The organism is Corallococcus interemptor, assembly GCF_003668875.1.
GTDB lineage: Bacteria > Myxococcota > Myxococcia > Myxococcales > Myxococcaceae > Corallococcus > Corallococcus interemptor.
Genome location: NZ_RAWM01000024.1, coordinates 1 through 88,667, shown reverse-complemented (window position 1 = coordinate 88,667; position 88,667 = coordinate 1). Strand labels below are relative to the sequence as shown.

Below are 88,667 nucleotides of genomic sequence, written 5' to 3'. Positions count from 1 at the left end.
GGGCCGGGGGCGCGGACGGAGCGGCGGCGGGGCGGTTGAGCTGACCCTGCACGTCCTCCTTCATGATGCGGCCACCGGCGCCGGAGCCCTTCAGCTGGCCCACGTCCACCCGGTTCTCCTCCGCCATCTTCCTGGCGGTGGGGGTGATGCGCGTGTCAGCACCGGCCTGGGCCGGAGCCGCGGAGACGGGCGCCGCGGCCTGGGCGGGCGCGGGCGTGGCGGCGGCCACGGCGGGAGAAGCGGCAGCGCCAGCACCACCGGCCTCGATGGTGCCCAGCACGTCACCCACGCGGACCTTGTCGCCCTCCTTGAAGGCGATGGACGCGATGCTGCCGGCGGCGGGGGCCGGCACGTCGATGGTGACCTTGTCGGTCTCCAGCACGACGAGCGGCTCGTCCGCGGAGACGGACTCCCCCTGCTTCTTGTTCCACTTGCCGACGACGGCTTCGGTGATGGATTCGCCGAGCGGCGGGACTTTCAGTTCAACGGCCATTCTGGGTTCCTCGGAGGATGGCTTCTTCGATGATGAGCTGCTGCTCGTAGTCGTGCGTCTTCGTGAAACCGGTGGCGGGGCTGGCGGCCTCGGCGCGCCCGATGTAGCCCAGCTTCACCGTCTGCTGCGCGCGCTGGGACAACAGGTCGTGCAGGCGGGGGAACATGAAGTGCCAGCCGCCCGCGTTGCGCGGCTCCTCCTGCACCCAGTACAGCTCCTGGAGCGCCGGCAGCTTCGCCACCAGGTTGGCCAGTTCGTCCTGCGGGAACGGGTAGAGCTGCTCCACGCGCACGATGGCGATGGAGTCGTCCTTGCGCTCGTCCCGGGCCTTGGCCAGGTCGTAGTACACCTTGCCGCTGCACAAGAGCAGCCGCTTCACCTTCGCGGCGTCCGCCTTCGCGTCCGGAATCACTTCCTGGAACGCGCCGGTGGCCAGGTCGTCCATGCGGCTGGTGGCCTCCGGACGGCGCAGGAGGCTCTTGGGCGACATGATGACCAGCGGCTTGCGCACGGGGCGCAGCACCTGGCGGCGCAGCAGGTGGAAGATCTGCGCGGGCGTGGTGGGGTAGCAGACCTGGAGGTTGTCCTCGGCGCACAGGTCCAGGAAGCGCTCCAGGCGCGCGCTGGAGTGCTCCGGGCCCTGGCCTTCGTAGCCGTGCGGCAGCAGCAGCGTGATGCCGGACAGCCGGCGCCACTTGCTCTCCGCCGCGGCGATGAACTGGTCGATGATGATCTGCGCGCCGTTGGCGAAGTCACCGAACTGGGCCTCCCACAGCGTGAGGCCGTCCGGCACGTCCAGGCTGTAGCCGTAGTCGAAGCCCAGCACGCCCATCTCCGACAGCGGGCTGTTGTAGACGTTGAACGTCGCCTTGCCGGTGGCGAACTGGCGCAGGGGCGTGAACTCCTGGCCCGTCTGCGTGTCGTGCAGCACCGCGTGGCGGTGGCTGAACGTGCCGCGCTCGCTGTCCTGGCCGGACAGGCGGATGCCGTAGCCCTCCGACAGGAGCGTCGCGTACGCCAGCGACTCGCCCTCGCTCCACTGGAGCTCCTCGCTCTCCAGCATGCCCTGGCGCTTCTTGAGCACCGTGCGCTCCACGTCGCGGTGGACGTTGAAGCCCTCCGGCGCCGTGGCCAGCTTCTGGAGCGCGTCACGCAGCGTGGCCTTGGCCACCGCCGTGGACGCCTGGGGCGCGTTCTTCAAGAGGCCGCCCTTGTAGGGCTTCCACAGGCCCTCCAGCGCGTTGGGCTCCTTGAACTGGCTCTCCTGGCGGGCGCGGGTGAGCGCCGCGTCGAAGTCCTGGAAGCAGCGCTGCTTGATGGCGTCCGACTCCTCCGCGCTGATGCGGCCGGCTTCCGCCAGTGCCTTCGCGTAGAGCGCGCGCACCGGCGGGTGCTTGCGGATGAGGTCGTACATCGCCGGCTGGGTGAAGGACGGGTCGTCGCCCTCGTTGTGGCCGTAGCGGCGGTAGCAGATGAGGTCGATGACCACGTCGCTCTTGAACGTCTGGCGGTACTCGGCCGCCAGCCGCGCCGCGTGGACGCACGCCTCCGGATCATCCCCGTTCACGTGGAACACCGGGATGTCCAGCATCTGCGCGATGGCGGTGGAGTAGATGCTGGTGCGCGAGTCCGACGGGTCGGTGGTGAAGCCCACCTGGTTGTTGATGACGATGTGGACCGTGCCGCCCGTCGTATAGCCCTTGAGGCCGGAGAAGTTCAGCGTCTCCGACGTGATGCCCTGGCCGATGAAGGCCGCGTCGCCGTGGATGAGCAGCGGCATCACCTGCGTGCGCTCGGTGTCCCCGCCGCGGTCCTGCTTGGCGCGCACGCGGCCCTCCACCACGGGGCCCACGCACTCCAGGTGGCTGGGGTTGAACGCCAGCGACAGGTGCACGTTCTTGCCGGCGCGCGTGGCGTGGTCCGACGAGAAGCCCATGTGGTACTTCACGTCGCCGCGGCCCAGGTACGCCTTGGGGTCCTTGGGGCCGTCGAACTCGCTGAAGATCTGATCCGGCTTCTTGCCCAGGATGTTGGTCAGCACGTTGAGGCGGCCGCGGTGGGCCATGCCGATGACCAGCTCCTTCAGGCCCATGCCGCTGCCCACTTCCAAGAGCGCGTCCAGCATGGGGATGAGCGCCTCGCCACCATCCAGGCTGAAGCGCTTGGCGCCCACGTACTTCGTGTGCAGGAAGTTCTCGAAGCCCTCCGCGTAGGAGAGCTTGGTGAGGATGTGCCGCTGGTCCTCCACGGAGAACGGCGTGCGGTTCTCGCTGTGCTCCATGCGCTTCATGAGCCAGCGGCGGCGCTCGCTGTCGAGCATCTGCATGAACTCGACGCCGATGTGGTCCGAGTACGTGCGGCGCAGGCGCGTGACGAGGTCCGCCAGGCGCACGCGCTGCTGCGGGAAGACGTTGTTGCACTCCACCGCCTGCTCCAGCTCCTTCGCGGCGAAGTGGTTCTCATCCATCAGCGCCACGTCCGCGACGTGGCCCAGCTGCGGGCGCGGACGCGCCAGCGGATCCAGCGTCGCGCGCAGGTGGCCGCGCAGGCGGAAGGCGGTGATGGCCTGATCCACCTTCGACTGAAGGCCGATGTCCTGCGCCGGAGCGACCGGGGCCTGCGGCACCGCGGCGGCCGGTGCGGCGGCGCCGTTCGCCTTGCCCTTGCCCTTGCCCTCCGGTGCGGCGGGTGTCGGAGCCTCCAGAAGCTTCGTGTTGAAGATGGGGCGGCCCGTGCCGTCGTTGCGCTCGAACACCTCGCGCCAGCTCGCGTCCACGCTGCCCGGATCCTCGAGGAAGCGCGCGTAGAGCCCCTCGATGAAGTCGATGTTTCCACCCGAGAGGAAACTGTCCTGGAAATTCGCCATGGCGGGGGTCTTTTACTGGATGGGGGACGTGTTGGGGGGTTTTCGCCTCAGGTTTGTTGAACCGCGTCATGCATGGCTGCCCGGCTTCACTTTGGGGAGCAGATGGAGTCATGCCCCGCGTGAGCGCAGCTTCACCGAGCACTGGATTCCCCCGGCTGGAAGGAGCTCAAAAGAGCCGCCCGGGTCCCTGGCATGCTGAACGGACGTACATCCGAGGCAAAAGCGACACGGGGTCCGGGGCCTCCCTCGGCGGTTCAGGAGTGGTAAGGACACGCCCCCTCTTTCCACTCTTCCGGAACGGACCGACATGCTCCTCCAGGGCAAGAAGCTGCTCATCACCGGTGTGCTCACTCCGCAGTCGCTGGCCTTCGGGGTCGCGGAGCACGCGATCGCGCAGGGCGCGGAGGTCATCCTCACCGGCTTTGGCCGGGCCAAGTCCCTCACCGAGCGCAGCGCGAAGCGGCTCAAGCCCGGCACGGAGGTGCTGGAGCTGGACGTGACGAACCCGGCGCACTTTCCCGCGCTGACGGAGGCCCTGCGGCAGAAATGGGGCCGCGTGGACGGCGTGCTGCACGCCATCGCGTTCGCGCCCGAGGACGCGCTGGGCGGCAACTTCCTCAACACGCCGTGGGAGAGCGCGCAGACGGCGTTCCGCATCTCCACCTTCTCCCTGAAGGAGCTGGCGGTGGCGTGCGCGCCGCTGATGACGCAGGGCGGCTCCATCGTCGCGCTGGACTTCGACAACCGGCAGGCGTGGCCCATCTACGACTGGATGGGCGTGTGCAAGGCGGCCATGGAAGCCACCGTGCGCTACCTGGCGCGCGACCTGGGGCCCAAGGGCATCCGCGTGAACGCGCTCGCCGCGGGCCCGCTCGCCACCGTGGCGGCCAAGGGCATCCCGGGCTTCAAGGCGCTGGCGCAGTACTGGGGCAAGCAGGCGCCGCTCGGCTGGAGCGACAAGGACAGCCACGACCACGTGGCGAAGACGGCCTGTGCACTTCTGTCCGATTGGCTGTCGTCCACCACCGGCGAGATGATTCACGTGGACGGCGGCTACCACGCCGTGGGCGCACCGCCGGTGGAGACGGTGGAGACACCGGCAGAAGGGGTCCCCGCCAACCCCACGCCCAAGGAAGGCTGAAGCCGCCCAACCTTCCTGGAAAGTCCAGACATCCGCCTGCCAGGCATCCCGGCGGACGGGAGCCCCCCGCTTCCGCCCGTTGGAGCGCTCACGGTAGGATCACCCATGCAGCGCAGGCGCATCCCGCACTCCGCGGAGCCTGCGCGAGGAGCCGTGGCACAGTGAGCACCAATGTCTTGCTGGTGGACGACAGTCCAACCGTCCGCAACATCCTCAAGATCTACCTGATGAACCTCAAGGTCAGCATCGTGGAGGCGGAGGACGCGCAGCGCGCGCTGCAGTTGTTGCGGCTGGTGCCGGTGAGCGTGGTGATCGCCGACATCAACATGCCGAACATGGATGGCATCACCTTCGTGAAGGAGGTCCGCGCGAGCGCCCAGGCGCAAGTGCAGAAGGTGCCGGTCATCCTGCTGACGGCGGAGAAGGGGGAGGACCTGCGCCAGCGCGGTTCGGCTGCGGGGGCCAACGCCTTCATCCAGAAACCGGTGTCGCACGACGAGCTGACCAAGACCGTGCGCCAGTTCCTGAACGGGGGCTGACGACCGTGAGTCTGCCGACGCTGCTGCTGGTGGATGACAGCGACGCCATCCTGGCGCTGGAGCGGGCCATCCTCTCCGGCCACTACACCATCCACACGGCCAGCAACGGCCGTGAGGCGCTGGACAAGGTGGGGCGGCTGCACCCGGCGGCGATGCTGCTGGACCTGTCCATGCCGGAGATGGACGGGGATGAGGTCCTCCAGCGGATGAAGGCGGACGCGGCCACGGCGGACATCCCGGTCATCATCATCTCGTCGGAGAAGCAGCGCGCGGAGGCGTGCCTGGGCCTGGGCGCGGAGGCGTTCCTGGCCAAGCCCTTCCGCGCGGACGAGCTGCTCTTGCGCGTGGGCGAGGCGCTGGAGAACGCGCGCCGGCGCTCGCGCTCCGGGGCCATGCTCGTCCTGCGGCTGCACGTGGGCGAGCGCGAGTTCGCCGTGCCGCTGGACTCCGTGAAGGAGGTCCTGCTCCAGCCGCTGACGCGGCCCTTGCCCACCGGCCCGTCGTACCTGCGCGAGTACGTGGAGCTGCGCGGCCAGGCGGTGTGCGTGCTGGACGTGGCGCTGCGGCTGGGCGTGCAGCACAAGGTGTCCATCGCGGAGCGGATGCTGGTGGTCATCGAGACGGAGGGCGTGTCGCTGGCGCTCACCGTGGACACGGTGAAGGACCCGGAGGAGTTCCAGGCGAGCGACATCGACCGGCGGGAGAAGGTGGGCGGCGCCGAGCACGGCCTGTTGCAGGAAGGCCTCATCGGCATGCTGCGCACGGGCGGCCGCGCGCTGCCCATCCTGGATCCGAAGGTGTTCATCGCGCGGGGGCTCCTGCGCGACCTGCCCGCGCTGCTCGCGCCGGTGGAGGAAGAGCGGAGCGCATGAGTGCGGGGCTCGACCCGAGGCTTCTGGCCCGTGCCCGGGAAGTGGTGGCGGACACCACCGGCTTCCGGGACGACGCCATCGCCCAGGAGGCGGTGGAGCGCGTGCTGCGCGCGGAGCTGGCCCGGGGGCGCGTGCCCACGGAGGTCCTGAGCGAACTGCAGCAGCTGGGCTCGCCCCTGGCCTACACGCTGGTGCGCGCGGTGCTGGTGGGGGAGACGTACTTCTTCCGCCAGCCGGAGCACTTCCGCTACATCGCGCAGGAGGGCATCCCCACGGCGCTGCGCCAGGGCGCCCTGCACCTGCGCGGCTGGAGCGCCGGGTGCGCCACCGGCGAGGAGGCCTATTCGCTGGCCGCGTGCCTGCTGGCGTGCGCGCCCCCCGGGATGCCGGTGGAGGTGGTGGGCACGGACCTGCACGAGGCCAGCCTGGAGGCCGCGCGGCGCGGCACCTACGGCGCGTGGTCCCGGCGCGAGTCCGCCCCCGCGCTGCACCCCGTCTACGAACTCCACAACGGGCGGCAGGTGTCCATCCTCCCGGAGGTCCGCAAGGTGACGCGCTTCGCGCCGGCGAACCTGCTGGCGCCGCTGCCGGAGCGCTTCGGGCAGTTCGACTTCATCCTCTGCCGCAACGTGCTCACGTACTTCTCCCCGTCCGCGCGCGACGCGGCCGTCGTCCACCTGGCGCGGGCGCTGGCGCCGGGGGGCTGGCTGTTCCTGGGCACGGTGGAGGTGGACCGCACGCCGCCGGGGCTCACGCGCGAGGGGCCTCCGGAGCTGCAGGCCTTCCGCAAGCCCCGCCCGGAGGAGCGCACCTTCGCGCAACTGCCCGTGGAAAAGCCCGTGCCCGCGCTCCGCCTGACGCCCGCGCCCCGGCGCCTGTCCGCGCCCACGCCCGTGTTGCCCACGCCTCCGCCGTCCCCGCCTCCGCCCCCCGCGCGGCTGCATCTGCAGGCGCTGGAGCGGATTGAAGAGGGCAACGTGGCCGGTGCGACGGCGGTGCTGGAGCTGCTGGTGAAGCAGGCGCCGGACTACCTGCCGGGCCTCTTGGAATTGGCGCTCCTGCGCGAGCGCGCGGGTGCCCGGGACGCGGCCTTCCCGCTGATGCGCGCCTTGCGCACGCGGGCGGGGCAGCTGCCTCCGGATGCGTTGGTGGATGGACCGGAGGCGCTGCCCGCGCGCTTCTATCTGGCGTCCGCTGACGCCTACCTGAATCTGGGGGCGTTGGAATGAAGCCGTTGGTGGTGGACGAGTCCCTGGAGTCGGAGACGCGAGACCTGCTCGCGCGCCGGGCCGCGCGCCTGCGCGAGCAGGGCGAGTCGACGGTGGAGGAGGCGGTCCATTGGATCGCCGAGTTCCCCCTGGGAGAGGAGCGCTACGCGCTGCCGCTGGAGTCGCTGCGCGCGGCGCTGCCCCTGCGCATGGTGACGCCGGTGCCGCTGTCCGCGCCCGCGGTGATTGGCGTGCTGCGCTTCCAGGGCCAGGTGCTGTCCGCGCTGAGCCTGGCGTCGCTGTTGGGCGGCCACGGGTGGCGGCAGGACCCCGCCGTGCTGCTGGTGGTGGACCGGGGCGACGGTGAGCTGTGCGCGCTCGACTGCGAGGCCATTCCGCGTCCCACGACGCTGCCGCTCGCGTCCGTGGAGGCCGCGCGCGCCCGGGCGGAGGGGCCGGTGGTGGAGGTCTTCACCCACGACCGGCAGCTCATCCACCTCATCGACCCGAAGCGCCTGTTCGGCCGGTCCGACGTGGGAGCGCGCCATGCCCGTTGATCCGATGCTGCAGCCGCTGGTGGCGGGCTTCGCCGTGGAGGCGCAGGAGGTCATCCAGAAGGTCACCATGGACCTGCTGGAGCTGGAGCGCGAGGGGCTGGAGAACGACGCGCTCGCCAAGATCTACACGCGGCTGGGCCGGCACCTGCACACGCTGAAGGGCAGCGCGTCGTCGCTGGGGCTCCAGGACCTGGGCGACATCGCGCACAAGCTGGAGGACGCGCTGGCGCCGCTCAAGGCGCACACGCAGAAGATGCCGCGCCCGGTGGTGGACGTGCTGCTGCACGGGCTGGACCTCTTCATGCTGCGCGCCCAGGCGCACGCGGACGGGCGCGGGGACGACCTGCCGAACCCCGCCGCCGCGCTGTCCCAGCTGGTCGCCGCCGCGCCGCCGCCGGAGCATGCCGCCGTGCTGCCGGGGGGCGCCTTCGCGCAGGTGCCTCCCGCCGCGCAGCCCGCCGCGGTCAGCGCCCCGCCGGAGATGCCGGCCGCGCCGGAGCCCGTGGGTGAGTCCGCCGACGCCGGGTGGCGGGTGAGCGCCGCCCAGGTGACGTCGCTGATGCGCGAGGTGGAGCGCCTGCGCGAGGTGCGCCTGCGGGTGGAGGAGCGCAGCCGGGAGCTGGAGCGGGTGTCCGCGCTGCTCGCGAAGCAGGGCCTGCTGGCGGAGACCGCGGAGGCGCGCACGCTGCTGTCCGGCACGGGCCGCTCGCTGCGCACCGACGGCGAGGAGACGAGCGACGTCGTGGACGCGCTGGAGGACGGCCTCAAGGCCATCACCACGCGCCCCACGCGCACCATCCTGGACCCCTTGCAGCGCATGGTGCGCGACCTGTCGCGCCAGCTGGGCAAGGAAGCGCGCCTGTCGGTGGTGGGCGCGGAGGTGTCGCTGGACCGGCGCCTGCTGGAGAAGCTCCAGGGCGCGCTGGTGCACATCCTGCGCAACGCCGTGGACCACGGCCTGGAGATGCCCGCCGAGCGCGAGAAGGCCGGCAAGCACCACGAGGGCGCGCTCACGCTGCGCGTGGAGCAGCAGGGCAACCTCCTCTACCTGGAGGCGAGCGACGACGGGCGCGGCATCGACCTTTCGCAGGTGCGCAAGGCCGCGGAGAAGCGCGGGCTCATCACCGCGGAGGAGGCGGCGCGGCTCAACGACAACCAGGTGCGCGACCTCATCTTCAGCGAGGGCTTCAGCACGCGCTCGGACGTGACGGACACCTCCGGGCGCGGGGTGGGCCTGGACGCGGTGCGCGCCACGGTGGAGTCGCTGCAGGGCCGCATCGAGGTGTCGAGCACGCGCGGGCAGGGCACGCGCTTCGTGCTGACGCTGCCGGTGGACCTGGGCAGCTCTCCGGTGCTGATGGTGCGCGCGCTGGAGCAGTTCGTGGGCCTGCCCATGCTGGCGGTGGAGTCCACGCAGCTGGCGCGCCCGGACATGCTGCGCGTGGGCAAGCGCCGCACGCACATGGAACACCAGGGGCAGCTGTTGCCCGTCATCGACCTGGGCGCGCGGCTGGGGCTGCGCGCGTCGTCTCCGCCCACGGAGGGCCAGCCGCTGCTCATCGTGCAGAGCGGCGGCAAGCGCGTGGCGCTGGGCGTGGACGCGGTGGTGGGGGACCGGGACCTGGTCATCCGCCCGCTGCCGTCGGAGGTGCGCGAGGTGGCGGCCTGGCAGGGCGCGGCGACGCTCAGCCGCGGTGAGCTGCTGCTCATCCTGCGGCCGGACTGGGTGGTGTCGGATACGGAGAAGGTGACGGTGTCCGCGGTGAGCCGGCGGGCGCTGGTGGTGGACGACTCGCTCACGGCGCGCGCGCTGCACCGGGCCATGCTGGAGGCGGGCGGCTTCCAGGTGCACCTGGCGGCCAGCGGGGCGCGGGCGCTGGAGCGGCTGCAGGCGGACACGTACGACGTCGTCATCTGCGACCTGGACATGGAGGAGATGGACGGCATCGAGCTCATTGCCCGGCTGCGCGAGAACAAGGACACGCGCACGCTGCCCGTCATCCTGGTCTCCGCGCACGACACCCAGGTCGCGCGCGACCGGGGCCTGGCGTCCGGTGCGGACGGCTTCCTCAGCAAGCGCGAGTGTGCCGCGGGCCGGCTGCTCGCGGAGGTGCTGGACGTGATGAGCCGCCGGGGGAGCCGCGAGTGAGTACGAAGAAGTCCATTCGCGTGCTCGTGGTGGATGACTCGCCCACCATGGCCAACACGCTCACCGCGCTCCTCACGGAGGAGCCGCGCATTGAAGTCGTGGGCCGTGCGGGAGATGGCAACCGCGCCGTGCAGCTGGCGCGCCTGTTGCGCCCGGACGTCATCACCATGGACCTGCTCTTGCCCGGCCTGGATGGCCCGGCGGCCATCGCGCACATCATGTCCCAGGCGCCCGCGCGCATCCTGGTGGTGAGCGCGGTGGCGGAGCAGCGCGGCGTGGACCTGGGCTTCCAGGCCATGAGCGCCGGAGCGCTGGAGCTCATTGGCAAGCCCAACGTCACCAACGCGGAGGAGCTGCGCCGCTGGGGCCGGGATCTGGCCCACTCCGTGTGCCTGATGGCGGAGGTGCCCGTCATCTCCCGCCGTCCGCGCGCGGTGGCGCCGCCGCCCGTGCCCAGCGGGGCGCGGGTGGACGTGTTCGGCCTGGTCGCCTCCACCGGTGGGCCGCCCGCGCTGGCGGAGGTGCTGTCCAAGCTGCCCCGCGACCTGCCGGTGCCCATGCTCGTCGCGCAGCACATCACCGTGGGCTTCACGCAGGGCATGGTGCGCTGGCTGTCCCAGGTGTGCGAGCTCCAGGTGGGCGTCGCGCGCGATGGAGAACGGCTGGAGCCGGGCCGCGTGTACTTCCCGCTGGATGGCCATGACCTGCTGGTGGACAGCGTGGGCCTGGCGCGTCTTCAGCGCAGCACCGGCGGGCCGTGCCCCAACGGGGACGTGCTGCTCAGCTCGCTGGCCATGGCGTACGGCCGGCGCAGCGGCGGCGGCGTGCTCACCGGCATGGGTGAGGACGGCGCGCGGGGCCTGCTGGCCATCCGTCAGGCCGGGGGCGTCACCCTGGCCCAGGACGAGGCGTCCAGCGTCGTCTACGGCATGCCTCGCGCCGCCGTGGAGTTGAAGGCCACCGATGGGGGCACGCCGCTCGCGCTGGTGGCGGACCTCATCCTGCAGAGCTGTCAGCGCCCGTCGTTCCGTCCCAGCCGTGGCCCGGAGGGAGGGGCACGGTGAGCCGTTTCCCAGCGTCAAACCGCAGTCGTCCGGGAGTGTTCCCTTGAAGCCCTCCGCCACGCTCCCTGTCTCCTTCTTGCGAGGGCTCGGGCTCGCGCCGAGGTTCGTGCTCGTCACGGCCCTCATCAGCGCCTCCGTGGCCCTGCTGCTCACGCTCATCGCCACCCGCCAGCTGCAGTCCAACCTGGAGGAGCGCCACGCCAGCGAGGGAGAGGCCGTGGCGCTGAGCCTGGCCATCGCCGCGGAGCAGGGCGTGTCCGCGGGCATGGGGTCGCTCCAGCCGCTCCTGGAGACGTTCCGCGAGCGCGAGGACCTGGCGTACATCTTCATCCAGGACCCCACCGGCTTCGTGCTGGTGCACTCGTTCCAGGGGGGCTTCCCGGAGAACCTGAAGGCCGCCCTCGACGCTCAGCCCGGCGTGAGCCAGGGCCGCACGCGCGTGGTGCCGGAGGTGCGCATCCTGCGCGGCGGCAAGGCGCTGCGCGCGCTGGATGTCGCGGCGGCCGTGGCGGAGAAGGGCCGGCTGGGCACCGTGCACGTGGGCATGGCGCGCGAGTTCATCGACGCGAAGGTGGAGGCGCTGCGCTGGCGGATGCTGGGGTTCGCGCTCCTCCTGGTGGCGGGCGGCGTGGTGGTGGCGGCGCTGTTCGGCCGGAGCATCGTGCGGCCGCTGGCGGAGCTCACGGCCGTGGCGGGCCACATCGTGGAGTCCGGCGACCTCACGCGCCCCATCAAGACGCGCGGCAACGACGAGGTGGGGCGGCTGTCCAACTCCTTCTCCCAGATGGTGGGCAAGCTGCGCGAGGTGACGCTCAACCTCCAGCACGCCGCCACCGCGCTCACGCAGTCCACGGACCACCTGAACGCGTCCTCCACGGAGCAGGCGCAGACCATCTCCCGCCAGGCCGCCGCGCTGCAGGAGACGCAGGTGACGGCGCAGGAGATCAAGCAGACCTCCACGCTGGCCGCGCAGAAGGCGGAGAGCGTGCTCAGCGTCGCCGAGCGCGCGGACACCCTGGCCAGGGCGGGCGAGGCCTCCATCGAGCAGACGATGGCGGGCCTCAACGACATCCGTGAGCAGGTGGGGGAGATTGCCCACAAGATCCTGGAGCTGGGCGAGCGCACGCGCCAGATTGGCGGCATCACCCAGACGGTGAAGGACCTGGCGGACCAGTCCAACATGCTCGCGCTCAACGCGGCCATCGAAGCGGTGCGCTCCGGTGAGCACGGCAAGGGCTTCAGCGTGGTGGCGCGCGAGATCCGCGCCCTGGCGGACCAGTCCATCCAGGCGACCACGCGGGTGCGGGAGCTGCTGGACGACATCGCCAACTCCGTCACCGCCGCGGTGCGCATCACGGAGCGCGGCGCGGAGCGGATGGAGGCGGGCCTGGCGCAGGTGCGCAACAGCGGGCAGAACCTGCGCGAGCTGTCCTCCATCGTCCAGGACAACGCCGCCGCCGTCCGGCAGATCGCCGCCGCGGTGAACCAGCAGAACGTGGGCATCAATCAGATCACCCTGGCGGTGAACGATTTGTCCAAGATGATGGACGACACCGTGGCCCGCATCGGGTCCACCGGTGAGGCGGCCACCACGCTTCAAATCATCTCCGAGCAGCTCTCCAGCGCCGTGGGCGCGTACAAGATCGAAGTGACGCTGAAGTAGGCAACACGAAGGCCCCGAGTCCCCATGTGAAGGGGGCCCGGGGCCTCGGGTGTTTCAGGCCTCAGCCGTGCTTCAAGCCGGCACGGCCTCGGTGGCTTCCGCCTGGAGCTTCACGGCGTCGTCCACGACGTCGAAGCGGGCCACGCCGCCGCTCTTGAGGGAGCCGAACAGCAGCGCCTCCGCGAGCGGCTTCTTCAGGGTGTTGTCCACGAGCCGCGCCATGGGGCGCGCACCGAAGGCCGGATCGTACCCGTGCTCGGCCAGCCACGCGCGGGCGGCGGGCGTGAGCTCCAGCTTGACCTTCTTCTCGTCGAGCACCTTCTGGAGCAGGCGCACTTCCTTGTCCACGACCTTGAGGATGACCTCGGGGGGCAGGCCGGAGAAGAGAATCCAGCCGTCCAGCCGGTTGCGGAACTCCGGCGTGAAGGTGCGCTCGATGGCCTTCTTCGCCCGCGAGCCGTCCACCACCACGCTGGTATCCCCGAAGCCCATGGCCTTGGTGCTCATCTCCTGCGCACCCGCGTTGGTGGTCAGGATGAGGATGATGTTGCGGAAGTCCGCCTTGCGGCCGTTGTTGTCCGTGAGCGTCGCGTGGTCCATCACCTGGAGCAGGATGTTGAAGAGGTCCGGGTGGGCCTTCTCAATCTCATCCAGCACCAGCACCGCGTACGGGTGCTTGCGCACGGCGTCCGTGAGCAGGCCGCCCTGGTCGAACCCCACGTAGCCCGGAGGCGCGCCGATGAGCCGGCTCACCGTGTGCTTCTCCGAGTACTCGCTCATGTCGAAGCGCAGGAACTCCACGCCCAGGCTCTGCGCCAGCTGCTTCGCCAGCTCCGTCTTGCCCACGCCCGTGGGGCCGGAGAAGAGGAAGCTGCCAATGGGCTTCTCCGGCGCGCGCAGGCCGGAGCGCGACAGCTTGATGGCGCCCACCATCTCTTCAATGGCCTTGTCCTGCCCGTAGATGACGCCCTTGAGCTCCTTGTCCAGGTTCTGAATCTGGACGCCCTCGCTCGCGGACACGCTCTTGGCCGGAATCTTGGCCATCTTGGAGACGACCTGCTCCATGTCGTGCGCGGACACGACGCCCGTGCGCACGCCCTCCGGCTTGAGCCGCTCCGCCGCGCCGGCCTCGTCGATGACGTCGATGGCCTTGTCCGGCAGGAACCGGTCGTTGATGTGCTTGGCCGCCAGCTCCGCCGCCGCCTGGAGCGCACCCTCGCCGTACTTCACGTGGTGGTGCTCCTCGTAGCGGCTGCGCAGGCCCTCCAGCACCTTGACGGTGTCCTCCACGCTGGGCTCGTCCACCTCAATCTTCTGGAAGCGGCGGGACAGCGCGCGGTCGCGTTCAAACGACGCCTTGAACTCCTGGAACGTCGTGGAGCCAATGCAGCGCAGCCGCCCGGAAGCCAGCGCGGGCTTGAGCAGGTTGGACGCGTCCATGGACCCGCCGCTCGTGGCGCCGGCACCGACGATGGTGTGGATTTCGTCGATGAAGAGGATGGCGTCCGGCAGCTCCTGGAGCGCCTTGAGCACGCCCTTGAGTCGCTCCTCGAACTGGCCGCGGAACTTGGTGCCCGCGAGCAGCGCGCCCATGTCCAGCGAGTAGACGACCGCGTTCTTCAGCGCCTCCGGCACGCGGCCTTCGTGGATGTAGAGCGCCAGGCCCTCCGCGATGGCCGTCTTGCCCACGCCGGCCTCACCCACGTAGAGCGGGTTGTTCTTGCGGCGGCGGCAGAGCACCTGGATGGTGCGCTCCAGCTCCTTGTCGCGGCCGATGAGCGGGTCGATGCGGCCCGCCTTGGCCTCGTTGTTGAGCTGCACGGCGTACGCTTCCAGCGGGCTCTTCTTCTGGGACTCGCCGTCCTCGTCGTCACCGGCGGGCGTGGCGCGCGGCTCGCCCTCGGACTCGCCGTCCTTGGTGGTGCCGTGGGAGATGTAGTTGAGCAGGTCCAGGCGGGTGACGCCCTCCTGCTGCAGGAGGTAGAGCGCGTGGCTCTCCTCTTCGCGGAACATGGCGACCAGCACGTCCCCGCCGTCGATGTACTTCTGCTCCGCGGACAGCGCGTGCATGGCGGCGCGGTGGAGCACGCGCTCCACGCCGATGGTCTGCTGCGGCTCGGCGTCCACGTCGTCGGGCAGGCGCTCGACCGTCTCCTCCAGGAAGGAGGTCAGGTTCTCCTGCAGGCGCTTGACGTTCGCGCCGCAGCCCTTGAGCACCTCGCGGGTGCGGGACTCACGGGTGAGGGCCAGCAGCAGGTGTTCCAGGGTGAGGTACTCGTGACGCATCTTCCGCGCCTCGTCGAGCGCGGTGCGGAAGCTGGCCTGCAATTCTTTGGCAATCGATGGTCCTGCCACGGTTCAGCCTTCCTCGGGTTCCATGGACAGCCGCAGGGGGAACCCGTTGTCCCTCGCCGCGGCCTCCACTGTCTTGAGCTTCGTCTCGGCGACGTCGTAGGTATAAACGCCCGCCACTCCGATGCCGTTGTAATGAACGTGCATCATGATCTGCACGGCATCCGTCTCCGACTTGTGGAAGATCTCCTTGAGCACGGCCACGACGAACTCGCGCGTGGTGTAGTTGTCGTTGTGCAGGAGGACCTTGTAGAGCGTCGGCCTCTTCAGCTTCTGCTTGGGGACGGCCTCCGTGACGACCTGGCCGTCATCGTGTTGGTGCTTCTGAGCCATGGGCTTGCGGACTCCCTTGCCTGTGCGCTTCGCGAACCATTGGCGGGCCTGCTTGAAACCGCTCAGACCCGCTCCTTGAAACCCGTCTCCGCCCACCACAGGGGCAGGCCGCTTTCGACGGCTGCCCGCTCGTGCGCCAGGAAGCCGCGCACCGCCCGGTCCAGGCCGGGGTGGAGGAACAAATGCGCACTGTACGTGAGGTGCGGCTCGAAACCCCGGGTGAGCTTGTGCTCGCCGCCCGCGCCGGGCTCGAAGCGCTCGCGGCCCCGGGCAATGCAGTCCTCCACCGGGTGGTAGAGGCACGCGTTGAAGTGCAGGAACGGATGCTCCTCGAACGCTCCCCAATAACGGCCGTACAGCGTGCGTGGCCCGGTGAAGTTGAACGCGCCCGCCACCCTGCGGCCTTCCCGGCGGGCCTCCACGAACTCGCAGCGGTGCTTGAAGCCAGCGAGCAGGCGGGCGAAGAAGTCCTCGGTCAGCGAGCGCACGCCCCACGGATAGCGGTCCACCGTGGACACGTAGAGCCGGTGCGCGCAGGCCGCGTCCACGTCCGCCAGTTCATCCCCCCGCAGCGTGCGCAGGGTGATGCCCGGGGCCTCCAGCTCGCGCCGCTCGCGTTGAATCTGATGCCGCCGCTTGGAGCGGAAGCGGGCGAGGAAGTCGTCGAACGTCCGGTACCCCGCGTTGCGCCACAGGTACTGCACGCCCAGGCGCAGCGCGTAGCCCTGCGCCTCCAGCACGGGCAGCTCGGCCTCCGTGGGGAAGAGGACGTGGACGCTGGAGAGCCCCTCGGCGCGCGCGTACTCCAGCGCGGCGGTGTACAGCTCCGCCTCGCGGGAGGGGGCGTCCTCGCCCGGGGCCACCAGCACGCGGCGGCCGGTGGCGGGGGTGAAGGGCACGCCCAGGACGAGCTTGGGGTAGTAGCGGATGCCCGCGCGCTCGGCGGTGGTGGCCCACATGGCGTCGAAGACGAACTCGCCGTGGCTGTCGTCCTTCAGGTACGCGGGCGCGGCGGCGATGAGGCGCGAGCCCCGCCACAGCGTGAGGTGGCGCGGGTGCCAGCCGCGCTCCGGCACCACGCTGCCGCTCTCCTCCAGGGCGGCGAGGAAGCCCCACTCCAGGAAGGGCACCGACTCCGGGTCCACGAGCGCGTCCCACACCGGCGCGGGAACGTCGGTGATGGACGTGAGCAGGCGCAGCGTGGTGGGGAGCGGGGCGGACATGGACGTGGCGAGCGTCAGCCTATAACGGCGCGTGGCGGCTGCCGCCATGACCGGCCGGCCGTCCTATTTGCCCCGCGTGAGCTCCTGGGCGAGGAAGCCGGCGACCTCCGTGAGCCCCGCGGCGGCGCGCTTGCGGCCCTCGTCGGACTCCATGACGCGGCGGGCGGCGTCGCTGGCGGTGCCCACCTCCAGGTCCACCAGGATGAGGAAGGCGCTCCACCCGGCCGTCACGGTGGCGACCTTGCCCGGCCGCTGGGGCCGGTCGCTCAGGGTGGCGGCTACCTTCTCCAGGAGGCCTTCTTCCTTGAGACGTTTCGTGCTCCCGAGCATCTGCGTCCAGGTGGCCTCCAGGAGGGAGGTCAGCAGGCGCCCGGAGAGGGCGGAGGACAGGCGCTGGGCGGCCTCCTCGGAGTCGATGCGGTGGGCGTCCGCGTAGGTGGGGCCCAGTTTGGCTACCACCACGGCCTTGGTGGCGAGGTGGGCGAGACGCGGCGGGAAGGGCATAGGAGCCCTGTCTTACATCGGTGACGGGCCGGAGTGAATGAACGGCGCGGGGCGTTTGCCTGACAGCCGGACAGGTTGCTATGGGGCCCGGCGCCCTTTAGACGTAGCGGACTTTCGTAGGGAGAACAGCATGTCAGTGAACATCCAGCTCGAGTGGACCCCCAACCCCAGCACGCTGAAGTACGTGGTGGACCGCAAGCTGCTGGCCGGTGGCGCGGTGAACTTCACCAACCGGGACGAGGCGCAGGCGAAGTCGCCGCTGGCGCTGCGGCTGATGGACATCACGGGCGTGACGGCGGTGATGCTGGGCACGAACTTCGTCACGGTGACGAAGGGCGAGTCGGGTGAGTGGGACGAACTCAACGACTCCGTCATGTCCACGTTGGACACGCACCTGACGGAAGGCCTGCCGGTGGTGGACGAGGCGGCCATCGCGGCGGCGCGCCAGACGGTGTCCGCGGACGGCACGGTGGAGCAGCGCATCCAGGTCATCCTGGACGAGGAGATCCGCCCGGCGGTGGCGCAGGACGGCGGCGACATCACGCTGGACCGCTTCGAGGACGGCATCGTGTACCTGCACATGAAGGGTTCGTGCGCGGGCTGCCCGTCGTCCACGGCGACGCTGAAGATGGGCATCGAGGGCCGGCTCCGGGAGATGATCCCGGAGGTCACCGAAGTGGTGTCCGTCTGAGGCGGAACGTCAAGGCGCCGCAGGTCCGCAAGGAGCTGCTGCCGGACCAGTCCCCCGCGCTCCTGCGTGAGCTGCACCTGCTCACGCGCGAGGGCAACCTCAACGCGGACGCGCTGCGCAAGCTCAAGCAGGTCAACCACCTGGTGGGCCTCTTGCGCCCCGCCATGGAGGACGTGCAGCAGCGCCACGCGAACCCCGTGGTGGTGGACGCGGGCAGCGGCAACGCGTACCTGGGCTTCGTCGTCTACGAGCTGTTCCTGAAGGACTCAGGCGGCGGTGAGCTGCTGTCCATCGAGGGGCGGCCGGACCTGACGGAGCGCGCGAAGGGCCGCGCCGAGCGGCTGCACTTCGACCGGATGCGCTTCCAGACGGCGCACATCGACGCGGCGGAGTACCCGGAGCGCATCCACGTGCTCATGGCGCTGCACGCGTGCGACACGGCCACGGACGACGCGCTGGTGGCGGCCATCAAGCACGGCGCGGACCACGTGGCGGTGGTGCCGTGCTGCCAGGCGGAGGTGGCCGCGCAGCTGAAGGAGAAGAAGGCGAAGCCGGCCGGCTCCATGTCGCTGCTCTTCCAGCACCCGTGGCACCGGCGCGAGTTCGGCTCGCACCTGACCAACGTCATCCGCGCGCTGACCCTGGAGTCCTTCGGCTACCAGGTGACGGTGACGGAGCTGACCGGGTGGGAGCACTCGTTGAAGAACGAGCTCATCCTCGGGCGGCGGGTGCACCGGGACAACCGCCGCGCGCGGCTGCAGCTCCAGGCGCTGCTGGCGGAGACGGGCGTGCAGCCCCGGCTGACGCGGCTGTTGGGCATCACGCCCGCGGGCGCTGGCTCGGAGCCCATGCCGGACGTGGAGCCGGAGCCCGTGCAGGACGCGGTGCCCGAGTCGGCTCCGGAATCCTGAACGCAAGCGGCCCCTACCTGGACCGTAGGGATGGGCAGGTGACCTGACGGGCGGGGGCGTGTGCCCCCGTACCGGCGGGGCCGCCGTCCCGCGCGTGCGAGGCGGCGGGGCAGCCGTTACATGCCCGTCGCCCGTGCGGATGCGCACGGGAAGACATTCCAGGGGCCCGGGTTCCTTGAGGAGGGGCTCCGGAGGATGTCGGAGGACGTGGGCACGTCAGGGGTACCGGTCAGGATGACGTCATGCGGGAGGTCGGGCCGGGCGGCAGGACCCAGGGCGGCGTTCGCGGTGTCTGAATGCCGGGGTACGGAGTCTCGTCCCGGGATTGGGGCCGGCCCGGTGGCCGTCAGGGCACCGGATGCGAGTGGGGCGAGCCGTGAAGTCCCTCCGCCGTGACGCGGTAGGGGGTGTTGATGGGAAGGGGCATGGCCTTGGAGCTGGATGACTGGGGCGGGAGCGGTCCGCTCCTGCACTTCGCCTGCGCGAACGGTTTTCCTCCGGAGACCTACCGGAAGCTCTTCGCGCGGCTCGCGACCCGCTACCACGTGGTGTCGCTGCGCACGCGGGCGCTGACGCCGGGCCAGGACCCGAAGGCGCTCACGACCTGGAAGGAGCTGGGGGAAGACCTCGCGCGTGAGCTGAAGGCGCGCGGGCGCTCCGGCGTGCTGGGCGTGGGGCACAGCGTGGGTGGCACCAGCACGCTGATGGCCGCCGCCGCGAACCCGGGGCTGTTCCGCGCGGTGGTGGCGCTGGATCCCGTGCTGATCACCGGCTCACGCCTGTGGGCGCTGCGCCTGCTGAAGCTGCTCGGCCGCATGGACCGCACCCCCATCGTGCGAGGCGCGCTGAAGCGGCGGGAGCGCTGGGCGACGCGCGAGGAGGCGGCCGCCGCGTACCGCCAGCGCACGCTGTTCAAGGACTGGGACGCGGACTGCTTCAGCGACTACATCACCCACGGGCTGGTGCCCTCGGACGCGGGCGACTTCACGTTGCGCTTCCCGCGCGAGTGGGAGGCCCGCATCTTCGAGACCTTCCCCTCGGACCCGTGGGCGCTCATCCGCGCCAACGCGACGCCCACGCTGGTGCTGCGCGGCGAGCGCTCCGACACGCTGCTCCCCGACGCGCTGGCGCGGGCGGGGCAGGAGATGAAGCGCACGCGGGTGGACACGCTGCCGCTCGCCTCGCACCTGTTCCCCATGGAGAAGCCGCGCGAGACGGCCGAGCACGTGCTGACGTTCCTGGACCAGCTGCCGCCGGTGGACGTCACCTCGCACTGACGCGTCAGCCGTAGGCCTCGCGCTTGATGCGCTTGTCCGGGATGCCCAGCTCGTGCAGGTGGCCCAGCACGGACTCCATGAAGCGCGGCGTGGCGGGCGTGCGCGTCTCCAGCGCCTTGCGCCGGTCCCACGCCGTGATGGCGGGCCCGCACACGTACACGAGGCAGCTGTCGGGGTCCGGCACCAGCTCGCGCAAGAGCGCCTCCGCCACGCGGCCCTTGCGCACCTGGGGGCCGTACTTCGTCTCATCCAGTTCGCGCGTGAGCGTGTGCACCACCCGCACCCGCTCCGGCGCCTGCCGCTCCAGCGCGGCCAGCTCTTCCCGGTAGAGGACGTCCGCCCACGTCTTGTTGGACGCGAGGAACGTGTGCCGCAGCTTCAGCCCGCGGTGCAGCGCGTCCTTCACGATGGCGAAGTTCGGCACCGCGCCGGAGCCCGCCACCACGTGCAGCACGTGGTCCGTCCGCTCCGCCGCGTCGTCCGGCAGCACGTACAGCCCCATGAAGCCCGTCACCTTCAGCTTCGCGCCCGTCAGCCGCCCGTGCACCAAGAGGGGCGACAGCAGCGGCGGGTAGCGCGTGACGCCCGGGATGAACTCCTCGTCCTTCACCGTGATGGCCACGTGCCGCTCATGCGGCGCGGAGGCGAGCGAGTACGAGCGCGGCGCCTCCTTGCGCCCCTTCTGTTCCTTCAGGTACGCGCACTGCTGCGCGAGCGCCTGGAACTGGTGCGGGTCGATGTTGATGAACTGGCCGGCCTTGTAGTCGAGCGGTCCCGCGCTCGTATCCAGCTCCAGCAGCAACGTCGCCGTGTCGTGCGTCTCCATCCGCACGTCGGTGACGGTGGCCTCGTACTCGACGGGCCGCTTCGCCCGGGAGGGCGTGGCTTCTGCGCTCATGCGGCTCCCCATAACACGCGGGGTGCGTGGGGGCGCGCGGGATGGGCTCCCACGGATGGGCCTGGCGCGCCGGGACCGGGGGGCAGGCCGTTCGTTGGCTGGATGACGAAAGGGCAGGCGGGCGGCCTGGCGCTCCCGGAGGACCGCTGACCCACCCCACCGGGCAGGACTACATCTTCAGGTGGAGGTGGGCCGGTACCGTGCTTCGACTTCTCTTCGCCCTGATGTCTCTGCTCCCTTATGGCCTGCGCCGCCACGTCGTGCGCGGCCTGATGCACGGCGTGTGGGGCCGGCTGTCCCACGCGAAGGTGTATGGCCTGAAGGACCTGCCGGCGGGCCCCTGCCTCTTCATCTGCAACCACCTGTCCAACGCGGACGGGTTCACGCTCTACCGGGCGCTGCGTCCCCGGCATGTCGTCTTCCTGGCGGGCGTGAAGCTGCACGGCACCGTGATGACCCGGCTGGCGGCGGAGACGATGGACACCATCGACATCACGCCCAACTCGCCGGACATCGAAGCGCTGCGCCGCTGCGTGGAGCTGCTCAAGGGCGGCCAGTCCGTCCTCATCTTCCCGGAGGGCGGCCGCAGCCGCTCCGCGGGGCTGCTCCAGGCGAAGAAGGGCGTGGGGCTCATCGCCAAGCGCGCGGGCGTGCCCATCGTCCCGGTGGCGCTCACGGGCACGGAGAAGCTGATGCCCATCAACGACGCGGACATGGGCGGCGAGCGCCTCTTCCACGCCGACGTCACCGTCACCTTCGGGCCCGCCTTCCGCATGGAGGACCTGGAGCCGGAGGTGGCCGGCGCCTCCGACACGCGCCAGGCGCTGGTGGACGCGATGATGCGCCGGGTGGCCGCGCTGCTGCCGCCGCAGTACCAGGGCGTCTATGCCGGAGGGCCGCAGCCGGTGGCCCCCACCGCGCCGCCCTCCGCCGTGCCTCCTTCGGCTTGAGGCCCCCAAAGACAAACGGCCGCGCGGGCGGGTGCCCACGCGGCCGTCTTTCTTCAAGCCGTCCCGGTTACTGGAGGAACGCCTTCTTCACTTCGGTGAGCAGCGGGTTCGCGCCCGTGGCGGGGTCCGTGCAGCCCTGGTTGATGGTCCAGATGATGGTGCCGCCGTAGCCGTTCGCCTTGGCGTACTGGCCCTTGGCCTGGATGGCCTCCGGACCGTCGTACGTAATCCAGCGCACCGTGCCGTCCTCCACCGGCGTGTTGAACGTGACGTAGTTGGCCTGCGCCGTCGCGTCCCACCGGAGCGTGCCCGTCTTGGAGAGCGCCAGAATCTTCTTGTACGTGAAGGAGTTGTCCCCGCCCACGTAGTCGGACCAGTGGGTGAAGGGCTGGCGCGGGCCGGTGATGTTGCGCCACGCGAGGCCGTAGAACGGGATGCCCATGCCCAGCTTCTCCTTGGGGATGCCCGCGGCCACCCAGGCCTTGAGGCTGGACTCGACGGACGTCGGGTGGGGGCCGGACTCGCCCTTGAGCGCGGACGTGAACCACGAATCCCAGCCGTCCCAGACGCCAATCATCTCGTAGGACATGACGTTCACCTGGTCCAGGTACTGGGCCAGCTGCGGGTACCACTTGAGCGACGCGTCCGAGGCGAAGTTGTTGTTGATCCACCCGATGGGGAACGTCAGCAGCATGTTGGGCCGCAGCTGCCGCAGCCGCTGCACCAGCGCGAGCAGGTTGGGCTTGTCCGCCTCCTCCACCGGCTCCCAGTCGATGTCGAGCCCGTCATAGCCGTGGTCGTCCATCACCTTGAGCAGGTTCTGGGCGAACTTCTCGCGGTTGGCGGAAGTGGCCGCGCCCACCCAGTTGGCGTGCTCGCCCGCGCCGCCCACCATGATGATGGCCTTGCGCCCCGCGGCGTGCGCGCGCGTGGAGAGCGTCTTCGCCATGGCGGAGCCGTTCGAGTTGTCGAAGATGGCGTCCACCGTGCCGTCCGTGTTCGGCGTCACGCGGCCCACGATGATGTGCGTCATCGCGCTGAAGTCCACCTTCTCCGGCGGGTACTCATCCGCGTTCCAGCCCGTGTAGTAGCCGGACACCCACTTGTTGGTGGTTCCCGCCGGGCCCGTCACCACCACGTCCGCCGTGGCCTTCTTCGTCGTGTCCGCCTTGCTCGTGGCGACGACGTGATAGGTGCCCGCCGTCTGGGGCGCGGTGTACGTGCCGCTGGTGGTGATGGTGCCGCCGGTGGAGCCTTCCTGCACGCTCCAGGTGACGGCCGTGTTGGTGCTGCCCGTCACCAGCGCGTTGAAGGTCTGCACTCCGCCCCGGGACAGCGTCACGCTCGCGGGGGTGACGCTGACGCTCACGCCCGTGGTGGAGGTCCGCTTGCCGGACACCGCCGTGGACTTCGCGCTCTCACCGGCCGCGTTGAGCGCGGTGACGGCGTACCAGTACGTCGTGTTCACGGCCGCGCTGGTGTCCTTGTAGGACGCGGCGCTGAGCGCGGAGGAGGTCAGCCGCGTGTACGTGCCCGTCTGCGACGTGGCGCGGTAGACGTGGTAGCCCGTGGCGCCCGTCACCGTGCCCCAGGTGAGGGCCACGTCCGTCGCGGAGCCCGTGGCCTTCAGGGCCGTGGGCGCGGACGGGGCGGTGGTGCTCGCCGCCAGGCGCACGTTGTCGAAGTACATGACAGGCAGCGTGCGGCCCGCGTTCTCCATCACCACCAGGCCATCCAGGGTGGCGTTGGCCGCGCCCAGCGTGGACAGCGGCATGCGGCACAGCGTCCACGCGTTGGCCTTGAGGGTGCCGCCCGCGCAGGTGGGGTTGAGCGCCACGGGAGGCTTCGCCACGCCGCCCACGCTCGCGTAGAGCGCGATGGCGGGGTTCGCCGTCGCGCCGGGGTTCACCTGCAGCTCCACGAAGCCATAACCCGTGGTGGGCACGCCCGCGTGGTGGAAGTACAGGCCCTTCCAGGGGCCGAACGTCGCGGAGATGGAACGGGTGCCCGCGTAGACGGGCTTCGTCGCGGTGAGGCTGTGCGTCGCCCAGGACCAGTCCTGCCAGCCCGAGCCGAGCGCGTCGTCATACATCGTGGTCGCGCTCGCGAGCGCGTCCCCGGACATTCCCAGCGAGTCGTCGTCGCCCGCGGTGGACGTGAAGTCCGGCGCGCCACCGCAGCCGGTGTGCATCGCGCCCAACGCCACGAGGAACCCAATGAGCTGCCTTCTCAAGTTCGCTCCTGCGGCCAGGTGGAAGGGGCGGGTCCGGGGCTACGGCATCCCCTGCCCGCGGCGCGTGGCAGGAGTCCCCGGTCGCCCTGTCGCGCGCCGGAATTGGCGAGCGGGGGAGGGGGGACCTGGCGAATCGCAGGCGGAGAAACACCGCGATTGAGCGTCTGCGTTCAAGGCATGGGGTGGGGTATTTCGGTACGTCACGAGGACGCCAGGCCGCTGTGTCAGCGGCACGGCGGGCGTCTGTTTCCAGAGGGAAACGCGCCTGGTGACGGCCTGGGCTGGCGGGCGCTTTAAACGCCTGGAGGCGCCACGGGGGCGCCTCCAGGGGAAAGACAGCCACGCTGCTACACGGCTGGCTTCAATCCTTCACGGGCAATGGATGCGGGATGTCCTGGTTGCTCGCGGACGTGAGGAAGCTCCACGCGCTCTTGTCACCGCCCAGGTACGTCTGGAAATGGTTCTCCCCGGGGCGGAAGAGGTCCGTCTGCTTGAGCCGCTGATGCAGCGCGGGCAGGTGGTAGTAGGGCACGGACGGGAAGAGGTGATGGGAGAGGTGATAGCTGGCGTTGAAGGGCGCGATGAAGAAGCGCTCGAGCCAGGTGGCCCCCTCCACGTCCCGCGTCTCGTGCGTCTCATCCGGGGTGGCGGGGGTGAAGGGGTGCTCCACCAGCGCGCGGATGCGGAACGCCATCATCATCAGCGTCAGCGACGGGATGGACCACAGCAGGAGGTAGTGCAGCCAGCCGCCCGTGAGCGTGAGGAAGGTGATGAAGCCGGCCAGCCACAGCGCGTAGCGGACATGCTCCGCGCGGGAGATGGGCGGGCCCCCCTTGCCCATGGAGCGGCCCGTATAGGACCAGGGAACGACGATGCGCAGGTGGGAGAGGGAGAAGAAGCCCACCATGTCCCCCAGCAGCACCAGCGCCGCGCTCCTGCGCGTGCGCGGGAAGATCCACGCACGGTCGCGCTGCGCCGTGCGCCAGTACGGGTCCTTCTCCGTGTTGACGTAGCGGTGGTGCTCCACGTGCTCCTTGCGGTAGCCCTCCGTGGTGATGTTCATGGGGAACGCGCACAGCAGGTCCGACACCAGGTCGTTGAGCTTGCGGTTCGTGAGCAGGTGGTGGTGCGAGGCTTCATGCACCAGGCTCAAGAGCGCGTGCTGCCGCGAGGAGATGACCACCGCGGCCAGCACCCACGCCCACCACCGGTCCACCTGAACCACGAACGCCACCGACAGCGCGATGATGAGCCATTGACGCGCCACCGCCCACAGGCCGCGCGCGTTGGTCACCACCGACAGCTGCCTCACCGACGCCGTCAACGCACGGCGCTCAAACGCTCGGGAGGTGACCGCTTCCGAGTCATCCACCGACAACGGTTCTGGAACGGCGAGCATCTGGGGACAGACCTCCTGCCGGGCGCGAGTGCTCTGGCGGAAGGCCGGGAGGTCGTTTCCTTCCCCCCTGCATCCCAAGGCGACCCCCTGCCGCACACCCCGGTTCATGTGGGATTACACCGCCTTGGCGGTAATACTCTCATATCATGGTAATTGAGAGGTCCGAAAGACCCGCTCAGTCTTACAGCCATGACGGACATGGCGGGTCCAAGGGGTGGGGTGCGGAGGCGGATGTTGAGTGGTGTCCAGAAGGCCGCCCCTGGGGAGGGCTGGCGCCCGGGAAGACAGGGGGCCAAGGCCTTTTGGCCGGTGCAATGGAGGGGATGTCCGTACACTGGACCCGAACCCCTTTCCGCGTATCGCGGCGGCCCACAGGAAAGGCGGGGGGGCTGCTGGACCACCCCCGTGAATGGATGCAGGCACCCTTCGACTTCCAGAAGCTCTTCGAGCTGTCGCCCAATCCCTACATGCTCCTGGATCGGGAGCTGCGGTACGTGACGGCGAACCCCGCCTACCTGCAGGTGACCGCCAGCCGGCTGGAGGACCTGGTCGGGCGCACTCCCTTCGAGGCGTTTCCGCACGACCCGGATGACCCGGCCCATCCCAGCACCCGGATGCTGCGGGAGTCGTTCCAGCGGGTGCTGGCGGAGCGGGCGCCGGACACCCTGGCGCTCATTCCCTACCGGGTGCCCCGCCAGACGAGCGCGGGCATCGTGCTGGGGGAGCGCTACTGGAGCGCCACGCACACGCCCCTCTTCGACGCGCGGGGCGAGGTGGCCTTCATCCTCCAGCACACGATGGACGTGACGGAGCTGCAGCTGCTCAAGCAGGCCGTGCGCGAGGTGGAGACGTCGCTGGAGGAGGGCGTGCCCCGGACGCAGCTGATGGGCGGGGTGCTGGCGCGCGCCCAGGCGGTGCAGGACGCCAACCGGGTGCTGGATGACGAGCGCCGGCACCTGCGCCGCCTGTTCGAACAGGCCCCGGGCTTCATGTGCGCACTGAAGGGGCCGGAGCACGTCTTCGAGCTGGCCAACCGTTCCTACCTCACGCTCGTGGGCAACCGGGACCTGCTGGGCAAGTCCGTCCGCGAAGCGCTGCCGGAGGTGGCCGAACAGGGCTTCATCGGCCTGCTGGACCGGGTGTTCAAGAGCGGCGAGCCCTTCGTCGCGCACAACATGGCCCTGCAGCTTCAGCGTGAGCCCGGGGCGCCGCTCGTGGACGTCTTCCTGGACTTCGTCTACCAGCCCATCGTGGAGCTGGATGGCAGCGTGTCCGGCATCTTCGTCCAGGGCCACGACATGACGGCGCAGAAGCGCGCCGAGGACGAACTGTCGCGCCACCGCGACCACCTGGAGGAGCTGGTACGCGAGCGCACGCGGGCGCTGGAGGAGAGCGAGGCGGAGCGCCGCCAGGCGGAGGCCGCGCTGCTCCAGGCGCAGAAGATGGAGGCGGTGGGCAAGCTCACCGGCGGCGTGGCGCACGACTTCAACAACCTGCTCCAGGTGGTGAGCGGGAATCTCCAGCTGCTCCAGCGCGACGCGGTGGGGGACTCGCGCACGCAGCGGCGTCTGGAGACGGCGCTGGGCGCGGTGGAGCGCGGGGCGCGGCTGGCCTCGCAGCTGCTTGCGTTCGCGCGCCGGCAGCCGCTGGCGCCCACGGCGCTCAACCTGGGCCGGCTGGTGCGCGACATGGACGACCTGTTGCGCCGCGCGCTGGGCGAGGACGTGGAGGTGGAGACGGTCATCGCGGGCGGGCTGTGGAACACGTCCGTGGACCGCAACCAGCTGGAGAACGTCATCCTCAACCTGGCCATCAACGCGCGCGACGCCATGGACGGCCGGGGCAAGCTGACCATCGAGGCCGGCAACGCGATGCTGGATGACCACTACGCGATGCTGCACCCGGAGGTGTCGGCGGGGCAGTACGTGCTCCTGGCCATCTCCGACACGGGCACCGGCATGACGCCGGAGGTGATGCAGCGCGCGTTCGAGCCGTTCTTCACCACGAAGCCGGAGGGCCGGGGCACGGGCCTGGGGCTGAGCATGGTGTACGGCTTCGTGAAGCAGTCCGGCGGCCACGTCAAAATCTACAGCGAGCTGGGCCACGGCACGTCCATCAAGATCTACCTGCCGCGCACCTTCCAGGCGGCGGTGCAGCCGGCGGAGAACAGCACCGGGCAGGTGGAGGGCGGCACGGAGACCATCCTCGTCGTGGAGGACGACGCGGCGGTGCGGGCCACGGTGGTGGAGGTGCTCACGGAGCTGGGCTACCGCGTGCTCAAGGCACACGACGGCCAGAGCGCGCTCGCGGTCATCCAGAGCGGCCTGCCGGTGGACCTGCTCTTCACGGACGTGGTGATGCCGGGGCCGGTGCGAAGCCCGGAGCTGGCGCGGCTGGCGAAGGCGCACCTGCCGGACCTGGAGGTGCTCTTCACGTCCGGCTACACGGAGAACGCCATCGTGCACGGCGGCCGGCTGGACCCCGGTGTGAACCTGTTGTCCAAGCCGTACCGGCGCGAGGACCTGGCGCGGAAGATCCGCGTGCTGCTGCGCGGACGCGAGCAGCGGCTGACGGCGAAGCAGTACCGCACCCCCCCGCCCGCGGAGGCCCGGCCGAAGGGCACGCTGCGCATCCTGCTGGTGGAGGACGACGCGGACATCCGCGAGTCCGCGTCCGAATTGATGTCGGACCTGGGGCACACCGTGCACGCGGTGGAGACCGCGGAGGCCGCGAGCGAGCTGCTGGCGAAGGAGCCGTTCGATCTGCTCTTCACGGACGTGACGCTGCCGGGAAAGTCCGGCGTGACGCTGGCGCGCGAGGCCGTGCGGCGGTATCCGGCGTTGCGCATCATCATCGCGTCCGGGGACTCGCGCGCGGTGTCGGGCGAGGACGGCAAGGCGCTGGAGCGCGTGGTGCTGCTGCCCAAGCCGTATGACTTGAACCAGATGGAGCGCGCGCTGGAGCAGGCCGCCGAGGACGCTGGCCCCACTGCCCGGGCGAGGCCGGCGTGACGGACGCGCGGGCCCGGACGGGCGAAGTCATCTACGTGTCCACGCTGCCGGGCCTGGAGCCCGCCCTGGAGGCGGAGGCTCGCGAGCGCGGGCTGTCCTTCCGGCGCGCGGAGGGCGGCATCGAGTGCGAGGGCCCGGCCGGCCTGCACCAGACGGCGAACCTGCACCTGCGCACCGCGAGCCGCGTGCTGCTGCGCCTGGGCACCTTCAGCGCGCCCACCGCGGACGCGCTGGTGCAGGGGCTGGAAGCGCTGCCCCTGGCGGACGTCTGGGACGGGAAGGTGCCGCTGCGGATGTCGGTGACGCTGCACCGCTCCGTGGCCCCGGGCCCGGCCGTGGTGCTGGAGTCCGCCTCCGTGGCGTGGGGCCAGGAGGTCGCGGCCGCGGGCCACCTGGACGACGAGGACGGCGGGCCGGGGCTCACGCTGCTGGTGCGCGGAGACGGAGAGCGCTGGACGGTGAGCGCGGACACGTCCGGAGCGCCCCTGTACCAGCGCGGCTACCGGCAGGAGGTGGGGCGCGCGCCCCTGCGCGAGACGCTGGCCGCGGGCATCCTGCGGCTCGCGGGCTACGCGGGCGACGTGCCGCTGGTGGATCCGATGTGCGGCTCGGGCACGTTCCTGGTGGAGGGCGCGTGGCTGTCCCAGCGCCGCGCGCCGGGCATGCTGCGCACGTTCGCGTTCCAGTCCTTCCCCTCCTTCGATTCGCAGGCCTGGGCACGCCTGCGCGCGGAAGCGGAGGCCGGGTCGCTGGCGGAGCCTCGCGCGCCCATGCGCGGGTTTGATCTCAACGCGGGAGCGCTGGGCACGGCGCGGCGCAACGCGAGGCGCGCGGGTGTGACGCTGACGTTGGAGCGCCACGACCTGCGCACGCTGAAGGCGCCACCGGATGCCCCCGGGCTCGTGGTGGCCAACCCGCCCTACGGCAAGCGCGTGGGCGAGGCGGACGACCTGCCGGAGCTCTACCGCGCGCTGGGCGCGACGATGAACGGCGCGTTCCGCGAGTGGCGCAAGGCGCTCATCGTCCCCGAGGAGCCGAAGCTGGTGGCGTCGCTGGGGCTCAAGGGCGCGCGCTCGCTCAACGTGAAGAACGGCGGCCTGCGCTGTCTGCTGTTGCTCTCGGGCGCTTGAGCTGGAGCGTCAGTACCCGCTCGAAGTGAGCGGGTGGCCGCACTGATGCTGCCGAAGCGCGGTCTGCTGTTGCTGCGTGTCGCTAGAGCGGCAGCTCCAGCTCGAAGCGCGCGCCGCCCTCGGGCCTGGCGCCCGCGCGCACCTTGCCCCCGTGCGCGAGCACCACGCGCCGCACGATGGCCAGGCCCAGCCCCCGGCCGTTGGCTCGGGTGAGGAAGAAGGGCTCGAAGACGCGCTTCGGATCCAGGCCCGCGATGCCCGGGCCCTCGTCCTCCACGACCAGCGACACGCCGTCCGTCACGCGGCGCACCGCCACGCGCACCGTGCCCCCGGACGGCGAGGCCTGGATGGCGTTGCGCATCAGGTGCGTGACGGCCAGCTGCAACAGCGTCTCGTCGCCGGACAGGTCCGGCACGTCCGGCGCCTCGTCGAAGGCCACGCGCGGCTTGGGCAGCTCCTCGCGGCCGTGGAGCAGCTGCGCGAGCGCCCGGTGCACCAGCTCCCCCAGCGACACGGGGCGCGGCCGGGGTTCCAGCGGGCGCACCGTGTCCAGCAGGTCGCGCACGATGTCCTCCAGCCGGATGGCCTCCTCCTCCAGCATCTCCACCGCGGACGCACCCGCGGGCCCAAGGCGGGGCTCGCGCTTGAGCACCGCCACCGTGTTGAGGATGGCGCCCAGGGGGTTTCGCACCTCGTGGGCCACCACGCCCGCCGCTTCGCCCAGCACCGTCAGCCGCTCGCTGGCGATGAGCTCGTTCTGCAGGCGGTGCACCTCCGCGAGCCGCGCCTCCGCCGCGCGGTGGTGGCGCACGTTCTCCAGCGCGCCTCCAATGAGCTGCGCGAACAGCTCCAGCGCTCCCGCGTTCGCGGGCGTCAGCGTGGTGGACTGCACCGCCAGCACGCCGAAGGGCTCGTCCCCCACGAAGATGGGCGCGTCCAGCGCGCGCGAGCCCGGCGGATAGACGCGCTGGATGTTGTCCGCCACCTCCGGCGAGTGCAGCCGCCGCGCCATGCTGAACGCGTCCGGATGGAACACCGACCGGCGGCTCGTGAGCACCTCCGCCAGGTGCGGCATCCCCGAGCGGGGGAAGCGCACCTGGTGCACGTCCTGTCCGTACAGCCGCGCCGCGGCGGCCAGGCTCTCCGGCTCCTGTCGCATGGGACCGTGGCGCAGGAAGTCCCCCTCCAGCAACATCACGGACACGTAGAAGCCCTGCCGGTGCACCGCGTCCACCGCCAGCTCCAGCACCTGCGCCTCATCGCGGCAGCGCAGCAGCTCCGCCGCGGTGGACACCAGCACGGTGGACAGCTTCCGCACCGCGTCCCCGCCCTCCGCGTCCAACAGCAGCACCAGCTGCTCCTCCGGCACGCGGCCCGGCGCGGTGATGGGGGAGAGCAGGTGCTGGCGTCCGTCCGCGCCGCGCACGCGCACCCACGCGGGCTGTACCGGCGGGGGCTGCTCGCCGCGCGCCAGCGCTTCGGCCATGGGCTCCACCCACGCGCGCTCCTCCGGGCCGAAGCGCGCGGCGAGCTCCATCAGCGACGGCAGCTCGTCCTCGCCAAGGCCCAGCAGCGTGCGCATCGCGGCGTTGGTGAACACCAGCCGGTCGCCTCGAATCACGAACAGGGGCACCGGCAGCGCGGGCAGGAGGCCATCCAGCGAGCCCGGCGGAACGGGCGCGCTCATCGCCGCACCTTCGCCGGGGGCCACCGGGTGATCCTGGCCGCGGGCTCCGGGGCTTCCGGAGCCTGGGGGGCCCCAGGCAATCGCCGCGCGGGTGCTCCGTAGGAAGGGGTGAAGGCGTTGAGCACTGGAGAAGAGACCATGAACTTCGCGAACGTGTTGGACCGCAGGGACCTGGAGTTGAAGTCCGTCATGGCCGTGTGGGTGGCCTTCGTGGCGATGGGCGGGGTCTTCCTGGGCCAGTTGTTCTAGGCCCGGGCGAGTCGAACCGCCCGGGAAGCAGTCACGGCTTCTTGGTGCGGCGGACGTACTGCTGGATGAAGTCCCGTTCCTCCGCGCGCAGCGCGCTCAGGCGCAACCCGTAGCCGCGGGGGTTCTTGCCGTCGTCCAGGGAGTTCTCCCAGATGACGGAGCTGCGCAGGGTCATCACCCGCTCCGGATCATCGAAGCGCAGCGTCAACTCCACCTGCGTGCCCAACCGCAGCGGCCGGTCCGTGCCGATGAACAGGCCGCCCGACGACAGGTTGATGATGCGGTGGTCGGTGAAGATGCCCGTGTTCTTCATCGTCACCTTCACGTCCGCGTGGAGCCTGTCGTCCGACCGGCGCTCCAGACCCACGAACTCGGCGCTCGAGTACGAGGGCGCGGGGGCGGCGATGGGGCGCCGCACGGGCGCGGGAGGCGGCGGCGCGGGCGCGGGAGCCGGAGGTGGTGGCGTCACCGGCCGCGTCGTGGGCGTCATCACCGGCGGAGGCCGGGCCGGCGCGGGCGGTGGCACCGGACGCGTCATCGTGCCCGGTGCAGGCGTGGGCGGAATGGACGCGGCCACCGGACGCGTCATCGAACCCGGGACGGGCGTCGGCGGAATGGCAGCGGCCTGCGGACGCGTCATCGAACCCGGCACGGGCGTCGGCGGAATGGACGCGGCCTGCGGACGCGTGAGGGAGCCCGGAACAGGCGTGTGCTGAATGGACGCGGCCACCGGGCGCGCGGGCTGCGGACGCGCGGGCACTGCGGTTCCACTCAAGGGCAGCGGCGCGGCGGGCCGCGCACCGGTCATGTCCAGCCGGGGCGGCGGGGGCGCGGGCGGCTGCATCGCGCCCTGGAGGAAGAGCGTCTCCGCCTCGCGGATCCGCCTCGAGAGGAAGTCGAAGATTTCGACGGAGACCTTGCGCAGCTCCGGATGCAGATCCGCCGCCAGGTGCTCCGGCGAGAAGCGCTTCGCCATGCGGAAGAAGGCGAGCCGGAACTCGTCGAGCGTCGCATTCGGCTTGAGCCCGAACACCTCGTGCGGCGGCAGGTGCAGCAGGCCCCGCAGCTGGTTGCGCAGGCGCTCGGCCTGCTGCGTCTCCAGGGAGGCCGTGGGCGCCGCGGTGGTGAACAGGTCGCGCACCTCCGGGAGGTCCTGGAGCGCGATCCAGTTCGTTCCGTCGCGCGACGCGCGCACGGCCGTCTTCAGGCGACCTGACGAAATGAGGTCGCGGAAGGCTTGCAGCTGGAGGGGGCCCAGCACGCGGCCGAGCGAGTCTCCCACCCAGTAACCGACAACGTTTGACGACACGGGGACCTCGGGGGAGTCAGGACGCCAGGGCCTGGCGTACGGCGGCGGCGATCTCCAGGGGATGGAACGGTTTGCCCACGAAGCCCATCGCCCCCGCGGCGATGGCCTGCTCCACCACCGGCTCCGCGTCCATGCTGCTGATGACCAGCACGCGCGTGTCCGGCGAAACGCTCTTGATGGCGCCCAGCACCTCCAGCCCGCTCTTCTTCGGCATGAAGAGGTCCAGGAACATCACCGCCGGCTGCTCCTTCTGCGCCAGCGCCAGCCCTTCCTCCCCGTCCGCCGCTTCCAAGAGCCGCAGGTCGATCCCCGTGTCCGCGATGACGTCCTTGAGGATGCGACGCACGAAGCTGTCGTCATCCACCAACAGCAGGGTAGGTAGTCCAGGCATGGGCGGCAGGATACATAAGACGCGCGACGTTTGGGCGCGCGCATCCCACGTGCCTGCTCGGCTTTTGGGTTAAGGGGTGGGCATGTCCACCGACCCCGCGCTGTCCCATTTCGAGTCCCACAAGGCCGCGTACCTGGAAGACCTCAAGGCCCTCGTACGCATACCCAGTGTGTCCTTTCCCGGGTTCGACGCGGGCCTCGTGCGCAAGAGCGCGGAGGCCACCGCGGCCCTCCTGAAGGACCGTGGATTTGAAAACGTCCAGTTGCTCGAAATCGAGGGCGCGCATCCGTATGTCTACGGCGAGGTGCTCAAGGCGCCAGGCCGCCCCACGCTCCTCCTCTACGCGCACCACGACGTGCAGCCCGCCGGAGACGAGGCCGCGTGGAAGAGCCCGCCCTTCGAGCCCCAGGAGCGCGATGGCCGCCTGTACGGCCGCGGCGCGGCGGACGACAAGGCCGGCATCGTCGTGCACACGTCCGCCGTGGACGCGTGGCTCAAGAGCACCGGCCAACTCCCACTCAACGTGAAGGTCATCATCGAGGGCGAGGAGGAGGCGGGCAGTGACCACCTGGGTGCATTTCTCCAGAAGCACGCGAAGTTGGTGGCGGCGGACGCCATCGTGTTGACGGACACGACGAACTTCGACACGGGCCTGCCGTCCATCACCACGGCGCTGCGCGGGCTGGTGACGGTGGACGTGGAGGTGCGGGGGCTTCAGCAGGCGGTGCACTCGGGCATGTGGGGCGGGCCCATTCCGGATCCGGCGATGGCGCTGTGCCGGATGCTGGCGTCGCTGACGAACGCGGATGGCACCATCGCCATCGAGGGCGTGATGGAGCAGGTGAAGCCGCTGACGGCTTCCGAGCGCGAGAGCATCCAGGCGCTGCCCGGTGACGAGGCCACCTTCCGCGAGCAGGCGGGCATCCGCGAGGGCGTGCAGCTGCTGGGCGGCGGACGTCATCCGTGGGAGACGAACTGGCGCCAGCCGAGCCTGGCCATCAACGCCATCCAGGCCAGCAGCCGCAAGGACGCGCGCAACATCATCGTGGAGTCCGCGTGGGCGCGCGTGGGCATCCGCGTGGTGCCGGACATGAACCCGGAGGACGTGCAGCGCCGGCTGGTGGAGCACCTGAAGAAGGTGTGCCCGTGGGGGCTGGAGCTGGAGATCCGCGAGGACCAGGCGTCCGGCTGGTGGTACACGGATTCGTCGCACCCGGCCTTCCAGGCGGCGTTCCGAGCGCTGGAGAAGGGCTACGCGAAGAAGCCCGTGACCATCGGGTGTGGTGGCTCCATCCCGTTCGTGGAGCCGTTCGCCAAGGAGCTGGGCGGCGTGCCCGCGCTGCTCATCGGCGTGGAGGATCCGTACACGTACGCCCACTCCGAAAACGAGAGCCTGCACCTGGGTGACTGGGAGAAGGCCATCCGCTCCGCCATCCACCTCTACGAGGAGCTGGCGAAGTCACTGACCCCTCGCCGCTGAGCGGGGAATGGGGTGGAGTGCGCTCCCATGCGCTCTGTCCGCCCTGTCTGGAGTGTCCTCGCCGTCCTGAGCTGTGTCCTGTCCTCCACGGGGGCCCTGGGAGCGGAAGCGCCCTGGGCTGTCGTGCTGGAGGAGCAGGCCCAGGCGAAGGAGCGCGTCCTGGCGCTCCAGGCGCAGGTGAAGCAGGGCAGCACGGACGACCTGTCGCTGGTGGAGGTCGCGGCGGATCAACCGGGCCCGGATGCATGGAGGCGCTTCAACGTCTCCATGGCGGGCCAGCACGCGGCGCACCTCGTATGGAGCGCGCGCAAGTGCGAGTGGGAGATGGACGCCCCGGAGCCCGAAGGCCAGGACATGTGACGTCCCGGCCCAAAGGCTCTCTTGAGGCTACAGGCCGCGGAAGCGGTCCGTGGCTTCAATCAGGGCGGAGGTGTTGCCGGGCTCGTTGGCGGAGTGGCCCGCGTCCGGCACCATCACGAACTGGGCCTCCGGCCACGCGCGGTGCAGGGCCCACGCGCTCTCCGGCGGGCAGACGACGTCGTAGCGCCCCTGCACGATGACGGCGGGGATGTGGCGGATGCGCTGCACGTCGTCCAGCAGCTGGGTGTCGGTGCGCAGCCAGCCCTTGTTGACGAAGTAGTGGCACTCGATGCGCGCGAAGGCGATGGCGAACGCGTCCCCCGCGTTGCGCGCGATGAGCTCCGGGTTGGGGTACAGGCAGCTCGTGCGGCCCTCCCATACGCTCCACGCCTTCGCGGCCTCCTGCTGCGAGTGCTTGTCGTCGCCCATCAGCCGCCGCTGGTACGCGTGGAGCAGGTCACCGCGCTCCTCCTCCGGGATGGGCGCGAGGAACTGCTCCCACGCGTCCGGGAACATCGCGTCCGCGCCGCGCTGGTAGAACCAGTCAATCTCCTGCTTGCGCAACAGGAAGATGCCGCGCAGCACCAGCTCCGTGACGCGCTCCGGATGCGCCTCCGCGTACGCGAGCGACAGCGTGCTGCCCCACGAGCCGCCAAAGAGCAGCCAGCGCTCCAGGCCCAGGTGCTCGCGCAGCCGCTCCATGTCCGCCACCAGGTCCCAGGTGGTGTTCTGCTCCAGGCTGGCGTGCGGCGTGCTGCGGCCACAGCCGCGCTGATCAAACAGGATGATGCGGTAGACGGCCGGGTCGAAGAAGCGGCGCTGCTTCGGGTCGGTGCCGCCGCCCGGGCCGCCGTGCACGAACACCGCGGGCTTGCCCTCCGGGTTGCCGCTCTCCTCGAAGTACAGGGTGTGGCCCCCGGTGACCTTCAAGTAGCCGGTGCGGTAGGGCTCGATGGGGGGATAGAGCGTTCGCAACGGCGTGGGTGCGGGCACGGGATTCCTTCCTTGGGAATGAGGTGCGGCGCAACCTAACAACAGCCGGCGCCTGTGGGGCGAGCCGTTCAGAAATACCACGTCAGCCCGAGAACGACTCGCCACGGTCCATCTTTCACGGTGGTGGTGCGCTGATGCGTTCCACCATCACGCTCCCGGGAAATTTCGCGCTTCAGCGGCCAGGACTTGTCCCCCTCCTACGGAGTGGCCCCCTCGCCCTGGTCGTGCCCGCTCAGGGTTTCGGCGCGGGGGGCACGCCGCGGCCGGCCTGGGCCACCATGCGCACCTCGGCGTTCTCCCCGAGCGCGTAGCCGTCGCCCTTCGTCTCCAGGTCCGTCGCCTCGATGACGTCGCCGCGCTGCAGGTGGAAGAACTTCTCGTTCTTCTCCGAGCGGTGGCGCTCCTGCATCGCCAGGCCCACGCGCCCCTCCGGCCCGCAGCCGATGTAGCGCTGGCGGCCCTTGCCCTCCAGCGACTCGCTGACGATGCGGAACAGCCGGCCCGGCGGCGGCTCCGGCCAGGCCTCGCCCTTGGGCGCCACCACCAGGTAGCTCATCTTGAGCGATTCCTTGTGGAAGCCCGCCGCGCGCGCCAGCTCCTCCACCACGCGAGGCATGGGCCATGCGCGCTCCGCGTGGCACCAGTCCGTCTCCTTCACCAGCGCGGGGCACGCGCCGCGGAACATGCACGGCGCGCGGATGGCGTAGCCGCGCTCCACCAGGAGGTCGCGCACCTTGAGCAGGTTGCGGCTCGTCTCGCGCAGCGCGGGCTCCATCACCAGCAGGCTGCCGCCCTTCTTCACCTTGGCGAGCACCGACTCCAGCAGCGCCGCGCGCGGCTTCAGCGCCTCATCCGTCGCGCCGTAGAGCTCGTTGATGACGTGCCCCATGGTGATGAGGTCGTACTGGCCCTCCGGCAGCTGGGCGTTCTTCTTCAGCGGATCCCACTCGCGCGTGGCCAGGGCCTCGCCGGCCTCGGTGGCCAGCTTGCGCGCCAGCTCCAGCGCCGGCTTGCTGCGGTCCGCGGCCGTGACCTCGCTGCCGCCCGCGTCCATGGCGGCGAAGGCCACCGGGCCCGGGCCGCTGCCCAGGTCGAGCACCTGGCGAGGGCGGTTGGGCAGCTCTCCCAGCACCTGGCGGGCCTGGGCGTAGGACACCGGCCAGTAGAAGAGGAGGTACGCGCCCAAGAGGCGCGGGTCGTCCATGTAGCGGGCGCCGGCCAGCTGACGCTCGCGGGTGAGGCCGTGCGACAGCTGCTTCACGCCCGCGCCCACCTCCTTGACCTCCTGCGGCGTGAGGCGGCCTTCCGGCCCGTCCCCCCGGCCCCGGGACGCGCGCCACACGGAGATGAGCCGGGGCAGCCATCGCTCCAGGTCCTTGCTGTATGCGTTGCTCATCGTTGCCTTCACATCAGGGGTCGCCACCCGGAGGCGACCGCGTTAAACCCACTCCGCCATGATTTCCGTCCGCGGACTGCGCAAGCACTATCAGGTCCACAAGCGCCCGCCTGGCCTGAAGGCGGCCCTGCGCTCGCTCGTCCACCGCAGCTACACGACCGTCAAGGCCGTGGACGGCATCTCCTTCGACATCCAGCCCGGGGAGCGCGTGGGCTTCCTGGGGCCCAACGGCGCCGGCAAGACGACGACGCTCAAGGTGCTCGCCGGCCTGCTCCACCCGTCCGAGGGGGAGGTCACCGTGGATGGCCACGTGCCCCGCTTACGCGAGGAGGCGTTCCTCAAGAAGATCATGCTGGTGATGGGGCAGAAGCAGCAGCTGTTGTGGGACCTGCCGCCGTCGGAGACGTTCGAACTCAACCGCGCCATCTACGACGTGCCCCGCCTCCAGTACAAGCAGACGCTGGATGAACTGGTGTCGCTGCTGGAGCTGGAGGACCTCATCGGCAAGCCCACCCGCCAGCTCAGCCTGGGCGAGCGGATGAAGTGCGAGCTGGCCGCGGCCCTCATCCACCGCCCCCGGGTGCTCTTCCTGGACGAGCCCACCATCGGCCTGGACGTGTCCATGCAGGTGACGATGCGCGCGTTCATCAAGGCGTACAACGAGAAGACGGGCGCCACGCTCATCCTGACCAGCCACTACATGGACGACGTGGCGGCGCTCTGCCCGCGCGTCATCGTCATCGACAAGGGGCAGCTGTCCTACGACGGCAGCCTGGACGCGCTGGTGCAGCGCGTGCGCCCGGAGAAGCGCGTGGTGCTGCGGCTGGGCCAGCCCGTGGACGCGGGCCTGCTCACGGCGCTGGGCAAGGTGGTGTCGCACGAGCCGGGCTCGGCGGTGCTCCAGGTCCAGCAGGACGCGGTGAACGCCACGGTGGGCCGCGCGCTGTCCACGCTGCCGGTGACGGACCTGACGGTGGAGAACGCGCCCCTGGAGGAGGTCATGAGCGAGCTGTTCCAGGAGGGCAAGGCGCGCCGGGCGGAAGCGGCCCGGGAGGCGGTGCCCGCGTGAGCCTGCGCACGTCGCTCAAGGCGCTGCCCACGATGCTGCGCATCGGCTTCTCCGAGGCGGTGGCCTACCGCGCGGAGATGGTCATCTGGGTGCTGGCCACCACCATGCCGCTCATCATGCTGGCCCTGTGGTCGGCGGTGGCGCGAGGCGGGGCGGTGGGCCGCTTCGGGCAGGCGGAGTTCACGGGCTACTTCCTCGCGGCCTTCTGCGTGCGGCAGATGACCAGCTCCTGGGTGGCGTGGCTGGTCAGCTACGAGGTGAAGCAGGGCACGCTGGCCATGCGGCTGCTCAGGCCCATCTCCCCACTGCTGGCGTACGCGACGGAGGTGCTGGCGGGCATCCCGCTGCGCGTCGCCATCGTGCTGCCCGTGCTGGGCATCAGCGTGTGGGCGGCGGGCGCCGAGCGGGCCGTTCCCACGTCGCTGGGAGGCTGGGGCCTGTTCGCGCTGGGCATCGTGGGCGCGTGGCTCATCACGTTCTATCTGAACGTGCTGCTGGGCACGCTGAGCCTGTTCCTGGAGAGCAGCCAGAAGCTGATGGAAGTCTACATGGTGCTGTTCTTCGTCTGCTCCGGGTACATGTTCCCGGTGGAGTTCTTCCCGCCCGGCGTGCGCACGGTCATCGAGTGGCTGCCGTTCCGCTACCAGATGGGCCTGCCGGTGGAGCTGCTGACGGGGGCGCACGGCGCGAGGGAGGCGTGGGCGCTGCTGGGAGCGCAGTGGGCGTGGGTGGCGGGCCTGGGCGTGGTGTCCATGGCCGTGTGGCGGCGGGGCCTGGCGCGCTTCGCGGCGTTCGGAGGGTAGGGCGGTGGTGAACGTGAAGCGCTACCTGCGGCTGTTGGGCGTGCAGCTGAAGGCCTCCGGGCTGCTGGCGCTGCAGTACCGCGCGGACTTCCTGGCGGAGGGGCTGACGTCGCTGGCGTGGACGTTCACCGCGCTGGCGCCGCTGTTCGTCGTCTTCGGCGCGCGGCCCAGCATCGAGGGCTGGACGTTCCAGGAGTCGCTGCTGGTGGTGGGCTGGTTCACGCTGTTGCAGGGCGTGCTGGAGGGCGCCATCAGCCCCAGCCTCACGGGCATGGTGGAGCACATCCGCAAGGGCACGCTGGACTTCGTGCTGCTCAAGCCCGCGGACGCGCAGTTCCTGGTGTCCACGCAGCGCTTCCTGCCGTGGCGCGCGGTCAACGTGCTGTCCGGCGTGGGGCTGTTCGTCTACGCGTTCGTGTCGCTGGGCAGATGGCCGTCGCTGCCGGGCATCTTCGCGTCGCTGGTGCTGCTGGCGACGAGCATGCTCATCCTCTACTCGATGTGGATCCTCGTGGTGAGCGCGGCCTTCTTCGTGGTGAAGGTGGACAACCTCACGTACCTGTTCACGTCCATCTTCGACGCCGCCCGCTGGCCGTCCTCGGTGTTCCGGGGCTCGCTGTCGTGGGTCTTCACGTTCATCATCCCGCTGGCGCTGATGACCACCTTCCCCGCGCTCGCGCTGCTGGGCCGGCTGCCTTGGACGTGGCTCGTGGGCGCGGTGGTGGGCTCGGTGGCCTTCGCGTCGGTGGCGCGGTGGGTGTGGCTGATGTCCATCCGCCACTACACGTCCGCCAGCAGCTGAGGCCTCACCGAAGCTTCAAGGCCTGCGCGCCTGCCGGGCCCACTCCGCGCGCACCACGTGGAGCAGGAGCTTGTCGTAGGCGTAGCCGGGGTAGCGCGCCTTCAGCCGGGCCTCCACGGTCGCCAGCGGGTCGCTGCTGGGATGCTCCGCGTGGCGCTCGCGGGTGACTTCCTCCCGCACGGCCTGGACGTAGGCGGCCTGGGCGTCCAGCAGCTCGGGCCCGCCGGGCAGGCCGCGTCCCGGGTGGATCCACTTCGGCTTCAGGGCGCGCAGCTCTTCCAGCCGCTGGAGCCATTCCGTGGTGTCGCCGCCCTCGAACCAGTTATGCGTGTCCCGGGCCACCAGGTCTCCGGTGAAGAGGTGGCCTTCCCACTCCACGACGACGTGGGCCGCGCTGGAGCCCGCGCCCAGGACGTGGGCCTTGAGCGTCACTCCGGCCGCGCTCAATTCGCGGGTGCTGTCGCCGAAGCTGTCCGCGAGCACGAGCTCCCGGGGGTAGCGGCCATTCCAGTACTGCTTGAAGAGGGACGGCGCCCACTTCTCGTGGACCGCGGGGATGCGCTCGCGCACCGGGCCGGAGGTGACGACCGGGACGCCCAGCTCCTGGAGCAGGGCCGTGCCGTTGAAGCTCTCCGGGTTCGCGTGCAGGACGATGGCGAGCTTGGGCTCCTTGCCGGTGACGTCCTTCGCGAACGCCAGCTCCTTGCGCAGCGCGGAGGGCAGCAATTGCGTGTCGATGAGGACCAGGCCCTCCGGTCCTTCAAGCCAGTACGAAGCGGTCTGGAGTGACCACTCGGAGGAGATGTATCCGCCGACCCGGAGGTCGCCCTGCTCCTGGAGGGAATGGGAGCGGTAGTGCGTCGCGACGACGGGCTGGGTGGCGCCACAGCCCCACAGGAACGAACTCAACACGGCGGCGAGGAACAGTCGCATGAAGCCAGATTATACCCGTGGAGTCTGGCTGATAGGGATTCCGCTGTTGTCTTTCCTGCGTCTGGGTTAAGGGCCGCCCCCCTGGCGGCCGTAGGCCGCATCCCCCTCGAAGTGAAGGACCTCCCCCCTCGATGATCCGTATCCGTTTCCACGGCCTGCTGGCCGCGCTCGCGCTTGCGTGCGCGACAGCCTGTGCCCCTGAAGCACCGTCTTCCATTGCCTCCACGTCCACGTCCACCTCGCGCCTGGACACGTCCGCGTGGAACAGCGCCGGCACCATGGCCTCCGTGCGCGTGGACGCCACCGCCACCCTGCTGCGCTCGGGCTACGTGCTCGTCGCGGGTGGAGGGACGTCCGCCGCGGAGCTGTATGATCCGCGCACCAACCGCTGGTTCTCGCTGGGCGCCATGGGCACCAGCCGTCAGCGCCACACCGCCACGCTGCTGTCCTCCGGCAAGGTGCTGATGGTGGGCGGCGGCACCTCCGTGCTGGGCTCGGCTGGCGCGGAGCTGTTCGACCCGGACACCAACGGCTGGTCCGCCGCGACGGGACTGGACCTGCCCCGCTCCCAGCACACCGCGACGCTGCTGCCGGATGGCCGGGTGCTGGTGACGGGCGGCGACAGCGGCTTTGGCAACGCGCTGTCCAGCGCGATGCTCTACTCCCCCGCGAACAACACCTGGACCGTCACCGGCCGGATGAGCGCGGCCCGGCTGGGCCACACGGCGACGCTGCTGCCGGATGGACGGGTGCTGGTGACGGGCGGCCGGGACAGCGCCAACGGGGACGTGCTCGCGACGGCGGAGCGCTATGACCCCGCGACGGGCGAGTGGACGGCGGTGGGCCGCATGGTCACCCAGCGCATGGGGCACACGGCGACGCTGCTCACCTCCGGGCAGGTGCTGGTGGCGGGCGGGTTCGCGGGCAGCCTCGCGACGGAGACCTCCGAGCTGTTCGACCCGGGCACCGGCACGTGGACGTCCCAGGGCTCGCTGCCGTTCCAGTCCGTCTTCCACACCGCGACGCTGCTCACCTCCGGGCAGGTGCTGGTGACGGGTGGCTCCACGGGCGGGCAGCCCTACCTGGACCGCGCCGCGCTCTACACGCCGGCTACCGGGACCTGGACGGAGACGGCGACGATGTCGTCGCGCCGCATCAGCCACGCCGCCGTGCTGCTCGCGTCGGGAGAGGTGCTGGTGCTGGGCGGCGTGCCCCAGGCGGGCTCGCGCAGTGCCTCCGCGGAGCGCTACCGCCCGTCCGTCCTGCCGTGGAGCACGGCCGCGAGCCTGGGCACCGCGCGCTCGCAGCTCACCGCCACGCGGCTGAACACGGGACACGTGTTGATCGCGGGCGGTGTGTCGACCTCGGGCGGCGCGCTGTCCGGGGCCGCGCTGTACGACGAGGCGGCGAACACCTGGCGGGACACCGCCGCGCTGAGCTCCGCGCGCTTCCTGCACTCGGCCACGCCGCTGGGGGATGGCCGCGTGCTGGTGAGCGGCGGGCAGCAGGATGCGTCCACGTGGCTGTCCGCCACGGAGGTGTACGCGCCCGCCACGGACACCTGGACCCAGGTGGGAAGCCTGGTGACGGGGAGGGCCCGTCACACCGCGACGTTGCTGAATTCCGGCAAGGTGCTGGTGACGGGAGGCGCGTCGGGCGCGAGCACCGCCTCCACGCTCGCGAGCGCGGAGCTGTTCAACCCGGCCACGGGCACCTGGAGCCCCACGGGGACCCTGGCGCGCGCGCGCACGTACCACGCGGCGGTGGCGCTGCCTTCGGGCGAGGTGCTGGTGATGGGCGGCGGCTCCACGGGGACGGACGCCATCACCGCGAGCGCGGAGCTGTATGACCCGGCCACGGGGACGTGGAGGCCCACGGCGTCCATGGCGGTGGCGCGCTACGGCCACATCGCGGTGCCGCTGGGCAATGGCAGCCAGGTGCTGGTGGCGGGCGGCTGGGGCGTGGATGGACCGCTGCGCTCGGCGGAGCTGTACGACGTGGCGCACGGCACCTGGAAGACCGTGGCGCCCATGAGCATGCCGCGCTACCTGCCGCACGCCACGCTGCTGCCCACGGGGCGCGTGCTGGTGGTGACGGGGGAGGGCGGCTCGGGGCTGGGCGTGCTCGATTCCGCGGAGGTGTATGACGCCGCGATGAACGCATGGACGCCCGCGGGCATCCTCTCCACGCGCAACACGCACCACGGGCTGGCCCTGCTGCCCTCGGGCCGGGTGCTCGTCGCGGGCGGCAGTGGAAGCGGCGGCGCGCGCGTGGCGGTGGACGTGTACTCACCGGCGCCGTGAGCCGTTGAGTCAGGCCCCCGCGTGCGGCGCTTCGTGGGCCGCGTCCTCGCGGGCGTAGTGCGCGAGGCATTCGTCCTCGCGCCCTCGCACCACACGTCTGCCTTTGAGCGGCCCGACGTGGGAGGTCACCACCGTGTACTGGCCTTCCACGTCGTCCTGGTCGTAATAGATGACCACCCAGTCGTCCGTGGCGTTCTGCTGGTGCGCCAGCGCCGTGTTGGAGAAGAGCGCGCGGAAGTTCCAGTCGTCCGCGTGCTCGCGCATCACCGGCAGCCAGGCCTCTCCGGAGGGGTTGAAGCGCTTGGGCGCGATGCGCTTCAGCTCCCCGGCCTCCGCCCTGCGCCGGTAGTCCGCGTCCACGCGCAGGAGCAGCGCCACCGTCGGGCGCGGCTCGTCCTCTCCCGCGTGGGTCCTCGCCCGCTCGCGCTCCCGCCGGTTGCGGCTTAGCCGCGCCGCCAGCACCTCGCGTACCTGCTCCGCGCGCCGGGGGCCGAAGCCCTCCACGCGCTCCAGCCGTCCGTCGTGCGCGGCCAGCTCCAGCGCCTCCAGCGTCGTGATGCCCAATTCTTCGTGGATGCGCTTCGCCAGCTCCGGCCCGATGCCGGGCACGCTGGCGAGCAGGCTCTCGGGGGACGACTCACCCTCCAGCCGCTCGAGCAGCCCCACGTGTCCCGTGCGCACCAGCTCCGCGACCGTCCCCGCGATGCTCTTGCCCACGCCGGGCAGCGCCCGCAGGCCTGCCTCGCCCTCGGCCGCCAGCAGCTGCGCCACCGAGTCCGGCCAGTTCGCGATGGTCGCCGCCGCCTTGCGGTAGGCCCCCACCCGGAAGGGCATCGCGTCCTGCGTTTCCAGCAGGTCCGCCACCCGCTCCAGCGCGTCAGCGATGTCGATGTTGCTCTTCCATTCGACGCCCATGGTACCTGGAAGGTAGGGACTCACCGGGAGGACGGCCACCCCACGGGCACGCGCCGGGCGGCGTCAGGGCAGGGCGGACGCCACCACCGCGTCCGCTTCGATTTCCACCAGCATCCGAGGGTCGATGAGCGCCTTCACCTCCACCATGGAGGTGGCGGGGCGGATGGCCGAGAACACCTCCCCATGGGCGCGGCCAATCTCCTCCCAGCGGGAGATGTCGGTGACGTACATGCGCGTGCGCACCACGTCCTCCACCCGGGCGCCCACCGCCTCCAGCGCGGCCCGGATGTTGGACAGCGCCTGGGCGGCCTGCCGGTACGCGTCCCCTTCACCCACGAGCTGGCCGGCCGCGTCCGTGGCGGTGGTGCCGGAGACGGACACGAAGGGGCCCGTGCGGACCGCCCGCGAGTAGCCCACCCGGGGCTCCCAGGGGGTGCCCGTGGCATGGAGGATGCGCTGCATGGCGTGCTCCGATGTGGGCCTGAGGGAGGGCTGCCCCGGAGGGCCGGAGCCCGGCCGGACCTCCTGGCGCTGCTTGCACAGCTGCAAGGAACGACCGCCCGTGATAGTTGGCCTCGGATCATGGCCAACGAGCTCGAGAGGGAGGTCGCCCGGCGACGGACCTTCGCCATCATCTCCCACCCCGACGCGGGAAAGACAACCCTGACGGAGAAGCTGCTGCTCTACGGCGGCGCCATCCACCTGGCCGGCAGCGTGAAGGCCAAGCGGGCGCGGCGGCACGCCACCAGCGACTGGATGGAGCTGGAGAAGGAGCGCGGCATCTCCGTCACGTCGTCCGTGCTCCAGTTCAGCTACCGCGACCACGCGGTGAACCTGCTGGACACCCCGGGCCACCAGGACTTCTCCGAGGACACCTACCGCACGCTCTCCGCAGCCGACGCGGCGGTGATGCTCATCGACGCGGCGAAGGGCGTGGAGCCCCAGACGAAGAAGCTCTTCAAGGTGTGCCGCATGCGCGGCATCCCCATCTTCACCTTCGTCAACAAGCTGGACCGCTTCGGCCGTGAGCCGCTCGATTTGATGAACGAGCTGGAGCAGGTGCTGGGCATCCGCTCGTACCCGATGAACTGGCCCATTGGCATGGGGCCGGAGTTCCGCGGCGTCTACGACCGGCAGGCGCGCGTGGTGCACGTGTTCTCCGCGGAGGGCTCGCACGGCGAGTCGGAAGTGGCGGAGCGCTCGGTGCCCATCGACTCGGAGGAGATCAAGACGGTCCTCACGGAGAACGAGCTGGCGAAGCTCCGCGAGGACATCGAGCTGCTCGACATCGGCGGGGACGAGTTCACGCGCGAGAAGTCGGACGCGGGCCAGCTGTCGCCCATGTTCTTCGGCAGCGCGATGACCAACTTCGGCGTGCGGCCCTTCCTGGACGCGTTCCTGGACCTGGCGCCCGCGCCCACGTCGCGCCCCACCACGCAGGGCCCGCGCGAGCCCACGAACCCGAAGTTCGCGGGCTTCGTCTTCAAGATTCAAGCGAACATGGACCCCGCGCACCGCGACCGCATCGCGTTCATGCGCGTGGTGTCCGGCCGCTACGTGAAGGGCATGAACGCCTTCCACTCGCGCCTGGGCAAGGAGGTGCGGCTCGCCAAGCCCAGCCAGTTCATGGCCGCCGAGCGCACGTCCATTGAAGACGCGTGGCCAGGGGACGTCATCGGCCTGTTCGACCCGGGGCAGTACCGCATCGGCGACTCGCTGGCGGAAGGCTCGCAGGACGTGCTCTTCGAAGGCGTGCCGCGCTTCAGCCCGGAGTTCTTCGCCATCGTGCGCTCCAAGGACCCCCTGCGCCGCAAGCAGATGGAGAAGGGCCTGGAGCAGCTGTCCGAAGAGGGCACGGTGCAGATCTTCCAGCAGCTCTCCATGGGCATGAAGGACCCCATCGTCGGCGTGGTGGGCGCGCTCCAGTTCGAGGTGCTGCAGTACCGCCTGGAGCACGAGTACGGCGCGAAGATCGCCCTGGACCGGCTGCCCTTCAGCCACGCCCGCTGGGTGGTGGGCCAGAACTTCGACCCGAAGCAGTTCGACTGGGAAGGCAACCGTCAGACGGTGCAGGACCGCGACGGGCTGCCCCTGGTGCTCTTCCGTGACGACTGGGCGCTCCAGCACGCCGAGGAGAAGCACCCGGAGCTGAAGTTCGTCTCCGAGGCCCCGCTCTTGCGGCCGGGGCTCACCGGCGCCACGGGCAGCTAGGCAGCGCGAAGGACCCGGCCGGGGGGGACCCGCCATGGTTTCAGGAGTGCAGGAATGACCGAGTCAGCAGGGGGCACGGCAGCTTCGCCGCGAGGGCGGAGGCTGCCGGCGGGGGGGCTCGCGGGCATCGCGTTCATCGCGGCGCTCGCGGTCTGGCCGTTGTTCAAGTACCAGGCGGGACCGCCCGCGGAGCTGCGGCTGCGCTACGAGAAGGTGTCGTGGCCGCAGACCGGCGGCGTGACCTTCCAGCGCGAGGGCCACGGCCCCCAGTCCATGCCGCTCACGGCGGAGGCCCTGTCTCAGGTGCTGGGCGACGGCGTGCCGGAGGGGATGCAGGAGGTGCGCATCCCGCTGCCCCGCCGCTCCGTGTCCGCGGAGGTGGTGCTGACGGACATGTCCGAGCGGCGCGTGTCCCAGGTGACGTGGGTGGGCATGCGGGCGCCGCTGCTCTTCGGCCAGCCCCCGCCCCTCACGTTCGAGCAGCGCGTGGACGAAGGCGGCGTCGCCACCGTCACCGTTCCCCGGCTGCTGCCGGGCTTCTGGGCGCTGGACGTCGCGGACCCGGGCATGGTGCTGGGGACGTGGTTCGTGCTGTGGCTGCTGCTGGAGGCGCGCTTCGGGACGGGGACGGCGGCCGCGTTCGCGCGCAGCCGCGCGGGCTGGGCGAAGTACGCGCTGCCGCTCGCGCTGGCGTGGGGCTTCCTGTGGGCGCTCTACTTCCCGGGGCTCATCGGGTTTGATCCGCTGCTGCAGTGGGACCAGGTCGTCAAGCGCGAGTTCCTCAACTGGCACCCGCCGTTCCACACGTGGTGGCTGTGGCTCATCGCCGGGCCGTTCGACTCCATGGCCGCGGTGAGCGGGCTCCAGGTGCTGCTGTTCGCGGCGCTGATGGGCAAGGTGCTGGAGGAGCTGGGCCACTGGAAGGCGCCGGGCTGGGCGCGGTGGGCCGTGGTGGCGTGGGCCGCGCTGTCTCCGGCGCTGGGCACCAACGTCATCGCGGTGTGGAAGGACGCGCCCTTCACGCTGATGTGCCTGTGGGTGGTGCTCATCGTCCTGCGCGCGGAGCGCACCGGCGTCTTCACGGTGAAGGACGCGGCGCGGCTGGGCCTGTGCATCGCGTGCATCAGCCTCCTGCGCCACAACGGTCCGCTGCTGGCGTTCCCGCTGCTGGTGAGCGCGCTGTGGCGCTACCGGGGCACCCGGCAGCGCGGCACGCTGGCCATCGTGGGCGTGGGCCTGACGCTGCTGGTGCGCGGGCCGGTGTACATCGCGGCGGGGGTGAAGCCGTCACCGCCGCTGCTCACGCAGGTGCTGAGCATCCACCGGCTGGGCACCGCGGCCCACTACGCGGACTCCCTGCCCCCGGAGGACGTGCGCACGCTCACGTCCCTCATGCCGCTGGAGGACTGGCGCCGGCTCTATGACTGCGAGGCCGTGGGGCGGCTCATCTGGCCCGGCTCGCCGCTGTTCGAGCACCCGGAGCGGCTGGAGGGCCGCGCGCTGGAGCTGGCGGGCGTGGTGGGGCGCTTCGCGAAGAGCCACCCGGACGCCGTCTTCGACCAGTGGGTGTGCGTCACCCGCTATCTGTGGGCGCTGGATTCGAGGCTCTACATCGGCCCGTTCGACCCGAGCGGCAACGCGGTGGACCGGAACTTCTTCGGCTGGAAGACGCACTCCTGGTTCCCCAAGCTGAACTGGGAATACACCCAGATGCTGCTCAAGGCCTCCATCGGTGAGCGCTGGCAGCGCGTCTCCATGTGGCAGCCCGCGCCGTCGCTGTACCTGTTGCTGGCGGCGCTGGGGGTCGTGCTGTGGCGTCAGCGGAGCATCGGCGTGCTCCTGGCCATGCAGTGCGCGCTCACCAACACGGCCGCGTGGCTGGTGCTGTCACCCAACCCGGACCTGCGCTTCCAGTTCCCGGCGATGCTCTTCGCGCCGCTGGCGCTGGCCCTGGTGCTGGCGCCCCGGCTGGTGAAGGCCCAGGCCCGGAGGGAGCCCGGGGCCCAGGCCCAGGTGGACGTGGCGGCGGCGCGGGGACAGGACACCGCCGCCTGAGCGGAGGCTACTTGTGCGGCACCACGGTGCCGCCGCGGAAGGCGGAGTCGCGCAGCACCAGCCCCTCCTTGAAGAGGCGCGCGGCGCGGTTGCCCACGAAGAAGTCCTTCGGGTCGCCCCGGCGGAAGGTCTTCTTCACGAACTCCTCCACCTCCAGGTAGAGGCGGCGGAACTTGTCCGGGGCCGCGTCGCGGCGGCCCGTCTGGGACGTCACCTCCAGCTCCACCCACATCTTCCCGCTGAGCAGCTCGCCCTCTTCGTTGCGGCGCGAGCGCTCGATGAAGATGACGGGCGAGCGCACCTCGTCGATGCGCCAGAAGCCCTTGTCCGGGCCGCGCTTCACCTTGTCCACCATGGCGGGGCCAATCTCGCTGGCCACCAGGTAGAGGTCCTCCTCGGGCAGGCGCGGGATGTTCTCCGCGGTGGCGCGGAAGGGCACCCAGTCCGGGGGCACCCGGCGGGGGTAGACCTCCAGGACGTGGCGCTCCAGGAAGCGGAAGAAGGCGACCTCGTCGTCGGGTGCCATGAAGAATTGGAGGATGTTGGCCATCGCGGGCGTCCTCATACCCTGGAAGCGCGCTAGAAACACAGGCCATGGACTCCTGGCTGCGCGCGCGGATGCATGAGCTGAACGACCTGAACAGCGTCATCAACCTGGCTTCCTGGGACCGGGAGGTCTACCTGCCCTCCAAGGCGGCCACCGCCCGCGCCCAGCAGCTGGCCACCGTCCAGTCCCTCCACCATGAGCGCCTGGTGGACCCGCGCCTGGGCGAGGCCCTGGCCCGCGCCGGGGAAGGGGGGCCGGACGCCCAAGCCCTCACGCCCGACGAGCGCGCCATGGTGCGCGTCCTCACCCGTGAGCGCGACCGCGCCGTGCGGCTGCCCGCCCGGCTGGTGACCGCGCTGGCGGAGGCGCAGGGCGAAGGCCTCACGGCGTGGCGCGAGGCCCGCTCCACCAGGCGCTTCGAGCGCTTCCAGCCCGCGCTGGAGAAGCTGCTCGCCCTGCGCCGCGAACAGGCGGACGCGCAGGGCCACGACGGCGAGCGCTACGACGCGCTGCTGGAGGGCTTCGAGCCCGGCATGCGCGTCAAGCGCCTGACGCCGGTGCTCACCGCGCTGCGCGACGCGCTCATCCCCATGGTGGCCACGCTGGGCGGCCTGAAGCGGCCCTTCCCCGCGTTCCTCTCCGGCCGCACCTACGACACGGCCCAGCAGTGGCAGTTCACCATGCGGCTCTTGAAGGCCGTGGGCTTCGACCTGGAGGCGGGCCGCCAGGACGTGAGCATCCACCCCTTCACCAACAGCGTGCACGCGCAGGACGTGCGCCTCACCACGCGCCTGGACGCGACGTGGCCGCCGGCCGCGCTCTTCGGCACGCTCCACGAGGCGGGCCACGGCCTGTACGAGCAGGGCTTCTCCGAGGAGCACCACCGCACGCCGCTGGCGTCCGTGCCCTCCATGGGCCTGCACGAGTCCCAGTCCCGCCTGTGGGAGAACCTGGTGGGCCGGGGCCGCGCCTTCTGGGTGTCCCACTTCCCCGCGCTGAAGGACGCCTTCCCCCAGGCGCTGGCGGACGTGGACCTGGACGGCTTCCACGCGGGCATCAACCACGTGGTGCCGTCGCTCATCCGCGTGGAGGCGGATGAGGTGACGTACAACCTGCACATCGCCCTGCGCTACGAGCTGGAGCTGGCGATGCTGCGCGACGAGCTGCCCGTGTCGGAGCTGCCGTCCGCGTGGAACGAGCGCATGCGGCGCTACCTGGGCATCACGCCCCCGGACGACACGCAGGGCGTGCTCCAGGACATCCACTGGGCCTGGGGAGAGCTGGGCTACTTCCCCACGTACTCGCTGGGGAACCTCTACGCGGCCTCGCTGTACGCCGCCGCGAACCGGGCGCTGCCGTCACTGGAGGCGGACCTGGCGCGGGGCGACACGTCGTCGCTGCTGGGATGGCTGCGCACGAACCTGCACTCGCACGGCTTCCGGCTGCCCGCGGAGGAGCGCGTGCGCGCCATCACCGGCGAGGGGCTCACGGACAAGGACTTCCTGGCGTACCTGCGCGGCAAGTACGGCGCGCTGTACGGCATCAAGCTCTAAAGCCCTTTAGGCCGCGAACACCAGCGGGCGGCACGCGCGCGCCAGGTGCAGCGCGTCCCGCGCGAGCGCGTGCGAGTCCGGGTCCTGCGCCTCCAGCCACGCGGCGCGGGCCACCTGGTTGCTCAGTTCGAAGCACAGGCTGGCGGTGCGGCGCGACAGCCGGCTCTCCTTCTGGAGCGCGCGCACGTTCAGCTCGCACAGCTCCGCGCACTGGCGCAGCAGCCGCACCGCGTCGTCGTCCGCGGCGATGCCCTGGGCCGTCAGCCGCGCCATGCCCGCCTCGCAGGCCGACTGGCACTTCAGGCTCGCGGCAATGCACCGGGAGACCTCTGTCCGCGCCCCGCCTGTCCTGGCTCCCAACATGGCCACGCCCTCCCTTTGTGCGGCGTCAAAGGTACGCACGCACGCGGATCTCGCAACCGGCACCCAGGCCGCAGATGGGGCTTCAACATCTGCGTTCCAGGGTCATGGACAGCGAGCCGGCAACGGATGCACAAGCCCCGCGCACGATTCAGCCGAATCGTACTCCAGCTGCCTTTTCGTCGGGGGCGAACGTCAGCTTCCCAGCACCGGAAAGGGCTTGAGCAGCTCGACCAGCTTGTCGCCATACAGCTTGATCCGCTTTTCCCCGAGGTAGGGCAGCTGCGACAGCTCCTCCACGCTCGCGGGCGGCCTGGACGCGAGCGCGTCCATGAGCGGGTTCGTCAGCACCACGCTGGGCGTCACCTTGCGCAGGGTGGCCTGTTCAACTCGGAAGGCCTTGAGCGCGTCCTCGCGCTTGCGCCGGTGGGGGTCTCGCGGACCCTTCTGTTCGCGGTCCAGGTCCAGCTCGCCCCGGGCGGCCTTCTGCTGGTGGTCGCGGATGAGGGCAAGGATGGCGTCGCCGTGGGCGCGCACCACCGCGCCGCGCACGCCGGCCGCGCGCGCCAGGTCCTTGTGCGTGTCCGGCTGCTTCAGCGCCAGGTCGGTGATGGCCATGTTGGACAGCATGCGGCCCATGGGCACGTTGTCCTTCTCCGCCCACTCCAGCCGCAGCTTGTGCAGCCCCTGCGCGATGGCGTACGCGAGCGCGTACTGCGCGGTGGACAGGCCGCTTCGGGACAGCTTGGGCTTGTACTCGGCGCCCACCTCCGGCCGGGCCTCCGCTTCCGCGCACATGCGGTCGCAGTCCAGCAGCACCTCCTCCAGGATGTCCGCCTCGCGGCACGCGTCGCGCACCTGGCGGCCCAGCTCACAGAGGTAGCGCACGTCGTTGGCGATGTAGTCCCGCATGCCCGGGGGCAGGGGACGCAGGGAGAAGTCGGACTGCTGGTGCTCCTTTGGCAGCTCCACGCCCAGCCGTTCGCGGGCCAGGTCCGCCAGGCCCACCTTGGGCCACCCCAGGAGCGTCACGGCTCGGTGCGTGTCGAAGAGGCCCCGCACGCGCACGCCGGCCTCCGCGAGGAACTGCAGGTCGCCCTGGGCGGCGTGGAAGTACTTCGTGCGAGCGGGGTCCTCCATCATGGGGGAGAGCAGGCGCGGATCCACGCCCGGCTGGAGCGTGTCGAAGAGGAAGATGTCCGTGTCGGTGCCCAGCTGGAGGAAGCACAGGCGGGCGCGGAAGGCGTGCATGGCGTCCGCCTCCAGGTCCACCGCCACTTCCGGCGCGGCCTCCAGCACCCGCGTGGCGGCTTCCTCGCCCGCGCGGTCCACCACATCCAAGGCACCCTGAGGGAAGGTCGGCATCGCGGGGAGCAGGCTAGCGGACCGGCCTGCCCCTTTGACGTGTTTTTTCCCGAACCGCCGCTAGGATGGCCCCGCCGATGAACGACGCCCAACGTCTTGAAAAGAGCCTGCTTGGCCACATGGGCCGGGCCATCGCGGACTTCCGCCTCATCGAGGCCGGGGACCGCATCATGGTGGGCGTGTCGGGAGGCAAGGACTCCTACACGATGCTCCACCTGCTGCGTGAGCTGCAGCGGCGAGCCCCCGTGAAGTTCGACTTGCTGGCGGTGAACCTGGACCAGGGCCACCCCGGCTTCCCCGGCCACATCCTGGAGGGCTACTTCCAGAAGGAAGGCTACGCCTACAAGATGCTGAAGGAGGACACCTACAGCATCGTCCTGGAGAAGACCCCGCCCGGGAAGACGCAGTGCTCGGTGTGCTCACGGCTGCGCCGGGGCATCCTCTACAACGCCGCCGTGCACCTGGGCTGCAACAAGATCGCCCTGGGCCACCACCGCGACGACCTCATCCACACGATGCTCCTGAACATGTTCTTCGCCGGGAGCCTCAAGGCGATGCCGCCGCTCTTGAAGAGCGACGACGGCCGCAACGTGGTCATCCGGCCGCTGTGCTACGCGCCGGAGAAGGAGATCATCCAGTTCGCGCAAGAGAAGCAGTTCCCCATCATCCCCTGCGACCTGTGCGGTTCGCAGGAGAACCTGCAGCGCAAGCGGATGCAGAAGCTGGTGGAGGACCTGGGCAAGGAGATCCCCAACGTCCGCCAGAGCCTGCTCAACGCGATGTCGAACGTGCGGCCCACGCACCTCTTGGACAAGACGCTGAACCCGGACCCGCTGAACGCGACGGAAGACGGGCCCGTGGCCACCCCCCCCACCAACGAGACGCAAGGGAGCGCCAGTCCATGGCTCGAGAGCAGGCAGTAAAGGCGCGCAAGGAGCGCAACGCGGCGCTGGTGGAGGCCATGCTGCTGGCCGCGATGGCGGACGGCAGCGTGTCCCAGCGCGAGATGCAGACGCTGCTGGCGCGCGTGCTGGAGCGCCCGGAGTTCGAGGGCACGCAATCCGGTGAGCTGAACCTGCTGGTGGAGACCAGCGCGGTGCGGCTGGCCGAGGCGCGCAACCTGGAGGAGGTGCTCTCCTCGCTGCGCCGCAGGCTGCCGGACCACAAGAACCGGATGCTGGCCTTCGGCCTGGCGGCGGCGGTGGCGCTGGCGGATCAGCGGGCCACCCGGTCGGAATTGGGGCTGCTCAAGACGTTCCAGGCGGCGCTGGGCATCTCCGAGGACGAGGTCGCGCAGATCATCGACGTCATCGAGCAGGGCGGCAGCCTGTCCGAGGCGCTGGGCGAGCCCCTGGAGCGGCTGTTCGCGGAGGTGATGGTGCTGGTGCTGGCGGCGGACGGCCAGCTGAAGGAGGCGGAGGCCCGCGCCATGGTGGAGAGCTTCGCGGCGGATCCGCTCTTCCAGAACGTGAGCCCGGAGCGGGCGCAGGGCTTCGTGAGCGAGTCCGTGGCGGCGCTGGCCACGGACGGCCTGCCCCAGCGGCTCCAGGTCCTGGCGCACGGGCTGGCCACGCACTCGCAGCGGGTGAAGGCCTACCAGCTGGCCACGAAGATTGCCCACGCCTCCGGGCGGACGAGTAACGCGGAGCAGCGCATCCTGGATCTGCTCCAGGCAACGTTCGGTCTGGCTGACGATGAAGTGGCGCGGTTGGACCAGCAGGGGTAAACCGGGAGTCGTATGACCCCGCACGTCCCCCCTGGTTCGCGGCACTCCTTCCGTTTCGGCCTGCCGCCGTCCCTGGGCAGTGAGACGGCGCGCGAGCGCGCGGAACGGCTCGCGTCGTTCCTGCAGCGCGCGCTGGGCAAGCTGGTGGAGGTCAGCGTGGCCACCAGCTACGAGACCCTGGCCAAGGACCTCCTGTCCGGGCGCGCGGACGCGGCCTGGGCGCCGCCCTTCGTGTGCGCGCGCATGGAGGCCATGGGCGTGCGGGTGCTGGCGCGCGGTGTGCGCCGGGGCATGTCCAGCTACCGCTCCGCGCTGGTGGGGCGGGCGGGCTCCGGGCTGACGCTGGAGAAGCTCAAGGGCGCCACGGCGGCGTGGGTGGACCGCGATTCGGTGGCGGGCTACCTGTTGCCCAGCGCGTTCCTGAAGACGCAGGGGCTGGAGCCGTCGCGCGCGTTCGTGTCGCAGCAGTTCACGGGCTCGTACCAGGGCGCGCTGGAGGCGGTGCTGGAGGGCAGGGCGCAGGTGACGAGCGTCTTCTGTCCGCCGGCCTCCACCGGCCTCACGTTCACCACGGGCGTGGAGGACGTGCTGGGTCCGGGCATGGGCGCGAAGTTCGAGCTGCTGGCCTACACGGATGAGGCCCCCAACGACGGCGTGCCGGTGGCCATGGGGCTGCCCGCGCCGCTGGTGACCGCGCTGGAAGCGGCGCTCCTGGGACTGCCGTCCACGCCGGACGGTCAGGCGCTGATGCGCGACATCTTCAACGCGGACCGCTTCGAAGTGGCGCCGCGCATGGGCTACCGCGCGCTGTACCGCGTGGCCCTGGCCAGCCTGTAGCCGCGGCTACTTGTCGGAGTCGGGACCGCCGCCGCGCACGGGACGGCGGGCGGAGGACACGGAGCCCTCGGTGCGGCCCGGCTTCGCGGGCGCCTTGCCTCCGGCGGAGTCCTCCGGCGCGCGCACGGCCTTCGCGGCGGAGCGGCTGCCCGTCGTCTCCCCGGAGACCTTCACGGCCTTCGCGGCGGAGCGGCTGGCCGTGGAGCCGTCTGGCGCGCGGGCGGGCTTCGAGGCGTCGTCGCGCACCGCGCCGAACTGGGCAGTGGAGGAGCGGCCGGTCTCCGCGCGCACGGCCTCGTGCTTCGCGGTGGAGGACCGGCCCGGCTCCGTGCGCACGGCCTCGTGCTTCGACGTGGGCCGGCTCGCGTCCTCGTCGTGCAGGGGGCGCGTGTCCGCCAGGCTCACGCCCGTGTTCTCCCGCGTCCTCACGGGCCGGGCCTCCGGGCGGCTCAGGCCGGAGTTCTCCTTCGTGCGCGAGGTCCGCTCCGCTGAAGGTCCCATGCCCGAGCCCTCCGGCGACGCGGCGGCCTTCGTCGACGACTGGCTCACCGACGGCTCCGGCGCTCGCGGCGGCGTCTTTGCTGGCCCCTGCGCCTTGCCCGGGGACGGCGTCGCGCCGGAGGCCGGCGCCTTCGCGGGGCTGCCCGGCCGGGCCATCAGGCGCGGGTCGAAGTAGATCATCGTCGGCTCTGCCGCGAAGCGCTCCTCCTCCAGCTCGTCCGCGTACACGTCCCGCATGAACGCGGCCAGGTGCGCGCTGGTGCCGTGCAGCTTCTCCTGCTGGAGGAACTCCTCCAGCGCCAGCTGCAGCTCGCCCGCGGTGGAGAACCGGTCGTCGCGCTTGCGCGCCAGCGCCTTGAAGACGATGGGATCCAACGACTTCGGAATCCCCGGCACCGCCTCCGACGGCGGGACGATTTTATGCCCCACGACGGCCTTGAGCGTGGCCATCTCCGTCTCGCGCTTGAACAGGCGGCCGTTCGTCAAGAGCTCGTAGAACACCGTCCCCAGGCCGAACACGTCCGAGCGCGCATCCAGCGGCTCACCCCGCGCCTGCTCCGGGGACATGTACGCGTGCTTGCCCTTGATGGTGCCCACCACCGTCTGGGACAGCTTGCCCTGCGCCTTCGCCACGCCGAAGTCGATGAGCTTCACGCCGCCGTTGAAGCCCACCAGCACGTTCTGCGGCGACACGTCCCGGTGGATGAGCGACAGCTTCCGGCCGGACGGACTGCGCGCGTTGTGGGCCGCGTCCAGCCCCGCCGCCGCCTCCGCGATGATCCGGCAGCGCAGGCCCAGCGGAAACCCGCCCGGGTGCGCGGACGCGCGCGGCACCAGCGAGCCCAGCGGCTCGCCGTGCACGTACTCCATCGCGATGTAGTACTGCCCGTCCACGTCCCCCATCTCGTAGATCTGCGCGATGTTGGGGTGGTTGAGCAGCGCCGCGATGCGCGCCTCGTCCAGGAACATCTGGAGGAACTCGTCGTCCTCCGACAGGTGGGGCAACAGCCGCTTCACCACCAGCAGCTTCTGGAAGCCCACCGGCCCCTTCTGCCGCGCCAGATAGACCGCCCCCATGCCGCCGGTGGCCAGTTTGCGCAGCAATTCATAGCGGCCGAACGTTTCCACTCCGGCAGTGACGATAGCCGCGTCAGCGCGGATCTCAAAAGCCCGGGCCTCCCCAAAAACGCGAACCGGGCCGGCCCCCTTTTGAGGGACCGGCCCGGCCGCGCTGCGTCACGAACCCGTTCCCGGCTGGGAGACTACGGGGTGGCGGCGCAGATGCTGCGGTAGCGGATCTCCACGGACTGGCCCGGGGTGGGGACGGAGCCCGCCGCGAAGATGACCGCGTTGCGGCCGGCGTCGTAGGTCCACTGGTCCGCACCCAGCGTGCGGCCGTTCACCCGGACGCTCATCTCCGCGGTCCCGTCCGGCGTGGCCGTCAGGTGGAAGTCCGCCTGGGGCTCGCCGGCCTGCTGGATGATGGGGTCCAGGAACCCGCGGTAGTCACCCTCGCAGATGGAGCCCACGGTGCCGCCCGTGCCCCTGGCCACCGAGGCGAAGCGGTCCGCGCTGCTGCTCGCGGTGGAGCAGGAGCCGTTGGGGATGAGCGCGTGCAGGTTGCTGCGCTGGGACATGCCCGTGCCCTTCAGCGTCTGGAGGAACTGGATGTAGCTGTCGGGCTCGAAGCCGGAGTGGTCGTCCTCGTCCGCCATCACCACCACCGCCATGCGGGCCGCGGCGCGGGTGAAGCCCAGGTTGCCGTCGTTGGGCTGCGGGGTGCGGACGTCGTCGGCCTGCTCGGACAGCGGGGCGGACAGGCCCTGGCGCATCGTCTCCAGGCCCTGCACCAGGTTGTGGCACAGGCCCACGTCCAGGTTGGCCTGGATGGTGGCCGCCGCGTTGGCGCTGTTGCCGGACACCACGCGGGCGCGGCTGCCGTCCACCGGGAAGAGCCGGCCGGCCTCACCGCCGTTGGCGCCGCCGCCGCACAGCCCCGGGCGCTGCACCAGGCCCGTGCTGGTGACGCCCACGCGCACGTCCACGTTCAGCTCCCTGGCGCGGGCCAGCCACCCCGGAATCGCGCTGCGCAGGCGCTGCTGGTACGTCTCCATCGTGGTGGTGTTGGAGACCACGAAGAGCACGTCCAGCTGGCTGTCGGTGCCCTGCGTGAAGCGGTCCACCTGGATGCCCTCGTGGTTGGTCTCCGCCAGCAGCGGCACCAGGAAGCGGTTCGCCTCCGTGTCCGTCTGGAAGTACAGCGGGCTGTAGTGCTGGCCCAGCACGTTGCGGGCGTAGTCCACCTCCATCTCGAAGCCCTCGCCGGGCTGGAGCGTGATGGGCGCCGTCACCGGCGTCATCAGGGAGAACTGCTTGGACGTGCCGTTGCCGATGGTGGCGTCCGCCACGGTGAGCGGCTCGCTGCAGCGGTTGGACAGGAACGTCTTGCGCGGCTTGGCCGGGCAGTCGTAGCGGATGGGCCCGAAGTCCACGAAGGACGGCGTGGCCACCAGGCACGACGGGTTGGACACCGCGTGGATGGGCAGCGTCACCGTGGGGTAGGCGGGGTTGTTGACGGTGAGCATCAGCTCGCCGTTGAACTCGCCACCCGTGGTGGGCGCGCGGAAGGCAATCATGGAGCTGAAGGCCGTGTCGTAGAGCACCACGCCGCCCGTGATGGGGCCGCCCGGCATGCTGAACACGCCGCCGCCGTCATTGGACAGGTGCACGTTCTTGATGGCGCACTCGGCCCGGCCGGGGTTGCGGAAGTAGAAGCCCAGCACCGCGCCGCGGCCGGGCACCACGTTGGCGAACTCCAGCTTCGGCTGCGGCAAGAGCTCATACACGCAGGGGCCGGAGGCGCGGGCGCGGGCCGTCAGGGTGATGGCGCGCTCGGGCGTGAACAGGTCGTTGGACTGCACGTAGAGCGTGGCGCTGAAGGTGCCCTCGTTCTTGGGCTCGAAGTAGACCTTCAGCTCCAGCGCGTCGTCGCCCGGCTGAATCTGCAGGCCGTTGGCCTCCAGCGCGGGCCAGGTGCCGCCCTTCCACGGGTAGTTCTGCGTGCCGCGCGTGGGCGTGGCCACGTCGAACTGCACCGCGTCCCCGTCCGCGCGCACGCCGGTGAAGGTGAGCGGGCCGTTGCTGCCGGCGTTGGTGATGCGGATGACCTGCTCCACCTTGCCGCCCACGGGCAGCTCGCCGAAGTCCAGGGCCACCGGGGCCACGGCCAGCGTGGGCCGGCCACCGCGCGCATCCAGCATCACGCGCGACTCACGCGCCTTGTCGGACGCGTACGCCACGGTGAGGTTGCCCACGTTGGGGCCGGAGAAGCGCGCGGCGAACTCCATGCGCATCTCCACCACCTCGCCCGGCTGCACCGTGGTGCCCTCCGGCTTGGTCAGCGGAGAGAAGGCGCGGTCGCTCGTCGCCAGCGCGGAGATGGTCACCGGGCGCCAGGTGACATTGCGCGCGCGGGTGAAGGACTCGGTGCGCTCGTGCACCGGAATCTCGTCGAAGGGCACGGGCGCCGGGTCGAACACGAAGGCGCTGGCCACGGAGTTGCCCTTCAAGTCCACCACGGACGGGGTGCACGTCTCGCAGGAGACGACCTCCAGCCGGGCGCCCATCTGCCCCAGCGCGCGGGGCAGGTACTTCGTCTTCACCACCTGCGTGCTGTTGGGCGGCACGGTGATGGTGTCCGCGGTGAACGGATCCGCGTTCTCACCCGCGACCTTCAGCGTCAGCGGCAGGTCCACCGGGTTGGTGACCGTCACCTCCAGCGTGCGGTCGCTGTCCACCTCCAGCGTCTCGTAGTCCAGCACCGGCGGGCTGACGCCGATGCGCGTGGGCGTGCCCAGGCCCTGCACGGGCAGCTGCTGCAGGGCGCCCACGTTGGCGTCCGTCGTCACGCGCAGCGTCTCCTCCACCGGCCCCTCGGCCAGCGGGTGGAAGCGCACCTTGACGACGTGGGACTCGCCCGGCGGCACGCGGCCGCCGCCGTCCGTCAGCTCCACCTGGTAGGACGGGTTGTTGCCCAGCCCCAGCGCCTCAATCGCGGAGAAGGGCACGTAACCGACGTTGCGGATGCGGACCTCTTTCTCACGCCACTCGCCCACCGGCACCTCGCCGAAGTCGAGCGCGTCCACGTCCAGCACCGCCGTGGCCTGCACCCCGCGCGTCTGGTCCTCCTCGTGACACGCCATCGTCCCCGCCACCAACGACGCCAGCAGGACGAACCGACCCCTCCACCCCATCACCATTGTCCGCTCCCCACCCTTCCCCACCACACGCACACGGATGCCCGGGACACGTGATCCAGCCCGGGCTCCCCCTAATCAAGACCCGTGCCGCCCGGGGCCGTCAGCCGGTACCCACCTGAATTCAGGGACTTGGCTCAGGCGTTAGCGGCCAAGTGAGCGCTGGAGGGAACCGGGGTGCCCTGGAGGGTGAAAGGTTTTTCCTGACCTTTTGCCAACCTGCACCCCCAACTTTTCAGGTCAGGAACTTGACGCTTCGGACACGAAGCCGGCGATCGCGGCGGCGATGGCGGCGGGCTGCTCCAGGTGCACGTGGTGGCCGCCTTCGAACGAGCGGGGCGGGGACACCCGCGTGCGCAGCGCCGCCAGCCGTCCCTCCAGGAGCTCCGGGGCGGGGGACAGGCCTTCGGTGCCTCGGAGCAGCTGCACGGGGCAGGTGACGGCGGCCTCCAGCGCCAGCCACTGGGCCTCGTCGAAGCCCTGGCCGAAGCGGCGGCGGTGGCGCGGATCAAAGGTGAAGGCGAAGTCGCCCTCGGGCGTGCGCCGGGTGCCATGGCGCGCGAAGAGCAGCGCCGCGTCCGGGGAGAGGGTGGGGTTCGCCTGACGCAGGCGCTCCGCCGCGGCCTCCACGGTGGGGTAGCGCTTGCGGTTGGGGGGCCGGCGCGCGTCGTCCAAAAAGCCGCGCAGCCGCTGCACGGCGCCGGTGGGCGGGCCTCCGGAAGGGCCCAGGCTCTCGATGAGGGTCAGGCTCTTCACCCGCTCCGGGCGCGCGGCGGCGTACGCCAGCGCGACGATGCCGCCCAGCGAGTGCCCCACCAGGTGCACCGGCGGCAGGGCCAGCCCGTCCAGCGTGGCCTCCACGTCCAGCAGGTGGTCGCTGAAGTGGTACGCGGCGCCGGGGCCGGCGTGGGCGCTCTGTCCCATGCCGCGAAAGTCGAGCAGCACCGTGCGCCAGGCTTCGGGCAGGTGCTCGCAGAGCGGATCAAAGCTGTGGGAGTGGTCCAGCCACCCGTGGAGCATCAAGACGACGGGGGCGCCCCGGACTCCACGGGCGCCACGCTGCCGCACGTGCAGCGGCAGTCCTTCTGCGTCGACGGTGAGGGATTCGAATGCGGCGGCGGGCACGGGTGTCTCCTCGTGCCCACCGGCTTACTCCGTCCCCCCGGGTGCTGGCGACCCTACGCGACGGTGCTGGACGACGCCGCCGGGCGCGGCGGGCCGCCGGTGTCCGGCTTTCCGAGCACCATGGCCAGCTGCCGGGCCTGGCTCTCCGTGGCGCAGCGGTACTCCTGGGTCTTGCCGTTGGGCCGGTCGATCCGAATCACCCAGACGTCATTCTCCTTGGTCACCACAGGCGCTTGAGACATGCATTCCCTCCGTGTTTGGGAAGGAAAGCAGTCTTCGTGCCGACCCCTGGGATGGGGCCAAATGCCTGATTTCCGGCCGTCTCCCCCGCCCAGCGGCCGGGCAGGTGACAAAATTCGTTCAGCGATGCGACAAATTTCGCGCGGCCGGCCCGCACTCCTTGCGTAGTCCTCCGGGGCAGCTCTGAGTCGTTGGGATGACAATCATTGTTCAGCCGGGTCCGGCCACTCCCAGGCCGAGCGGTAGCCGCCCTCCGCCTGGGTGCCTTCGATGAAGCGCCCGTAGAAGGGGTGGCTGCTCAAGGTGGCGGAGTCGCCCACGACGAACAGGTGCCGGCGCGCGCGGGTGAGGGCCACGTTCATGCGGCGCAGGTCGTTGAGGAAGCCCAGCTGCCCCTCGCTGTTGGAGCGGGTGAGGCTGACGAGGATGGCGTCCTTCTCCCGGCCCTGGAACGCGTCCACGGTGTCCACCTCCACGTCCGGGTGCACGGCCTCCAGCGCCTCGCGCAGGTGGCGGGCCTGGGCGCTGTACGGGGCGATGACGGCCAGCTCGCGCGGGGACAGCCCCTTGGCCAGCAGCTCGCGCACGCGGGCGATGACGTAGGTGGCCTCGCCGGGGTTGAGCAGCGAGTGCGTGGTGGGCTCCACCTCCTCGTCGAAGCCCTTGCCCGCGGTGTCCAGGTAGAGCACGGGCGGGGCGTCCACCTGGGCGCCGGGGTTCAGCACACCGTCCAGCGTGCGGTCCGCCACGGAGGGGTGGGCGCGCAGCTCGCCGCCGTACATCTCCTTGGAGGGGAAGGCCATGATGGCGGCGTTCATCCGGTACTGCTCGCGCAGCATGCGCTTCACGTCGTCGCCGTGGTCCTGGAGCAGGCGCTCGAAGAGGCTTACGCCCAGGCCCGCCTTGGACGCCTCCTGTGACAGCACGGTGGGCGGCAGCTGCTGCGGGTCTCCGGCGAGCACCACCTTGGGCGCGCGCAGGAAGCCCAGCAGGGCCAGCGGCTCGGTGGCCTGGGTGGCCTCGTCCAGGAGCGCGCGGTCGAACTCCTCGCCCGCGAGCACGCCGGAGCCCAGGCTCGCGAGCGTCACGCACACCACGTCCGCTCGCGCGAGCACGGCCTTCACGGCCTTCTTCTCCAGCTTGCGCGCCTCGTCCATCAGGTCCTTGGCCTCGGCCGTGGACGAGCGGGCATTGGAGAAGCGCTCGCGGCTGCGGCCCTGGCTGCGCTGCCTGCGCGCGTAGCCGAAGAGGTCGAAGGCCTCGTCGAACAGGTCGCGGCTGACGACGCGGTCCGGGTGCTCCTCCACCACGATGTCCAGCGTGTGCTCCTGCAAGCGGGCGGCGACGCGCGCGGGGTGGCCCACGCGGAGGGCGCGCAGGCCCTGCTCCAGGCACAGCTCCAGCAGGTGATCCACCGCGGCGTTGCTGGCCGCCGTGCAGAGCAGGCGCTCTCCGCGCGCGACGGCCTGGGCCGCGACCTCCGCCAGCACGGTGGACTTGCCGGTGCCGGGCGGGCCGTGGACCAGGAAGAAGTCCTCCGCGGCCAGCGCGCGCTTCGCGGCGTCCTGCTGCTCCGGGTTGAGCGGGCGGGTGGGGGTGAAGTCCTTCGTGTTGTCGAACTTCGGGGCCTCGTTGCCCAGCAGCACCTCGCGCTTGTGGCGCTCCTGGCCCTTGTCCATGGCCTTTACGCGCTGGAGGCCCGCGCGCACGCGCTCGTAGGTGACGTCGTTGGGGACGACGTCCAGGCGCAACAGGCCTTCGGACAGGTAGGCCGGCGGCTCGCGGTCGAAGGCCAGCTGGATGCGGGTGGAGGTGGCGCGTGAAATCAGCGCCTTCGCGGGCTCCTTCACCTCCGCGCGGCGGGGCAGCACCGCCACCAGGTCGCCGTTGGACAGGCGCGTGGGCAGCCTGCCCCGGTCCGCTCGGGCGAGCGTGAGGAGGATGCGGCCGCCCAGGCCCACCTCCTCCTCGACGGTCTCCAGGTCCAGCACGGACAGGCCCTGCTCCTCACGTTCGCGCAGGGAGAGCCCCTGCGCGAGCGCGGTCATGCGGGCCTTCTCGGCCTCGCGCTCCTGGGCGAGCAGCGAGCCGAGCTTGTCGAAGAACGAAACGTCACGGGCCATGCCCCAGGTCATGCCATCCCGGGGCGCCCGCCGTCACGGCCCGTGTGCCGGACTGTCCTCCCGTCCTAGTTGCAGGAGTACGTGTACGAGGACGGCGTGCTCCAGGTGCCGTCCGGGTTGATGTTGCGCACGGTGTAGCCGCTCGCCGGGTAGGCCGTCGTCCAGCAGTCGCGGGCGCGCACGTCGTTGCGCAGGGCGGTGCCCAGGTCCCAGTTGCCACGGCGGCGCTGCTTCTCGTACGCGGCCACGCGGTCCACCGCCTCCACCCAGGTGGAGTCCGAAGCCAGGATGTCGCGGCGCTTCTCCAGGAACTTCTGGAGCCACGCGCTCTCCGTGATGCCGTTGTAGCCAATCACCGGCGCCACCTGGCCGCTGTTGCCCAGGGCCGTGTTGGCCTGACGGATGATGGCCTTCATGCCGTCGAAGCCGTGGTTGATGGACGCGTCGTAGAGCGCGGCCTTGGTGAGCGCCTGGGTGAGGCCCCACTTCGCGGCTTCGGTCATGGTGGGCGTGTAATAGAGCGCGTCGCTCACCTGGTCCTGGCACTGCTTGAAGTCCGCCTGCGTGGCGGCGGTGTTGAAGCTGGCCGCCCAGTCCGCCCTCCAGTTGCCCACCGCATCCAGCTCCGCCGTGGACGCCTGCGACTGGCCGGTGGACAGGAAGCGGTTGTTGATGACGGTGAGCGCGTTCCAGTACTTCGCCAGGCGGTTGCCATTTCCTTCCGTGCGCAGGGCCCGGTAGCACTGCACCACCTGGATGGCGTCACCCGTGCCGGTGCAGAAGCCAGCGCGCCCGTTGGTGTAGCCGCGCCCGTCCTGGATGTTCTCCGAATAGGCGTAGTCCAGCGTGGGCGTGTCGTTCTCCCAGATGCTCGTCAGCCCTTCGGCTACCTTCTTCTGGCTCGCGGTGAGGCCGCTGCCGCCCGGGGACGTGCCGCCGCAGCTGTCGGACTGGACCTTCACGTTGGCCGCGGTGAAGGACACGTTGGAGTTGGTGGAGTAGTTGAACGTGTAGGACGCGCTCACCGCCACCGTCAGCGACGACGTGCGCGTGAAGGTGCACGTCCGGCCGGACTGCGTATGCGTCCAGCCGGGTTGATCATCGTCACACGTCACGCCGGAAGGCACGTCCAGCGCGATGACCGGGTTGGCGATGGCCACCGTCCCCGTGTTCTTGAACACCAGCGTGCCCCAGTAGTCCGGACCGTTGTACGTGTTCGTCGTCACCGAGTGCGTGCACGCGCCCAGCGCCTGCGCGGCCTCGGCCAGCGCCGTCGCGTCCTCCGCCGCGCCGCAGCCCGTGGCCAGCGCCACCAGCCCCACCGTCATCCACGTCCGAAAACCTGTCATGTGCCTGCCCCACCTGGGAAAATTGATAGAGCAGGAATACTTGGATTCGCGGCGAACCGCCAGCGGCGCTCAGCCCGGCGCGTCCGGCAGTGGAAGCACGCGCCACAGCTGCGGCTTGTCGTACTGGGGCGGAATCATCCCCAGCGGCCAGCCCTCCGCCGTGAGCTCCACGTACTGGTACCCACGCCCCCCGAAGGGGATGCGGGTGCCGGTGCCGGGCAGCCCCACGCCGATGGCCGCGTGCGCGAGCGCGTCCGAGTAGAGCATCACGGCGTCCACGCCCACCTGCCGCAGCAGCATCAGCGCCAGCACGGCCTTGGAGTCACAGTCGCCGCGGTCCTGCGCGGGCACCAGCCCGGGTGGGACGATGCCGAAGGGCTCGTCTCCGGGCAGCTCGTAGCGGATGCGGCGCACGAAGCCGAGGATGAGCTCGGTGGCCTGCGCCGCGTCCAGGTCGCGCTCGCGGATGGAGGTGGCGAAGCGCTCACCCAGCACGCGCACCGGCTCCGCGTTGCTGCGCATCAGCTCCGCGTAGATGCAGCGCATGTCCGTGCCGCAGCCCGGCGGCGCCACGTAGGTGAAGCGCTCCGGGCCCATGGCGCGGTAGCGCAGCCGCACGCTGTAGTCGCGGTGCGCCTGCTCCAGCCCGCGCTCCAGGTCCTCCCCCAGGCCGTAGGCCACCTGCTGCCGCGCGGGCTCCATGCCCTCCACGCGCCAGTCATAGGCCTTCGCGCGCTCCGGGGGCGTGTCCTCCGGCACCAGCACCGCGCCCAGGTCCGTCCGCGCCTCCTGGGGATTGGCCGGGGGGACCTCCACGCCCGGAGGACGCGGAGGCTCCGCGAGCCGGCCCGCCTTCCGGGCCACGACGACCTCCCAGCCGGCGAAGACGAGCAGCGCGCCCACCAGCACCAGCGACAGCAGCGTCTTCCACGAGCGCGCGACCATGGCGGTGGTTCAGGCGGGAGCGCGCAGCATGCCGGTGGGCAGCTGCGGGAAGGGGATGAGCCCGTTGAGCGCGGCCTGCAGGCCCGGCGCGGTGAGCAGCGCGATGACCAGCAGGAAGGCGCACAAGAGGAGCGCGGCGGCGATGTTGCCCTTGCGCACCTCCGCCAGCTCCTCGATGCCCGGCGTCATCTTGTCGAAGAGCCGCACGCCCAGGGCGAGCACCGCCACGCCCACCGCCAGCGACAGCCCCACGTGCACCATCGCCAGGGCCAGCAGCCGGAGCACCGAGCCCGCGGATACGGGCGGGTTCTGCACCGCCAGGTCCACCGCGTCACTGGTGGCCTTCAGCGCGTGCTGCACGAGCAGGCCCAGCGACACGAGGCTGGTCGCGTGCACCAGGCCCGCGGCGACGTTGCCCTGGCGCAGCTCCTCCACGGGGTGGCTGTCCAGCAGGCGGCTCAGACCGCGCATGCTCAGGCCAATGCCGAGCGCGGCCACGAGGCCGCCGAGAACGACCTTCACGAGTCCGACGGCGAAGAGGGTGAGGTCCATGGGGCGGAAGGGACTGTAGCGGAAGTCCCCCTCGCCGCCACGGCTCATGGCTCATCCGCGCGGCCGGCCATCCTTCACACGGCGGCTGAGCGTCCAGGCGAGGGCGAGCAGCGCCACCCAGCCCACCGCCGACGACGCGTCGCCGCCCACGGAGCAGCCCATGCCCTGGCGCATGTCGCTCGTCGGGTCGTACTGCACGGTCACGTGGAAGTTGCAGAGCGCCGCGTTGCCGGCCGCGTCCATGGCGGTCACCTGCACGGCGTGCAGGCCCGGCGCCAGCGGCGTGCCCACGACGGGGCTGTAGGCGATTTGCGTCGCGGAGACGCTGTCCTCGGCCAGGGCCTCCGGGTACTCCGCGCGGGCGCCGGACATCACCGCGGTGGTGAGCGTCTGGTCCTCCGGGCAGGTGAGCGTGGGCGGGCGCGAGTCACGCACGCGGACCTGGATTTCGCAGGTGCTGCTGTTGCCGGCTTCGTCGGTGCTGACGACCTGCACGCGGGTGAGGCCCAGCGGGAACAGGTCCCCGGACGCGTGCGTGCTGGTGACGGTGACCTTGCTGGAGAGGCTGTCCACGGGCGTGAGGTCCGGCCAGGACGCGTGCGCGCCCTCGGGGCCTTCCGCCTCCACGCGGACCTCGTTCACCTTGCAGGCTTTGGAGGGCGCCTCGTTGTCGCGCACGGTGACGGGGAAGGAGCAGGTGCTCTGGTTGCCGGACATGTCCAGGGCCGTCACGTTCACCTGGGTGGTGCCCAGGGGCAGCGTGCTGCCGTTCTGCGGGCTGTAGGTGACGACCACGTAGTCCCGGCTCGTCTCATCCACGATGCCCAGCTTCGGGTAGTAGAAGGTGATGCCCCGGGCCGACTGCGCGCTCACGGTGAGCGCCGCCGGGCAGCTGTTCATCTCCGGCCCCGTCATGTCCAGCGACGTGAGCACCGTCGTGCAGTACGTGAGGCGGCCCTGCGCATCCCCGGCCTGGTAGGTGATGATGACGGGCTGGTGGAGCGGAAGCAGGTAGCCATCCACGAAGTTGTTCTTGAGCCACGCCCGCTCCGGCCCGGTCCGCAGCTCGGGCTGCAGCTTGATGTTGAAGTAGTCGGTGCCCTCCGGACGGTTGGAGGGCACGTTCCGGGTGGCCGGGCACACGAAGGTCGGCGCCGCGTCATCCCGCTCCAGCCGCCACAGGGCGTTCGGCGTCCACGCGTCCCCGCCCACCGTCAGGAGCGCGCCCTGGAAGGGCACCAGCCCCGAGGGCGCGCTCGGGTTGCCAGACGGCAGCCGCGTCTGCCGGGTCGTGCCCGGGAGGGTCCCGTCCGTCATCCACAGCTCGTTCGCCCCCGCCGGCGTCGTCAGGATGAAGGCGAGCCCGCCCTCCCAGGCGGTGGCGCCACGGATGAACTCACGTCCCTGCGGCAGCGGGCTCGGAAGGCGCCGGGTGCCCTCCGGGGTGCCGTCCGTCACCCACAGCGAGTCCCCGAAGATCAGGTCCTGGCCCACGATGTAGAGCTGGTTGCCCACCGGGATGAGCTGCGCGCTGGTCCCTCCGAACGCCTGCCAGGACTGCTTCATCAGCGGCCGGGTGCCCGCCTCGGTGCCATCCGTGCGCCACAGCGCGATGCCCTCCGGCAGGCGCGTGAGGAAGAGCAGCCGGTCCCCCAGCGCGGTGAGGTTGAAGACGTGGTTTCCCGCGTCGGGGCGCGGAAACGCCGCGACGTGCACGGTGCCCTCCGCCGTGCCATCCGTCTTCCAGAGCGAGTGGCCCATCTGGTCGTGCTGGGCGGCGAAGTAGAGGGTGCTGCCCACGGCGGTGAGCTCCCGGGGGAAGGCGCTGGCCGGACCGGGCTGGAGGTCCCGCACCATCCAGGTGCCCGCCTCGGTGCCATCCGTGCGCCACAGCTCATCCCCCTGGGGGCCCAGCGCGCTGAAGAAGACGCTGTCCCCCGCGCGCACGAAGCCGCTGGTGAGCAGCGACGCGGGACCCGGGGCGATGTCCTTGACCGGCACGGTGCCCGCCTCGGTGCCGTCCGACTTCCAGAGGTCGAACTCCGACGTGCCCATGCCCGACGGCGCGAAGAGCACGACGTCCCCGAACGCGATGACCGGCGCCTGGGGCGACAGGCCGTAGGCCGGGCCAGGGCTGAGCTCGCGCGTGAGGTGCGTTCCCTCGCGCGTGCCGTCGCTCGTCCACAGCTCGCGCCCGGTGTCGTCCGTGGTCGCGGTGAAGAACAGGCGCTGCGACGTGGCGCGCAGCGAGTTCAGGTCGATGCGCATGGAGGGCGGCAGCCACTCCTGCAGCGACCGCGTGCCCGCCGTCGTGCCATCGGTCATCCACAGCTCATTGACCGTCCCTCCGTCGGGCCGGCTCGCGCCAGAAAGGAAATACAGGCGCCCGTTCAGCTCCACGGTCGAGTGCGACGTGAAGTACCGGGGAGCGAGGACCAGGTGGGGATCAGCGGCGGCGTCCGTCACCCGGCGCACCGTCATCGGATCCAGCGCCGCGGGGGCGCCCTGCGCGAACGCCGGGCCCGCGCCCACCACCAACGCCAACGCCGAAAGCCATGCACGACCGCTGACCGTCCCCATGCCCGCCCCTCCACACCCACGCCGCCAACGACCCGTACCGGGGGCGCACCGTCATCACGCACCCGCCGGCCTACAACCCGCGTCCTGCCCGACTGTCCGGCAGGCTGCGTCCCGCCCGCGTCACACGTGTTTCATGTGTTCACCACCGGCCGCCGCCATCGGGAACGCTTACGCGGCAGGCCCGCTCCTGTCGCACGCCTCCCGCCCTCACTACAGTGTGGTTGACGCAGGGTGTCGTTTGTCTTCGGCAACGAGACGAGGTCCACCATGAGACAGCTTCAGGTCCGAGGACTCTTCGACGGATACGCCATCCAGCCGGGCACCTGGGCTGAGCTGCTGGGCACGGGCGGCACGCCCCGGCCGGACGTGCTGTGGCTGTTGGAACGGGCAGGCGCTGGCGGAGCGGGCGCTGATGAACCAGGGCGTGACGTTCTCCGTTCATGCGGATCAGCGCGGCACGGAGCGCATCTTCCCCTTCTGCCTCATCCTACGGAGGTCGGCTGGAAGGGCTTCGACCCCACGAACGGCATCCTCACGCAGACCCACCACGTGCGGGTGGCGGTGGGGGAGAGCGGCTGGACGTGCTGGTGCGCTGCGAACCGGAGTCTCCCGAGGGGCAGTGAAACGCCAGCCGCACCATCTGTCTTGACCTGAGTCGCATTTCGCGACGTGTCATGGCGGTTCATGAAACAGGCCTGTGAATCCTCTCGGGTCTGATGTTCCTCTGGGAAGAAGCGGGCCTTCCCCGGTTCTCGTGTTGAGACATCGCGATTCCTAGACTGCCTTTCCCCCTCAGCTGGAGAAAGGCAGACATGGATTCCGATTCCAGCCATCCCGACAGGCGTGTGCGGGTGGCGTCGCCGGAGGCCGTTTCCTTCCTGCTCGTGCCGGAGCCGTTGTTGCCGGAGGTCGAGCACCCCTGTCGCATCCCGGTGAAGAACGTGGAGGAGGCGGAGTTCCTGGCCGCCGCGCTCCAGGAGCACTGCGGCCTCTACCTGGGCACGCGCGCCGCGGACTTCCCCGAGCTGGCGCAGTGGGGGGACGCGACGCCGGTGGGCGTGCGCGTGGGTGGCCCATGGAAGAAGGATCCGCCGGAGAACGTCTCCGAGCTGCTGGCCCGCATCCCCGTGCGCAACGCCGTCTCCGAAGGCCGGCAGTCCTTCAGTGAAGCGGAGCAGGCCCGGCCGCTTGAGCGCATCGACCCGGTGCTCGTGCACAAGCGCGACCCGGCGAACGTGCTGCTGGCCAACGCGTGCCGGGTGGGCGCGCTCCACCAGTTCAACGCGTTCACCGAGTCCCCCGAGTTCGTCTTCGACCATCCCTCCGGCCACGTGCAGGGGATGTTGCTCACGGAGCTGGCGCGGCAGGCGGCCATCGCGGCCATCCACGGCGTGGGGCTGCCGCTGGACTGGACACTCATCCTGACGCGCCTGACGTTGGAGTTCCGGCGCTTCGTGCGCAACGACGTGCCGGTGGTGATCCGCACCTTCACCAGCTTCCGGCTCCCGGAGTGGTCGGAGCCGGTGCGCAGCGACGGGCGCCGCAACCGCATGTGGATCGCCGTGCAGGGCTGGCAGGAGGGCACCTGCTGCTATTCGGGGCTGATTGGCGCCGTGAGCGCGAAGGAGGCGTCATGAAGGGCCTGCACCGGTGGATGCCCACGTTGCTCCTGGTGACGGGCGTGGGCCTGTTGATTCCCCTGGGCATCCGGCAGGTCCTGCGCACGCCGGAGGACAGCCGTCCCATCGCGGCGCTGATGCTGGGGCTGTACGTGACGTGGATGCTCGTGGAGAGCCGGGTCACGCTGCGGGAGACGAGCAAGCCCACGGCGGAGCGGGACAGCGCCACGCTGGAGCTGTATGCGATTGCCCGGCTGACCACGATTCTGCTGGCGGTCGCGCTGCCCACGCTGGATCTGGGGCCCGTGCCGCGCGCGGTGGGGCTGGCCTGCTTCATCGCCGGGGTGTCGCTGCGGCTCACGGCCATCCGCACGTTGGGGAAGGCCTACTCGCACCGCGTGCGTCTGCCGGACGCGAGCCTGCTGGTGACGGAAGGTGTGTACCGGAGGCTGAGGCACCCGGCATACACCGGCATGTTGCTGGCGCACGTGGGCTACCTGCTGGTGTTCCCCGCGGTCGTGGGCATCGCCGTCTTCGCCCTGCTCTTCGTCCCGGCTGTCCTCCTGCGCATCCGGCACGAGGAGCGGCTGCTGTTGGGCTCCTTCCCGGGCTACGCCGAGTACGCGGCGAGCCGCAAGCGGCTGGTCCCATGGGTCTGGTAGGCGGATTCGGCGTCGTGCTCACGGGCGCGACCGGCATGGTGGGGCAGGCGTTCCTGCTCCAGCGCGGGGAGCATCCCGTGCATGCGCTGGTGCGCTCGCCCGACGGCCGCGACTGGGGAGACGGCGTGCACGTCGTGCGGGGAGACCTGCACGGCATCCCGGACGCGTTGTTCCCGCCGTACCCGTACGTCGTCCTGCACCTGGCCACGAAGCAGCGGGACACCGACGGCACGGGCTACGAACGGACCAACGTGGACGGGACGCGCCGGCTGCTGTCGCGGCTCACCGGTGACTGCCGGGGCGTCCTCTTCGGCAGCTCCATGTCCGTGTATGGCGCGGGCCCCCACCGGGGCGTGAAGGAGGACCATCCGCTCCGGCCCGTCACCGCCCTGGCCCGCTCGCGCGTGGAAGCCGAGGCGGTCATCACGGAGCACGCGGTGCGGACGGGCCTGCACGCGGCGCTGATTCGTACGCGGTTTCTATTGGGGCGCGGGGACCGGTTCGTCCTGCCCGCGATGGTGAAGCTCCTGAGGCGTGGAGTGCAGATGGGGAGCGACACCGTGGGGTGCTCGGTCATCGACGTGGATGACCTGGGCCGCATCCTGTGGAGGCTCGCGCGCCGGATGGTGGAGACGCCGAGGCCTGAGCAGCAGGCGTTCAACGCCGCGTACACACGCCCGCTGCTGCGCGGGGAGTTCCTGGGCACGGTGGCCCGGGGGCTGGGACTGCCTGATGCCACCGTGAAGGTCCGTGCCCCGGCCTGGTTGCCGAGGGCCTTGAGGGAAGTCCCCAGCCGGCGTGCCCGCGCGTTGTCGGAGCGTCTGGAGTTGCTGACCCAATCCCAGTGTCTGGATGTCTCGCGGCTCGCGGCGGTGCTCGGGCCGGAGGACCTGTTGGCGAGGTCTCCGGTGGATGCCCTGCGAAGCGCGCTCAATGACTTTCGTTCCTGAAGGAATCCCCTGACATGGCTTCCCCCCTTCCGCTCGTCTCCATGACCGAGGCCGGTGATCCGCGGTACGTCGGCCAGAAGTTCGCGCGCCAGCAGCACCTGGCGAGGCACGGCTTCCCGGTCCCCGAGTTCTTCTGCCTCACCATCACGATGTTCCAGGAGGTGGCGAGGCCCCTCCAGGCCGCCATCGACCGGCTCACCACGGCGGTGGACCGGACCTCGCATCAGGACATCCGCCGCGTGGCGGAGGAGATTGAACAGCTCTTCCTCCAGGTCCCCCTGGGCGCGGACCGCGAAGCCGCCATCCTGGCTGCCTTTGACCGGACCTTCGGAGAGGGAGGCCTGGTGGCCGTGCGCGCCTCCGTGGTGGGCCGCGCGCTGGAGGAGAGCGAGGACTCGGAGACGGATCCGTTCGCGGGAGTGAGCTCCACGTTCCTCTACGTGCGGAGGGACACGTTGCTCAATCGCATCCGCCGCTGCTGGGCCTCCGCCTACACGCCGGAAGGGCTCATCTACCGGCTGGCGCAGGGCCGCGACGTTCGGGGCCTCATGGTGGCGGTGGGAGTGCAGCGGATGATTCCGGGCCGCCGTTCCTTCGTGGCCTTCACGTGCGACCCGAAGACGACGGAGCGGCGCACGCTGGTGGTCGCGGGGCACGGCATCGGGGAGGGAGTAGTCCAGGAGAAGGTGGGAGTGGACCACTACTTCATCCACCCGGAGACGGGCCACATCGACCGGCAGCTGGGCCACAAGGCGGACATGCTCTGCGAGAACCCGGAGCCCGGAGGCGAGCTGGTCCGCCGGCCGGTGCCGGAGCATTTGCGGGACGCGCCGTGCCTCACGGACGAAGAGTTGAGGCGGCTGGCCACGCTGGCGAAGGACATCGAGCGCAGCTTCGGCATGCCCCAGGACATCGAGGGCACCTTCACGGAGGACGGCACGCTGCACGTGTTGCAGGCGAGGCCCATCGCCTTCGACTTCCGGAAGATCCGCGTCTGGGGTTGCGGCAACGTGTCGGAGAGCTTCCCGGGCGTCACGACGCCGCTGACGTACTCGCTGGCCAGCTACTTCTACGAGGTCATCTTCTACGACCTGCTGCGCCGCATGAAGGGCGCGGACGCGAGGGCCCTGCACGACCAGACGCCCGCATTCCAGAACATGCTGGGGTTCATCGACGGGCGCGTCTACCACTCGCTGTCGAACCTGATGCACGTCAATGGCATCAACCCGTTCATCGCGGCCACGTCCATGCGGGACCTGGAGGACGTGCTCCAGCGGGACGCGTCACTGGTCATCCGGCTGCCGGGACACCGTGAGAGCTTCCCCAGCACCGCGAGCTACGCCTACGCCCTGGGCCGTTCGGCGTTGGGAGCGTTGAGCGTCACGGCGACGTTCCAGCGTGACTTCGAGGCATTCGAAACATGGTGGAAGCAGACGTTGGCGGGGCTCCGGGCGCTGCCGGTGGAGAAGGAGGACCCGCTGGTCCTCATCCATCACTTCCGGCGCGTCTGGACGGAGGTGGGGAACTGGTGGGGGCTGACGCTGATCAACCATTGGTACATCAACTCGTGCTTCGGGTTGGCGCGCAGGCTGTTGCTCAAGTGGACCGGTGAGGACCCGAGCGCGTTGCTGGTGGGCCTGATGTGCGGAGGAAAGCCGGACGCGGGCACCCACGCGCTGCTCTCCGCGGTGGCGCTCGCGGAGATGGTGCGCGCGGATCCGGCGCTGGCGAAGCGCTTCAACGAGGGGGAGGCGGAAGCCCTCTGGAAGAGCATCGACAAGGGGGAAGTACCGCCTGGAGTCGCCCGGGCCTTCCGGGAGCACCTGAGCGAGTTCGGAGACCGGGGTGTGCAGGAGCTGAACATGGAGCGCCCGAACCTGCGGGACACGCCGTGGGAGCTGGTGCGGGTCGTCCAGTCCTACGCGAGGACGTCCGTCACGCGTGAGGAGCTGAGGGCGTCTGACAGGGCGAGGCGCACGGAGGCGGAGGCGCAGCTGTCCACGCTCCTCCAGGGACATCCGCTGCGGAAGCTGGCCATCGAGCAGCTGCTGGAGAAGCTGAGGACGGTGATCGGCTTGCGCGAGACCAGCCGGTTCTGGAGAGGCCAGCTCTTCGGTTTCAGCAAGAAGGTGTTCGCGGCGCTGGGGCAGCGAATGACGGAGCGGGGCGTGCTGGCTGCGCCGCTGGACGTGCATTACCTCACGATGCGCGAGGTGCTGGACCACTTCGAGGGCCGGAGCGTCACGAGGAACCTGGGAGAGCTCGCGAAGCTGCGTCGCAGGGAGCAGCAGGACAACCAGGGCCGCCAGCCGCCACGGGACTTCACCACGGTGGGAAGCGTGGCGGACGGAATCCCCAGGGTGGTGGAGGCGGCCAGTGACGACACCTCGCTGTTCAAGGGAATCGGTTCAAGCGCGGGCATCGTGGAGGGCAACGCGCGCATCGTGCTGGACCCGGGAGCAGTGGGCAATCTGGGCAAGGACGACATCCTCATCGCGAAGGAGACGGATCCGGGCTGGCTGTTCCTGATGCTGGCCTCGGGAGGCATCGTGGTGGAACGCGGCAGCATGCTGTCGCACACAGCCATCGCGGGCCGGAAGTTCGGAATCCCCACGGTGGTGGGCGTGGCGAACGCGACGACGCGGATCCCTGACGGAGCAAGGGTCCGAGTGGACGGCTCCACGGGCACGGTCACGCTGGTGGCGGCATGAGCAGGACCGTCATGGAGCGGGCCCGGGCAACGCTGCGCTTCTCCGTGCAACGTTACCCGCCGCTGTTCTACCTGCTGGTCATCACGCTCTGGTGCGTGAGCCTGGACGGGATGTTCGGAGTGCTCAACGGGGGCAGGGGACTGTCGTTCTCACCGGACCTGCTGCACGTCGCGCTGAGCATCTTCGGCGTGGGCTACTTCATGCGCATCGTGGATGAGCTGCGCGACTACGAATACGACCTCGTCCACAACCCGGACCGGGGCCTGGCGAAAGGGGACGTCACCTTCGGGGACCTGTACGTGGCGTTGGGGCTCAACGCGGCCGTGTTGCTCGGGACGAACCTGGCGGTGTCCTGGGTAAGGGCCGCCATCCTGCTGGGCATCATGGTGCACGCCCTGGTGCTCTGGTGGCTGGAGAAGAATTGGGCGCCGTACCAGCGCAGCATGTTCCTGATGATCGGAATCGCCATCCAACTGCACGTAGGCCACGGCCTCTACGTCTGGGTGGCGCATGCAGAGCGCACGGGGACACCGCTGAATCCCCAGGGACTGCTGGCCATCCTGGCCATGGTCTTCCTGTATCTGCACTGGGAGGTCATGCGGAAGACCGCGTGGCCCGGGACGACGAAGCCAGGGGAGAAGCTCTACAGCGACGAAGTGGGCTCCAAGGCCAGCGCGGTGATTGCTTTCACCGTAATGGCCGGAGCGGTGGGCCTCTACCTGTGGCTGACCCGGAGCGGGCTCTTCCTGCTGCCTCTGGGAATGGCGGTGATCAACCTGACGCTGTTCTTCAAGAACCGCAGACCCCGGGTTCTCTCAGGGCGCTTGGCGGCCCGGACCTACTTCGCATTCCTGTTCGTCATGCTGTTGCTGGCTTCGATGGGAGCCGCCCACAGATGACGATGCCATAAGGTAGGGTGCAGGCTCTGGCCTCGAAGGAGAATCTGTCCGTTCGGTCGGTGATCATCCTTTGCTCGGAGCGTTGTTTCTCGGGGCTTGTGCCGAAGGCCCGGCACCCGGGCCCTCTTCTTCGGTGCGGAAGTGGGTTGGGCCGCTCGTGGCTGTGCTTGGCGGAGGCCAGTTCCGCACGGTCATCCACTATGGCCCCTGGCGGTGCAGTTCGCAGCTCATGGCCTATTGCCTAGAGAAGTGCGCGGGGAGCTGCCATGCTCTTCAGGGGGGCATGTGGCTTGCGGACGTGAAGATGGACTTTGAATGCACGCTGGTACGAGCTGGGAGCCGGTTCGGCATGACGAACTGTTGCTGTAACTACGCAACGCTTGGCCCTGCTGAATTTTACGTAACGCCGGGCACTCATATTCATTTGTCTTCGTTGATACAGCCTCAGATGTTCAAAGGGTAGGGTCGGGACCGGGCAAAGTCAGCACCTATGGCCCCAGCTTCATCGACTCGGAGGTCCAGGCCGGCCATCCTGGGCTACCTCGCTGACTGGTCCGCGTGAACCCGCTGGTAGATCGAAAGGGGCACCGAATACCGACCCGGGACCGACAGTTACCGGCTCACCGACTGGTCGCCTGCTCTCTAGGGCGGACCTCCAAATTGGGAAATAAGGGGGGGCTGAGGGCGCTATGTGCAGGAAACTTGCGAAAATGGCCCTGAAAGCCCTATTTACCCACTAGGAGGTAGTGCTGATGCTCATCGAATTCAGGCTCGAGAATCATCGCTCCGTGCAAGATGAGCAGGTGCTCACGATGGAGGCGGGCAGGATCGGAACGGATGGCGACCCACGTCTCCGTGTGATTCAGGGGCACTCGGAACCCTTGTTACCGGTCGCCGCCGTGTACGGAGCGAATGCAAGTGGCAAAAGTAATGTGGTTTCCGGGATTGAGTTCATGCGGAATGCGGTCGTGCATTCCCATAGGGCTTGGCCCCCAGAAGGGGGCGTTCCGAGAGACCCATTTGCATGGGGCATCAAATCTCAGGAGCCATCATTATTTGAGGTGACATTTGTCAACGGCGAGATCCGTTACCAGTATGGGTTTGTTGCCGACGACGACCGCTTCCTAGAAGAGTGGCTGCACGCATGGCCGCATGGCCGCAAGCAAGTCCTGTTCGAACGAGAGGGCGATAATTTTAAGTTCGGGGAACACCTGCACGGCGAGAACAAACTCGTGGAGCAGGTAACACGCCCCAACGCACTCTTCTTGTCAGCTGCAGCTCAGAATCGGCATGATCAGCTCACTCCACTTTATGGCTGGTTTCGCCAAGTGCGCGTTGCAAATCTCGGGGTCCGTCGTCGAACTGTGCAAGATGTTTCGGAAACGTGGCTGTCTCGCTCCATGACACCTGTACCAACGACCGAACAGCAGGAACTCTCTGCGACCGCCCCCGTTGCGGATGATCGCATCGGCGCCCTCCGAGCCCTACTTCAAGCAGCGGATGTTGGCATAGTCGACCTGAAGGTTTCTGTAGAAGAAGATGATGGCTCAAGCGTCAGAGCCCGGCGGGCAAGGCGAGTTCGTCTTTTCCTACAGCACCAAGCCGGTAACGATGATGCATGGCTTCCTCTTGAAGAGGAGTCCCAAGGAACACTCACGCTGGTCAGGCTCGCTCCACATATTTTGGAGACACTCTGGACCGGCGGTGTCCTTGTTGTTGATGAGCTTGAAGCCAGCCTGCATCCACTTCTCGGGTTGCATATTGTTCGCCAGTTTAATGATTCAAAGTTGAATCCCAAGAATGCTCAGCTTGTTTTTACAACCCACGACACCAATCTCTTGGGGACTACTCTGGGGGAAGCGCCTCTGCGGAGAGACCAAATCTGGCTTGCCGAGAAGGATGAAAGCGGTACTTCACGGATCTACCCTCTGACTGACTACAAACCCAGGAAGGAAGAGAACCTTGAGCGTGGATATCTTCAAGGGCGATATGGCGCCATCCCTTTTCTCGGTGAAATTGCGCCAGTGAAGGAATGAGCCCTTGTCCAGCACTCGCAGAAACAGAAGTCGACCACCTGCCCGTGGTGCCCCGCGCTTAACTCCAAAACCCAGGCTCCTCGTGCTGTGTGAAGGGCAGAACACCGAGCCTCAGTACATTATGGGGTTTCGGAGATGGTGCAGAAACCCACGTGTTGACGTGGAGATAGCGCGTGAACGTGGCGTTCCGCTCACGCTTGCTCAAAAGGCTAAGGAACTCAAGGTTCGCGCCGAGAGGTTGGCTGTGAGAGAGGAAGATGAGAACCTTGCCTACGATGAAGTGTGGTGCGTCTTTGATATAGATGTGCACCCACATGTCGCTGAAGCTCTGCAACTGGCTAGGGATAACGGTATCAAAGCTGCGGTGTCGAACCCATGCGTGGAAGTCTGGCTTCTTCTGCACTTTCGCGAGAACCCAGGCATGCAAGATCGGCATTCAATGCAGAGGATGATGCGTTCTTTTATTCGGGATTACGATAAGAGCATTGATTTCGAGGTGTTTAAACGGGGGTATGCGGATGCAGTAAGACGAGCTTCTCGGCTTGACGTGTTGGCGGCAGAAGATGGCGAGCTTGGTCGTAATCCATCCACCGGCTTCTACCTTTTGACGACGTCAATCCAGAAAGGCTCTGAAGGTTTTGATGTCCCATCGGAATAACATTGCCTGACAATGGCGGTTGGCAGCCAAGGCCGAGATTGCAGAAGTTTACGTTGTCCTTCAGTTCATTGCGGATTCGAGCACGGCGCATCCTGCTTTCTCGGATGACTGGCTTTGCGGCAGTAGCCCCTGCCCGGTGAACTTCGACGCGCAGACCGATGACGGAGGGCGCCGGGCCATGTACCTGGGCGTGTTGGGCTGGGACTCCAACGACAACCCGGTCGTGAACAAGTTCCTCAGCCCGGAGTAGTCAATTCCCCAGCCGCCACACCGTGAACGTGTGCAGCCTTCGTCCCCGGAAGACCCCCGTGAGCTTCACCGGGCCCTCCACGGAACCAAAGCGTTGCACCAGTTCCTCTGGCGGCCCCGCTCCGGTCTCCGAGCACCACAGCACGTCCTGACCGGGCTTCAACTCCAGCTCGGGCCACAGGTCGTACTGGCTCTTGCGCCGGGACGGGCCCACCGTGTCCGTCTCCGCGCCCGTCGCGTACGCCAGCTGTGACGCCAGCTGGTACGTGGGCGCGTAAATCGGCGTGGGACCCGGCGCCATGCCCGGGAACAGCTGCTCCGGCGCCCTCAACCGCTCCAGCACTCCCCAGCCGTGCGTCCTCGCCAGCACCACGTCACGCTCGAACGTGAGCACCGGGAACAACAGGTGCGACGTCACCGCCAGCACCACCGCCATCCCGCTCCACGCCGCCGCGCGCTGCCACACCGGCCGCATCCCCGCCACGCCGATGCATGCAGCCACGTACGCCGCTGCGGGCCAGTTCGCCTCGCCCCGCGTCCGCGCCGCCGCATACCCGAAGAACAACAGCGGAATCACCGCCGCCACTCGCAGCAGGAACTGCTCCCTCGGGCCTCGCACCGCGTACACCAGCGCCAGCGGGAACAGCACCGGCCCGCCCATGGCGAACTGCCCCGCCACGTACTCGCCGAACGTCGCCCAGCCTCCGCGCCCACCCAGGCCGTGGTTCAGCTGGAACTTGAACCCCACCCAGTCATGGCTCGCGTTCCACAACACCACCGGCAGGAAGCACAACAACCCCAGCCCCGCCGTCACCCACGCCCCAGCCGGCAGCCTGCGCGCCCGCAGCGCCGCGACCATGAACGCCAATCCCAGCAGCACGGACGGATACTTCGACAAGAGCGCCAGGCCACACGTCAGCCCCGCCAGCACCCACTTCTCCCGGTACAGCGCCCACAACCCCAGCGACCAGAACAACAGCATCGGCGAGTCCGGCGTCGCCCAGACTCCGGAGAGGATGCCCACCGGCACCGCGCTCCACAGCGCCACGGCTCGCCAGGCCGCGTCGCGGGAGCGGTACACGTCCAGCGCCAGCCCCCACACCGCCACGCCCGTCCCCAGCCCGCACAGGAGCGCCGTCCCCCGGATGCCCAGCGCGGCGATGAGCCACGCCACCATCGGCGGATGGTCGAAATATCCCCATGCGAGATGCCGGGCCCATTGCCAGTAATAGGCTTCGTCGAAGTAGACGTCCGTTCCCAGCGCCAGCGCGAGCCGCACCACTACCCCCAGTCCAACCAGGAGCAGGCACGCCTTCATTCCCGGGCCGGGGCTGGAGTGGGCGGACGCACGCACGCCCCCTGACAAATCTCACCGGGAGGCCGTTGGCCAGCGGGGAGTGAGGCCATTTCGGCTTGCCCCCGGCCACCCAGGCTCACAATGTGAAGGGCCTCGAAGCCGTGGCACACCGGGAGCACCCCATGGACGACCATCCCCCCTCTGCCCATACCAACCGTCTGGCCCAGGAGCCGTCGCCGTACCTGCGCCAGCACGCCACGAATCCCGTGGACTGGTACCCCTGGGGGGACGAAGCCCTGGCCCGCGCTCGCGCGGAGAACAAGCCCATCCTGCTCTCCGTGGGCTACTCCGCGTGTCACTGGTGCCACGTCATGGCCCACGAGTCCTTCGAGGACCCCGACATCGCGCGCCTGATGAACGAGGGCTTCATCAACATCAAGGTCGACCGCGAGGAGCGCCCGGACCTCGATCAAATCTACCAGGGCGTCGTGCAGCTCATGGGGCAGGGCGGGGGCTGGCCCCTCACCGTGTTCCTCACCCCGGACCTGCGCCCCTTCTACGGCGGCACCTACTTCCCACCGTCCGACCGCTACGGCCGCCCCGGCTTCCCGCGCCTGCTCTCCGCGCTGCGCGACGCGTGGGTGAACAAGGCCGCGGACATCGAGGAGCAGGCCCAGCGCTTCCAGGAGGGCCTGGGAGAGCTGTCCGTCCACGGCCTGGATGCCGACCCCGCACACCTGTCCGCGGAGGACATCGTCGCCATGGGCCAGTCCATGCTCAAGCGCATGGACCCGGTGAACGGCGGCTTCGGCGGCGCCCCCAAGTTCCCCAACCCCATGAACGTGGCGCTGCTCCTGCGCGCATGGCGGCGCGGCGGCGGCGAGCCCCTGAAGGCCGCGGTGTTCCGCACGCTGGAGCGCATGGCGCTGGGCGGCATCTACGACCAGCTGGGCGGCGGCTTCCACCGCTACTCCGTGGACGAGCGCTGGCTGGTGCCCCACTTCGAGAAGATGCTCTACGACAACGCCCAGCTGCTGCACCTGTACTCGGAGGCGGAGCAGGTGGAGTCCCGGCCGCTCTGGCGCAAGGTCGTGGAGGAGACCGTCGAGTACGTCCGCCGCGAGATGACCGACCCGGCCGGCGGCTTCTACGCCACGCAGGACGCGGACAGTGAAGGCGAGGAGGGGAAGTTCTTCGTCTGGCGCCCCGAGGAGGTTCGCGCCGCCCTCGCCGTGGGCCAGCAGGCGGACACCGTGCTGCGCCACTTCGGCATCAAGCCCGGCGGCAACTTCGAGCACGGCGCCACGGTGCTGGAGGTCGTCGTCCCCGTGGAGCAGCTCGCGAAGGAGCAGGGCCGCCCCGTGGAGGCCGTGGAGAAGGAGCTGGCCGAAGCGCGCCGCGTCCTCTTCCTCCTGCGCGAGCAGCGCGTGAAGCCGGGCCGCGACGACAAGATTCTCGCGGGCTGGAACGGGCTGATGATCCGCGGGCTCGCGCTGGCCTCGCGCGTGTTCAACCGTCCGGACTGGGCGAAGCTCGCTTCGGACGCGGCGGACTTCGTGCTCGCGAAGATGTGGGACGGCAAGCGGCTGTTGCGCTCGTACCAGGATGGCCAGGGCCGCATCGACGGCTTCATGGAGGACTACGGCGACTTCGCCGCCGGGCTCACCGCGCTCTACCAGGCCACGTTCGACGCGAAGTATCTGGACGCGGCGGACGCGCTCGCGCACCGCGCGGTGGAGCTGTTCTGGGACGAGGAGAAGCAGGCGTACCTTGCCGCGCCCCGGGGACAGAAGGACCTGGTGGTGGCGACCTACTGCCTCTTCGACAACGCGTTTCCCTCCGGCGCGTCCACGCTGACGGAGGCGCAGGTGACGCTCTCCGCGCTCACCGGCGACGTGTGCCACCTGGAGCACCCGGAGCACTACGTCGCCAAGTTGCACGACCAACTGGTGCGAAACCCCATGGGCTACGGCCACCTGGGGCTCGCGGCGGACTCGCTGGTGGACGGCGCGTCCGGCGTCACCTTCGCGGGGACGCGCGAGGCCGTGGCCCCGCTGCTGGCCGCCGCGAACCGCACGTACGCGCCCGTGTTCTCCTTCGGCTGGAACGACACGGGCTCGGCTCCGCCCGCGCGCCTCCAGGAACTCTTCGAGGGCCGCGACCCCGTGGAAGGGAAGGGCGCGGCGTACCTCTGCCGCGGCTTCGTCTGCGAGCGGCCCATCACCGAAGCGGGCCTGCTCTCGGAGCGTCTGGTGGCCGCGCCGGGCCACTGAGACGCCCGGGGACTACTTCACGTCCGTGACCTGGAGCGAACCGATGAGGGGCGTGATCTCCGCGTTCCCCTCGTAGCCCACGTAGAAGTGCGTGGCGTCCGCGACGGGCTGGTTGAAGGTGGGATCCAACTGGGTCCACTCGCCCACGTAGGCCTCCACCCACTCGTGCCAGTACAGCGCGGGCACGCCGTCGGAGTTCACCATGTAGATGACGCCGTCCACGCGGCGCGCGGGGATGCCGGACGCGCGCAGCATGGCCACCGTGAGCAGCGAGTGCTCCGTGCAGTCGCCCTTCTTCTGGCGCAGCACGTCCGTGGCCCGGTCCGCGCTGGCGCCGTAGTCCTTCTGCAGATTGCTGTACACCCACGCGGACAGCATCCGCGCCGCCGTGTACGCGTCCTTCTCCTCGCGGATGATGCTCTTCGCCTGCGCCTTGATGGCCGCCGCGTCCGCTTCCACCGCGAGCGTGGACTTGAGGTTCTCCCCACCGTCGGGGTCCGCCACCGGCCGCGCCACGCGCCCCTTGGGCGAAGGCGGCGCCGCAATCAGCGTCACCTCCACGCGGCCGTCCGGCAGCCGCTGGTACTTCTGCCGGTAGGTGTCCTGCTGGAACTTCTCCGGCAGGTTCTTCATCACCAGCTTCACCTGGCCGGGAACTTCACGTGCCTTCGCCGGCAGGGGCTTGGGCAGCACCACGCGCGTGAGGCCGAAGACCTCCACCAGGTCCATCCGCTTGGCCACGGACTCGGACTCGGCACGCGCCTGCATCGTCTGGCCGAAGTCCACCCGCACCATCTTGCCGTCCGTCGTCAGGAAGGCCGCCACCGGCACCTTCTCCTTGTCCGACAGCGTGCTCACGCGCGACAGCTTCACCTTCACGCCGCCCAGCACCTGCTCCTCGGGGGCCTCCACCGTGGTGACGGTGCGGTAGCCCTCCAGGTCCGTGCCGTCCAGCGCCACGCCCTCCACCTTCTGGCCGCGCAGCAGGGCCACGCGCGCCTGATCCGCGTCCTCCACCGTCTCCTTGGGCAGGGGCATGGGCTTGAGCATTTCATCCGGCTGGCCCGGGCGCTTGCGCACCACGCGCAACGAATCGCCCGTCACCGTGCCCACCAATTCATTGTCCCCGCCGTCGCCCCTCTGCGTGACGGTGAAGGACAACAGCTTGCCGCCCGGCTTCGCTTCGTAGACGCGCACCTCGCGGTGCACGCGCTCCGACACGCGCGTGCCCACCTGCGCCTTGAAGATGAGCTCGTTGATGCTCTGGGCCTTGTTGCCCGGCAGCACCGTCAGGTCGGTGAAGAACCAGCCCACCTTCTTGTCCATCAGGTACAGGCCGAAGTACTCGCCGCCCTTGGGGCGCGGGGCCTTCAGCGCGTCGGAGAGCTCCTGCGTTTGAGGCGTTTGGGCCGTCTTCGCCTGGGCCTTGGCCGCCGCGGCCTTCGCCTGGTTCTTCAGCGCGGCGGGGGCCTGGGCCCAGGTGGGGGACGGCGCCCCTGTCAGCAGGGCGAGCAGGCTCAACAATCCCAGACGGGTGCGTCGCATCGGTCGGTTCATGGAAGGCATCTGCCCGCTCCTGGCGGGGAATTACAGGCGCTTGGTCAGGATGATGAGGTCGTCGCCCTGCTTGTAGAAGTCCTTGATGCGGGCTTCCTCGCCGTACTTCATGGACGCGTAGAAGCCGCGCGTGGGGCCGTAGGCCTCCGTGGCGCTCGTCTCCACGCGGATGATGCGCGCCTTGCGGCGGCGCAGGTCGGCCTCCATGGCGGAGATGAGCCCCGCGCCAATGCCCTGGCCCCGGACTTCCTGCGCGGAGGCGATCCAGTACAGGTCGAAGGTGTTCTCCGTCATCGGCGTGGGGCCGTAGCAGCAGTAGCCCACCAGCCCGCCTCCGTCCTGCCCGCGGTCCGCCACCAGGATGGTGTAGTCGCGGTTGCCTGCGGTGAGCGCGGTGTCAACCAGCTCGATGGCGCAGTCCTGTTCCTCCTGCGAGAAGGTTTCGATTCGCCGGATCAGCGCGGCGAGCGGTTCCCGGTCCTTTCTTTCGAGCGTGCGGATTTCCATGGGTCCTTTCGAGGGCGACCTCCACGAGACGGGAGGCCAGGGCCGCGTAGTCCATGCCGGCGGCCTGCGCCGCCTTCGCGAACCCCGCGCCCGGGTGCAGGTCGCAGTTGGGGTTGATGTCGATGACGTACGGCACACCCTCGGGCGACAGCCGAAGGTCCACGCGTCCATAGTCCTGGCAATCCAGCGCTGCAAATGCTTCCAGCGCCGTCTGGATGCAACGCGCTTCCTGCACTGCGTCGAGCCGGCAGGGCCCCGTGGGCGAGTCCCGGTACTCCGGTGACTCCTCCTCCCACTTGGCCCGGTACGACACGATGTTCGGCCGGTTTTCGAACGCGCGGCCGAAGTGGATCTCCGTGAGCGGCAGCGCCTGCCGCGGGTTGTTGCCCAACAGCGGGACGTACACCTCGCGTCCCGGGATGAACTGCTCCACCAGCGCGGGCTGGTGGAAGGTGCGCAGCACGGACTCGCACGCCCGCACGAGCGCCGAGCGCTCCGTCACCACGGAGTCGAAGTCCATGCCCACGCTGGCGTCCTCGCGCGCGGGCTTCACGATGAGGGGCCACGGCAGGTCCACCGCCAGTGCGTCCTCGCGCTTCTTCACCAGGAAGGAGGCGGGGGTGGAGACGCCGTGGGCGCGCAGCACGTCCTTGGCCTTGGGCTTGTGCAGCGCCAGGCCCAGCGAGAGGGCGGACGAGCCGGTGTACGGCAGGCCCAGCGCGTCCAGCAGGCACGGGACGGCCATCTCTCCGCGGCTGTCGGCGGCCAGCGACTCGCAGAGGTTCACCACGAGGTCCGGCTGGAGGAAGCGCAGGGCCTCCATGAAGTCCAGCTTGTCCCCTTCGATGGCGAGCGGCTCGGCGTTCACGCCGTCACGGCTGAGCGCGTGGGCCAGGCTCTCGGCCACCCGGACCACGTCCTCGCGGGCTTCGCGCCCGGGGTCGTCCTCGAGGAGGTCGTGGTCACGATTGTGCAGCAGGATGATGTGCATTCGGAGTGCCCTGAGGGTTAGCACGTCCCCAGGGACCTTCCCAGCCTGTGGGATGGTGATCGGTCGGTCCCTCACGGGGCTACCGCCTGACGGGGTATGCGCTACGGTGCGCGACCCGTTGGGAGGGCAACCGGCCACCCCTGGCCTGACGGCCCGGCAAGAACGACATGCGGATTCGCGACCCCATCCACGGCGTCATCCCGGTGAGCGACCCGGAGAAGGCCGTCATCGACAGCCGCTTCTACCAGCGCCTGCGCTACGTGCGGCAGCTGGGCTTCGGGGACATGGCCTTCCCCGGCGCCACCCACACCCGCCATGCCCATTGCCTCGGCGCCATGTACGTCGCCTCGCGCGTCTTCAACGCCGTGGCCAGCCGCTCCGAGCTGCCGGACGATGTGCGTGAACATTTCTGCACCGCCGTGCGCCTGGCGGTGCTCTGCCACGACCTGGGGCACATGCCCCTGTCGCACGCCTCCGAGCGCATCGCCCCCCGGCGGTCGCTGCTGCGGCTGCCCGGCTGGCTGGACGCCGTGGCGGAAGGGGAGCAGGCGACCCACGAGGACTACACGGCGAAGCTGCTCCTGGACAGCTCGCTGACGGAAGTCCTCCAGAAGGAGTTCGGCCCGCGCGGCATCACCCCCATGGCGGTGGTGGCGTTGATCACCGGCGCGAAGCCGCCCAAGGACCCGGGCTTCACGCACAAGGGCGTGGACTGGATGCCGCTCCTGCGCGCCATCGTCTCCGGGGAGCTGGACGCGGACCGGATGGACTACCTGCTGCGCGACTCGTTCTACACGGGCGTGAACTACGGCCGGTACGACATGGATTGGATCGTCTCCAACCTGAACCCGGCGGTGAAGGACGGGCGCGCGGTGCTGGCGCTGTCTCGCGCGGCGGCGTTCGCGTTCGAGGACTTCCTGCTCAGCCGCTACCACATGTTCGTGTCGGTGTACCTGCACCACACGTCGGTGAACTTCGACCACATGCTGCGCAGGTACTACGAGGAGACGCCCGGCGAGTTCGAGATTCCGCACGACCCGGAGTCCTTCCTCCTCTGCGACGACGCGGCGCTCTGGTACACGCTGCGCCGCTCGAAGAACCGGTGGGCGGAGCGCATCAGCCGGCGGCAGGGCTTCAAGCTGCTGGCGCAGTTCACGGAGCGCGACACGGGCTACGACCTGGAGGTGCTGAGCAGCGCGCTCACCAGCGGCGGCTTCGAGCACTACACCGTGCAGTCCAAGGGGGCGCTCAGCAAGTACGTGGGGTCCTCCGCGACTGGGGGCAGCCCGGGGTTGTTCATCCTGGACGTGTCCACGGGGAGGCTGACGGAGGTGGCGCGCTACACGCCGCTCTACCAGCGCTACAGTGGCGCGGTGCGACTGACGCGGCTCTACGTCCGGCCGGACCAGGCGGAGCGGGCGCGCGAGATGATGGGCCGGCTGCTCGGCCAGACGACACAATCCTGAAAGACGACGGTGCAACCATGAGCGAGCCCCTTCCCGGCATGGGCCTCTTCGCGCCCCACACCCCCGTGGAGCCCCGGCCCTCTTCCGTGGTCATCCTCTACCGGCGCGCGCACTCCGGGGTGGAGGTGTTCTGGGTGAAGCGCGAGCGCGCGCTCACCTTCGCGGGCGGCTTCCAAGCCTTCCCCGGCGGCAAGCTGGACAAGGACGACCACGACGTCCCCGTGCAGGGCGCCCAGGGCGAGGAGGCCGCGCTGCGCTCCGCGGCGGCGCGCGAGCTGTTCGAGGAGGCGGGCGTGCTGGTGGCGGAAGGCGCGCGCGCGCTGTCGCCGCAGGTGCTGGAGGAGGGGAGGACGGCGCTGCTCGCGGGCACGGTGAAGTGGAGCGAGTGGCTGGCGCGGCACACGCTGTCCCTGCGCGCGGAGGACCTGCGGGCCGCGGGGCGCTGGGTGACGCCGCCAGCCATCCCGGTGCGCTTCGACACGCGCTTCTATCTGGTGGAGCTGCCGGAGGGGCAGGCGGCGAGCATCATCCCGGGCGAGCTGACGGAGGGCGCGTGGATCCGCCCGGAGGACGGGCTGTCGCGCTGGAGTGACGGCACGGCGCTCCTGCATCCGCCCGCGCAGCACGCGTTGCAGGTGCTGTCGGAGTTCACGGACGAAGCGGACGCGCGCGCGAAGCTGTGCACGCCGCCGTATTGCCCGGGCTACGTGGCCCAGCGCATCGAGTTCCAGCGCGGCGTGCGGGTGGTGGCGCTGGAGACGCCCACGCTGCCGCCAGCGACGCACACGAACGCGTACGTGCTGGGCACGGGCGACCTGCTCATCGTGGATCCGGGTTCGTCGGACGTGAAGCAGTACGCGAAGCTCTTGTCGCTGGTGGCGGGGTTGAAGGCGGAAGGCGCGCGGCCGGTGGCGGTGGTGCTCACGCATCACCACGGCGACCACGTGGGCGGGGCGCTCGCGGTGAAGGAGCGGCTGGGCATTCCGCTCTGGTGCCACGCGCGCACGGCGGACCGGCTGGACTTCCCGGTGGAGCGGCTGCTGGAGGACGGCGAGGTGCTGAACCTGGATGGGCCCATGGTTCAGCGGTGGCACGTGCTGCACACGCCGGGGCACGCGCGGGGCCATCTGTGCCTGGTGGACTCGCGCAGCAAGTCGGCCATCGTGGGGGACATGGTGGCGAGCGTGGGCTCCATCGTCATCGACCCGCCGGAAGGCAACATGGTGGACTACCTGGAGCAGCTGAAGCGGCTGCGCGACTGGCCGGTGACGACGCTGTACCCCGCGCACGGCTCGCCGGTGCCGGACGGCCCGGGCAAGCTGAACGAGTACCTGCGCCACCGCGCCCAGCGCGAAGCCCTCATCCTGGAGGCGGTGCCCGCGACGGGCGCGACGTTGGCGGAGGTGGTGGCCACGGCCTACGCGGACACGCCGCCCATCATGCACCCGGTGGCGGAGCGCAGCGCCCTGGCCTCGTTGGAGAAGCTGGTGGCGGAGGGCCGCGTGCGCGAGGACTCCTTCACCTGGTTCCGCGTGGGGGCTTCCTAGAAGCTGCCCATGAGGCCCAGCTGGGGGCCCTTGCTGCTGTAGGTGGCCACGGGCATCACCTGCACGGACGGGGCGGGGGCCGCCTGCATCGCGGCCTCGTTGCGCAGCACCTTGCCGTGGGACAACTCGAAGCCCGCGCTCGCGCCCACCACCGGGAGGATGAAGAGGGCGGCGTTGAGCGCCGGCGGCGCCTCCGAGCCTCCGCTGTTCACCAGCGTGAGCGCCAGGAACGTTGCGCCCCAGCCCACCATGCTCCCGGCCACCGTCGGGCCCATCCGGCCGCGTCCGCCCATGAAGTGGCCGCCCGCGTACGTGCCCACCGGGATGCCGATGATGCCTCCCGCAGCGGCGCCCGCGGCGGCCATCACCAGGCACTCGTCACAGCCCACCGTGGCGGAACCCAGCAGGTAGCCCACCGAGCCCAAAATCGTCGCGCCCACGACGCCGCCCGCCGTGCCGCTCAGCACCTCCACCGCCACGCGCGGCACCGGGTCCTTCGCGGGAGGGGAGGCCTTCACGGACGGCAGCGCCTCGGGCGGCACGGAGGCGCGCGTCGGAATCTCGCCGTCCCCGGCGGGGACCTCCGGAGGCGGAGGCACGTCCTCGTCCGGCGCGCCCACCAGGGGTGGGGGCGTGAGGCTCCCGGCGGGGGCCTGGGCCGGCTCGGCGGCGGGCTCCTAGGCGGGGGGCAAGCCCGCCACCAGAAGAACGGAAAAAAGGTGGGAGAGTCCTTTGCTCCTCACCATGGCTTTGGGCCCCCCCACCC

Annotated in this window: 70 protein-coding genes; 36 read left to right on the top strand and 34 right to left on the bottom strand. The window is 70.1% G+C overall.

The window, feature by feature from the left end; all coding sequences use genetic code 11:
* Together D7X96_RS11985 and D7X96_RS11980 are read right to left on the bottom strand one after the other, a co-directional pair.
* Nucleotides 1-493, bottom strand: a 493-nt coding sequence (locus D7X96_RS11985) for a biotin/lipoyl-containing protein (protein ID WP_208647300.1), incomplete at its 3' end; no start/stop codon positions are given.
* Nucleotides 483-3,359, bottom strand: coding sequence for a 2-oxoglutarate dehydrogenase E1 component (locus tag D7X96_RS11980; protein ID WP_120551027.1), 2,877 nt, complete (start codon nucleotides 3,357-3,359; stop codon nucleotides 483-485). The genes D7X96_RS11980 and D7X96_RS11985, both read right to left, overlap by 11 nt.
* A gap of 307 nt (nucleotides 3,360-3,666) precedes the next feature.
* On the opposite strand from D7X96_RS11980, the gene fabI reads away from it, so the two are divergent.
* From fabI to D7X96_RS11940, 8 genes are all read left to right on the top strand, one after another.
* Nucleotides 3,667-4,500 (top strand): enoyl-ACP reductase FabI, encoded by an 834-nt coding sequence (gene fabI, locus D7X96_RS11975; protein ID WP_120551026.1) that lies wholly within the window; start codon nucleotides 3,667-3,669, stop codon nucleotides 4,498-4,500.
* A 161-nt stretch (nucleotides 4,501-4,661) separates the two neighbouring features.
* A complete protein-coding gene (locus tag D7X96_RS11970) occupies nucleotides 4,662-5,039 on the top strand; it encodes a response regulator (RefSeq protein WP_120551025.1) in 378 nt (125 codons plus the stop codon).
* Between the two features lie 5 nt (nucleotides 5,040-5,044).
* Nucleotides 5,045-5,911, top strand: a complete 867-nt coding sequence (locus D7X96_RS11965) for a response regulator (RefSeq protein ID WP_120551024.1) — start codon at nucleotides 5,045-5,047, stop codon at nucleotides 5,909-5,911.
* Nucleotides 5,908-7,140 carry a CheR family methyltransferase gene (locus D7X96_RS11960; protein ID WP_120551023.1) on the top strand — a complete coding sequence of 411 codons (1,233 nt, stop codon included), beginning with the start codon at nucleotides 5,908-5,910 and terminating at the stop codon, nucleotides 7,138-7,140. The genes D7X96_RS11965 and D7X96_RS11960 overlap by 4 nt, the downstream gene beginning before the upstream one ends.
* The gene (locus D7X96_RS11955; RefSeq protein ID WP_120551022.1) at nucleotides 7,137-7,676 is read left to right on the top strand and encodes a chemotaxis protein CheW; all 540 of its coding nucleotides are present in this window, start codon (nucleotides 7,137-7,139) and stop codon (nucleotides 7,674-7,676) included. The genes D7X96_RS11960 and D7X96_RS11955 overlap by 4 nt, the downstream gene beginning before the upstream one ends.
* Nucleotides 7,666-9,825: a hybrid sensor histidine kinase/response regulator gene (locus tag D7X96_RS11950; protein ID WP_120551021.1), complete on the top strand. Its 2,160-nt coding sequence runs from the start codon at nucleotides 7,666-7,668 to the stop codon at nucleotides 9,823-9,825. The genes D7X96_RS11955 and D7X96_RS11950 overlap by 11 nt, the downstream gene beginning before the upstream one ends.
* On the top strand, nucleotides 9,822-10,889 hold the full coding sequence (locus tag D7X96_RS11945; protein WP_120551020.1) for a chemotaxis protein CheB: 1,068 nt from the start codon (nucleotides 9,822-9,824) through the stop codon (nucleotides 10,887-10,889). Before D7X96_RS11950 ends, D7X96_RS11945 begins: the two co-directional genes overlap by 4 nt.
* Before the next feature lie 43 nt (nucleotides 10,890-10,932).
* Nucleotides 10,933-12,552, top strand: coding sequence for a methyl-accepting chemotaxis protein (locus D7X96_RS11940; RefSeq protein WP_120551019.1), 1,620 nt, complete (start codon nucleotides 10,933-10,935; stop codon nucleotides 12,550-12,552).
* 72 nt (nucleotides 12,553-12,624) lie between these two features.
* Here D7X96_RS11940 and clpA read toward each other — a convergent pair whose 3' ends face one another.
* The 4 genes from clpA to D7X96_RS11920 form a co-directional block, all read right to left on the bottom strand.
* Nucleotides 12,625-14,907 carry an ATP-dependent Clp protease ATP-binding subunit ClpA gene (gene clpA / locus D7X96_RS11935; RefSeq protein WP_121723098.1) on the bottom strand — a complete coding sequence of 761 codons (2,283 nt, stop codon included), beginning with the start codon at nucleotides 14,905-14,907 and terminating at the stop codon, nucleotides 12,625-12,627.
* A 3-nt stretch (nucleotides 14,908-14,910) separates the two neighbouring features.
* Nucleotides 14,911-15,237, bottom strand: a complete 327-nt coding sequence (locus D7X96_RS11930) for an ATP-dependent Clp protease adaptor ClpS (RefSeq protein WP_014399347.1) — start codon at nucleotides 15,235-15,237, stop codon at nucleotides 14,911-14,913.
* A gap of 62 nt (nucleotides 15,238-15,299) precedes the next feature.
* Nucleotides 15,300-16,460 (bottom strand): GNAT family N-acetyltransferase, encoded by a 1,161-nt coding sequence (locus D7X96_RS11925; RefSeq protein ID WP_120551028.1) that lies wholly within the window; start codon nucleotides 16,458-16,460, stop codon nucleotides 15,300-15,302.
* Between the two features lie 63 nt (nucleotides 16,461-16,523).
* A complete protein-coding gene (locus tag D7X96_RS11920) occupies nucleotides 16,524-16,964 on the bottom strand; it encodes a hypothetical protein (protein ID WP_120551017.1) in 441 nt (146 codons plus the stop codon).
* Nucleotides 16,965-17,094: 130 nt separating this feature from the next.
* Here D7X96_RS11920 and D7X96_RS11915 point away from each other — a divergent pair, with 130 nt between their 5' ends.
* From D7X96_RS11915 to D7X96_RS11905, 3 genes are all read left to right on the top strand, one after another.
* A complete protein-coding gene (locus tag D7X96_RS11915; RefSeq protein ID WP_120551016.1) occupies nucleotides 17,095-17,655 on the top strand; it encodes a NifU family protein in 561 nt (186 codons plus the stop codon).
* A gap of 113 nt (nucleotides 17,656-17,768) precedes the next feature.
* The gene (locus D7X96_RS11910) at nucleotides 17,769-18,566 is read left to right on the top strand and encodes a class I SAM-dependent methyltransferase (RefSeq protein ID WP_121769753.1); all 798 of its coding nucleotides are present in this window, start codon (nucleotides 17,769-17,771) and stop codon (nucleotides 18,564-18,566) included.
* A gap of 425 nt (nucleotides 18,567-18,991) precedes the next feature.
* Nucleotides 18,992-19,843, top strand: coding sequence for an alpha/beta fold hydrolase (locus D7X96_RS11905; protein WP_244219549.1), 852 nt, complete (start codon nucleotides 18,992-18,994; stop codon nucleotides 19,841-19,843).
* Between the two features lie 4 nt (nucleotides 19,844-19,847).
* On the opposite strand, the gene D7X96_RS11900 is transcribed toward D7X96_RS11905, so the two are convergent.
* Nucleotides 19,848-20,741: a ferredoxin reductase domain-containing protein gene (locus D7X96_RS11900; RefSeq protein WP_121769746.1), complete on the bottom strand. Its 894-nt coding sequence runs from the start codon at nucleotides 20,739-20,741 to the stop codon at nucleotides 19,848-19,850.
* A gap of 200 nt (nucleotides 20,742-20,941) precedes the next feature.
* On the opposite strand from D7X96_RS11900, the gene D7X96_RS11895 reads away from it, so the two are divergent.
* Complete coding sequence (locus D7X96_RS11895) at nucleotides 20,942-21,691, top strand: lysophospholipid acyltransferase family protein (RefSeq protein WP_120551013.1); 750 nt, start codon at nucleotides 20,942-20,944, stop codon at nucleotides 21,689-21,691.
* A gap of 67 nt (nucleotides 21,692-21,758) precedes the next feature.
* Here the strand turns inward: D7X96_RS11895 and D7X96_RS11890 are convergent, their stop codons facing one another.
* Nucleotides 21,759-23,924 (bottom strand): glycosyl hydrolase family 18 protein, encoded by a 2,166-nt coding sequence (locus D7X96_RS11890; RefSeq protein WP_120551012.1) that lies wholly within the window; start codon nucleotides 23,922-23,924, stop codon nucleotides 21,759-21,761.
* 361 nt (nucleotides 23,925-24,285) lie between these two features.
* Nucleotides 24,286-25,323: a fatty acid desaturase family protein gene (locus D7X96_RS11885; RefSeq protein ID WP_244219548.1), complete on the bottom strand. Its 1,038-nt coding sequence runs from the start codon at nucleotides 25,321-25,323 to the stop codon at nucleotides 24,286-24,288.
* Nucleotides 25,324-25,736: 413 nt separating this feature from the next.
* Here D7X96_RS11885 and D7X96_RS11880 point away from each other — a divergent pair, with 413 nt between their 5' ends.
* Nucleotides 25,737-28,334 (top strand): response regulator, encoded by a 2,598-nt coding sequence (locus D7X96_RS11880; protein WP_121723103.1) that lies wholly within the window; start codon nucleotides 25,737-25,739, stop codon nucleotides 28,332-28,334.
* Nucleotides 28,331-29,464, top strand: coding sequence for a THUMP domain-containing class I SAM-dependent RNA methyltransferase (locus D7X96_RS11875; RefSeq protein WP_121723104.1), 1,134 nt, complete (start codon nucleotides 28,331-28,333; stop codon nucleotides 29,462-29,464). The genes D7X96_RS11880 and D7X96_RS11875 overlap by 4 nt, the downstream gene beginning before the upstream one ends.
* Before the next feature lie 82 nt (nucleotides 29,465-29,546).
* On the opposite strand, the gene D7X96_RS11870 is transcribed toward D7X96_RS11875, so the two are convergent.
* The 3 genes from D7X96_RS11870 to D7X96_RS11860 form a co-directional block, all read right to left on the bottom strand.
* Nucleotides 29,547-31,151 carry a sensor histidine kinase gene (locus D7X96_RS11870; protein ID WP_121723105.1) on the bottom strand — a complete coding sequence of 535 codons (1,605 nt, stop codon included), beginning with the start codon at nucleotides 31,149-31,151 and terminating at the stop codon, nucleotides 29,547-29,549.
* A gap of 280 nt (nucleotides 31,152-31,431) precedes the next feature.
* A complete protein-coding gene (locus D7X96_RS11865; RefSeq protein ID WP_121769744.1) occupies nucleotides 31,432-32,709 on the bottom strand; it encodes a TIGR02266 family protein in 1,278 nt (425 codons plus the stop codon).
* A 16-nt stretch (nucleotides 32,710-32,725) separates the two neighbouring features.
* Nucleotides 32,726-33,100 carry a response regulator gene (locus D7X96_RS11860; RefSeq protein WP_120552505.1) on the bottom strand — a complete coding sequence of 125 codons (375 nt, stop codon included), beginning with the start codon at nucleotides 33,098-33,100 and terminating at the stop codon, nucleotides 32,726-32,728.
* Between the two features lie 82 nt (nucleotides 33,101-33,182).
* On the opposite strand from D7X96_RS11860, the gene D7X96_RS11855 reads away from it, so the two are divergent.
* Together D7X96_RS11855 and D7X96_RS11850 are read left to right on the top strand one after the other, a co-directional pair.
* Entirely contained in the window at nucleotides 33,183-34,580 is a 1,398-nt protein-coding gene (locus D7X96_RS11855) for a M20/M25/M40 family metallo-hydrolase (protein WP_199746961.1), read from the top strand.
* A 27-nt stretch (nucleotides 34,581-34,607) separates the two neighbouring features.
* Entirely contained in the window at nucleotides 34,608-34,940 is a 333-nt protein-coding gene (locus tag D7X96_RS11850) for a hypothetical protein (protein ID WP_147468286.1), read from the top strand.
* A 27-nt stretch (nucleotides 34,941-34,967) separates the two neighbouring features.
* Here D7X96_RS11850 and pip read toward each other — a convergent pair whose 3' ends face one another.
* Together pip and D7X96_RS11840 are read right to left on the bottom strand one after the other, a co-directional pair.
* Complete coding sequence (gene pip, locus D7X96_RS11845; RefSeq protein ID WP_120552502.1) at nucleotides 34,968-35,933, bottom strand: prolyl aminopeptidase; 966 nt, start codon at nucleotides 35,931-35,933, stop codon at nucleotides 34,968-34,970.
* Between the two features lie 232 nt (nucleotides 35,934-36,165).
* Entirely contained in the window at nucleotides 36,166-37,329 is a 1,164-nt protein-coding gene (locus D7X96_RS11840) for a small ribosomal subunit Rsm22 family protein (protein ID WP_121769743.1), read from the bottom strand.
* A 58-nt stretch (nucleotides 37,330-37,387) separates the two neighbouring features.
* Here D7X96_RS11840 and D7X96_RS11835 point away from each other — a divergent pair, with 58 nt between their 5' ends.
* Genes D7X96_RS11835 through D7X96_RS11825 form a run of 3 tightly spaced genes read left to right on the top strand, consistent with a single transcriptional unit; the run spans nucleotide 37,388 to nucleotide 40,003 of the window.
* Nucleotides 37,388-38,398, top strand: coding sequence for an ABC transporter ATP-binding protein (locus tag D7X96_RS11835; protein WP_120552500.1), 1,011 nt, complete (start codon nucleotides 37,388-37,390; stop codon nucleotides 38,396-38,398).
* Nucleotides 38,395-39,201 (top strand): ABC transporter permease, encoded by an 807-nt coding sequence (locus tag D7X96_RS11830; protein WP_120552499.1) that lies wholly within the window; start codon nucleotides 38,395-38,397, stop codon nucleotides 39,199-39,201. The genes D7X96_RS11835 and D7X96_RS11830 overlap by 4 nt, the downstream gene beginning before the upstream one ends.
* 7 nt (nucleotides 39,202-39,208) lie before the next feature.
* Nucleotides 39,209-40,003 (top strand): ABC transporter permease, encoded by a 795-nt coding sequence (locus D7X96_RS11825; RefSeq protein ID WP_121723320.1) that lies wholly within the window; start codon nucleotides 39,209-39,211, stop codon nucleotides 40,001-40,003.
* Between the two features lie 15 nt (nucleotides 40,004-40,018).
* Here D7X96_RS11825 and D7X96_RS11820 read toward each other — a convergent pair whose 3' ends face one another.
* Nucleotides 40,019-40,936, bottom strand: a complete 918-nt coding sequence (locus D7X96_RS11820; protein WP_244219547.1) for an MBL fold metallo-hydrolase — start codon at nucleotides 40,934-40,936, stop codon at nucleotides 40,019-40,021.
* 131 nt (nucleotides 40,937-41,067) lie between these two features.
* On the opposite strand from D7X96_RS11820, the gene D7X96_RS11815 reads away from it, so the two are divergent.
* Nucleotides 41,068-43,239, top strand: coding sequence for a Kelch repeat-containing protein (locus tag D7X96_RS11815; RefSeq protein ID WP_244219546.1), 2,172 nt, complete (start codon nucleotides 41,068-41,070; stop codon nucleotides 43,237-43,239).
* Nucleotides 43,240-43,248: 9 nt separating this feature from the next.
* On the opposite strand, the gene D7X96_RS11810 is transcribed toward D7X96_RS11815, so the two are convergent.
* Both D7X96_RS11810 and D7X96_RS11805 read right to left on the bottom strand, forming a co-directional pair.
* Nucleotides 43,249-44,154: a helix-hairpin-helix domain-containing protein gene (locus D7X96_RS11810; RefSeq protein ID WP_121769742.1), complete on the bottom strand. Its 906-nt coding sequence runs from the start codon at nucleotides 44,152-44,154 to the stop codon at nucleotides 43,249-43,251.
* Between the two features lie 63 nt (nucleotides 44,155-44,217).
* Nucleotides 44,218-44,616, bottom strand: a complete 399-nt coding sequence (locus D7X96_RS11805; protein ID WP_120551374.1) for a RidA family protein — start codon at nucleotides 44,614-44,616, stop codon at nucleotides 44,218-44,220.
* 120 nt (nucleotides 44,617-44,736) lie between these two features.
* On the opposite strand from D7X96_RS11805, the gene D7X96_RS11800 reads away from it, so the two are divergent.
* Entirely contained in the window at nucleotides 44,737-46,365 is a 1,629-nt protein-coding gene (locus D7X96_RS11800; RefSeq protein WP_120551358.1) for a peptide chain release factor 3, read from the top strand.
* 54 nt (nucleotides 46,366-46,419) lie between these two features.
* Entirely contained in the window at nucleotides 46,420-48,420 is a 2,001-nt protein-coding gene (locus tag D7X96_RS11795) for a hypothetical protein (protein WP_121769741.1), read from the top strand.
* A gap of 7 nt (nucleotides 48,421-48,427) precedes the next feature.
* Here the strand turns inward: D7X96_RS11795 and D7X96_RS11790 are convergent, their stop codons facing one another.
* Complete coding sequence (locus D7X96_RS11790; protein WP_120551360.1) at nucleotides 48,428-48,970, bottom strand: hypothetical protein; 543 nt, start codon at nucleotides 48,968-48,970, stop codon at nucleotides 48,428-48,430.
* Between the two features lie 44 nt (nucleotides 48,971-49,014).
* On the opposite strand from D7X96_RS11790, the gene D7X96_RS11785 reads away from it, so the two are divergent.
* Nucleotides 49,015-50,520, top strand: coding sequence for a carboxypeptidase M32 (locus tag D7X96_RS11785; protein WP_121769740.1), 1,506 nt, complete (start codon nucleotides 49,015-49,017; stop codon nucleotides 50,518-50,520).
* A gap of 6 nt (nucleotides 50,521-50,526) precedes the next feature.
* Here D7X96_RS11785 and D7X96_RS11780 read toward each other — a convergent pair whose 3' ends face one another.
* A complete protein-coding gene (locus D7X96_RS11780; RefSeq protein ID WP_199746962.1) occupies nucleotides 50,527-50,883 on the bottom strand; it encodes a four-helix bundle copper-binding protein in 357 nt (118 codons plus the stop codon).
* Nucleotides 50,884-51,075: 192 nt separating this feature from the next.
* Nucleotides 51,076-52,245 (bottom strand): ribonuclease D, encoded by a 1,170-nt coding sequence (locus D7X96_RS11775; RefSeq protein ID WP_120551363.1) that lies wholly within the window; start codon nucleotides 52,243-52,245, stop codon nucleotides 51,076-51,078.
* Nucleotides 52,246-52,310: 65 nt separating this feature from the next.
* Between D7X96_RS11775 and ttcA the strand changes: the two genes are divergently transcribed.
* The 3 genes from ttcA to D7X96_RS11760 are packed head-to-tail and all read left to right on the top strand — an operon-like array spanning nucleotide 52,311 to nucleotide 54,808.
* Nucleotides 52,311-53,168, top strand: coding sequence for a tRNA 2-thiocytidine(32) synthetase TtcA (gene ttcA, locus D7X96_RS11770; RefSeq protein ID WP_120551364.1), 858 nt, complete (start codon nucleotides 52,311-52,313; stop codon nucleotides 53,166-53,168).
* Nucleotides 53,147-53,971, top strand: a complete 825-nt coding sequence (locus D7X96_RS11765) for a tellurite resistance TerB family protein (RefSeq protein ID WP_120551365.1) — start codon at nucleotides 53,147-53,149, stop codon at nucleotides 53,969-53,971. The genes ttcA and D7X96_RS11765 overlap by 22 nt, the downstream gene beginning before the upstream one ends.
* Nucleotides 53,972-53,983: 12 nt before the next feature.
* Complete coding sequence (locus tag D7X96_RS11760) at nucleotides 53,984-54,808, top strand: phosphate/phosphite/phosphonate ABC transporter substrate-binding protein (protein WP_121769739.1); 825 nt, start codon at nucleotides 53,984-53,986, stop codon at nucleotides 54,806-54,808.
* A gap of 6 nt (nucleotides 54,809-54,814) precedes the next feature.
* Here D7X96_RS11760 and D7X96_RS41455 read toward each other — a convergent pair whose 3' ends face one another.
* The 9 genes from D7X96_RS41455 to D7X96_RS11715 form a co-directional block, all read right to left on the bottom strand.
* Nucleotides 54,815-56,437 carry a serine/threonine protein kinase gene (locus tag D7X96_RS41455; protein WP_279637379.1) on the bottom strand — a complete coding sequence of 541 codons (1,623 nt, stop codon included), beginning with the start codon at nucleotides 56,435-56,437 and terminating at the stop codon, nucleotides 54,815-54,817.
* Nucleotides 56,438-56,571: 134 nt separating this feature from the next.
* A complete protein-coding gene (locus tag D7X96_RS11750) occupies nucleotides 56,572-59,568 on the bottom strand; it encodes a choice-of-anchor D domain-containing protein (protein WP_121769738.1) in 2,997 nt (998 codons plus the stop codon).
* A gap of 237 nt (nucleotides 59,569-59,805) precedes the next feature.
* Nucleotides 59,806-60,690, bottom strand: coding sequence for an alpha/beta fold hydrolase (locus D7X96_RS11745; protein WP_121769737.1), 885 nt, complete (start codon nucleotides 60,688-60,690; stop codon nucleotides 59,806-59,808).
* Between the two features lie 53 nt (nucleotides 60,691-60,743).
* Entirely contained in the window at nucleotides 60,744-60,932 is a 189-nt protein-coding gene (locus tag D7X96_RS11740; protein ID WP_120551369.1) for a hypothetical protein, read from the bottom strand.
* A 201-nt stretch (nucleotides 60,933-61,133) separates the two neighbouring features.
* Nucleotides 61,134-63,053: an AAA domain-containing protein gene (locus D7X96_RS11735; RefSeq protein WP_121769750.1), complete on the bottom strand. Its 1,920-nt coding sequence runs from the start codon at nucleotides 63,051-63,053 to the stop codon at nucleotides 61,134-61,136.
* Between the two features lie 65 nt (nucleotides 63,054-63,118).
* Nucleotides 63,119-64,402, bottom strand: a complete 1,284-nt coding sequence (locus D7X96_RS11730) for a chitosanase (protein ID WP_121725251.1) — start codon at nucleotides 64,400-64,402, stop codon at nucleotides 63,119-63,121.
* A 69-nt stretch (nucleotides 64,403-64,471) separates the two neighbouring features.
* On the bottom strand, nucleotides 64,472-65,347 hold the full coding sequence (locus tag D7X96_RS11725; RefSeq protein ID WP_121769736.1) for a hypothetical protein: 876 nt from the start codon (nucleotides 65,345-65,347) through the stop codon (nucleotides 64,472-64,474).
* 9 nt (nucleotides 65,348-65,356) lie between these two features.
* Entirely contained in the window at nucleotides 65,357-65,947 is a 591-nt protein-coding gene (locus tag D7X96_RS11720) for a DUF350 domain-containing protein (protein ID WP_244219545.1), read from the bottom strand.
* A gap of 3 nt (nucleotides 65,948-65,950) precedes the next feature.
* Nucleotides 65,951-68,479 carry an HYR domain-containing protein gene (locus D7X96_RS11715; RefSeq protein WP_121769735.1) on the bottom strand — a complete coding sequence of 843 codons (2,529 nt, stop codon included), beginning with the start codon at nucleotides 68,477-68,479 and terminating at the stop codon, nucleotides 65,951-65,953.
* A gap of 812 nt (nucleotides 68,480-69,291) precedes the next feature.
* On the opposite strand from D7X96_RS11715, the gene D7X96_RS11705 reads away from it, so the two are divergent.
* From D7X96_RS11705 to D7X96_RS11670, 7 genes are all read left to right on the top strand, one after another.
* Nucleotides 69,292-70,116 (top strand): AfsA-related hotdog domain-containing protein, encoded by an 825-nt coding sequence (locus D7X96_RS11705; protein ID WP_121769734.1) that lies wholly within the window; start codon nucleotides 69,292-69,294, stop codon nucleotides 70,114-70,116.
* On the top strand, nucleotides 70,113-70,760 hold the full coding sequence (locus tag D7X96_RS11700; protein ID WP_121769733.1) for a methyltransferase family protein: 648 nt from the start codon (nucleotides 70,113-70,115) through the stop codon (nucleotides 70,758-70,760). The genes D7X96_RS11705 and D7X96_RS11700 overlap by 4 nt, the downstream gene beginning before the upstream one ends.
* A 14-nt stretch (nucleotides 70,761-70,774) precedes the next feature.
* Nucleotides 70,775-71,710 carry an NAD-dependent epimerase/dehydratase family protein gene (locus D7X96_RS11695; RefSeq protein WP_244219544.1) on the top strand — a complete coding sequence of 312 codons (936 nt, stop codon included), beginning with the start codon at nucleotides 70,775-70,777 and terminating at the stop codon, nucleotides 71,708-71,710.
* Nucleotides 71,711-71,724: 14 nt separating this feature from the next.
* Nucleotides 71,725-74,421, top strand: coding sequence for a PEP/pyruvate-binding domain-containing protein (locus D7X96_RS11690; protein ID WP_121769731.1), 2,697 nt, complete (start codon nucleotides 71,725-71,727; stop codon nucleotides 74,419-74,421).
* Nucleotides 74,418-75,320 (top strand): UbiA prenyltransferase family protein, encoded by a 903-nt coding sequence (locus D7X96_RS11685; protein WP_244219543.1) that lies wholly within the window; start codon nucleotides 74,418-74,420, stop codon nucleotides 75,318-75,320. Before D7X96_RS11690 ends, D7X96_RS11685 begins: the two co-directional genes overlap by 4 nt.
* Before the next feature lie 752 nt (nucleotides 75,321-76,072).
* On the top strand, nucleotides 76,073-77,356 hold the full coding sequence (locus D7X96_RS11675; RefSeq protein ID WP_121769748.1) for an AAA family ATPase: 1,284 nt from the start codon (nucleotides 76,073-76,075) through the stop codon (nucleotides 77,354-77,356).
* A gap of 82 nt (nucleotides 77,357-77,438) precedes the next feature.
* Nucleotides 77,439-78,014: an RloB family protein gene (locus D7X96_RS11670; protein ID WP_279637380.1), complete on the top strand. Its 576-nt coding sequence runs from the start codon at nucleotides 77,439-77,441 to the stop codon at nucleotides 78,012-78,014.
* Nucleotides 78,015-78,264: 250 nt separating this feature from the next.
* On the opposite strand, the gene D7X96_RS11665 is transcribed toward D7X96_RS11670, so the two are convergent.
* Nucleotides 78,265-79,617 carry an ArnT family glycosyltransferase gene (locus tag D7X96_RS11665; RefSeq protein ID WP_244219542.1) on the bottom strand — a complete coding sequence of 451 codons (1,353 nt, stop codon included), beginning with the start codon at nucleotides 79,615-79,617 and terminating at the stop codon, nucleotides 78,265-78,267.
* 125 nt (nucleotides 79,618-79,742) lie between these two features.
* Here D7X96_RS11665 and D7X96_RS11660 point away from each other — a divergent pair, with 125 nt between their 5' ends.
* Entirely contained in the window at nucleotides 79,743-81,833 is a 2,091-nt protein-coding gene (locus tag D7X96_RS11660; RefSeq protein ID WP_121769727.1) for a thioredoxin domain-containing protein, read from the top strand.
* A gap of 12 nt (nucleotides 81,834-81,845) precedes the next feature.
* Here D7X96_RS11660 and D7X96_RS11655 read toward each other — a convergent pair whose 3' ends face one another.
* Genes D7X96_RS11655 through D7X96_RS11645 form a run of 3 tightly spaced genes read right to left on the bottom strand, consistent with a single transcriptional unit; the run spans nucleotide 81,846 to nucleotide 84,888 of the window.
* Entirely contained in the window at nucleotides 81,846-83,378 is a 1,533-nt protein-coding gene (locus D7X96_RS11655) for a transglutaminase-like domain-containing protein (protein ID WP_233609905.1), read from the bottom strand.
* A gap of 42 nt (nucleotides 83,379-83,420) precedes the next feature.
* Nucleotides 83,421-83,897, bottom strand: coding sequence for a GNAT family N-acetyltransferase (locus tag D7X96_RS11650; protein WP_120551823.1), 477 nt, complete (start codon nucleotides 83,895-83,897; stop codon nucleotides 83,421-83,423).
* Nucleotides 83,788-84,888, bottom strand: coding sequence for a D-alanine--D-alanine ligase family protein (locus D7X96_RS11645; protein WP_120551812.1), 1,101 nt, complete (start codon nucleotides 84,886-84,888; stop codon nucleotides 83,788-83,790). The genes D7X96_RS11650 and D7X96_RS11645 overlap by 110 nt, the downstream gene beginning before the upstream one ends.
* A gap of 167 nt (nucleotides 84,889-85,055) precedes the next feature.
* Here D7X96_RS11645 and D7X96_RS11640 point away from each other — a divergent pair, with 167 nt between their 5' ends.
* A complete protein-coding gene (locus D7X96_RS11640; RefSeq protein WP_121769726.1) occupies nucleotides 85,056-86,354 on the top strand; it encodes an HD domain-containing protein in 1,299 nt (432 codons plus the stop codon).
* Between the two features lie 17 nt (nucleotides 86,355-86,371).
* Complete coding sequence (locus D7X96_RS11635) at nucleotides 86,372-87,901, top strand: MBL fold metallo-hydrolase (protein WP_121769725.1); 1,530 nt, start codon at nucleotides 86,372-86,374, stop codon at nucleotides 87,899-87,901.
* Here the strand turns inward: D7X96_RS11635 and D7X96_RS11630 are convergent.
* Entirely contained in the window at nucleotides 87,898-88,500 is a 603-nt protein-coding gene (locus D7X96_RS11630) for a GlsB/YeaQ/YmgE family stress response membrane protein (RefSeq protein WP_147468285.1), read from the bottom strand. The two genes, D7X96_RS11635 and D7X96_RS11630, sit on opposite strands and share 4 nt — an antisense overlap.
* Nucleotides 88,501-88,667 lie beyond the last annotated feature (167 nt).

Excerpts from the sequence above, each read along its gene's own strand:
- D7X96_RS11980 (WP_120551027.1), bottom strand. The coding sequence starts at position 3,359 with ATGGCGAATTTCCAGGACAGTTTCCTCTCGGGTGGAAACATCGACTTC.
- fabI (WP_120551026.1), top strand. The coding sequence starts at position 3,667 with ATGCTCCTCCAGGGCAAGAAGCTGCTCATCACCGGTGTGCTCACTCCG.
- D7X96_RS11960 (WP_120551023.1), top strand. The coding sequence starts at position 5,908 with ATGAGTGCGGGGCTCGACCCGAGGCTTCTGGCCCGTGCCCGGGAAGTG.
- D7X96_RS11955 (WP_120551022.1), top strand. The coding sequence starts at position 7,137 with ATGAAGCCGTTGGTGGTGGACGAGTCCCTGGAGTCGGAGACGCGAGAC.
- D7X96_RS11950 (WP_120551021.1), top strand. The coding sequence starts at position 7,666 with ATGCCCGTTGATCCGATGCTGCAGCCGCTGGTGGCGGGCTTCGCCGTG.
- D7X96_RS11930 (WP_014399347.1), bottom strand. The coding sequence starts at position 15,237 with ATGGCTCAGAAGCACCAACACGATGACGGCCAGGTCGTCACGGAGGCC.
- D7X96_RS11925 (WP_120551028.1), bottom strand. The coding sequence starts at position 16,460 with ATGTCCGCCCCGCTCCCCACCACGCTGCGCCTGCTCACGTCCATCACC.
- D7X96_RS11920 (WP_120551017.1), bottom strand. The coding sequence starts at position 16,964 with ATGCCCTTCCCGCCGCGTCTCGCCCACCTCGCCACCAAGGCCGTGGTG.
- D7X96_RS11915 (WP_120551016.1), top strand. The coding sequence starts at position 17,095 with ATGTCAGTGAACATCCAGCTCGAGTGGACCCCCAACCCCAGCACGCTG.
- D7X96_RS11905 (WP_244219549.1), top strand. The coding sequence starts at position 18,992 with ATGGCCTTGGAGCTGGATGACTGGGGCGGGAGCGGTCCGCTCCTGCAC.
- D7X96_RS11900 (WP_121769746.1), bottom strand. The coding sequence starts at position 20,741 with ATGAGCGCAGAAGCCACGCCCTCCCGGGCGAAGCGGCCCGTCGAGTAC.
- D7X96_RS11885 (WP_244219548.1), bottom strand. The coding sequence starts at position 25,323 with ATGCTCGCCGTTCCAGAACCGTTGTCGGTGGATGACTCGGAAGCGGTC.
- D7X96_RS11880 (WP_121723103.1), top strand. The coding sequence starts at position 25,737 with ATGCAGGCACCCTTCGACTTCCAGAAGCTCTTCGAGCTGTCGCCCAAT.
- D7X96_RS11870 (WP_121723105.1), bottom strand. The coding sequence starts at position 31,151 with ATGAGCGCGCCCGTTCCGCCGGGCTCGCTGGATGGCCTCCTGCCCGCG.
- D7X96_RS11860 (WP_120552505.1), bottom strand. The coding sequence starts at position 33,100 with ATGCCTGGACTACCTACCCTGCTGTTGGTGGATGACGACAGCTTCGTG.
- D7X96_RS11855 (WP_199746961.1), top strand. The coding sequence starts at position 33,183 with ATGTCCACCGACCCCGCGCTGTCCCATTTCGAGTCCCACAAGGCCGCG.
- D7X96_RS11850 (WP_147468286.1), top strand. The coding sequence starts at position 34,608 with ATGCGCTCTGTCCGCCCTGTCTGGAGTGTCCTCGCCGTCCTGAGCTGT.
- D7X96_RS11840 (WP_121769743.1), bottom strand. The coding sequence starts at position 37,329 with ATGAGCAACGCATACAGCAAGGACCTGGAGCGATGGCTGCCCCGGCTC.
- D7X96_RS11835 (WP_120552500.1), top strand. The coding sequence starts at position 37,388 with ATGATTTCCGTCCGCGGACTGCGCAAGCACTATCAGGTCCACAAGCGC.
- D7X96_RS11820 (WP_244219547.1), bottom strand. The coding sequence starts at position 40,936 with ATGCGACTGTTCCTCGCCGCCGTGTTGAGTTCGTTCCTGTGGGGCTGT.
- D7X96_RS11815 (WP_244219546.1), top strand. The coding sequence starts at position 41,068 with ATGATCCGTATCCGTTTCCACGGCCTGCTGGCCGCGCTCGCGCTTGCG.
- D7X96_RS11810 (WP_121769742.1), bottom strand. The coding sequence starts at position 44,154 with ATGGGCGTCGAATGGAAGAGCAACATCGACATCGCTGACGCGCTGGAG.
- D7X96_RS11805 (WP_120551374.1), bottom strand. The coding sequence starts at position 44,616 with ATGCAGCGCATCCTCCATGCCACGGGCACCCCCTGGGAGCCCCGGGTG.
- D7X96_RS11800 (WP_120551358.1), top strand. The coding sequence starts at position 44,737 with ATGGCCAACGAGCTCGAGAGGGAGGTCGCCCGGCGACGGACCTTCGCC.
- D7X96_RS11795 (WP_121769741.1), top strand. The coding sequence starts at position 46,420 with ATGACCGAGTCAGCAGGGGGCACGGCAGCTTCGCCGCGAGGGCGGAGG.
- D7X96_RS11790 (WP_120551360.1), bottom strand. The coding sequence starts at position 48,970 with ATGGCCAACATCCTCCAATTCTTCATGGCACCCGACGACGAGGTCGCC.
- D7X96_RS11785 (WP_121769740.1), top strand. The coding sequence starts at position 49,015 with ATGGACTCCTGGCTGCGCGCGCGGATGCATGAGCTGAACGACCTGAAC.
- D7X96_RS11780 (WP_199746962.1), bottom strand. The coding sequence starts at position 50,883 with ATGTTGGGAGCCAGGACAGGCGGGGCGCGGACAGAGGTCTCCCGGTGC.
- D7X96_RS11775 (WP_120551363.1), bottom strand. The coding sequence starts at position 52,245 with ATGCCGACCTTCCCTCAGGGTGCCTTGGATGTGGTGGACCGCGCGGGC.
- ttcA (WP_120551364.1), top strand. The coding sequence starts at position 52,311 with ATGGCCCCGCCGATGAACGACGCCCAACGTCTTGAAAAGAGCCTGCTT.
- D7X96_RS11765 (WP_120551365.1), top strand. The coding sequence starts at position 53,147 with ATGGCTCGAGAGCAGGCAGTAAAGGCGCGCAAGGAGCGCAACGCGGCG.
- D7X96_RS11760 (WP_121769739.1), top strand. The coding sequence starts at position 53,984 with ATGACCCCGCACGTCCCCCCTGGTTCGCGGCACTCCTTCCGTTTCGGC.
- D7X96_RS11750 (WP_121769738.1), bottom strand. The coding sequence starts at position 59,568 with ATGGTGATGGGGTGGAGGGGTCGGTTCGTCCTGCTGGCGTCGTTGGTG.
- D7X96_RS11740 (WP_120551369.1), bottom strand. The coding sequence starts at position 60,932 with ATGTCTCAAGCGCCTGTGGTGACCAAGGAGAATGACGTCTGGGTGATT.
- D7X96_RS11735 (WP_121769750.1), bottom strand. The coding sequence starts at position 63,053 with ATGGCCCGTGACGTTTCGTTCTTCGACAAGCTCGGCTCGCTGCTCGCC.
- D7X96_RS11730 (WP_121725251.1), bottom strand. The coding sequence starts at position 64,402 with ATGACAGGTTTTCGGACGTGGATGACGGTGGGGCTGGTGGCGCTGGCC.
- D7X96_RS11725 (WP_121769736.1), bottom strand. The coding sequence starts at position 65,347 with ATGGTCGCGCGCTCGTGGAAGACGCTGCTGTCGCTGGTGCTGGTGGGC.
- D7X96_RS11720 (WP_244219545.1), bottom strand. The coding sequence starts at position 65,947 with ATGAGCCGTGGCGGCGAGGGGGACTTCCGCTACAGTCCCTTCCGCCCC.
- D7X96_RS11715 (WP_121769735.1), bottom strand. The coding sequence starts at position 68,479 with ATGGGGACGGTCAGCGGTCGTGCATGGCTTTCGGCGTTGGCGTTGGTG.
- D7X96_RS11705 (WP_121769734.1), top strand. The coding sequence starts at position 69,292 with ATGGATTCCGATTCCAGCCATCCCGACAGGCGTGTGCGGGTGGCGTCG.
- D7X96_RS11700 (WP_121769733.1), top strand. The coding sequence starts at position 70,113 with ATGAAGGGCCTGCACCGGTGGATGCCCACGTTGCTCCTGGTGACGGGC.
- D7X96_RS11690 (WP_121769731.1), top strand. The coding sequence starts at position 71,725 with ATGGCTTCCCCCCTTCCGCTCGTCTCCATGACCGAGGCCGGTGATCCG.
- D7X96_RS11685 (WP_244219543.1), top strand. The coding sequence starts at position 74,418 with ATGAGCAGGACCGTCATGGAGCGGGCCCGGGCAACGCTGCGCTTCTCC.
- D7X96_RS11675 (WP_121769748.1), top strand. The coding sequence starts at position 76,073 with ATGCTCATCGAATTCAGGCTCGAGAATCATCGCTCCGTGCAAGATGAG.
- D7X96_RS11660 (WP_121769727.1), top strand. The coding sequence starts at position 79,743 with ATGGACGACCATCCCCCCTCTGCCCATACCAACCGTCTGGCCCAGGAG.
- D7X96_RS11655 (WP_233609905.1), bottom strand. The coding sequence starts at position 83,378 with ATGCGACGCACCCGTCTGGGATTGTTGAGCCTGCTCGCCCTGCTGACA.
- D7X96_RS11650 (WP_120551823.1), bottom strand. The coding sequence starts at position 83,897 with ATGGAAATCCGCACGCTCGAAAGAAAGGACCGGGAACCGCTCGCCGCG.
- D7X96_RS11645 (WP_120551812.1), bottom strand. The coding sequence starts at position 84,888 with ATGCACATCATCCTGCTGCACAATCGTGACCACGACCTCCTCGAGGAC.
- D7X96_RS11640 (WP_121769726.1), top strand. The coding sequence starts at position 85,056 with ATGCGGATTCGCGACCCCATCCACGGCGTCATCCCGGTGAGCGACCCG.
- D7X96_RS11635 (WP_121769725.1), top strand. The coding sequence starts at position 86,372 with ATGAGCGAGCCCCTTCCCGGCATGGGCCTCTTCGCGCCCCACACCCCC.